Consider the following 111,780-nt stretch of genomic DNA (forward strand, 5'->3'; position numbering starts at 1 on the left):
GGAAGAGACCGGTTGTCCCCGCTAGTCGGTGCCGCCGGTCTTTGCCTTATCCGGCCCCTCTACCGTCGCAGCCTCGGGATCCCCGGAAGCTTCAGGATCTGCCGGGGCCGGTTCCTGCACGTTATCCGTATACCAGTCGGTGAGGGCGGGGTCGTCGCTCTCAAAGTCGGCACCGGCGCCCTCGGCCTCCGGCACATGGGCGGTGCCGAACACGAAGTCGTCACCGTGCTCGTCGATGCCGCGGCGCACGCCGCCGCTGATGGCCTCCACCGCATACCGGCGCCGGATCATCAGCGGGTCGTTGCGCAGGTCCTTGGCCCAGGAAATCATCACGCCGACGAGGATGACGGTGAACGGCAGCGCGCAGGTCACCATGATGGCCTGGAGCCCCGAGAGGGCGTTGCGGCCCCCGGCCAGCAGCAGGAACATGGCGATCAGCCCGAGTGCGGCCGACCAGATGATGGTCACCGATTTCGAGGGCACGGGCCGGCCCGACTGCGACATCGAGCCCATGACGTTGGCGGCCGAGTCGGCGGCGGTGACGAAGAAGACCAGAATCGCGAGCATGCACACGATGGGCGTCACGGAGCTGAACGGCAGGTTGGCCAGCAGATCGAACATGACGTTCTCTCCGGTGCCCTTCACGGCCAGGTCCACCCCGTTCCGGTTCATCCAGATGGCCGTACCGCCGAAGACCGTGTACCAGCAGACAGAGATGGTCAAGGGAACGAAGACGACGACGGTGACGAACTGGCGCAGGGTGCGGCCCTTGGAGATCTTGGCGATGAACATTCCCACGAACGGCGACCAGGAGATCCACCAGGCCCAGTACAAGGTAGTCCAGCCGGTCAGGAATTCCTCCTGCTCGGCGCCCTGGCCGGCGAAGACGGTCAGCATGTCCGGCAGGTCGCCGACAAACGCGATGAGCGAGGCCGGCAGCAGGTCGAGCAGGAAGAACGTCGGCCCGGCCAGCAGGACAAAGAGCGTCAACAGAATGACCAGGGTCATGTTGAGGTTGGAGAGCAGCCGAATGCCCTTCTTGATGCCGGCGACAGCGGAGATGGTGAAGACAACCGTCAGGAGGCTGATGGCGACGACGACGAAACCGTTGCCCAGCTCCTGGCCCGTGATGATCGAGACTCCGGTGCGGATCTGGATCGCGCCGATGCCCAGCGAGGTCGCGGTGCCGAACAGTGTCACCAGCACGGCGGAAACGTCGATGATCTTTCCCAGCATCCGGTTGTTGCCGTCGGGGAACACCGGTTCAAACAGCGACGAAATCAGCGGCAACCGGCCGCGCCGGAACGAGGCGTAGGCAAGGGCGCCGCCCACCAGAGCGTAGATGACCCAGGCGAGACTGGCCTGGTGCAGGAAGGTGGTCGCCATGGCCGGCAGGATAGCGGCGGAGGTGCCGGCCTCGGCATCGGTCGAGGGCGGCGGGGAGAGGAAATGGCTGAGCGGTTCCATCGGCCCGTAGAAGATCAGCGCAATGCCCAGACCAGCTGCGAACAGCATGGAAATCCAGGACGCCGTGGAATACTCCGGCGTGCTGTCGTCGGCCCCCAGCCGGATCTTGCCGGTCGGCCCGAAGCCAACCACCAGCATGAAGACCGCAGCGGCAACCATCGTGGCGTTAAACAGCCAGCCGAAATGCACAACCACCCAGGCCTGTACGCCGGCGCCCACGGAACTGAGGTTGTCGGGCGCAAAAATCGCCCACGCCAGAACGGCGAGGGAGATGGCCATGGCAGAAATGAACACACCGCGCCGGGTCGGATAACTGACACCTGTGTCCTCGACGCTGATGCCCGGGACCAGCCCGGGGTGGATGCCGAAAGCCGGTGAGGCAACGTGTTGCAGGGCCTTCTTGACCCGTCCAACGGGTCCGCCGGCGGCGGCAGCTCCCGTTGCTGAACCGGCAACGCTTGATCCGTCAATGCTGCCTGGGACGTGCCTGGGAGGTGATGAGTCAGAGTTCATGATGAGAGAAATTATTCCACTGGGGATGGCTGCTCCCATTTCCGGAAGACTGCCGGCCGAGTGCAAAACTCCGCCGTTACTAGGGCTGCCGGCTCCCCTCTGTGACGAAACTCGCACCAGCAGGGACCGCACACAGCTCCCTCCTGTCACATAGTTGACTCGCCACGGGCCCCTTCCTAGGCTGACGGGCAAGCCGGAGCAGCACAGCTTGTCCTTCCATGACCGCTCCAGCAGATGCCTGAAGGGATATGACATGCCGCTCTATGCCTACCGTTGCCCGGACTGCTCAGACTTCGAGATTTCCGTTGCTATGGGCAAAGCGGCCGGTTCCCTTCCCTGCCCTGCCTGCGGAAGTCCCTCCGCCCGGCGCTTCACTGCACCCAACCTCTCCCGCGCTTCTTCCAGCGCGTACCGGTTGATCGAAAGCACCAAGCGCTCGGCAGCGGAGCCCGCCGTCGTCCGCTCTCCCGGGCCGGCCCCCCGCACCGCCGGTGGGAACATCACCACCAATCCGCTCCACCGAAAGCTTCCCCGCCCCGACTGATTCCCCACGTTCCCCGCCAGCAAAAGGAGCAATCATGCCCAAGGCCGTCTTTCCCCTTGATTCGTCCAAAAAGTTTGAGGACCAGGAAAAACTGGGCCACAACCGGTGGCATCCGGAGATCCCGCCGGTGGAGGTACTCAAGCCCGGCGAGTCCTTTCGAGTGGACTGCCGGGAGTGGTTCGACGGCGCCATTGTGAATGACGATTCCGCCGAGGACATCCTCAACGCTCCGCTGCTGACCGTGCATAAGCTCAGCGGCCCCTTCGCGGTGGAAGGAGCCAAACCCGGAGACCTGCTGGTGGTGGACATCCTGGACGTCGGCCCCATCCCGCAGGAGGACACCGGTCCGCTGGCCGGCCAGGGCTGGGGTTACACCGGCATCTTCGCCCGCGAGAACGGCGGCGGCTTCCTCACCGAGCAGTTCCCCGATGCCTATAAGGCGATCTGGGATTTCAACGGCCAAACGGCCACCTCCCGCCACATACCCGGTGTGTCCTTCACCGGGCTGATCCATCCGGGGCTGATGGGAACCGCGCCGTCGGCCGCACTGCTGTCCAAGTGGAACAAACGCGAAGGTGACCTGATCGCCACCGATCCGCACCGGGTACCTCCGCTGGCACTGCCGCCGGAGGCGGAACATGCAGTGCTCGGCGGACTGCCCCGGGACCAGTGGGGACGCGTGGGAGCCGAAGCCGCACGCACGGCGCCACCGCGGGAAAACGGCGGCAACCAGGACATCAAGAACCTCTCCAAGGGCAGCCGCATCTTCTATCCGGTGTTCGTGGATGGGGCCAACCTTTCCGTCGGCGACCTGCACTTCTCACAGGGCGACGGCGAAATCACCTTCTGCGGCGCCATTGAGATGGGCGGGTTTATTGATCTGCGGGTGGACATCATCAAGGGCGGCATGGACACCTACGGCGTCCATGAAAACGCCATCTTCATGCCCGGCAACGTGGAACCGCAGTTCAGCGAATGGATTGCGTTCTCCGGCACCTCGGTAACCCTCGACGGGGAGCAGCGCTACCTCGACTCGCACCTTTCCTACCAGCGTGCCTGCCTGCACGCGATCGACTACTTGACCAAGTTCGGCTACAGCCCGGAGCAGGCCTACCTGCTGCTGGGGGCCGCCCCGATCGAGGGCCGGCTTTCCGGCGTCGTCGACATCCCGAACTCCTGCTCCACGGTCTACATTCCCACGTCCATCTTTGACTTCGACATCCGGCCTTCGGCCTCGGGGCCGTTCCAAATCGATCCGGGAATCGGAGCGCCAAGGGCAAGTACAGCTGGGTGAGCGCGGTCCGCCCAAGCCCTGACGGGGCCTTTGCCGCAATTGGGCGTGCACTACTCGGCTGGACAGTCCTGTGCGCCGGAATCGGCGTGGCGATCAGCAACTTGGCTGCCGGCGCTGTGGATGGGATGGATCAGTATTGAGCGCGTGGATTACGGCACGCTCATGTCTTTCCTGGTGATCAACGCCTTTGTGCTGCTGCTGTACGAAGCGCTGCCAGAGGGGAACGCTCTCATGCACCGCGCATGATCATAGCGGCCGCGTGCGCAGCCTCAGTATTTGGTCGAGTCGTCCAGCAGCGCCGCGATGGCGTCCAGTGTTTCGCTGTCCACCTCGGACAGAGTGCGTGTGGCAAATTCGCGAACCTTGGCCCGGCGCATCGCCGCCAGCAGCTCCAACTCACTCTGGATACGCTCTGGAACTTCGCCGTCGGCCTCCAGCAGGTAGGAAGGATTGATCTGGAAAAACTCGGCCAAGCCCGTGACCACCTCTACGGGTTGGCGGACGGTGGCATCCCCGGATTTCATGTGGTGCCAGCGGGTGCGTGAGAGCTTGATCCCCTTCTCGGCAAGGGCTGACTGAATGTCGTGGAATTCAAAAGGCTTGCCCTCGGATGTCTGGACGACATCCAGCAGCAGATCGATTTTGCGGGCGAGAATTTGGGATTCCCTCAGGTTGCGCTGGGCAGCGCTTTCAGCGGCCACGGTTATTTTGCCTCCGAAACTGGGTCGGTCAAGTCAACAGGTGTCTCCAGGCCCAGGCGCCGGCACCAGGCCTGGACGGATTCATTCCACAGTTGTGGAGCAGAGTTCCACTCCAGCGTGTGGTGGGCGCCGTCGAACTCCACGAATCCCACAGGCTGGCTTTGCCGGGAAACGAATGCCCGGGAAAGCTGTACTGGTACGGAGTGATCCTCAGTACCGTGAAAAATCATAGTCGGGATACTTGGATGTTTCTGCATGTATGTCGCGGGCATTTCGTGCCACCTGATGACGGGTTCTCCCCGGGGGCGAAGGAAATTGACGGTATGCGGCAGCCACCGGGCCAGGAACCCGGGACAGCCCGCACGCCGCAGCTGCGCCGAAATGATCGCCGGCCAGTCCAGCGCCGGAGACACCAGCAGCACGCCCGCGGTGCTCGGCGCCGGGCACCGCTCGATGGTGCGGAGCACAATGGAAGCGCCCAGCGACCAGCCCACAAACAGGATCCTCCGGGCTCCGTGATCCAGCGCGTAGCGTCTGGCCGCCTCGATGTCTTTCCATTCGGTGAGCCCCAGGTGGCTGCGGCCCGGCGTTGGGCCGAGGTCCAGGGATGTGCGGTACGTGGGCAGCAGGGAGGTATAGCCGAGGTCTGCGAAGGCTGCCACGCCGCGCAGGCACTGGCTTCGTGAACTGCCCAGCCCATGGACGTGGATGACCCACACACCGCTGCCTTGAGCCGACGGGATAATCCACGCCGGAAGCCCGCCAATGGTTGCCTCCTCGGCGGCGAATCCGAAATCCGCCGGGGTATCGCCCAGGTGACCGCTGAGGCGGCCTTTGCCATCCCGGATTATTCTGGCCGGGTCACCGCTCTCCACCGTCCGCCGTACCGCGATTCCGACGGCGGGCGGCCCCAGCACCACTAACCCGCCGCCCGATGGTGCACGCATGCTGAGCCGCCCGGGATGGGCGGCAAATCCGTTCGGTTCAAAGTCAAGGTACTGCCGGTTCCCGATCCTCCCGTGTCCGCGGACCGGCGCCAGCGTCCTGCCCGGGCCCGCATCCGTGACCTTTGCGCGGATCAGGGATCCGGCCAGCGCCGGCAGACAGGCGGCGGCTGCGACAGCCAGCACCGTGCGCACGCTTGGCCACGCCATCAGAGAGATCTCCCCTGTTTCAGGCACAGCGCCTCAGCCTGGTTCACCACACTTCGGTCCGCCGGTGACATCTGCTGCCCGCGGTTCTCAGAGAGGTCCATCCAGTCGTGGATTTCAATGACCAGGCGGTGAATGGTATCCGCGGTGTTCCGCGTGCGTTTCCGGTGCCCTTCGGTGACGGACTGGGCGGTGGTTCCCACCAGGCTGACGGCGGGTGTCTGAGCGACAGTGGAGAGCCACACTGCCCTGAGCCGCGGCTCCAGCACGCGGATCTGCCGCCGGACCCTGAGGTCGCTGAGGATCCGGCCAATCGGTGCCACCGCCAACCCGGCGGACAGCAGCACCACCGTCAGGGGATTGGACACGTCATACACGGTTCCGGCGGCACGCCTCAGCTCCTCGTTGCCGGTGACGTTTGCCATGTCCATAACAAGCACGGAGATGCAGAGAACAATGCCCGCAACGCATCCCAGCGCAATAATCCGAAACCCCACGCGAAACCGCTTGCGCCTCATCCGCGGCACGTTCTTCAGGCAGGTCGCCAGGGTTCCCACCATGACCGCCAGTATGTACAGGTATTGAATCCCCGAGTAAATGGCTGCCGCCGGCTGGCTTCCGTAATCCAGCATGAAGGAGAATGACTGGACAGGATCGTCGATCAAGGCAAAGCTCACCGCCATAATGACAACGGTGATAACTGCCGCGCGCCGCAGCCAGAGGGTTTCCCTTCCGCTTACCGCGTCACCGGCTCTGGCACCGTGGGCGATGGCCCGCGACAAATAATAGACACCAAAGATCAGCAGGACGTTGGCGGCCAGATCCAGCCCGTTGGGCCAGGGCATTTTTTCTGCTGCCCAGAGATAGAGCCCGTCGATATTCGTGGTTAGGGACGCGGCGATGACTATTGAGGCTTTCAGCATTGTGTTATCCGGACGGGTGCGCGCCCGGAGCGCCAGCGTCAGCACGAGCAGCCACATGAAAATCACGACAATCAGGTTGCTCATTCGAAGTACGCCTCGTACCGGTAGATTTCGTGGCTGGATTCCCGGATGGCTGCGGCCAGAAGATCGGCGAGATGTTCTGCCGCCGCTTCCAGATCAGAACGGAAGTCGCCGCGGGCCAACGCTTTGGCCACCACCTCGCCCGAGAGTTCCTGGAAGACTTTGACCCCCTGCCATGAGGCCTCAACACTTTCATCATGGCGGAGGACCATGTGCGAGAGTTCGTGGAGAATCAGCTGCTGGCGATGGAGAGTCCCCTTCGTCGCAGAGTGATAGACCACGTCCGCATTCTCCCGTGGAATCCACAGCCCGCAAATTTTCTTACCCGTGAGCTTCTCGCTCTGAACAATGACGATGGGACGCCGGCGGATTGTCTCGACGTGCCGGATAAGGGATTCCAGTGTGACGCGTACAGGCAGCTGAAGTCGCTCGAACGCATCTCTTGCCGTTTGTCGAACGTCTTTATCCATGGGGTTCCTCATTTTTAGTGGGGCCTCACGCTAAAGTGTAGTTCGGAACATGTTCCAATCATGTATTATTGGATCACCGGTCGGGTGCCGAGCATTGTGAAGATTGTTTTTTCGGAAGTTGGGGGACTTTCGGATCTTTCACAGACGTGCTCGGCCCAGGCCGGTTTTTTATTGCGGGGCGCCGCCATACTCCGCACTTCCCAATGGCTCGTATCCAGCCGAGCCGGGAACGCTGCCGGGAACCACCGGCATCGCCTGACGCATCCGTTCCCGGATCTTGGCCGCAGTACGCAGGAAGCCTCAGCGGCGGCCGTTTCCGGCCGCCGCTGAGGCTTCTCTTTCGCTGGTTACTTTTGTGCCGCCCAGGCGGCGTAGCTGCCGTCCAGTTCGACGACGTCGTACCCGGCGCGACGCAGGCCGCTGGCTGCCACGGAGTTCCGCACTCCGCTCTGGCAGTAGGTCACAATGGTGCCGTTCCCCGGAAGCTCATCCAGGTGCCACAGCACGCGCCCGCCGCTGAGCTGGTACGAACCGGGAATGTGCCCGGCCGAGTGCTCGGTGCGGTTGCGGACGTCCAGCACCATGGCGGCATCGAAATCCGGAAGTTCGGACGGCTGGATCAGCGGCGGGGTGAACGGCGGCAGACCGTCGATGCTGGTGACGTAACCGGCAACGTTGTCAATGCCCACGCGGACCAGGTGGTCCCACATTTCCTGCGCCTGCTCCTGACCCTCGGCCAGCAGCACCAGCGGGTTCTGATCCTTTTCCGGATCCACGACCCAGGCGCCGAAGCTGGCAACGGACTTGCCGGCGGGAATGTTGAGGGATCCGGCAACAGTGCCCTCATGGACACGGGCGTTGGAGCGGGTGTCCACGAAAATCGCACGGTCGGCGGCGAGATCACTGACGACGTCGCCGGTGGCCAGCTCCTGCAGCGGTGCACGCTCGCCCATGACGGCCGGGCCCTGGCGGTTTTCGCGCTTCATGCGGCCGAAGTAGGCGTGCGCGTCGGGCTGCCCGTCGAGCAGTTCGTCGATGAAGCCCTGCTCGTCGTTGTTCTCGAGGTACGGGCCCCACCAGGCGTATCGGCGTTCGTAGCCGACGGTGGAGGACGGGATGGCACCCAGGGCCTTGCCGCAGGCGCTGCCGGCGCCGTGGCCCGGGTGCACCTGGACGTAGTCGGGCAGGGTCAGGAACTTGTCCCGCAGGCTGGTGAACAGCTGCTTGGCGCCTGCAAAGCGGGTGTCGACGCCGCCGGCGGCTTCGTCAAGCAGGTCCGGACGGCCGAGGTCGCCGGAGAAGATGAAGTCGCCGGACAGCAGGTAGCCGGGTGAATCGCTGAACGCGCCGTCAGTGATCAGGAAGGACAGGTGCTCCGGGGTGTGGCCGGGGGTGTGCAGGGCCCGGACGGTGATGTTGCCGAGCTTGACCGTATCCAGGTCATGCAGGCGTTCACCGTCGAAGTCATACTGCCAGTCGGGTCCGCCTTCACCGGAAACGTAGACGGTGGCACCGGTGGCCGCAGCCAGTTCCCGGGTTCCGGAGAGGAAGTCGGCGTGGATGTGGGTTTCGGTCACGGCCACGATTTTCATGCCGTTGGCGGCGGCGAGGTCCAGGTAGCCGGCAATGTCGCGGCGGGCGTCGACGACGATCGCCTCACCCTTGGCCTGGCAGCCGATCAGGTAGCTGGCCTGGGCCAGGTCTTCATCATAAATGCGTTCGATAAGCATGGGGGTGTTCCTTCTGTTGTGAAGTGGAAGGTTTGTTGTCTGTGGAGCTAGGCCGGCAGGTGCCGGGACGCGTCGTCCCGGTGCCGGCTGGTTTTGCGCAGCGGGCAGGAAGGGATGAACAGCCAGCAGACGGCCGCCGCAGCCAGTGCAAGTGCTGCGACGCCCCCGGCGAGAATCAGCTGGAGGTCCGCAGGTGCCTGCTGTATGAGCACGAAGGCGCCCATGACCAGGACAAACCAGCCAAAGCCCTTGCGGAGCGCGGTCTCGGGGATCCGGCCGGTGAGCTTGGCGCCGATCAGGCTGCCGACAATCGCAGCGGCTGTGACGGCCAGGACCAGGCTCCAGTCCAGCTGGACCGTGGTGAGGTAGCCGGCGAGTCCGGCGAAGGACTTCATGCTGATGACCACCAGGGAGGTACCCACGGCAATGGACATCGGTAGTCCGCCGAGCAGAGCCAGGGCAGGAACTACAAGGAATCCTCCGCCGGCACCCACCAGTCCGGTGACCAGGCCAACAACGAGGCCCTCGACCAGGATTTTTCCGAGCGGCATCCGGCGCGAAGCACCGCCGCTGTCAGTGCCGGCCGCCTGTTTGTTCTTACGGCCGCGGATCATGGCGGCCGAGGTGGCGACCATCATCAAAGCGAAGGCAACCAGCAGAATCTCGCCGGGAATGAAGCCGCCCAGCAAACCGCCGGCAAAGGCGCCGAACATGCCGGCGGCACCGAAGATGAGGCCGGTGCGCCACATCACCCGGCCGCTGCGGGCATGGCTGATCACGCTGACAGCGGAGGTGACACCGACGACGAACAGCGATGCCGCAATGGCTTCCTTGGCGTCGAAGCCGGCCACATAAACCAGGATCGGAACGGTCAGGATGGAGCCGCCGCCGCCGAGGACACCGAGCGAGAGCCCGATGAGAATGGACAGCGCCAGAACGAGGACCAATGTCGGGGTCATGCTACGGCCGCGGTGTCCCCGGCTCCGCTCAGCGGCAGGCTGGCGAGGACGTCTTCAGGGGTGGGGTCAACGGCGGCTTTGTTCCACGGCATGACTGATAGTGCTTTGCCCATGGCGCAGGTGTTGGTTGCTGCGGAGAAGGTCAGGCCGGCGCCGATGACGCCGGCCAGAGTCCGGACCTTGGGCGAAGCGAAGCGGCCTCCGGTCAGGCCCGCCAGCACCAGGGATCCGGCCGCCAGGCGCACCTGACGCTCCAGATCCCAGCGCTCCTTGCCTCGGACAACGCTGCCGCCGGCCGCCGCATAACCCGGCACTCCTCCGGTCAGGACGGTGGCGGCATCGACACCGGCTGCACCGAGCCGCTGCCGTGCCTGCTCGGCACGGACACCCGACTGGCAGACCAAAACAACGCGGCCGCCGAGGCGAGTAGCCACGGAATCAGCGTGGTCCTTAAGCAGCGGAAGCGGGACGTTGATGGAACCTGCAATGTGCAGGGATTCGAACTCGGCCGCAGAGCGGACATCCAGCACGATCAGGTCCGGGTGCTCGCGCTGCCAGGCCTGCAGGGTCTGCGCATCAAGTGCAGTGACGGCGGATGCGGGGGTAGGCGAGCCGGTAGATGAAGGTGTTGCGGAAGCCATGGGGTCCTCTCAGGACGGGGAAGATGAATACCCCACCGAGTATTGCCTATACCCCCGGGGGTAGTCAAAACACCCACCGGGGTATAAGCTGGGACCTCGCCTAACTTCGGAGAAACGCCATGGAACTTGATGCCACAGAGCTCACCCCGGTCATCAACCGACTCAAGCGTGCGCAGGGCCAGCTGAGCGCTGTCACCCGCATGCTGGAAGAAGGCCGCGACTGCAAGGACGTTGTCACGCAGCTGGCCGCCGTCTCCAAGGCATTGGACCGGGCAGGTTTCCTCATCATTGCCACCGGGCTGCAGCAGTGCCTGACCCAGGAAGACAACGCCATGGATAAGAAGGAACTGGAACAGCTCTTCCTGTCCCTGGCCTAACGCTGCCCTCCCCTCTGACTTAGAGTCGGCCCCTTTTGCCGCGTCCCTTGTGCCCGGGCCGCCCGGGGTTGGCATCCTCGCGGAACACCTGCACCACGGCCGGCCGTGGCGCCCGGACTTCCCCGGCAGCCGGCACGGCGCCATCGGGTACGTAGTCCGGAAAGAAGGACGTGTGGGCGCCGTAGCTGCCGTCCTCCCCCGGATGCTGCACGGCAACGAACACCATGGACTCCTCGTCATGGATCACCGGCCCGCAGGTCTCTCCGTCACGGGGCACGGAAAGGAACTGCTCCACCTTGCCGCGTTCGCGTCCGGCAAGCGCCACTTTGAACAGTCCGTCGTTGTAGCCGATTCCGGACGGAGCGCCGTCGGTGGAAATCCACAGGTTGCCGGCGGAATCAAAGGCCAGGTTGTCCGGGCAGGAAATGGGGCTGACCAACTCCTGCGGATAACCGCTGAAGTAGGTGGCGTCCCCCTGCGCCGGGTCCCCGCAGAGCATCAGCAGATTCCAGCGGAAGCTGGTGGCCGTTGCGTCGTCGCGGTCCTCGATGATTTCCACAATGTGCCCGTCACGGTTTTCCCGCCGGGGATTCACTTCATCGGCAGCTGCGTTGGCGCCGACGCCGCGGTTGGAGTTGTTGGTGCAGGCAACGTAGACCCGCCCCGAGGCCAGGCTCGGCTCCACGTCCTCGCAGCGGTCCATCTTGGTCGCCCCGGCCTTGTCCGCAGCGAGGCGGGTATAGACCAGCACCTCCGCCACGCTCATGCCGGGGATGGCCGATTTGCCGCGCACCACCAGCGGCAACCAGGTGCCCCGGCCGTCGAATCCGCCGTCAGCGGGAACAGCCCCGGTACCGTCGATTTCCGACTCCGGCGAATTGCCCGCGAACCGGGCAACATACAGGTCGCCCTCGGCGAGGAGCGTCATGTTGTGCCGCTTGTCGTTCTTGCGGTACTTGTTCCGGGAAACAAACTTGTACAGATAATCAAAACGCTCATCGTCCCCCGAATACGCCACGGCCTTGCCGTTGCGGGCAATGATGACGTTCGCACCCTCATGTTTGAACCGGCCCAGACTGGTGTGCTTGCGCGGCACCGAATCCGGGTCCTCGGGGTCCAGCTCCACGATGTAACCGAACCGGTTCGGCTCGTTGCGGGTTTCCGGGGTGCGCGCATCAAAGCGCGGGTCCTCCTGCTCCCAGCCCATGGCCGTCGCGGCGCTGTCCAGGCCATACCGCTTGTCCTCGGCGCTGGTGCCGTCGGCGCGAAAGAAGCCGTTGAAGTTCTCCTCGCCGGAGAGCACTGTTCCCCACGGGGTGCTGCCGCCGGCACAGTTGCCAAGCGTCCCGAACACAAACCGTCCCTCCGGATCGGCTGCCGTTTTGAGCAACTCCGTTCCGGCTGCCGGCCCCGTGAGTTCAAAGACGGTGTCCAGGGTGATGCGGCGGTTCATCCGGGCACCGCGGACATACTTCCAGGGTGTGCCCCGGGAACTGCGTTCCAGTTCCACCACCGACATGCCGACGGCGTTGCGGAAGATGGCGCGCCGCTCGGCTTCCTCGGCGGCGGAGGCCGGGGCAGCCGGGAACATGATCTCCGGGTTTACATACTCGTGGTTGCACACGAGTAATCCCTTCTTACCGTTGGGCTGGCGCAGGATTTCCAAATAGTCGTTGTTGTACCCGAACTGGCGGGCCTGCGCGGCCGCGTTCTGGTCACGGAAATTGAACTCGGGGGAATCGGCGAACAGCGGATCTCCCCAGCGCAGCAGGGGTTCCCACTCGTATCCCGCCGGGACGTCAAAGCTGTCCACTGCCGCGTCCACGGGTGCGATGGGTGCGAAGCCCAGGGATTTCGCCGGACCTCGTCCGCCGCCTGGTCCGGCCGGTCCGGCCGGTGCCGCCGTCGCCGGAGCTGCGCCGCCCAGAGCCAGCACGGCGGCCCCCAGCGCGCCGGCGGCTCCGATCCCCAAGGCTGTGCGCCGTGAAAACTCGGCCGACACGATGTCCCGGAAATAGCTGTTGGCGGAAGTGTTGCAGACTGCTTTGCTGCAGGCGTTGTCGCACTTCAGCGCGCAGGTGACAGCACTGCGCTTGCCGCGGGTATGCCCGAGCATGGGCAATAGCCGTCTCTTCGGGGCGGTGCCGGCGAGACTTGGCTCGGCGTTCACGGCGGGTTCAGAAGCAGGCGGCACAGAATTGGACAGGTCGGTCAAGGGTCGGGCCTTTCTCCGGCGGATGTGTCGCTGCCCACGCTGGCAGTGAAAAGCGACGCGCAGGAGGCTGCCGGTTGAACGCCGGGTTAACAACTCCGCAGGTGCCCTACCGTGCGGCTGCGACCAGGGACCGGACTTCGGGGGCCACTTCCTCGCCGTAACGCTGCAGGTCCCGGGCGTTGTCGCTGGCCAGGAGGAATCCGGAGATGCCGTATTCCAAGGCGATGTCCGCGAGTTCCCGCGCCCACTGGCCGGCCGGCCCCTGCAGCAATCCGCCGCCGGTGGTTTCAAGGGAACCGCTGATGTTCAGCAGCCGCCGCACCGCAGCCGGATCACGCCCGGCGGCGACCGCGGCGTCGTCAATCCGTGAGTTCATCGCTGCCAAATCGGCGGGACCGCCGCGGAGATAGCTGAGCGTGGGCACCCAGCCGTCAGCCGTTTCCCCGGCGAGCCGGAGCATGCGGGGTTTGTAGGCCCCCAGCCAGATGCCGACGTCGTGCCCCGGTGCGGGCCCGCGCTTGGCGCCGTGGACCTGGTGGACCGATCCGTCCACCCGCAGCGGCGTGCGGTCACCGACAGCCCAGACGCCGCGGATGATCCGGATCGCCTCCGCCAGCCCGGTAACTGCCTCGCCCGGTTCCAGCCGCTGCCCGCCCACAGCCTCGATCGCGTCCCAGAAGGCGCCGGCACCCAGTCCGAGTTCGAACCGTCCGCCGCTGAGCAGGTCCAGGCTGGCCGCGCTGCGCGCCACGATCACCGGCTGGCGCAGCGGCAGGTTCAGGACATTGGTGGCGAGGGTGATCTGTTCAGTTCTGGCAGCCGCGTAAGACAGCAGTGTCCACGTGTCCAGGAACCGCGGCTGATAGGGATGGTCCTGGAAGGTGGCCAGGTCCAGCCCGGCCCGTTCCGCCGTGACGGTCAGCTCCACCGCCTGCTGCGGCGGTGAGGCCGCAGGCGTGAGGAACGCTCCGAAGAGCAGGTTTCGGCCATAGTCGGGCATGGGGCGCTCCTAGTTCTTCAGCCTAGGGCCTCGGACCCAGCCTGAGGGCACCACCTTTTGGAAGACCGCTAGAGGAAGAGTTTGAACCCCACATGCGACGGAGTAAAGCCCAGACGCTCGTAGAACCGGTGGGCGGACTCGCGCGCCCTGTCGCTCGTGAGCTGAACCATCGAGGCGCCGCGCCTTCGCCCTTCTTCGACCGCCCAGGCCATCATCGCTGAGCCAAGTCCGTTGCCGCGCAGCCCGGCATCCACCCGCACCGCCTCCACGAGCAACCGGGTGGCACCGGCACGAGCAAGCCCGGGGATAACAGTCAGCTGCATGGTGCCGACAACCTTGTCCTGCTGGTTTGCCGCAACCACCAGCAGCTGGGCGGGATCGGCATCGATCCGGGCGAAGGCCTCAACATACGCGCCGTGGCGCTCCGGCTCCGCGGAATCCTCACTCTGCCGCAGCTCATCTGCGGCCAACAGTTCAACGATCGGCCCGACGTCGGCGGCACCTGCCCGGCGCAGGCGGTAGTTCTGTTCGGACAGGGTAAAGGTGGCCAGCATCATGGCTTGATCCTTGCACGTCGCCTTCAGCCAACGGATCCGGCGGACCCTACTTCCGGGTGGCTCGGATACCGTCGGCAACCGTCGCTCCCGGGTGCTGCACCCGGTACTCCTTCACCCGTGCCGGATCCGTTCCGTCAGCGCTGTTGTCCTTTCCCAGCCGGCCAAGAACGCTCGGGGCAACAGACCACAAAACCAACGCCATGGCAGCCAGTCCAAGTCCCAAAAGAAGGTTGTCCGCAAAGATCCACACGGCCAGCCCGGCACCCGCCATCAGAACCGTCACTGCCGGAAGTACGTACTTCATGCTGTCCTGTCCCCTCTCATCAACTGTCCATAAACCCGTTCCAGCCGGTCCAGCCACCACTGCCGGCGCTCCGGCGCCGCCGCGTAGCGCTCCAGCAATTCCCCAGACACCGGCACGTTCCGCACTGCCAGGGCGCCGCCGTCGGGCAGCATGGGCTCCCCGGACACGTCCCCCGTCATCAGCGACAGTGTGCCCAGCCCGCAGGCATACGGCAGCTCGGGCAGCGAGGCCGCCAGTGCGACGCCGGCCCGGATCCCCACCGAGGTGTCCAGGGCAGAGCTGACGACGGCGGGAAGCCCGGCCGCGGCCACAATTTCCAGGGCGCGGCGGACTCCACCCAGCGGAGCCACCTTCACCACGATCAGGTCCGCAGCGTCTTCCCGTGCCACGCGCAGCGGATCGGTCTCCTTGCGGACGCTCTCGTCGGCGGCAATCAGCACCGGGATGTCGCGGCGTGCCAGTTCCTGCCGCACCTCCCGCAGCCCGGCAATGTCCGGGACCGGCTGCTCGGCGTATTCCAGTCCCGCTTCGGCCAGCGCTCCCAGGGCGGCGACGGCGGTGGGCACGTCCCAGCCACCGTTGGCATCCACGCGGATGCCTGCGTTGGGCAGAAGCCGCCGGACTTCTGCCACCCGGGCCAGATCCTCGGCCACGGACTGGCCCCGCTCGGCTACCTTAACCTTCACGGTACCTACCGCGCCAAACCGGGAGAGGACTGCTTCAACCCGGTCCACGGCCACCGCCGGCACGGTTCCATTCACCGGAACGGAGGTCCGTACCGGTTCCGGATATCCCTCCCCCGCCGCTTCCAGGGCGGCCGCGAGCCAGGGCGCCGCCTCGGCGTCGTCGTACTCCGGAAACGGGGAAAACTCGCCCCAGCCAGCCGCCCAGGGAATCAGGAGGGCCTCACGGTGCAGGATTCCGCGGAAACGGACGCGCATGGGAATCGAGACAACGCGGGCACCGGCGAGCAGCGCGGACAGCTCCGGCCGCGGGCCGGAGGCGGAAGAAAAGTTGTCAGTAGCCACCCAGCCAGCCTAACCCGGCATTTGTCCGGCACAGCATGAGGGCGATCACGCCGGGTCTTCAGACAAGTGCCAAGTTCCAGTGGCAGACTAGGAGGCAATGAATACCCGCGATCTTCTGAACCGCCGCACTCCGACCCGGCGTCCGCCAGCCTCCAACGCAGCCCTGTTCCTGTTTGGGGCCCTGCTGTGTGCCGCCGCGGTTGCGGTGACGTACTGGGGGTTTGTCCGCACCACCACCGGCCAGCTGGCCGATGAATCCGCCTGGCGCGAGGCTGAAGTGGCGATGCCCGGAACAAAGCTGCCGGTGCTGGAGTTCCTCGACAAGCTGCCGCTGCTGTCCGTCTTCATTGCGGGGGCCGTGGTGCTGGTGATGACCATACGACGACGACGGCTGGCACCTGCGGTGATTGCCCTGGCCACTTTCGCTGCGGCGAACATCAGCAGCCAGCTGCTTAAGCGGCTCTTTTTTGACCGTCCGGACCGCGGTGTCATCACACTGGACTTCAACTCGCTGCCGTCAGGACACACCACGCTGGCCGCTTCCGCGGCCGCCGTCGTGTTCCTGCTGGCCTCCCCCCGCTGGCGTCCGGCGGTTGCCCTGGCGGGCGGCAGCTACGCCGTGCTCGCCGGAGCGTCCACCTTTGTTAACCTGTGGCACCGGCCGGCCGACGTCGTGGCGTCCTTCCTGGTGGTGGCTACGTGGACACTAATTGGCGGGCTGGTCATGCTGCGCACCACCCCTGAGTGGAATTACTGGCCGCCCGGCGGCCGTGGCCGCGGTTCAGTTCCGGTGCTGGCCGCGATGTGCTGGATCCCCGGACTGCTGTCGCTGCTGATCAGTGTGGGCGCCTATCTGTACGCCATCAGCGGGACCACGGTGCTGGGCAGCAGCGAGTCCATGCTGTTGTATTTCTGGTCCGGTCTGGGCCTGATCGTTGGTGTGGGTTACGTGCTCAGCGCTCTGGCCTGCTGGGTCTTCTCTATGCAGGCGGGAGACCCGGCCCGCTGACCTGTCCGCGCGCCTGGCCCTTTGGCTGGCCGTAGCCGGGACGGCCTTTAGGCACCCATTTCCACAGTGCGGCCGCTCCCAGCAGGCCCAGGACGGCGGTGGCGCCGATGCCTGCTGACAGTGACACCAGCGCCGTCACCGCCGAGAGGAGCGCCGGCCCGGCCATGGTGCCGGTGTCCGCCAGCAGCCGCCAGATGCCCAGGAACTGCGGGCGGCCCGGCGAGGGCGAGAAGTCCGCGCCCAGGGTCATCACAATCCCGGAGCCGATCCCGTTGCCGAAACCCAGGACCAGGGCCGCCAGCAGCAGGCCGGTCCGGTCGGTGGTGAACGGCATCAGCGCCAGTCCCGCCGCCATGGTCAGCATGCACGGCACAGCCACCCAGCGCCGCCCCCACAGGTCCATGGCTTTGCCCGCGGGATAGAAGATCAGCATGTCGATGGCACCGGACAACCCGTAAACCAGGGCGGTCTGGGTGGGGTCCAATCCGATGTGCTGGGCCCAGAGCGGAATGACTGCCTGCCGGGAGGCTCGCACGGCCGCGATTAACAGGATGCCCAGGCCCAGAGTGCGAAACACCCTGCCGTGGCTGCCGAGGACGGAGCGTACGGTGGGTGCGGGTACGGCCGGGTCACCCGCGCTGCGGCGTCCTCTGCCGCCCGAGGACCCGCGTGCACCAACTGGACCCGGGCCCGCCGGAACAGGCACCCGCAGTTCTGGCACCCGCAGGCTGATAATCGCTGCCAGCAGGGCGGCGGCGGCACCGACCCAGTAGGCTCCGGAGATTCCGGCGAAATGGATGACGCCGGCGGCGGCGAAGGGTCCGGCAAAGACACCAATCCGGTTTACCCCGCCCAGGGTGGACAGTGCCCGGGCGCGGTAATACAGCGGTACGGCTTCGGTAAGGTAGCTCTGCCGTGCCAGGCCAAAGACAGAGCCCGCCATCCCCACCATGAACACGGCCAAGGCAAAGATCCACAGCACCGGTGCCAAAGCTGCCGTGGCCATCGCTGCCGAACACCACAGTGCAGCGATCACCAGTGCCCATTTTTCGCCGAACCGGGTGGTAAGCACCGTGGCCGGCACATTGGTGAGCAAAGAGCCGATACCCGTCAGGGTGATCACCAAAGCGGCCAGGGCCACGGTGGCTCCAAGGTCCCGCGCCGTCAGCGCGATCACCGGCAGGATGGCCCCGGTAGCCAGGCCGTACAGGAGCGTGGGCCCAAACGCGGGAATGGCTATGGATTTGAGGCTAAAGGATTCTGCGGGCACCGGTTCAGGGTACGCCCTTATTGCTTAAGCCACTTCCAGCGTGCCAGGGTTCGCAGCCGCATCAGCAGGGCCCGGGACTGCTCCGGCCCGTACGGCAGAATAGGGATGGCCTTGGTCATATCGGTGGAGGCCTGGTCCATGGCGTTGCGGGTGACGGCAACGGCGGTGCGCATCTTGTTCATCTGCGTAGTCACGAAGTCCACGGCCACCGGTTTGCCGTGGCCCGGCACGAAGACCGAATACAGGTCCTCCAGTGCGGTCATCTTGCCGAGTGTGCGGATCCATTCCTTGGGAAAGGAGTCCTCAAAGGACGGATCCGCACCCTCTTCCACCAGGTCTCCGGTGAACAGGACATCGCCGGCGCCGACGAGCAGGTCATGGTCGGTGTGGCCCCGGCCCAGATGGAAGAGCGTTACGGAGATGCCGCCCAGGTCCAGGTCCACCGGGGAACCGTCCACCAGGCGGTTGGGTGCCAGGATCTCCGTGTGCACGCCCTCCCCGGCGGCCATCTCGGCTTCCACGCCGGCGACGGCGGGGCGCTGGGAGTCGCCGTGCTCGCGGATGGCTTCGGCGCAGCGGCTGGTGGCCCAGATGTCCTGGACGCCGTTCGCCGCCAATACAGCGTTGCCGAAGAAGTGATCAAAGTGCGCGTGGGTATTCACGGCGATCAGCGGCAGATCGGTGCGCTCACGCACCGCCGTCAGGATGGCGCAGCCCTGCCGGGGACCGGCACCGGTGTCAATGATCAGCGCCTGCTCATCCCCGATGACCAGGCCGGTGTTCATGCCGAAGCCGGGATTGCGAAGCACCAGCACCCGCGGCGCCACCTCCAGCCACTGCTCGGTTTCCTGGCCGGTTGAGTGGGTCATGGGTCCGTCCTTTGTGGGGTCCGTGAGCTGCCCGGAGCCTCGGGTGCACCGGCGGTGAATTTCTTGTTCCAACTTCTGGTTCCAAGGTATCGCGGCCGCGGCGGCCGGACCACGACTGTCCGCAAATGTTGCGGCGCGGGTCCGGCCGAGCCAGGTGCCCCTGGTCCGTCAGAGGTCCGCGAGGACGCTGCCCGGGTTCTCGATGGCATCCGCCACGTAACGCAGGAAGCCGCCGGCCGTGCCGCCGTCGCAGATCCGGTGGTCGAAGACCAGGGTCAGCTCGGTCATTTTCCGTACGGCCAGTTCGCCGTCCACGACCCACGGCTTGTCGATGATCCGGCCGATCCCAAGGATGGCCGACTCCGGATAGTTGATGATCGCGGCGCTGCCGTCCACACCGAACACCCCGTAGTTGTTCAGCGTGAAGGTGCCCGAGGTCAGCTCCGCAGGCGTGGCCTTGCCATCGCGTGCCGACGCTGTGAGCCGGCGGATTTCCGCGTCCAGGCCGCGGGCGTTCATGGTGTCGGCACGGCGGATGGAAGGAACAACCAGGCCGCGGTCGGTCTGCGCTGCGAAGCCCAGGTTGACGCCATCGTAGGCTGTGATGCTTGCACCCCCGTCGGCGTCCTCGGTTGCCGGATCGAACCGGGCATTGAGTTCGGGGAACTTCGCCAGACCGGCCAGCACAAAGCGGGCGAGGAACGCCATCAGGCCCGGGGTGTTGTCCGGGTGCCGGCGCTTGAGGTCCGCACGCAGTTCCAGCAGGGCGGTGGCGTCCACATCCACCCAGACCGTGGCCTCGGGAATGCTGGCCCGGCTGGCGGTGAGGTTCGCGGCAACCGTTTTGCGCAGTCCCTTGACCGGTGTCCGCGATGCGACGGCCAGGCCGGTGCGCGGGTCGCTGCCGGCAGGGGCTGCCTGAATCCCCGGGGTTGCGGGGGCTGCGGCGGGTTCCGCCTTTTCGGATGACCCTGCCCGGGACAGAGCTGCTTCCACGTCGCTGCGCAGGATCAGTCCGTTGGCGCCGGAGCCTGTCAGATCAGCAAGCCGGACGCCGTTCTCGCGGGCGAGCTTGCGGACCAGCGGCGAGATGCACCTCGGAGCCTCGGCCGGGAGGTCCGGAACTACTGCCAGAACCGGTGCCGGAGGGGCTGATGTAACCGGAGCTGCAACCGGTCCAGCCGCTGCGGTACGCGGGCGGCGGGTCCGGCGTGCCACGGCGTGTCCGCCGGGGGTGCCGTAACCGATCAGCACGTTGCCCGAACCGGCCTTTTCTTCCTGCCGGTAGGCTTCGCCGTCGGGGTCGCTGCGTCCCGGTGCCGGCGCGGACGCGGCGCTTTCCGTGGCGCCCAACCCGGTGCCGGCCGGCGCCACAGAGATCAGGGGACGCCCGACGTCGAGTGTCTGCCCTGCTTCGCCGTGCAGCTGTGCCACGGTGCCGGCAAACGGGGAGGGAACTTCCACCAGGGACTTGGCGGTTTCCACCTCGGCCACCGGCTGGTCCACGCGGATCTCGTCGCCCACGGCCACCAGCCAGGTCACCAGTTCGGCTTCGGTCAGGCCTTCGCCCAGATCAGGGAGCAGGAAGGTGCGCGTGCTCATCGGTCCTCCCACTGCAGTTCGTCAACGGTGTCCAGGATCCGGTCCACGCTGGGCAGGAACCAGTGCTCGAGCTTCGGTGCCGGATAGGGGATATCGAACCCGGTGACGCGTAGCACCGGTGCGGCCAGGGAATGGAAGCAGCGTTCCTGCACGCGGGCCACGATTTCAGAAGCCACGGAGGCGAAGCCGGGTGCTTCCGAGATGACCACGGCGCGGCCGGTGCGGCGGACCGAGGCGGTGACGGTTTCATCGTCGAACGGCACGATGGAGCGCAGGTCGATCACTTCCAGGGACCGGCCCTCTTCCGCTGCGGCTTCGGCGGCAGCCATGGCCGTGGCCACTGACGGTCCGTAGGCAATCAGGGTGGCGTCGGAGCCGGAGCGTGCCACTGCGGCGGTGCCGATGCCGCCGGAAAGCCGGGTGCCGTCGTCGGACACATCTTCGGCGTCGAAGCGGCTGCGCAGTGCGGCGAGGTCCACATCCTCCTTGGTCCAGTAAAGCTTCTTGGGTTCCAGGAAAACCACGGGATCGTTCAGCCGAATGGCTTCGCGGAGCAGCGTGTAGGCGTCGGCAACCGTGGCGGGCGCCACGACGGTCAGTCCCGGAGTGTGTGCGTAATAGGACTCGGAGGAATCGCAGTGGTGCTCCACTCCCCCGATGCCGCCGGCGTAGGGAATGCGGATCACCATTGGCAGGCGGACCTTGCCGCGGGTGCGGTTGGCGGTCTTGGCCACGTGGCTAACCACCTGTTCAAACGCCGGGTAGGCGAAGGCGTCGAACTGCATTTCCACTACGGGACGCATGCCGTTCATGGCCATGCCCACGGCCATGCCCATGATGCCGGATTCGGCCAGCGGGGTGTCGAAGCAGCGCTCTTCACCGAAACGGGCGGTCAGCCCATCAGTGATGCGGAAGACGCCGCCCAGCGGGCCCACGTCCTCGCCGAACATGATGACGGCGGAATTGGCCGCCATTTCATCGGCCAGTGCGGTGTTCAGTGCCTTGGCGAAGGTGAGGGACTCAGGGGCGGCCGGGCCCGGCGCGGCCGGTGCTTCGAGTGTTTCAGGGACTTCGAGGGTTTCGGTAACGGTCATCGTGGCTGCCTTTCAGGCCTGGCGCGAGAGTTCGTCGCGCAGCAGGTTTGCCTGCTCAGTGAGCTGCGGCGTGCGTCGGGTGTAGACGTGGTTGAACAGTTCCTGCGGATCCGGTTCCACATCGGTGTTCAAGCCGTCGCGCATGGCGGCGGCAATGTCCTCGGCATCTGCTGCGAAGCCGGCTTCGGCGTCGTCATCCAGCAGGTTGAGGCCGCGCAGGTAGGTGCGCATGCGGGCGATGGGATCCCGCGGCACCCACTTCTGGACGTCCTCCTCCGTGCGGTAGCGGGTGGCGTCGTCCGCGTTGGTGTGGGCCTGCATGCGGTAGGTGTGCGCTTCAACCAGTGACGGCCCGTGTCCCTCACGCGCCCGGTCCACGGCGGCGCCGAGGACCGAGAGCAGGGCCGCCAGGTCGTTGCCGTCCACCCGTTCGCCGGGCATGCCGTAACCGATTGCCTTGTGCGCCAGGGACGGCGCCACCGACTGGCTCGCCAGCGGCACCGAGATGGCGTACTCGTTGTTCTGCACAAAGAACACCACGGGCACGTGGAACACGGCGGCGAAGTTCAGGGCCTCGTGGAAGTCGCCCTCGCTGGTGGCACCGTCTCCGCACATGGCCAGCACCACGGTGTCTTCGCCCTTGAGCTTGGCGGCATGGGCCACGCCCACGGCGTGCAGCAGCTGGGTTGCCAGTGGCGTGGCCTGCGGAGCGGTGTTGTGCTCGTAGGGGTCGTAGCCCGAATGCCAGTCACCGCGCAGCAGAGTCAGGACCTGCAGCGGTTCAACGCCGCGGGAGATCACCGCCACTGTGTCGCGGTAGGTGGGAAAAAGCCAGTCGTTTTTGTCGAGAACGACGGCGGCGGCCACTTGGCAGGCTTCCTGGCCGTGGGAGGAAGGATAGACCGCCAGCCGGCCCTGCCTCACGAGCGCGTTGGCCTGGTCGTTGATGCGCCGGCCCGCGATCAACCGGGCGTAGGCGCTGCGGAGGGAATCGCCGTCGGGCAGCGGATAGCGGTCATCGTGGCGGTGGACGCCGTCCGGGTCCACCAGCTGCACCGGTGAGTCCGAGGGCAGCAGGTCCGAGCTGCCGGCGGTGCCGAATCGGCGTGCGTCCCTGCGGGGATCGTCCATGGCTCCGGGGGGCGGATTGCCCGTTGAGATAGTCATTTTGCCTCCGTCAGCTGCCCTTCCACCGCCTCTTCGCCGTGGATGTTCTGTTACCCAAGTATGCTGACGAACCCTTATTCGTATCCACACAGCGGCAAAAACGTGGATGAATGCGTCCCTGTCGGCTACGCTGGTGGACGAAATGTAAATTGTGAGCTGGATTACCCCGGAGAGTGTGGACACTATGGCACGGGACATAACCGAGCAACCGGCCCCGAGACTGGATGACATCGACCGATCCATCCTCGCTGAGCTCACGGGCAATGGCCGGGCGTCCGTCACCGCCGTGGCCGAGGCCGTGCACATTTCCCGCGCCCACGCGTATTCCCGGATTGCCAAACTGACGGAAACAGGAGTGCTCAGCCGCTTCACCGCCGTCGTTGACCCGGTGAAAGCAGGGTTGCGTTCGTCCGCCTATGTGACATTGAAGGTGCGCCAGCACTCGTGGCGGGAACTGCGTGAGCAGCTGCGCGCCATTCCCGAAATCCATCACATTGCACTGGTGGGCGGCTCCTTCGACGTAATCCTGCTGGTCCGCGCCGAGGACAATGTCCATCTGCGCCAGGTCATCTTCGACCAGCTGCAATCAATGCCGGGCATCCTGGATACGCAGACGTTCCTGGTGTTTGAGGATCTGGACGCGCGGTAAGGGCAAGGCCTGGAGCCGGCGCCGCGCGGCCGCCAGGACAGCAAAAGACCCTGACGCAGCAAGCGGCCCGCCACCCGGAAGTCCGGTGGCGGGCCGCTGTGCGCAGTACCGGGGCGGCCTAATCTTCGTCGTGCCCCTGATCCATGCTCATCTGGTCCTCGGCGGGAGGCGTCTCTCCCGGGGGAACGCCGCCGCCGGGCTCCAGCCCGGTGACGTTCCCTGCCGCGGGGTCCGGGTTGGCAAACTTACCCTTTTCCGTGCTGGTGTCGGCGTTGCCTCCGCCCTCCCGACTGGAGTCCTGCAGTTTCTTGCCGGCGTCCTTGGGCTTGTCGGGATTGCCCGGGTCATTATTCGGATCGTAGCTGTCCGTCATCTGTGCCTCCGTCTCTCCGTGGCTGCTGGTACTTCCGGGTGGCCCGGATAATAATCAGCATGCTGATCATTAGTTTCCAACCTAGTCTCTGGCGCCCCGGTGGGACAACCCGGCTCAGCCCGGCCCAGGGCCGGCGTTACGGTGCGGCGGTTGCTCAGCCGGCGGTGCTCAGTCGGCGGTGCTCAGTCGAAGAGCTCCTCCCCCACAAAACCGCCTTCCCTGGCACCCGGCGGCACGGCGAACACTGCCGAACCAATCGGCGTTGTCCATTCGTTGAGCAGGTCCAGTTTGTCCAGGCGTTCCTGGATCGGCAGGAACTGGGCGCTCACGTTTGCCTGGAAGGAGACAAAAACCTGCCCCGCGTTGGAGACCGAACCGCCGGGCTCCGGCGCGTCGTCGTAGTTGTACGAACGCCGCAGGATCCGTTGCCGCGGATTGTCCGGCCGCGCCCGGCGCATATGGGAGTAATCGGGGATCACCGGGAAGCCGAGCGCCGTGACTGCCTCAAAGTCGGGAGCGTCGTGCTCGGCGGAACCGGTAAGGGGCGCACCGTTGGCCAGGGTGCGCCCTACGGACTCCTCGCGGCCGTGCCGGTCCAGTTCGTCCCAGGTGTCCAGGTTCATGGCGATCCGCCGGATAACCATGGAGGTGCCGCCGTCCAGCCACGCCGGGATTTCTGCGTCGCCCCAGACCACCCGGTCAAATTCCTCCGTTCCGGGAACAGGGTTGGCCGAGCCGTCCACCTGGCCAAAAAGGTTCCGCATGGTGGTGCCGGTTTGTTCGCTGCCGTATGCACGGCGGAATCCGGATTGGATCCAGCGCACGGCGGCAAACGCCCGGCTGTCCTTCAACAGCATCCGCTGGGCGTGGGCCACGGTCAGCGGATCATCGGCGCAGATCTGCAGCAGCAGGTCTCCGCCGTTCCAGCGCTCCTGCAGGGCGTCAATGCCGAAGGCGGGCAGCGGAGCCAGCCACGGCGGCGCCAGGTGCGGGGCAACAGCTTTGACCAGGCCCGGACCAAATCCAAAGGTCACGCTCAGCCGGGCGGGACGAACCGCCAGCTCCGCTTCCGTGTCCGCCAGGGCAGGCTGGCCCTGGGTCAGCGCCGCGGCGTCGTCGCTGAGCAGACGCAGCCAGGACCGGATCCGGTCGCGGTTCACATCGGCGCCCAGGTCCAGTGCGACGAACGCTGCGTGCGCCTGCGGCTCGGTGGCGATCCCCGCCTGGTGCCTTCCGTAGAAGGGGACCGTCCGGGAACCATTGGCCCCGCTCTCGTCCAGCCCGGTGCGGGCCAGGTCCGGCTCGGAGCTGGAACTGTTTCCCGCCCATTGAGCGCCGGCCGCCGCGACCGCGCCCAGTCCGGCTGCCGCCCCGCCGAACAGCAGGCGCCGGCGGCCGACGCCCTGGGGCTTTTCCTGGCTCATCAGTGGTCCGTCGATGGTTCTTCGCTGCTGTGTCCGGCACCGTGCCCCGCACCATGGGCAGCATCATTTTCGGAAGGCGCATCATCCGGTTCGTAGCTTTCGTTGGCGCCGGCAAAGTCCTTGGCCGTGGCTTCCATCTCCAGGGTGCTGCCGTCGCCAAGTTCCAGGGTGATGGCCAGCGTCTCGCCAGCCAACAGGTCATCGGTGAGGCCCATGAGCATGAGGTGGTTGGCACCGGGTTCGAGGACGTATTCCCCGCCCGCAGGGACAACGAAGCCGCCCTCGATTTCCTGCATTGCCATGGCACCGTCGGCGCCGGCTGCCGTCTCGTGCAGTTCCACCGCGGCAGCGGCCGGTGACGTCGCGGCCACCACCGTAATGTCTTCCGCCCCGGAGTTTTCCAGGGTGCCAAAGGCGCCGGTCATGTCGCCGGTGCTTTTGGCCTTGGCCCAGGCTCCGGTCATGGCCAGGTGCTGGGATTGTTCGGCGGCGGCTCCAGACGAGGAGCCGGTGGCCGGGGTATCAGCGGCGCAGCCTGCAAGCCCTGCGGCGGAGAATGCAAGGACGGCAGCTGCAAGGGAGAGTTTTTTCATTTTGGGTACTCCGAAAGGTTTGGTGCGCGGGCGCGCTCAGGGGCCCGGGCGAAAAGTCGCTGGGGTACGCAGCCCAACGGTTGCGTTTGACTAGCCGCGCGGGGTTTTAGGCGCGGCGCACGGCAGTTTGCCGGTTAGGATCCGGCTCCGCGGCGGCGCTTCTTCAGCTGCGCAACAACAGCCCAGACGGCGAGGGCAATGATGGCTCCCACGGCCGCACCGCCAAGGGCCCAGGGCACATGCGATGCTACGGATTCCTCCGTTGCTGCGGGGTCGGAAGACTCAGCCGTCGGCTCCGCCGTGGCGGATGCTGCTGCTGATTCCGTAGGTGTACCGGCCGGAGAGTTCGTCTCCGAGGCGGCCGGAACCGGTGCATCAACGGTGAAGCTGAACGTTCCGGTGATGGGGTGTCCGTCGCTGGAAACCGCACGCCAGTTGACCTGGTAGACGCCGTTTCCGAGTGCAGGCAGCGCCTGAACCAGGGTCTCGCGGTTAAGCACGGGCTCGGTCTCGACAACGTTGGTTCCGGCTGCGTCCGCGACAATCACCTTGTTGCCGATGTCCATCAGTTCGGAGCTGAAAACCAGCTCAAGCTCTGCCGGAGCTTCTTCCAGGACGGTGCCGTCCGCCGGCGTGGAGGAAACAAGTTCGTCATGGGCCAGTGCTGCCGGTGCGGCTGTCAGCGCTGCTCCGAACCCTGCAAGCAGCAGGGCGCCCAGCAGGAACACACGGAAGGCGAGCAGGTGGCGGGACACAGCACTGCGGGAGCGAGGGGTGGAATTGAGCTGGTGGGAAAAGGATGTTGAGGAGAGAGAGGGCATGACTGCTTTCTGCGCCGGCCCGTTACCGACGGCTGCTGGGAGTAAGGCTCCGCGCGGAGGTGCGCGGGCCTAGAAGAACACAGCAGCGGCCGGCGGGCCCCGGTGTCTCATCACCAGCAGCGGAACACCGAGGTTCCTCAGCGGGTCAGCAGGGATCAGGCTGGAGAGCTTGGGAATCCGCGGTCCCAGCGGCAGCGGGAGGATCAGCGGCAGGATGGCCGTGATGGACAGACACATGGTTGCCATGAGCCGCAGCAGGGCAGCTTCCCCTTTGCGGATGAGCAGTACCGTTGCTGCGGCGGCGATCAGGTGACCGAGCCACATTGCGGCCGAAGAATGCCCCGCCGCACTCACGGATACGGCCGTTCCGGGGTCGGAAAACTGTGCGGCCAGTGCTGCCGGTTCCACATGCCCGGCGTGCCCTGCGTGGCTCACTGCGCTCAGACCGGCGGAGGGACCGGAGGTCAGCCCCGCTCCCCCGACTGTAAAGAGCAGATGGAAGATTCCCTGGCTGGCCAGCACTGCTCCGGCTGTACGCGGCAGGGAAAGAGTCCGTCCGGCAAGGGCACAGGAGACCATCGCGGACAGCGCCAGGGCGAACAGCACGATGAACGGGTTGGGGATGACCCCGCCGGCGAGGACGTGGGAGGCAGCAGCAACGGCCGTGGCCGACAAGGCTGCGGCCCAGCCGCGCACCAGGCGTACGGTGCGCGTGCTCATGTTCCCTCCCGGAGACGGTTCGGACCGGGTGAGCGGGTGCTCGGTCCGGCTGCTGACATTCTCCCCGGATTTCTACGGGTTGTCGAATACGTTGCGGGCCGCCTGCCCCGAATCCTTCGTGCACATACCGGGGTCAAAACCCGCTCGCCCGAATCCTTCGAACAGATAATGGGGTCCTGAGGACCGTTTAAGCCCGTTATCTGTTCCAGCGATGAATCAAAGTCCCGTTATCTGTTCTAGCGACGGTTCCAAGTCCCGTGGCTTACCCCTGGAAAACCGGCTTGCGCTTGTCGATGAACGCGGAAAATCCCTCGGCATAGTCCTTGGTCCGGCAGAGCTCGCCCTGGGCGGTGTTCTCGGCCTCCATTGCCGTCCACAACCCCACGCGGGAGTCGCGGATCTGCGCCACCAGGGACTTCGATGCCCGAAACGCTCCGGTTGCGCCGCTGGCCACACGCTCCACGATGGCCCGGGTGGAGTCGAGCAGCTCATCGGCCGGGAAGGCACGGCTGAACAGTCCGGCGGCCACAGCCTCGGACCCGCTCATCAGATCCGCCGTGTAGATCAGGTCCAGGGTCCGGTGCGCGCCGAGGCGTTCGGTGAACAGCCAGTGCCCGCCGGAATCCAGGGTTGCGCCCAGGTTGGCGAACGGGGACCCGATCTTCGCGTTATCCGCCACGTAGACAACGTCCGTGGCCACGAGCAGCCCGAGTCCGACGCCGAGGCAGGCACCCTGCGCCGCGGCGAAGGTGGGTGCGGGAAAGGCTGCCATTTTCTTGAGCAGCGGAGTCACCAGGTCACCCAGATAGGCGTAGGCGTCGTCGTTGGCGGGGTCGACGGCGGAAATGTCCCGTCCGGCGCAGAACGCCCGGCCTTCCCCGCGCAGCAGCAGCGCCCGCACACCCGCGGCTTCGGCGTCGTCGTAGGCCCGGGACAGTTCAGCCAGCGCCTCCTCGTTCAGGGCATTGAGCTTCTTCGGTGCATTGAGGACTATTTCGGCGATGCCGCCGGTGACGCTCAGGTCAATCAAGAGGTGCTCCGTTCCTTCGAAGACTAGGCGTCGTAATCGACGGTGACGTCAGGGCTGGTGGGGCGGCTCTGGCAGGTCAGGATGTAGCCCTTTTCCAGTTCATCCGGTTCCAGGGCGTAGTTTTCGTCCATTTCCACAGTGCCGGTGACAACTTTGGCGCGGCATGTGCCGCAAACGCCGCCGGCGCAGGCGAACGGAACATCCGGACGGACGCGCAGCGCGGCGTTGAGGATGGATTCACGGGCGTGGGTGGGGCTGGCCACTTTGCCCTGCAGCCCGTCCAAGCGGAACGTGATCGAGTAGTTGTCTCCGCCGGGCTCGACGACGACGGGACGGCCCGCGGCCCCTTCCGGCTTGCCGGGCTGGCCCGTGCTGAACAGCTCGAACCGGACCTTGTCCGCGTCAACCCCGCGCTCGGCCAGGGCGTCCCGGCACATCTGCACCAGCTCGAAGGGTCCGCAGAGGAACCACTCGTCCACCTGCTGCGCCGGCAGCACCGAGTCGATCAACACGGACAGCTTCTCGGCGTCGATCCGGCCGGACAGCAGGGGGGAGATGCGCTGTTCGCGGGACAGCACGTGATGCAGGGCGAACCGTGCGGGGTAGCGGTCCTTCAGGTCCGCGAGTTCCTCCAGGAACATCACGTCCATGGCGGCCTTGTTGGCGTAGACGAGGTCGAAGCGCGTGCTCTCGGACGCGGCCAGCACCGTGCGGGCAATGGCAATCACCGGGGTGATGCCCGATCCGGCGGCCACCGCCACAAAAACGTTCTCGCCGGCGACGTCCAGGTCTTCGGGGTGGTTCAGGCCGTTCATCGGATGCTTGGAAATGAAACCGCCGGCCGGACTCATGACATCCAGCACGTCCCCGGCTTTGAGGGATTCATTGGCCCAGGTGGAGAACCGGCCGCCCAGGTCACGCTTGATCGCCACCCGAATTTCCCCGGGCCGCGGCTCGGCGCAGATGGAATAGCTGCGGCGGACTTCGGTGCCGTCCATGGTGGTGCGCAGGGCCACATACTGCCCGGGCAGGTAGTCATACGATCCGGCGAGGGTCTCGGGCACCGCGAAGGTCACTTCGATGGCGTCCTCGGTGAGCCGGCGCACCTCGGCGACGGTGAGGGGATGAAAGGTGGTTCGGCGGGAGGGCGCGGGGCCCGGCGACGGCACAGCTGCGTCCGCAGCGGAGGGCGCGGGCAGTGCGGAGGGCGCCTGCGCGGGAACGGATGTAGTCATGGGTTAGAGCACCTTGAAATAGTCGAAGGGTTCACGGCAGTCCTGGCAGACATAAAGCGCCTTGCAGGAGGTGGAGCCGAAACGGGTCAGTTCACGGGTGTTGAGGGAGGAACACTGCGGGCACTTCACGCTCAGGCCCAGCCGGACCGGGCCAGCCGAGGCTTTGCCCGTGGGCGGGGCAATGCCGTAGGTGTTCAGCTTGGCCTTCCCCGCCTCGCTCATCCAGTCAGTGGTCCAGGCCGGGGCGAGCACCAGGTCCACGCGGACGTGGTCATAGCCGGCGGCGTTCAGCGCCGCCGTCACGTCCTGGCGGATGGCGTCCATGGCCGGACAGCCGGAGTAGGTGGGCGTGATGGTGACCGTGACAGTGTCCGGTCCGGTCGGTTCAACGGCCCGCAGCACACCCAGATCTTCAATGGTGAGCACCGGAATCTCCGGGTCGCAGACAGTCGCGGCAATGTCCCAGGCGCGGGCGGCTGCCGGATCGGAGGGACGGAGCGTTTCGGCGCCGACGGCGGTGGCACCTTCAGTCTCAGTCATGACCGCTTACCAGCTGGCGCCGGGATGCTCGCGGGCCAGGACCTGCATCTCGGCCAGCAGGTATCCCAAATGTTCGCTGTGCTTTCCGCGGCGTCCTCCGCCCGGGGCTGCCGGGACCGCCGGAACCTCAAGCCCTGCTTCGCGCAGCACGGCGCCGACGCCGGCGTCGAACCTCTCGCGCAGCGCGGACGGCAGGACTGCCGCTCCGGTTGCGGCCAGGGATACGGCCAGCTCGTCATCCTCGAACAGCTCACCAACATACGGCCACGTCAGTTCCAGCGCACGCGTGATGCGACGCCGTGATTCCTCGGTGCCGCCGGCCAGGCGCAGGACCCACTGGGCGCTGTGGTCGCGGTGGTAGTCAACTTCCTTGACGGCCTTGGCTGAAATAGCGGCCAGGGTCGGATCCGTGGAGGACATCAGCGCGGTGTACAGCTCATACAAGTAGAAGGAGGCCACCAGCTGGCGGGCAATGGTCCGCCCGAAGTCGCCGTTGGGCTGTTCAAACAGGTGTGCGGAGCGGAACTCACCCTCGCGGCGCCAGTACGCCAAATCATCTTCGGTCCTGCCGCTGGCCGACCCGGCGTAGGTCAGGAAGGACCGGGCGTGTCCGAGCAGGTCCAGGCCGATGTTGCCCAGCGCCACGTCTTCTTCCAGCTCCGGGGCACGGGAGATCCACCAGCCCAGCCGCTGGGCCAGGATCAGGGAATCATCGCCCAGGCGCAGGGCGTATTCAGCGACGTCGGCGGGAGCCTTAATGCCCGCCGCGGCGATGTCCTCCGGGCGCAGGGCGTTGCCGGGGGTAATGCGGGTGGCGCTGTCCGAGCTCACAGGTGCTTCACTCCTTCGGACTTGGTGTAGTAGGTGGCGTGCCGGTAGTCCTTGCCCTGGGGGGATTCAAAGAACTGCCCCTTGGAGTCGGGGTCGGAGGCAATAATGGCCGACGCCGGCACCACCCAGAGCGAGACGCCCTCGTTGCGCCGGGTGTAGAGGTCGCGGGCGTTGCGGACTGCCATGTCCGCGTCCGGAGCGTGCAGCGAGCCGGCGTGGACGTGGGAGAGTCCGCGGGAGGACCGGACAAAAACCTCCCAGAGAGGCCAGGCCGAGCTCAGTGCCGCAGCACCGGCCGCGGTCTCCGGCTCGGCGGAAGTCTGCGTGCCCACCGGCTTGGCGCCGTCGTCGCCCGTTGTTGAACCGGAAACCATGATCTAAGCCACCTCTGTCTTCTGTGCCGCTGCCTGCTTTGCTGCATACGCGGCTGCTGCTTCGCGCACCCAGGCGCCGTCTTCATGTGCCTCGCGGCGGCGGGCCAGGCGCTGCGCATTGCAGGGCCCGCGTCCGGCGAGGACTTCCTTGAACTCGTTCCAGTCCAGGGGACCGTGCTCCCACTGCTGCGTGTCTTCGTTGAAACGGATGGAGTCATCCGGCAGGGTCAGGCCCAGGACCTTGACCTGCTCCACGATCATTCCCACAAAGCGGGAGCGCAGTTCATCGTTGGAGAAGCGCTTGATGTTCCAAGCCATGGACTGCTTGGAGTTGGGCGAATCATCATCCGGCGGGCCGAACATCATCAGCGAGGGGGCGTACCAGCGGTTGATGGCGTCCTGCGCCATTTCCCGCTGCGTCTCGGTGCCGTTCGCCAGTTCCAGCAGGATTTCGAAACCCTGCCGCTGGTGGAAGGACTCTTCCTTGCAGACGCGCACCATCGCGCGTCCGTAGGGGCCGTAGGACGCCCGGCAGAGCGGAACCTGGTTGCAGATGGCGGCGCCGTCAACGAGCCAGCCGATCGCGCCCATGTCCGCCCAGCTGAGGGTGGGGTAGTTGAAGATGCTGGAGTACCGGGCCTTGCCGGCAATCAGGTCCTCGGTCATCTTCTCGCGCGGCGTTCCCAGCGTCTCCGCAGCCGAGTACAGGTAGAGGCCGTGTCCGGCCTCGTCCTGCACCTTGGCCATGAGGATGGCCTTGCGCTTGAGGGACGGGGCACGCGTAATCCAGTTGGCCTCAGGCTGCATGCCGATGATCTCGGAGTGCGCGTGCTGCGAAATCTGGCGGACCAGCGTCTTGCGGTAGGCCTCAGGCATCCAGTCGCGCGGTTCAATCCGCGAGTCTTCAGCCAGGAGCTGCTCGAAGTAAGCCTGGGCGTCCGAGACACTCGGTGCTTCGGCCGGAACGGCCTGCAGCCCGGGGGAAGCGTCGGTATGCAACGACATAACTGTCACCTCACTGTGCGATAAGGAGCCGGATGCGAAAGTGCAAAAGATAATTACCGACCGTTCGGTCAGGATATATGCGTGATCCACTTCACGTCAACATTTCGCACTATTTAGACAGACGAACTAGTTAATGAAAGTATCTAGTCGTGCAGAACATTTCCTGGCCCAGCGACTGGATGCGGGCAACGCTCAGCCTGTGCGTATTGAAGGCGCTCGACGGCGGCGCCACCTACGGCTACGCCATCGCCTCCGACTTGGAGGAGCAAGGCTTCGGCACGGTAAAGGGCGGCACTCTGTATCCGCTGCTCACCCGGTTCGAGGCTGCAGGCTGGGTAACCGCCTCATGGCACGCCGGGGACGGCGGTCCGGGGAGGAAGTACTTCTCCCTCACCCCTGCCGGGCGACGGGAATTGGGCGAACAGCGCGAACTGTGGGCGCGCTTCAGCGGCACGGTTGACCGTTTTCTCGGCACTCAAGGACGCAGCACTGAGACCCCCGACAGGAGCACTCATGGAAACCCGTGACAGCCGGACCACCCCAAAACCAAACCGCGCCGGCCGAACCGATAGGGCCACCAAGCGATGGTTTGACGACTTTGTGGTCGAACTGCGGTTGCAGGACGTCCCCGGGGACGCCATCGGGGATGCGGTAGCCTCCGCCCGGGAGTTCCTCGCGGACTCCGGCGGCACGCCCGGCGAAGTGTTCGGCCCGGCACGGGCGTACGCCGCAAGCCTGGATTTGCCCCGCCACAAGGAACCCCGGTCCGGCATGGCCGCCCTGCTGGTGCCCACCTGCCTGGGGCTGCTGGGGTTCTTCGCAGTGGCGGCAGCGGTGAGTTCCACGGACGGCAGCGTCCAAGTGACCCTCCCCGGCCTGCTCATCGTGCTGACCGGGCTGGCCCTTGCGGCCTGCGTGCCCCTCCTCCTGGCCTTCTTCGTTCGGGGACCGCTGTGGCGTCCCGCCGCCGCGCTAATGGTGGTTTTCACCCTTCAGGTCCTGATCGGCGTGCTTGCCAGGGACGTGGTGCTCTTCACCCTTCCAGCGCTGCCCACCGCGCTCACCGGCGGCCTGGTTCTGCTCTCCACCTCACTCTGGGGCCAGTTCCGCAAGGACACAGCTCCGGACCCCATTCTTGACCCAATGATCGCCCCTCCGCCCTCCTCTTTCGGCCTGACCCTGCTGGGAGTGCTCGGCAATTGGATGCTGTTCCTCGCAGCCGCCGCAATGGGAGCCTGGTTCCTGCTGCGCTGAGCTGTATTCAGACCGGTAAGCCCCGAGCATAAACGCCGCGGAGTTCTTCGCCCGCCCGGACGGTGTCGATATATTCGGGACATGACTACTTCTGCCACTCCTCCTGTTGCCCCCAAGGTTCCCACCGAACGCAGCCACCACGGAGATACCTTCGTTGACGACTACGAGTGGCTGCGGGAAAAGGAAAACCCCGACGTCGTGGCGCATCTGAAGGCAGAGAACGCCTACATGGAAGAGGTCACGGCGGATCAGGAGAAGCTGCGGCAGGAGATCTTTGACGAGATCAAAAACCGCACCGAGGAAACTGACCTGTCGGTGCCGGCCCGCAAGAAGGGCTGGTGGTACTACTCCCGGACCGAAGAGGGCAAGCAGTACGCCATCCACTGCCGCACCGCAGCAAAGGACACCGGGGACCTGGACGCGGACTGGACTCCGCCCGTCGTCGAGCCCGGCGTTCCGGTTCCGGGCGAGCAGATCCTCATCGACGGCAACGCCGAAGCCGAAGGCAAGCCCTTCTTCTCGCTCGGCGGACTGGCCGTCACCGAGGACGGCAACCTGCTGGCCTATTCGCAGGACAACGCCGGCGATGAGCGCTTCACACTGCGGATCAAGGACCTGCGCACCGGCGAACTGCTGCCGGACGAGGTTACCAACGTCTTCTACTCGCTCGCTTTCTCCCCCGACGGCACACGGGTGTTCTACACCGTGGTGGATGATTCCTGGCGCCCCTACCAGATCAAGGCCCACACCCTCGGTACTCCGGTCCAGGACGACGTCGTTATCTACCAGGAGGACGACGTTGCCATGTGGACCGGCTTTGACCTCTCCGCGGACCGGCAGCAGCTGCTGATCGGCATCAGCAACTCCGAATACTCCGAGTACCGGGTCCTGGACTTCGAAGATCCCGCCGGCGAAGTGCGGACCCTGATTCCGCGCAGCGAGCGCATCCTCTACGAGGCCGAGCCCGTCACCATCGCCGGCGAGCGCCACTACCTCATCACGCACAACAAGGATGCCCTCAACTCCATGCTCTCCCTCGTGGCGGAGACCGAGTTTGCACATCCGCTGGCCGAGCAGCACTGGAACACCGTGGTGGCGCACGACGACGCCGTCCGCGTCAACGGAGCGGCCGTCACCAAAACGCACGTCATCGTGTCGGTCCGCAAGGACACCACCGAGCGGGTGCAGGTCCTTCCGCTGGAGGGCCTGGGCACCGAAGTCCAGGGCGATGCCGTGGAGCCGGCCTTTGACGAGGAGCTCTACACAGCCAACCTGGCCAATGCGGAGTATGACTCCCCCATCATCCGGCTCAGCTACACCTCCTACCTGACTCCGCCGCGGGTCTACGACTACGTGCTGGCCACCGGCGAGCTGGAGCTGCGCAAGGAAACCCCGGTCAAGGGCGGCTACAACCCGGCCGAGTACGTGGCGGAGCGGGCCTGGGCTACTGCTGCGGACGGCACCCGGATTCCGCTGTCCGTGCTGCGCCGCGCCGAGGTTCGGCAGGACGGAACCAACCCCGCCCTGGTCTACGCCTACGGCAGCTACGAAATCAGTATGGATCCGGGTTTCAGCGTGGCCAGGCTGTCCCTGCTGGACCGCGGCGTCATCTTCGTCGTCGCGCACATCCGCGGCGGCGGCGAAATGGGACGTGCCTGGTATGACCAGGGCAAGAAGCTGAACAAGAAGAACACCTTCACCGACTTCGTCGACGCCACTGATTACCTGGCGTCTTCCGGGTGGGTGGATCCGTCACGGATTGCGGCCATGGGCGGCTCGGCCGGCGGGCTGCTGATGGGTGCCGTGGCCAACCTGGCGCCGGAGAAGTACAGGGCGGTCGTGGCACAGGTTCCGTTCGTGGACGCCCTGACCACCATCCTGGATCCGGAACTGCCGCTCTCCGCGCTGGAGTGGGAGGAGTGGGGCAACCCGATCACCGATCCCGAGGTCTACCGGTACATGAAGGAATACTCCCCGTACGAGAACATCCGGGCCGTGGACTACCCCCGCATTGCTGCGGTGACCAGCTTCAACGACACCCGGGTGCTGTACGTGGAGCCGGCCAAATGGGTGGCCAAGCTGCGCGAGGTGACCACCGGCTCCGAGCCGATCGTTCTGAAGATCGAGATGGACGGCGGGCACGGCGGCGCCTCGGGCCGCTACGAGGCCTGGAAGGACCGGGCCTGGGACTACGCGTTTGTGCTCGATGCCCTGGGAGCCACGGAATTGCTTCCCGGCACCGCAGGCAACTAGCGGCTGCCGCTGCCGGAGCCCGGGCGTTCAGTCGCCCGGCTCCGGCGCGGGCCTGTTCAGCGGCTGCCCGGGCGCCCGCTGGCCCTTTTTGCCCTGCCGCAGCAGCGTGAGCGAAATGGTCGCCACGGTCAGCAGGACCACGCCCACCACAATCAGGTCCAGGTGGTCGCGGATAAAGGGGAACCTGTCCCCCAGCACATATCCCAGCAGCGTCAACCCCGTACCCCACAGCAGCGCCCCTGCCGCGTCGAAGGCCAGGTAGGCGGAATAGCGCATCTTGCCCACTCCGGCCACCACTGGAGTGAAGGTCCGGACGATGCCCACGAAACGGGCCAGGGTGATGGCCTTGCCGCCGTGCCGGGCAAAGAACGCCTCGGCACGGTCCACGTTTTCGCGCCGGAAAATCCGCGATTCGGGCCGGGAAAAAACTGCGGGCCCGGCCCGCCTGCCGATCCAGTACCCGAGCTGGTCGCCCAGAAACGCCGACAGGGAAATCAGCAGTCCCAGCAGCCAGACGTTGATGTGCACCGTTCCGGTGGCCACCAGCAGGCCAGCGGTGAACAGCAGCGTGTCACCGGGCAGGAAGAACCCCACGAGCAGGCCGGTCTCGGCGAACACAATGCCGCAGACCACCAGCACCACCCACGGCCCCAACGCCGGATCCGCCAGGAAGACCTGCGGATCCAGCCATTCAGGGAGCACCGGCTGACGCGGCCCGGCAGGCCGCTCCCCCGGCCGCAGCCGCGGCATCGAAAGCTATCACCTCCTCAACCTACGGCACGGTACGGCGCCGTGTCCCTGCCCCTGGCAAATGCCGAAGCATTACGCCTCCCGGCTTGACAGTGACCTCGCTCACAGGATTACCTAATGAACATTCGGTAAATAAAGCGAGAGGGTCTCATGGCTGACATCGACGTTGCCGCTCATGTGCAGGAACACGGACTGGACCATCCGATCCTCGAGCACGACGCCGCGGGGCGCTGGCTGGGATTCACGGTGGAGCACCTGGCCCCCGGCGAAGCGACCATCACCATGGTGCTGCGCCCCGAAATGCTCAACGGCTTCAGCATTGCCCACGGCGGCATGGTCTTCGCCTTTGCGGACACCGCCTTTGCCCTCGCCTGTAATCCCGCCGGTACCAGCGTCGCGGAGATGGAACTGATTACCGTCGCGTCCGGCGCTGACATCACGTTCATTTCCTCTGCACTGCCTGGTGAGACTCTGCGGGCTGTGGCCACTCACCGGGCTTCCGCCGGACGAAGCGGCGTTTACGACGTCGAGATCACCGCTTCCGGCCCCGGCGGCGACAGCCGGGTGGTTGCGGAGTTCCGCGGCCGGTCGCGTGCGGTGCCCAACCCGGCCTTCCGCTCCCGCAGCTAGCCACCTCTTCGATGCCGCGGCTCTTTCCTTGACGATGACGTTCCAACCCAAAGGGCATTCCATGACCTCCTCCCCCGCACTGCTCAAATCCACCCCTGCAGACTTGGCGTCGCTTGATCCCGAAGAGCGGATGAGCCGCGATGAAATTGAAGCGCTGCAGCTGACCCGCCTCCAGCACACGGTGAAGTACGCCTACGAGCGCGTACCGCTGTACACGCAGAAATTTGACGAGGCCGGCGTCCATCCCGAAGACCTTCGGGAGCTCGCAGATCTGGCTAAGTTCCCGTACACCACCAAGGAGGATCTGCGCCAGACCTACCCGTTCGGCATGTTCGCCGTGCCGCAGGAGCAGGTGGCAAGAATCCACGCCTCCTCCGGAACCACGGGCAGGCCCACCGTCGTCGGCTACACCGCCGGCGACCTGGACCGCTGGAGCACGCTGGTGGCGCGGTCCCTGCGTGCCTCCGGCGTTAAACCGGGCTACAAGGTCCACAACGCCTACGGCTACGGCCTGTTTACCGGCGGCCTGGGTGCCCACGCCGGTGCAGAGAAGCTCGGCTGCACGGTCATCCCCATGTCCGGCGGACAGACCGAGCGCCAGATACAGCTGATCTCCGACTTCCAGCCGGACACCATCCTGTGCACGCCCACCTATCTGCTCACCATCGCCGACGCGATGCGGGCCGCGGGGATCGATCCGCGCTCCACCTCCCTGAAGAACGCCGTCCTGGGCGCAGAACCGTGGACCGAAGAAATGCGCCACGAACTGGAAGTGTCCATGGACCTGGACGCCTGCGACATCTACGGCCTTTCTGAAGTGATGGGACCGGGCGTGGCCGGGGAATGCGTGGAGTCCAAGGACGGCACGCACATTTGGGAGGACCACTTCCGCCCGGAAATCATCGACCCCTTCGATGACACCAAGGTGCTGGACGACGGCGAACCCGGTGAACTGGTCTTCACCTCCCTCACCAAGGAAGCCCTGCCGATCATCCGCTACCGGACCCATGACCTCACCCGGCTGCTGCCCGGCACCGCACGCCCGGGCATGCGCCGCATGGGCCGGATCACCGGACGCAGCGATGACATGATCATCCTGCGCGGCGTAAACCTGTTCCCCAGCCAGATCGAGGAAATTGCCCTGCGCATCCCCGCGCTGAGCCCGCACTTCCAGCTGGAAATTACCCGGCCGGACCGCATGGACGAACTCACGGTCAAGATTGAACGGCGCGAAGACTCGACCTCGGACGAGTGCCTGAACGCCGCCATGGAGCTGCGGACACAGATCAAGATCCATGTGGGGTCCTCCTGCACCGTCCAGGTGGCGGAACCCGGAACCCTGGCCCGCTCCAGCGGCAAGCTCCGCCGAATCTATGACCTGCGCGCCAAAGAAGCTGGCCTGGTCCAGGGCTGAGCAGTGCCCGCCCGGGACCGGCCCGCCCGGCCGAACGTTCGTGAGAAAATGGACCCCATGCCTTCAACGCCATCTGCCGCATCCGGCGCTGCCACCGCCGCCAACCGCCGCGGCCGTCCCGGATACGATCAGCAGTCCGTCCTCGCCATTGCCGTGGACGTCTTCAACAAACACGGCTACGAAGCAACCTCGATGGGGATCCTGGCGGAAAACCTGGGCATCACCAAGTCAGCGATCTACCACCATGTACCCTCCAAGGGGGACCTGCTGCGCCTGGCTCTGGAAAACGCACTCGGCGGGCTGGAGGCAGTACTGGACGACGCCCGGGCCTCCACCGGCCCTGCGGATGAGCAGCTGGAGTTCGTGCTGCGCGGCACTATCAAGGTCCTCACCGAGCGCCTGCCGTTCGTAACGCTGCTGCTGCGCCTGCGCGGCAACACCGAAATTGAGCGCGACGCACTGTCCCGGCGCCGCGAATTCGACCATCGGGTGGCCAAGCTGGTGGACGCAGCGCGGAGCGAGGGAACCCTGCGCAGCGACATCGATCCGCGCACCACCACGCGCCTGCTTTTCGGCACGATCAACTCGATTGTGGAGTGGTACAAGCCCGGCGGACCCATTTCCCCGGACCAGCTGGCCGATGACGTCATCTCGATCATGTTTGACGGGCTGCACGCGCGGTCCTGACGGGAGTGCGGTGCACACCCGCGTCATTCCGGCTCAGCCAGCTCCAGAAGCCTCGCCCGCGAAGTCCGGAGTTCCGACGCGGTGAGGTAGGGAGTCCCAATGGACCCTGCGAGGCCTTCGGCGGCGTAGCGGATGGTCAGGGAGGTAGCCGGATCCAGCCCGTCGGCGTCGAATGCTTCCCGCCACCTCTGTGCATCCGCACGGAGGAACCCCTGAATGGCCGGTTCCGTGCTGCCGATGATCAGCAGCAGGGATGTGGGGGCAAAGACCTGGCGCACCGCGGGATTATCCGCGTCGGTCAGCGCCCGGACATAGCCCCGCAGCAACTTCCCGGGCCGGTTCTCGCTCAGATCAACGCGGGCGTGCACGGCATCCCAGAGCTTTTGGGACACATCCGCCAGAATTGCTTCCTCCAGCGCGTTCCGGCTGGCAAAGTGATGGGTCAGCGCCCCCTTGGATACTCCTGCTGCCGCTGCTATATCCGCCAGGCTGACGCCTCCGCCATGGGTAAACAACGTCTGGGACGCCGCCTCAACGATCGCTTTCCGGGTCCTTTCCCTGTCCCGCGTGGCAGCTGTCTCAGTGGATGGCATGAGTGTCTTCTTTCGTGGTGTCCGACGGAATCAGCCGAGCGGCGAGGACTGCGGCCACAACCAGGAGCGCGGCAGCAATAAATGAGGCTACCTGCATGCCATACGTAAAAGCATGCTGCGCCATCGCAAGCAGAGCTTCGTTGCTGTCACCCAAACGACCGGCCGCGCTGGCGAGGGAGTCCTGCATAGCTGCCGCAGTTTCCGGCGAGGTGCCCTCCGGAATCTCAAGCCGGGCCCGGTACAGGGCCGTCTGCAGCGAACCGAGAACGGCGATGCCCAGGGCGATACCCAGTTCATAGGCGGTCTCGGAGATCGAGGCTGCGGCCCCGGCGCGTTCGGGCGGCGCGGCAGCCACCACAGCGTCGGTGGAGAGTGTCATAGCCAGCCCTGTTCCCAGGCCAATAACCGCCAGCGAAAGACCGATGCCAAGGTAGTGGGGCAGGCCCTCCGTCACACCGAGCGCCGCCAGCCCCAGGGCTCCAACAAACAGTCCGGCGGCGATGGCACGTCCGCGCCCCAGCTTCGAGAGCGCCAGGCCAACGACGGCGACGACGGCGAGGGAGGCGATGGTCGCCGGCATCTCGGCCATGCCGGCCCAGAAAGGCGAGTATCCGCGCACCAGCTGCAGATACTGGGAGAAGAAGAACAACACGCCCAGAAACGCAAAGATGGACAGTGTGTTGGCGGCGACCGCACCGCTGAATGCCGGGATGCGGAACAGGCTGATGTCCACCATCGGGGTCTTCAGACCGCGCTGCCGGCGAACGAACAACCAGCCGGAGCCCAGGCCGATCAGTGCACCCGCGAGAACCGGCCAGCCCAGTCCGGATCCGACGGCCTGCTTGATGGCGTAAACCAGTGGAACAATCGCCAGCACCGACAGCAGTGCGGACAAAAGATCAATCTTTCCGGCATTCGGATTCCGTGACTCGGGCAGAAGCCAGAGACCGAGCACCAGGATCAGCACAATCACCGGAACGTTGATGAGGAAAACCGAGCCCCACCAAAAGAACTCCAGCAGGGCGCCGCCCACCAGCGGGCCGATGGCGCCGCCGGCCATGGCACCCGCTGACCAGATGGCAATCGCCCGCGTGCGCTGGATCGGGTCGTGGAACAGATTGCGGATGATGGAAAGCGTTGACGGCATAACCGTGGCGCCGGCGATGCCCAGCAGGGCACGGCTGGCAATCAGCACCTCGGCGGAAGGAGCGAAGGCAGCAATCACGGACGCAACACCAAAGGCCAGGCTGCCGATGATGAGCAACCGTTTGCGCCCGATGCGGTCGGCAAGGTTGCCCATCGTCACCAGCAGCCCGGCGAGCACGAACGAATAGATGTCCCCAATCCAGAGGATCTGCGTCGCCGTGGGGGCCAGATCCGCCGTCAGGGCGGGGACCGCCATGTACAGCACGGTCCCGTCAATGGCGAGGAGCGTGACGGCAAGGATAGGGACAACGAGTGCGATCCATTCCCTGCGGCCGGCCTGCGGAGGAACGTGGGGTAACGAGTTCATGCCCCCAAGGCTAACAATCCAAACGGTTCGTTACCAAGTACGTTTGGTTTGTTAGTGCAAGCCGCAGATGGGACACGGACACCCAAGTGCCTCCGCGCCGAACGAATCAGTCGGTACTGCGGTTCTTCTCCACCAGGGTCAGGACATCATAGGTGGCCACGACGTCGTCGTTCTGGTTGGTCAGCAGCGCATCCCAGGCAACCTCGCCGTATTCGTCGGTTTCCCGCGGCGTGATCTTCTTGGCGGTGAGGGTGACCCGGATGGAATCGCCGGCGGCCACGGGCGTGATGAACCGCAGGTTTTCCAAACCGTAGTTGGCCAGCACCGGCCCCGGCGCCGGCTCCACGAACAACCCGGCCGCCCAGGACAACAGCAGGTAGCCGTGTGCCACAATGCCCGGGAAGAAGGGGTTGGCCTCGGCGGCTGCCTGGTTGGTGTGGGCATAGAACGTATCCCCGGTGCTGTTGGCGAACGCCGTGATGTCTTCCAGCGCCACTTCGCGGAGGTCGGAGCGGACGGCGTCGCCGATCTTCAGTTCGGACAGGTCCTTCCGGAACGGATGGGTGCCGTCGAAGTTCCGGTCCGCACCCGTGTGCCAGACGCCGGTGAGGGCGGTGAGCATGTTCGGGGACCCCTGGACGGCAGTGCGCTGCATATGGTGCAGCACCGAGCGCATGCCGCCCAGCTCCTCGCCGCCGCCGGCGCGGCCGGGGCCGCCGTGGATCAGGTGCGGCACGGGCGAGCCGTGGCCGGTGGAGCTGCGGGCATCTTCACGGTTCAGGAGAAGCACCCGACCGTGGTGCGCGGCGATGCCCAGGGCCAGCTCGCGGGCGGTGTCCGGATCATTGGTGCACACTGTGGCCACCAGCGATCCCCCGCCCCGGGCAGCCAGGCGCACGGCGTCAGCGACGTCGTCGTAACCGATCACCGAAGCCACCGGACCGAACGCCTCCACCGAGTGCAGTGCCTCAGCTTCAGTGTCTGCCCAGGTCAGCAGGATGGGTGCCAGGAACGCTCCGTCCTCAGCCACACCTCGGCTTCCATCGCCGCGAAGGACCTCCGGCGCGTCCAGTGATCCGTAGGCCAGTGCAGCTCCGGCATCGAGCAGGGTCTGGACGGAGGAGCGCACCCCCTCAAGCTGTTCAGTGGACGCCAGGGCGCCCATGGTGACGCCTTCGGCGCGGGGATCACCCAGCACCACTCGCTGTTCAATGCGCCTGCCGGCGGCGGCAACGACGTCGTCCACCAGCTCAGCGGGCACAATGGCGCGGCGGATGCTGGTGCATTTCTGGCCGGCTTTGACGGTGATTTCAGTGACCAGGGACTTCACGAAGGCATCAAACTCCGGGGTGCCGGGGACGGCGTCGGGTCCGAGGATGGCCGCGTTGAGCGAATCGGTCTCACAGGTGAAGCGGACCCCGCCCTCGGCGACGTTCGGATGGGCCTTCAGCAGCTTGGCCGTGGAGGCGGAGCCGGTGAAGGACACGTAGTCGCGGTAGTCCAGGTGGTCGAGCAGGTCCCGGGCTGAACCGGAGATCAGCTGCAGGGATCCGGCCGGCAGGATGCCGGAATCGATGATCATCTTCACGGCGTCTGCGGTGAGATAGCCGGTGGGCGTGGCCGGCTTGACGATGCTGGGCAGGCCCGCGATGAAGGCGGGGGCGAGCTTTTCCAGCATGCCCCAGACCGGGAAGTTGAAGGCATTGATCTGCACGGCCACTCCCGGGAGCGAGGTGTAGACGTGTTCGCCGATGAAGGACCCGTCACGGGACAGCGTTTCGGCAGGACCATCCACCAGCACGGTGGAGTTGGGCAGTTCACGTCGCCCCTTGGATCCGAAGGTGAACAGCACCCCGATGCCGCCGTCGATGTCCACCAGGGAGTCGGTGCGGGTGGCGCCGCTGCGGGCCGACACCTCATAGAGTTCATCCCGGTGGGCGTTGAGGTAGGTGGCCAGCTCCTTGAGCTTGAGGGCACGCTGGTGGAAGGTCAGCTGCTGCAGGCCCTTCCGGCCAACCGTGCGGGCGTGCTCGACGGCGGCAGCCAGGTCCAGCCCCGCCGTACTGACCAGGGCCAGTGTTTCCCCTGTGCTGGCATCGCGGACTTCCGCCGGGTCTGCGGCCGTGAGCTCAGAGCGGTCCGGAATCCACCAGGAATCCCGAACGTAGCTGGGCACTACCCGGACGTCTATGGCTGTGGAGGTCATCGTTGACTGGCCCTTTCGAAAGCATTGATGGGACCTGCGGTACGGTCCCGTCCGTGCCTAGGTCCAGCGGCAGGCCGGCAGGCCACCGCGGGATAACTGACCGGACGTTCAGTAATAGGATTTAGCCTACAGCAGGATGTGGCGCAGCACACCCTGCCGGGTTGGGGCACCGGAAATCTACCCGTTCTGCGCGCCGGAGCCATGCCCACGGTGTTCTGCGGAGATTGTTCAGGACTACGTTGGAGCGCACATCCGCATCCACTGAGGAGCATCATGTACGAGTTTCATTCTCCGACTACGGTTTTGCCCCGGTTCTCCGCGTCCTCCGGGTCACCGGGGAACTCCAAATCGGCGGGCCGGCTCCGGCGCACCGGTCTGGTTGGTGCCCTCCTGCTGGGGCTGACCGGAGCCCTTGCCGGCGCGGTGACCGCCGCGCCGGCTTCGGCTGCGGAAACGGTGTCCGGCTCCGGCACCGATGCCCGGGCGGACGGCAGCCACCGGGGCGGATATGGAAAGGGGCACGGGAACGGCCACGGCAAAGGCCACGGCGGCGGCCACGGCCGGGACAAAACGGTTGACTATGTAGCGTTTGGGGACTCCTACGCTTCAGGATTCGGCGGCGGGCCGCTGCTGGATGCCTGCCGCCGCACGGCCCAGGGCTATCCGACCCTGCTGGACGCCCTGCCGCGCGTGGAGCTGGACAGCGATCAGTCCTGCGCCGGCGCCACGGCACTGACCACCGATCCGGCCCCGCCCGCAGGCCCCGTGGACCTGCCGGAGCAGATCTCCACCGCCGTCTCAGCCAACCTGCTGAACCGGCAGACCGATCTGGTCACGGTCACCATTAGCGGCAATGACGTGCAGTTCGGCTCAGTGGTGGCTGCCTGCGCCGGACCCGTGCTGCCGGAAACCTGCGCCCCCGCAGTGGCGGCGGCACAGGCGTACGCGGAGACCGCCGTCGTTGCCCAGCTGCAGGCCAGCTTTGCGCAGATCCGCCAGGCGGCACCGCGGGCGGAACTGGTGGTGGCCGGTTATCCGCACCTGTTCGAGGCCGCTGCGCCGGGAATCCTCAGCGTAGAGGCGCAGAACCTGTTCAACGCCGGAACAGACGCGCTCAACGCCGTCGTTGCCGGTCAGGTGGGCGACGGCACCTTCGTGGACGTGACCGAAGCCTTCGCCGGCCACGGCATCGGTTCACCGGACCCCTGGATCCTTGCGGACGGCCCCTTTGCCCTGCATCCCACGGCCACCGGATACAGCGAGGGCTACTTCGCCGCCATTACCGCCGCAGTGGACGTGGAGCGGCTGGCCCAGGGAGGCAAGGGGCACTGTCGCGGACGCGGCTGACTGAGCGGCAGGCTGAACTACGTCCCGGCCGGCGCGGTCAGCACTTCCGCCAGGTCAAACTTCACCGGCTCCTCCAACTGGCTGTAGGTGCACGAGTCCGGGGAGCGGTCCGGCCGCCAGCGCAGAAACTGGGCGGTGTGCCGGAACCGCTCCCCCTCCATGTGGTCATATTTGACCTCCACCACGCGCTCGGGCCGCAGCGGCACAAAGGACAGGTCCTTGCCGCCGCTCCAGCGGCTGCCCTCGGAGTTGCGGGGCGTGCGCGTTCCGGCGTCCTGTTTGTCGGCGGTCCACGGGTGGTCTGCCGAATCCGACACCAGCGGCTGCAGTTCAGCAAACAGTTCACGCCGGCGGGCCATGCTGAACGCGCCGGCCACCCCCACGTTGGTGAGTTCGCCGTCGTCGTTGTAGAGGCCGAGCAGGAGCGAGCCAACGGCGTCCGGCCCGGATTTGTGCACCCGGAAGCCGGCCAGCACGCAGTCAGCGGTCCGCTCGTGCTTGTACTTCGCCATGGTGCGCTTGCCCGGCTGGTAGGGATCCGTCAGGGGTTTGGCCACGATGCCGTCCAGGCCGGCACCCTCGAACTCGCTGAACCAGCGCTGCGCGGTGCCTGGATCGGTGGTGCGACTGGTCAGATAAACGGGTGCGGCGGCGTGGGCAAGCGCGGCTTCCAGTGCGCTTCGGCGCTCCGCGTACGGCCGGTCCAGGAAACCGGTGTCATCCAGCGCCAGCAGGTCAAAGGCAACAAAAGCCGCCGGTGTTTGTTCGGCCAGCAGTTTCACCCTGCTGGCCGCCGGATGGATGCGCTGCTGCAGGACTTCAAAGTCCAGCCGCTTCCCGGAACCGTTGATCAGGATAATTTCGCCGTCCACCACGCAGCGCTGCGGAAGGTTGGCCTTGAGCGCGTCCACCAGTTCCGGAAAGTACCGGGTCATCGGCTTTTCGTTGCGGCTGCCGATTTCCAGCTCATCACCGTCCCGGAAAATGATGGAGCGGAAACCGTCCCACTTGGGCTCGTAGGAGTAGTCCCCCTCGGGCAGTGCAGTCACGGCTTTGGCCAGCATGGGGGCTACGGGCGGCATTACCGGAAGTTTCATGGACCCCATTCTTACCCGGTTTTCAGCCGAGGGGAATGGAAACGCCCAGCCCTGCGGCAAACGCGGTCAGCAGGTCCCGGCCCTGCTGCCAGTTCCCGATGCCGCTTTCATCATTGATGTGGGTCAGTGCTCCGGCGTCGATCACGGGGACACCCCAGGCCTGGGCCAGCAGCCGTGCTCCGGGGAGGGTGCAGTAGGGATCGTTTTCGCTGGCAACCATCAGTCCGGGCACCGGAAGCGGCTCCAACCGCGGGTCCCGGAAAGATCCGGCAGTGTCCGGGAAGGCCGGCTCGGCCGGATCCGGCGGGGCTACCAGCAGCACGCCCCGGGCGCGTTTCGGGTTGCGCAGCAGCCATTCGGCGGAGGCCAGGCAGCCCAGGCTGTGGGCCACGAGGATGGTGTCACCGCCGCGGGAGCCGGCGGCGTCGTCGAGCGCGTCCATCCAGTTCTCCAGGTTCGGGTCATCCCACGACGACGGCGAAATCCGGGACACGTCCGCGGCACCGTCCTGCCACCGGCTTTGCCAGTGCTCATCATTGGAACCGCCGATCCCCGGGACCATGGTCAGGTGCATGCTGTTCGCCTCTCATCCTGTGGTGCCGGGGAGCCGGCAGCCGGGAATATCTGCTCGGAAACCGGTGCTGTCAATGAACATGAAGAAGATCGGTTTCCTGTCCTTTGGACATTACCGCGACGTGCAGGGTTCCTTTGTCCGCACCGCCCGTGACGCCCTGCTGCAGACCGTTGAAACGGCGGTGGCAGCCGAGGAAGTTGGCATTGACGGAGCCTTCCTTCGGGTCCACCACTTCGCCCCGCAGTTCGCTGCGCCGTTCCCCCTGCTGTCCGCCATGGCCGCACGGACTCACCGGCTTGAACTGGGCACGGCGGTGATCGATATGCGCTACGAAAATCCGCTGTACATGGCCGAAGAAGCGGCGGCCACGGATCTGATCAGCGGCGGCAGGCTTCAGCTGGGCCTGAGCCGAGGTTCACCCGAGCCCGCGCTGCGCGGCTATGAGGCATTTGGCTACGTTCCCACCGGGGACAGCACCGATGCGGATGAGGCCCGCAAGCACACACTGGTGTTCCGGGCGGCGATTGCCGGCGCAGGCCTGGCGAACGCGGATCCGATGATGACCGGCAGTTCCGACGCGCTGGCCATCGATCCGCAGTCCCCCGGCCTCGCAGAACGGATCTGGTGGGGTTCCGGAACCCGGGCGACGGCCAAGTGGACCGGCGAACAGGGCATGAACCTGATGAGCTCCACCCTGCTGACGGAGGATACCGGAGTTCCCTTCGATGAGCTCCAGGCCGAGCAGATTGCGGTGTTCCGCAAGGCCTGGGCCGATGCGGGACATGAGGGGACTGCGCGGGTGTCCGTCAGCCGCAGCGTCATTCCGCTGGTGACCGACACCGACCGCCGGTATTTTGGGCTGCGCGCCCAAGCCGAGGGACGCGACCAGGTGGGGCGGCTCGACGGCGGTCTGGCCCGGTTCGGCAAGAGCTACATTGGCGAACCTGATGTCATTGCCGCCCAGCTTGCCGCGGACGCCGCGGTTCAGGCTGCGGACACGCTTCTGGTGACGGTGCCCAACCAGCTGGGCGTGGACTACAACGTGCAGCTGCTGGAGAACATCGTGAAGCATGTCGCGCCGGCGGCCGGCTGGCGCTGATGCCTCCGGCACGGCGGCGGTTCCCGGCTGTCACCGGCATGCGCTATGGTGGTGTCAGCTTCACGAGAGGTGGCCAACGCCCGGAGGAATCCGGGTCCGTAAAAGCTCCGACTGGCCTCACACCAACCCCATTGTTCGGCGGGTGGTTCGGATGACGAAGCGGCCCGCGGCCAACCGGTGCGGGCAAGGACAAACCGTAAAGGAACACACTGTGAGTATCTCCAGTGGCGCCCGCTGCATCAGCTACACCCCCGGCCACAACGTCCACCTCATTCACGGCAAGCGCCTGGCTGTTTACGATGACTGGGTGGATGCCCAGGCCTACGTCGATCTCGATCTGGACCTGATCCAGTTGGTCGTGGACGGCGAGCAGCAGCTGATGTGGTTCCACGACCTGCCTTCCCTGTCGCAGGCGCTGGCCCATTCCAACGGCCAGGTACAGTGGTGCGCACGCTATTCGTCGCTGCTGGTGCCCGGAGGCTTTGACAGCCCCGCACGGCGCTCTTTTTTCTACTTGGCGACGCCGGAAAGGGTCCATCCCTGTAAACAGCTCAACGCAAACGACTCCGAAGACGCCCAAGCTCAGCGGGGCTAAGCCCAGCTGAGCGCAGGTACTGTTCCGCGTCCAGCCCGTCCAGGGCGCGGAGCAGTTCCCGCCGTCCGTCGGCCACCCGCGCGTCTTCCTGCTCGGAGGTCAGCGGCTTTTCCCTCGGATGCACCTGCGTGGCGTGGAAGGCATTAATGCCGCGGACCGCCTCCTCATAGTCGTCGGCAATGGCCTCCGGTGATGCCCCGGCCAGCTGGAGCAGCAGCATGGCGACGAGCCCGGTGCGGTCCCGGCCGGCGGAGCAGTGGATCACCACCGCGCCGTCGTCGGCGTCTGCCAGGGCCTGAACGACGGCGGCGATCTTCTCCGGCCAGCGGCGCAGGTTCTCCCGGTACCACTTGGGCGAGTCCATGTACGGGCCGCACAAAGCGGTGAAGTCGGGATCGTTCGCTTCCTGGGTGGGCCGGGTCAGGAACGTGATGCCTGCGGCGGCGTCGGGGCTCACTTCCGGGTCGGTGTCCCGGCGGCCCTGCTCCACGTCGTTGCGGAGGTCGATGACGGTGCGGACGCCGGCGTCGCGGGCCTGCGCCCAGCCCCGCCCGGTGAGCCATTCGGACCGGCCCATCCGGAAGATCCGGCCGGGTGCCACGGAGCCGCCGCCGGCAACCGGGATGCCGCCCAGGTCACGGGCATTCGCCGCGCCTTCCCACTCCACATCCCGGTTGCCCATCACGCCCTTCTAGGACCAGTCGAAGAAGCCCTTGCCGGACTTCCGGCCGAGCTCGCCGCGCGCCACCTTGTCGCGGAGGATCTGCGGCGGTTCAAACCGCGGACCAAGGGTTTCGGCAAGATACTCGGCAATGCCCAGGCGCACGTCCAGACCCACAATGTCGGTGGTCCGCAGCGGACCTGTGGGGTGCTTGTAGCCCAGGACCATGGCGGCATCGATATCCTCTGCCGTGGCCACGCCCTCCTCCACCATGCGCATGGCTTCCAACGCGATGGCCACTCCCAGCCGGGAGCTGGCAAAGCCGGGGGCATCGTTCACGACGACGGGCGTCTTGCCGAGGTCCTGGGCCCAGGCGGCGGCGGCTTCGGCCAGCTCCCCGGAGGTCTGTTTGCCCAGCACCACCTCGATCAGGGTGGAGGCGGGCACCGGGTTGAAAAAGTGCAGCCCGCAAAACCGCTCCGGGCGCTGCAGCTTTTCCGCCAGGCCGGAGACGGACAGTGAAGACGTGTTGGACGCCAGCCAAGCCTCGGATCCCAGCTGCTCCTCGACCGCAACCAGGGCTGCTGCCTTCAGTCCGAAATCCTCCGGCACTGCCTCCACCACCAACCCGGCACCGGAGAACGCCGCATAGTTCGTGGAAACGGACAGCCGCGCGGTCAGGTCGGCCAGGCTTTCGGAAACGGTGCCGCGCTCGACGCTCTTGGCCAATGCGCCGGCGACGCGGTCATAAGCGGCGGAGGCGGCGTCGTCGTCGCGCTCCACCACCACTACTGTTGCTCCGGCCGTGCAGAAAGCGTGGGCAATGCCCGCGCCCATCCGTCCGCCGCCGAGCACTCCTACCGTCGAGGGAACTGCCATTACTTTTTCTTCCTCTCAAGGAATGCTGACATGCGGTCAAACTTGGCCTGCGATTCAAACAGAATCCCCTGCGCCAAATTGTCGATGGCGGGGTGGGCGTCCGCCGGGGCTGCGAACACGGTTTTGGTGAGCCGGACGGCCAGCGGGTCCTGGCGGGCGATCCGGTCCGCCAGCGCGTGCGCGGTGGCCAGCAGGTCTTCCGGTTCGGCGAGCTCGGTGACCAGGTGCGCGGCCAGCGCTTCCTCGGCGTTCAGCACCCGTCCGGCCAGCAGGATCTCCTTGGCCAGCGGTTCGCCCACCAGTTCCTTCAGGCGCCAGCTGGCGCCGGCGGCTGCCAGGATCCCCAGCGAGGTTTCCGGATTGCCGATCTTGACGCGGGGTGTTCCAATCCGGAAGTCCGCCGCGAAGGCCAGCTCCGCCCCGCCGCCCAGGGCGTAGCCGTCCAATGCCGCAATGACGGGCATCGGCAGTTTGGCGATCCGGGCAAACACGGTGGAGTTGATGCCTCGCAGGGCGTCGTCGCGGCGGCGTTCGCGCAGCTGGGCAATGTCCGCGCCGGAGGCAAACACCCCGTTGCTTCCAGCAAGGATGAGGGTCCGGGGGTTCTCTTCCAAGTCCGCGCAGAGCAAGTGCAGCTCTTCGACCATGGCGGCGTCGATGGCGTTGCGGACCTCGGGCCGATTGAGGACGGCGGTGACGCGCCCGTTCCCCTCGGTGATCTGCAGGGTGGTGAAGGAGCTGTAGTCGGCGCCCATTTAGACGGCCTCAATCAGCATGGCGGTGCCTTGCCCGACGCCCACGCACATGGTGGCGATGCCGCGGGAAGCACCCTCGCGTTCCATCCGGTTCAACAGCGTGATGGCAATCCGGGAGCCGGAGGAACCCAGCGGGTGCCCCAGGGCGATGGCGCCGCCGTCGTTGTTGACGATGTCCTCGTTCACACCGAGCCGGCGGATGCAGGCCAGGGACTGGGTGGCGAAGGCTTCGTTCAGTTCAAAGGCGCCGACGTCGGCAAGTTTCACGCCACTGCGGGCGAGCACTTTCTGCGTGGCCGGGACGGGGCCGATGCCCATGATTTCCGGCGGCACTCCGGCGGACGCGCCGTCCACAATTCGGGCCCGGGCGGTGAGCCCGTACTCGCGGATAGCACGCTCGGAGGCGACGATGATGGCTGAGGCGCCGTCGTTCAGCGTGCTGGAGTTGCCGGCGGTAACAATGCCGCCGGGCCGGACCACGGGACGCAGCTTGGCGAGCACCTCGGCGGTGGTTCCCTCGCGCGGGCCCTCATCGGTATCCACCACGGTGTCGCCCTTGCGGCCGCGGATGGTGACCGGAACGATTTCGTCCTTGAAGTGTCCGGCGGCAATAGCTGCCAGCGCGTTCTCGTGCGATCGGACGGCAAACGCGTCGGCGTCCTCGCGGGAGATGCCGTCCACTGCGGCCAGTTCCTCCGCTGTTTCCGGCATGGAGTACGTCATCTTGCCGTCACGGGAGAGTTCTCCGGAGGTAAAGCGCTCATTCACGAAGCGCCAGCCGATGGAGGTATCGAAGGTTTCACCGGGCTTGGCGAAGGCCTTGGTGGGCTTTTCGGTGACCCAGGGCGCGCGGCTCATGGATTCGGTGCCGCCGGCAATGACAATGTCCGCGGCTCCCGCCTTGATCATGTGCGAGGCCATGATGATGGCGGACAGTCCGGAGGCGCAGAGCCGGTTCACGGTGATGCCGGGAACGTCGCTGGGGAACCCGGCGAGCAGGGCGGCGAGGCGGGCAACGTTGCGGTTCTCTTCACCGGCACCGTTAGCGTTGCCGAGGATGACTTCGTCGACGACGGCGGGGTCCAGTCCCTCGCGCGCCACCAGTTCCTGCAGCGTCAGTGCCGCCAGGTCATCGGGCCGGACACTGGACAGCGCGCCGCCGTACCTGCCCACCGGAGTCCGCACTCCGCCCACGAGAAACGCTTCAGTCATTGTTGCTCCCACCGTCTGTGTGCCGCCGGCCGACGCTGGCCGGGCAGCATTTACTGACCATTCGTTCTGTAAAGAATTGCACGGCGGCGGAACGCGGTCAATGTGACCGGCCTTGGGTGACGGACGGCTCCTGCGGTCAGAAGGTGTCCGCAGGATCGTCCGCAGCCGGCGGTTCGCGGGGCTAGGCTTCGGGCATGAGCTTCAACATTCAAATATGCGTGGATTGCGAAAACGCCCATGAGCAGGCTGATTGGTGGGCGGAAACGCTGGGCTGGGTCATTGAACCCCTGGACCAGGCCATGATTGATTCCCTGCTGGATCAGGGGACCATTTCCCCGGACATGCTGGTTGACCATAAAGGGCAGCGGCGGTGGCGCGACGGTGCGGCGATCTGCCGCGAAAGCGAGGTCGGCTCCTCGGAACGCCTGCGCATCCTTTTCCAGCCCGTGCCCGAGCCCAAGACGGCGAAGGACCGCATCCATCTGGACATCCATGTCAACGGGGCGGACAAGGACGTGAAGCGGGCGGAACTTGAGGCACGCGGAGCCACCTTCCTGTATTCGGAACAGCAGGGGCCTTCCTCCTGGTACACCATGGCCGATCCCGAGGGCAACGAATTCTGTATCGCCTAGGCCAACGGGCAGCGGCGGAAGGGTCCGGCGTGCGGCGCTTCCAGGGTTATTGCAGCAGTTCCGCCGGCACAGCGTAGGTCAGCAGGACCGCCAGCAGGTTCTTGGCGGAGTGCACGGCGTAGGACAGGATGAAGTTGTTTCCCGCCCAGACGTAGATGCCCACCAGCACCGCCCCCATGGCCAGGTACGGCATCAGGACCGGCAGCGTCAGCGCTTCTTTGCCGGCGAGGTGGATGCCTGCGAAGAGCAGCACGGAGATGGTGCAGCAGGCCCAGATGTTCAGGTGCCTGCTGAGCTTGCCGATAAGCAGGTGGCGGAAGATGTACTCCTCCACAAAGGGCGCAATGATGACCAGCAGGGGAATGATCAGCAGCGGCGGCAGGGACACCACCAGCCCCTGGACAGCTTCCTGGTTGACCGCTGTTTCGGGTGGTCCGGTGAAGGCCACCGCGACGGCGGTGAGCAGCAGCATGACGAACACGCCGCCCGGAATGATCGCCAGCGTCAGCCAGGGCCGGGTGGCCAGGATCCGGGTTTCCCGCACCGCGTAGCGCCAGGAAGCCCAGGCGGCCAGTGCGCCGGCCGAAAGATAGAACGCCAGGTTCACCACGTAGCCGGCAAGCAGCGGATCGGGAATCAGCGTGGTCAGCCCGGGGATGCCGAGCCCCGGGGCGTAACTGAAAATTAACAGGAACAGCACGTAAAACCCTGCGGCAATTCCGTCCCGCCGGGTAAAGGAATATGACAGGAAGTCCGGCCGGCGAAGCTCAGCCACGTTAGACGGTCAGCTCCGCCATGACGCGGGGCATGGCGTCCAGCAGTTCCCCGGCCAGGAAGCTGAGGGGTCCCTGGGCGGCGGCCAGCCGGTCGCCGGCGGTGGAGTGCAGGTAGGTTCCCCAGCAGGCGGCCTGTTCGGGGCTGGCCTTCCGGGCCAGGAACCCGGCGATGGCGCCGGCCAGAACGTCTCCGCTGCCGGACGTGCCTAAACCGGAGTTGCCCGCAGGAACTTCCCAGCGCCGTCCGTCCGGTGCCGTAATGAAGCCCTGGGCGGCCACTACTGCCTGATATTTGGCAGCAATGTCCAGGGCCGCCTGTTCCACGTCGAGGTCCGTCCCGGGGTCAAGATCCAGCAGCCGGGCGGCTTCCTTCTTGTTCGGCGTCAGCACCAGACGCCCGGCCCAGCGCTCATACACCTCCGGCAGACCGGGCAGAACACCAAGTGCGTAGGCATCAAGGACCACCGATGCGTCTTCCTTCATCAGCGGGGCAATGCTCCGGAGCAGATCTGCGGTGGAATCGGCGTCGTCCAGACCGGGACCAACCACCACCACGTCGGACGTTTCCAGATCGGCCCCTATGGCCTTGCCCGCCCGGGACCCGGAAATCACGCCGTCGTCTTCGGGCAGCGGAGCGCACCCCGATTCAGGCACTGCCACGGCAACGGCCACGGCCACTGAATCGGTCACGGCGAGGGTCAGCCGCCCGGCGCCCACGCGCAGGGCGGCACGGCCGGTCAGCATGGCAGCACCAGGTGAACGCCGCGCACCGCCAACCACCAGCACGTTGCCGCGGTCGGATTTGTCAGCGGCCTCACGGTTGACCTGCCAGCCCTTCAGCAGGGCGGGAGTTACGGCAGTTACGGGTTCAGCGGGGGTGGACATTGTCATCTCCTGCATGCTCGGTCACCGGTGCGCCGCCGGATTCCAGGTGGTCAACGGCATTGAAACTCTCCAGCGCCCAGCGGCCCTTTCCTTCCGGGCGCATCAGGCGGGTTATGGAAGCGTTACGGACGCTAGTACTGGAAGCAATATCGAGAAGTTCGGCCTCGCTGAGCTGCTCGCAGATGTAGCGGATCAGCATGATCACGGCATCATGGCAGACGACGGCGACACGCTTTCCGTCGTTTTCGTCATCGATGTCGCGGAGGACCGAACGCAGCCGCAGTGCCACGTCGGCCCAGGATTCCCCGCCCGGGGGCCGGTAGGAGAACTTGCCCAGCCAGTTTCGCCGCTGTGCTTCATCCGGGAAACGGGCGTCCACTCCTGCTGAGGTCAGCAGGTCCAGGATGCCCAGTTCCCGGTCGCGCAGCCGTTCGTCCAGGCGCATGTCCTGCAGACCGGTCAGCTCCGCTGTCTGCCGGGCCCGCAGGTACGGCGAACACCAGACGGCCTCGGGACGCTCATCCTCCGGCAGCCCGCCGAGCCAGCGGCCCAGCGCTTCACCCTGCTGAACACCGGCGTCACTCAGCGGAACGTCGGCGTCCCGCAGCCCAATGTCGATGACTTCGGCCCCGGAGCGGTGTGCCGCTGTGGCAGCTACGTTTCCCGCACTCTCGCCGTGCCGGATCAGGACCAGTTCGATTGCACCCATCCTCCGACTCTACCCCCGCCCCAAAACCGATTCGAGATGAATTCACGGGAAAAACCTGCGGATTCATTATTCAAAGCCCTTGAATCGGGTACACCAAATGTGATTAGGCTCAGCAATGGAAAATACGCTTTGGAACGATCCAACGGACATTTCCCAGACTTCTGCAGGGAATCGGGCACGGCGGGCTTTGCTGGCATGCTCGGCGGTGGTTGTCCTTGCATCCTGCTCTGCGGGTCCCGCGGACAGCACCGACGCCGGGGGCACGAACAGCCCTGCCCCCTCTGTCCCTTCAACTTCTTCCGCCTCCCCCACGCCCGCTCCCTCAGCTGCATCAGCCAAAAGCACACCTTTACATGAACCGCTGTCACCGGATTCACGGTCATACCCGCCGGAAGAACTCGTCCTGTCCGAACAGGGGACAGGCAGCGGAAGCTACGTGGTTGAGGGTGGACTGAAAGAGGGGGAATCCATCACCATTGCGGTCACGTGCACCCCGGGCGGAAAACTGGACGTGAAGACCGACCCCGCCCTCCCCGGGATCAAAAACCTTGACTGCGCCGACGGGCCGGTTGACATGAACATCAGCGATCCCGCTATCGCAGGGGAAATAGGGGATCTGTCGGTCACTGTGCAGACGTCCAACGGCGGATCCTTCTGGGTACAGGCCCGGGTCCACAGCGGCGCCTAGCATTTGCGGAAATATCCACTTTTGCAATCCGCCGCATGGATCAATAAGTTCCCGGCATTTCCCAAAAACCTTGATTTGCCTCGTCTCTTTGTGTTTAGGGTCGCTTATGGAAACCTTTATGAAGGAAAGTGCATCGGCCGCTGTCAGCGTCTCCGCCAGACGGCGGGGCGGCCGCGGCAAACCCGGCCTTTGGATTGGCCGCGGTGCCCTGGCCGCAATGTTTGTTGCTGTCCTTTCCGGATGTTCCGCGGACGGGACGGCTGAAGCCGAGCCGGTCAACACCACGCCGGAGGCTGCTGCAAGCGTCTCCCCTTCCAGCCCAGTTGAGGATTCGGATGTGGCGGAACCCCTTGCACCACAGATTGAAGTGGACGGTGTTTCTCCGTCCGGAGAGAGGGTTCTTTCCGAGCAGGGCGTTGGCACCGGAACGCATGAGTTTGACGGAGTGCTGGAAGCGGGACAGGTCCTGAGCCTCTCCGCGTCCTGTTCCCCCGGAGATTCGGTGTCCGTCAGCGCAGGTATGGGGAGTTATACCGTCCCCTGCAGCAGCCCCGCCTCGTCATATACTTTCAATGCTCCGGCCGACGGGGCCGTTGAAGGCGTGGAAGTCACCGTGAGAACGGCCCACGGCTCCCCCTACTGGCTCGCGGCCTGGGTGCACGACGCCGAATAAGCCTCCCGCGCGCCATCACGTGTTGGTGCGCTGATCCGTCTTGCCGCCGTTGCGGACCGTGAAGGTCAGCAGGAACGCGACGGCGGCAAAGGCCGCCAGCAGCATCAGCCCCACAAAATAGCTGCGGTTCGCGGGATCGTAGGTGGCGCCCATGACCAGCGGCGGAAAATAGCCGCCCAGTCCACCGGCGGCGGCGATGATCCCGCCGACCGTGCCCACGTCCTGCGCCGGTGCTGCCCGTCCCACCCAGGCAAACACGCCCCCGGTGCCCAGCCCCAGGAACAGGGCCATCAGGATGAACGCCGTACCGTACACCCGTTCCTCCTCCGGCCGCAGCGCAACGACAATGGCCAGGACCACGGTGCCGGCCAGCGACGTCAGGGTCACCAGTTTCGGACCCACTTTGTCCGCGATCGTTCCGCCGATGGGCCGGGCGATCACGGCAGCCACCGCAAAACCCGCGGTCCGGGTTCCGGCTGCCGTCGCATCGTAGTCGTACACGTTGCCAAGGTACGTGGGCAAATAGTTGGAGAACGCCACGAAGGCCCCAAAGACCACTCCGTAGAGGAAGCACAGTTGCCAGGTCACGCGCAGGCTAAAGGCGTGGGTAATCTTCGGCAGCACCGGTTCGGTGGGGGCAGACCAGGCCGGTGACTCACGCAGAATCAGCCAGCTCAGCACCGCCATGGCAGCCACGACGACGGCGATGGTGATGTGGGTGCCCATGTAGCCGACCGCGGTGACCAGCCGGGGCGTGAAGAACGCCGAGACGGCGGTGCCCACCATGCCCGCGCCGAAGACGCCGGTGGCGAATCCTTTCCGGGTGCGTTCGTACCAGGCCGAGCAGAACGGAATGCCGATGGCGAACACCGTCCCGGCGATGCCCAGGAAAAACGCAATGACCACCAGGAACGGGAAGTTCCCCATCTGTCCCACGATGCCGGTCAGCAGCACCAATGGCGCAGTAACACCCAGAATGACGGTGAACATGATTCTGCCGCCGTACCGGTCGGTCAGGGCCCCCACGGGAATGCGGGCCACTGATCCCACCAGGATGGGCATGGCCACCAGGATGGAGGTCTGCCCCGGTCCCAGGTCCATGTCCGCGGCGTACCGGCTGGACAACGGCCCAATGATTGTCCAGGCCCAGAACCCCACCGTGGACGCCACCGTGGCAACAATAAGGTTCTTCAGCTGCCCGGATCTCAGGTCCGCGGATGACGCCGGCGATTGCGCTGAAGCTGGCATGACGGTCTCCTCTCGTGCAGGGCTGGTGCCGGCGCATCAGTTCCGGGGTATGCCTTTGCGGTTGCGGTCCGGAGTGCCTACCGGAGCCCAGCTGCCGCGCGGAGTAGGTGACCCGGGTGCAGGCTTTTTTCCGCGGGAGCGGTAGACGATGTACGGGCGGAAAAGGTATTGCAGCGGCGCGGTGAAGGCGTGAACCAGGCGGGTGAACGGCCAGAGCGCAAACAGCGCCAGTCCCCACAGGGTGTGGATCTTGAAGGAGAGCGACGCCGCGGTCATCGCGGCAATATCCGGCTGGAAAATGAAGAGAGAGCGGAACCATGGCGCCACGGTGTCCCGGTAGTTCACGATCCCGGCGTCAAAGACGGAGAAGACGGTGGTGGCCAGCCCGGCCAGGATGGCGGCCAGCAGGAAGATGTACATCACTTTGTCGTTCCGGGTGGTGGCCATAAAGACCGGCCCGGTGGTCCGCCGCCGGTAGATCAGCAGGACGATCCCCACAAGCGTGGCAAACCCGGCAATGGAGCCCACGCTGAGGGCAAAGAAGTGGTACCGGTCCTCATTGATCGCAATGGCATCCATCCAGCTCTTCGGGATGACCAGCCCCACAAAGTGGCCCACGATCACCGCCAGAATGCCAAAGTGGAACAGCGGAGAGGCAATGCGCAGCAGCCGGGATTCGTACAGCTGGGAGGAGCGGGTGGTCCAGCCGAACTGGTCATACCGGTAGCGCCAGATCGAGCCCAGAATGAGTACGGCCAGCACCACGTAGGGCAGCACGCCCCAGAGCATCACGTCACCCAAACCCACCTGCACGTTGGCCGGCGGAGGTACGTCCGCACGTATCATGGCGCGTTCCTTTCATGCACCGGCAGCAGCCGGGAACTGTAAGGTTCCAGGCCCACCGTTTCCGTGGGCGGCCCGTAGCCGGCTGTCTGCATGACCGTTTGCCGGTCCTCGGGAGAAACCCCGGGCAGGGTCGAGCAGACCAGCGCCAGAGCTCCGGAGTACGGAAGATTGTCATCGCGCAGTGCCAGCCGCAGCAGTTCCAGCGAGGGCCGGTAGCGCTGCAGCAGTTCGTAGCCGTCCGACGGGGAAACTTTGGCGGCGAATTCCAGCACCAGCGGCAGGTAATCCGGCAGCTCGGACCCTTCCGGCAGGGCACCGTGCGCCCGGTAAACCTCCTTGAAGGCGGCTAGCGCCTCGCCCCTGCGGCGGGTGTCGCCGTCGGTCCAGTAGGTCAGGTGCAGGCTGTGCCGCTTCGACAGGTCGAATTCCTGGACATAATCGGCCTGCACCTCGGGCAGCGGTCTTACGGTCAGCCAGGAGAGCAGTTCCTCCAGCGGATCGGCATCCGCGCCGGCTTCCGCGAGCGCCGCACGCATGGACGGCACCAGATCCACCAGCTCCTGGTCCGGATACTCCAGCAGCAGCCCGCAGACCTGCCGGACGACGGCGCTGCGCCGGGGATTGGCGTCCTTGTACGGTTCCGGCTCGAAGGTGCCCTTGCCGGGTTTGCCCAGAAGCTTCTCCAGCAGGCTCACCGGCCACCTCCCTGCTGGTCCGGCCCGTCACCCTCGGCCTGGTCATAGCCTGCACCAATGCCGCTGCCCTTGTCCTCAGCAGACTGCGTGCCGCCCGTGGTTCCGGGCACGCCGCGGTTGCCGTCAGCCGGAAACAGGCCCCGGGGTGAGCCCCGCCCGTCCCAGTTCAACAGGTTGACGCGGCCGCCGAGATCGCCGTTGCCGGTGGGATCGTCCCCCCGCTGGCGGGCCTGCAGAGCGGCGAAGTTTTCCACCGCCACCGGCATCGGCCGCCCGGAGGCTTCGCCGAAGACACCGGTTTGTCCCATTCCGGGGCCGCCGTCCACATCCAGCGAACAGCCGATCTCCTCCAGGTTGTGGGCATCCTCCAGATGAGCACTGGGAATGACGTAGCGCTCCTCATACTTGGCGACGGCCATCAACCGGTACATGGCCACGATCTGTTCGCCGGTCATTCCGACGTCGGCGGCAATCTGTTCATCGGGGACGTCGCCGAGGGTGATGTTCCGCATGTAGGCGCGCATGGCTGCAAGCTTGCGAAGGACGCCTGTGACCAGATCCGTGTCTCCGGCCGTGAACAGTTCGGCCAGATACTCCACCGGGATCCGCAGCGCTTCGATGGCGCCGAAGAGATTGTCCGCACTTTCGCCGTCGTGCCCCTGTTCGTTCAGCACATCCACAATCGGGGACAGCGGCGGCACGTACCAGACCATGGGCATGGTGCGGTACTCAGGATGCAGCGGCAGTGCCACCCGGAAGGTCTTGGCCAGCGCGTACACCGGCGAGCGCCGGGCTGCCTCCAGCCAGTCCTCCGGAATGCCCTCCGCCCGCGCCGCGGCAAGCACCTCCGGGTCGTTGGGATCCATCATCAGATCCAGCTGGGCCTCGTACAGGTCCTTCTCATCCGGGACAGATGCCGCGGCCGTGACCCGGTCGGCGTCGTACAGGAAAATGCCGATGTACCGCAGCCTGCCCACGCAGGTCTCGGCGCACACGGTGGGCAGGCCCACCTCGATGCGCGGATAGCAGAAGGTGCACTTCTCAGCCTTTCCGGAGCGGTGGTTGAAGTACATCTTTTTGTAGGGACAGCCGGTCACGCACTGCCGCCAGCCGCGGCAGCGGTCCTGGTCCACCAGCACAATGCCGTCCTCTTCACGCTTGTAAATGGCCCCGGACGGGCAGGACGCCATGCAGGACGGATTCAGGCAGTGCTCACAGATCCGCGGCAGGTAGAACATGAAGGTGGAGTCAAATTCCAGCTTCACCTTCTCTTCCGCCTCGCGGCGCATCTTTTCCAGCACCGGATCGCTGAGCTGCGTGCGGGCCGAGCCGCCCAGATCGTCATCCCAGTTGGCGGACCATTCAATTTTCATGTCCTCTCCGGTGATCAGCGACTTGGGCTTCGCCACCGGAAAATCGTTGCCCGCCGGGGCGTTGATGAGGTTCTCGTAGTCGTACGTCCACGGCTCGTAGTAATCGTCCAGCTCCGGCTGGACGGGGCTGGCGAAGATGCCAAAAAGCTTGGCCAGCCGGCCGCCCGCTTTCAGCTTGAGTTTGCCGCGGCTGTTCAGTTCCCAGCCGCCCTTCCATTTCTCCTGGTCCTCGTACCGGCGCGGATACCCCTGCCCGGGGCGGGTCTCCACGTTGTTGAACCAGACGTATTCGGTGCCCGCCCGGTTGGTCCAGGCCTGTTTGCAGGTCACGGAGCAGGTATGGCAGCCAATGCACTTGTCCAGCGCCATCACCATTGCTGTTTGGGCCATGATGCGCATCAGTAAGCCACCTTCTGGGAGCGTTTGCGGACAACGGAAACAATGTCGCGCTGGTTGCCGGTGGGGCCAAGGTAGTTGAACGCCCAGGACAACTGCGCGTAGCCGCCAATCATGTGGGTGGGTTTGACGAGGATGCGGGTCACCGAGTTGTGGATGCCGCCGCGCCGGCCGGTCGCCTCCGACTTGGGCACGTCAATGATGCGCTCCTGGGCGTGGTGGACGTAGATGACTCCGGCCGGCATCCGGCTGGACACAATGGCCCGGCCCACCAGAACCCCGTTGTTGGAGATGCACTCCACCCAGTCGTTGTCATTGACCTCGATCAGCGCGGCGTCCTGCGTGCTCATCCAGACTGCGGTGCCGCCCCGGGACAGTGAGAGCATCAGCAGGTTGTCCTGATACTCGGAATGAATGGACCACTTGTTGTGCGGGGTCAGGTAACGCACCGCCACGGACAGGTCGCCGCGGGTGCCCAGCTGCGGCTCTCCGAACAGCCGGTGCATGTCCAGCGGCGGCCTGTAGATCGGCAGGGCTTCGCCCATGTCCTGCATCCAGTCGTGGTCCAGGAAGAAGTGCATCCGGCCGGTCAGCGTGTGAAAGGGCTTGAGCCGTTCGATGTTGATGGTGAACGGGGCGTAGCGGCGCCCGCCGGTTTCCGAGCCGGACCATTCCGGCGACGTGATGACCGGCGTCGGCCGGTCCTGGGTGTCGCGGAAGGTGATCTTCTTGTCCTCCGCGCCCTCGGCCAGGTCAGCCAGCGGGGTGCCGGTCCGCTTCTCGAGGGTCCGGAATCCCTGCACCGCCAGTTCGCCGTTGGTGGTTCCGGAGAGCAGCAGGATGGCCTCGGCCATCCGCGCGTCGGTGTCCACCGCGGGGCGTCCAGCCGCGGCCCCGCTGTCAAAGACACCGTGCTTGCGCGCGAGGTCTTCCAGCGGCTTGGTGACGTCGTACTTCACGTACTTGGTGGTCAGGCCCAGCTTGTCCGCGAGCGGCCCCACGGCAACGAATTTCTCGCCGATGGCGGTGTAGTCGCGCTCCACTACGGCCAGTGAGGGCAGGTTCTTGCCCGGCACCGCGGGAATATCCGTGCCTTTCCAGTCCGGTGCGTGCCCGCCGGGCTGGGCGATCTCGCCCGGGGTGTCATGGGTGAGCGCGGTGGCCACCAGGTCCTTCCGGACGCCCAAGTGGACAACGGCCTGACGGGAGACTTCCTCGGCGAGCAGCCGGAACAGGTCATAGTCCGTCTTGGCTTCCCAGGGCGGCGCGATGGCGGGTGTGAAGGCGTGCACGTAGGGGTGCATGTCGGTGGAGGAGAGGTCGTATTTCTCGTACCAGGTGGCGGCCGGGAACACGACGTCGGAGAGCAGCGTGGAACTGGTCATCCGGAAGTCCGCGGACACCAGCAAATCGAGCTTTCCCTGCGGCGCCTCGTCGCGCCAGACGACGTCGGCGGGCCGGGACTCGCCGTGATCGGCGCCCATGACGTTGTTCAGGGTGCCCAGCAGGTGTTTCTGGAAATACTCCTCGCCCTTGGCCGAGGAACCCAGCAGGTTGGACCGCCACAGGACCAGGGTCCGGGGCCAGTTCTCCGGGGCATCAATATCCTCCACCGCAAACCGAAGCCTCCCGTCCTTGAGCCGGCGGGCAACCCAGGACGCTTCATCCTTTGCCTCGCCGCGGGCCACGCCCGCCGCTGCCTCATCGGCTACATCGAGCGAGTTCTTGGCGTCGAACTGCGGGAAGAACGGCATCCAGCCCATGCGGGTGGACTTGGCGATCACATCTGCGGTGTGCAGGCCGCGCAGGTGTCCCTGTGCCAGCGGCGACTGCATGGAGTCGGAGGAGTAGCCGTCGGAGCGGAACTGGTCCGTGTGCATGTACCAAAATGCGGTGCCGATCATGAACCGCGGAGGCCGGTTCCAGTCACCGGCCGAGGCCATTGCCGCCCAGCCGGTGATCGGCCGGCACTTTTCCTGGCCGACGTAGTGGGCCCAGCCGCCGCCGTTGCGGCCCTCGCAGCCGGTGAGCATGAGCATTGCCAGGATGGCCCGGTAGGTGACGTCGCCGTGATACCACTGGCAGATGCCCGCGCCGAGGATGATCATGGAGCGGCCCTTGGATTTCTCGGCGTTGGCGGCGAAATCCCGGGCGGTGCGGATCACGGCGTCGGGCTTGACGTTGGTGACCTCCTGCTGCCAGGCGGGAGTGTAGGGGGTTTCGGCGTCGTCGTATCCGGTGGCCCATTCCCCGGGCAGACCGTCCCGGCGCACACCGTACTGGGCGAGCATCAGGTCAAACACGGTGGTGACCGTCCTGCCGGCCACGGTCATGACGGGTACGCCGCGGCGCAGGACGGAGCCGATGCCGCTCGGATCGGTGAAGGCAGGCAGGTCCACCCGGCTGGCTTCACCCTGCCAGGCCGGCGCATCGGCAATCGACAGCGCCGGAACCACACCCTGCAGGTCGAGGTTCCATTTGCCGGCGTCGGCGTCGTTGTAGCGGAAACCCACTGAACCGTTGGGCACCACCGGAGTGCCGGCGTCCCGGTCCAGCAGCACCGTCTTGAAGGCGGCGTCCGCGGCACCGGATTCGGCCGGACCGAGGTCCGCAGCGGTGAGGAACTTGCCCGGCACCACGGAACCGTCGGTGCGGGTGTTGATGCTGACGAGGAAGGGAAGGTCGGTGAACTGGCGGACATAGTCCTCGAAGAACGGTACCCGCCGGTCCACGAAGTTTTCCTTGAGGATGACGTGGCCCATGGCCATGGCGAGCGCGCCGTCGGAACCGGCCTGGGCGGGCAGCCACTCATCGGCGAACTTGGTGTTGTCCGCATAGTCGGGGCTGACCGAGACCACTTTCGTGCCGCGGTAGCGTCCCTCCACCATCCAGTGGGCGTCGGGAGTGCGGGTCACCGGGATGTTGGAACCCCACATCATGAGGTAGGTGGCATCCCACCAGTCCCCGGACTCGGGCACATCCGTCTGGTCACCGAAAACCTGCGGACTGGCCACCGGCAGGTCTGCGTACCAGTCGTAAAAACTGTTCATCACCCCGCCGATGAGATTGATGAAGCGGGCACCGGCGGCATGGGACACCATGGACATGGCCGGAATGGGCGAAAAGCCGGTGCAGCGGTCCGGACCGTAGTTCTTGATCGTGGAAACGTGGGCCGCGGCGGTCATCTCCAGGGCCTCGGCCCAGGTGGACCGGGCGAGCCCGCCCTTGCCGCGGGCCTGCTGGTAGGTGCGCCGGCGGTCCGGGTCATTGACGATTCGTTCCCAGGCCAGCACCGGGTCTCCGGTGTCCTTCTTCGCCGCCCGGTACATTTCCAGCAGCACGCCGCGGATGTACGGATAGCGCACCCGGGTGGGCGAATACGTGTACCAGGAGAAGGCGGCGCCGCGCGGACATCCCCGGGGCTCATACTCCGGACGGTCCGGACCCACCGTGGGATAGTCGGTTTCCTGCGCTTCCCAGGTGATGATCCCGTCTTTGACGTAGACCTTCCAGGAGCAGGACCCGGTGCAGTTGACTCCGTGGGTGGAGCGCACCACCTTGTCGTGGCTCCATCGGTTCCGATAGAAGGAATCGCCCTTGCGGCCGCCCTCCCGGAACACGGCACGGCCGTCATCGGTCTCATCCCAGCGGGTGAAAAACCTGCCGAGCTTGAGCATTGCTTCTGTTGCCGGGCCATCAATCCCCGGTGCGGAGCCAGCCATGAAAACCACGCTAGGCCCGGAGCCGGTGGGCGGGACAGCCCATCGGCAGGAAATTCATGCCGCAGAACGCAGACAGGTCCGGCGGGAGGACCTTCGGCGGTTCCTCCACGGGGTCGCGCGCAGTGGGTTTGGGATGGAGCGATAAACTCGGAACTGTGAGCACAGATCTTCCTGAACAGGTGTCCGATATTTTCGACCCGCAGCAGTGGCGTCTTGTCTCCGGGTTTGAGGACCTGCAGGACATGACCTACCACCGCCATGTGGAGCGCTCTGCCGACGGCGGGATCGTGCGTGACCTGCCTACCGTGCGCATCGCGTTCAACCGTCCGGAGGTCCGCAACGCGTTCCGCCCGGGCACCGTGGATGAGCTCTACCGGGCCATGGACCACGCCCGGATGACCCCCGACGTTGCCACCGTGCTGCTTACGGGCAACGGCCCCTCCCCCAAGGACGGCGGCCACTCCTTCTGCTCCGGCGGTGACCAGCGGATCCGCGGCCGCGACGGCTACCGGTACGCCGAGGGCGAGACCCGGGAAACCATCGATCCCGCACGCGCCGGACGGCTCCACATCCTGGAAGTCCAGCGCCTGATCCGCACCATGCCCAAGGTGGTCATAGCCGTCGTCAACGGTTGGGCGGCCGGCGGCGGGCACAGCCTGCACGTGGTTTCGGACCTGACCATCGCCTCCCGGCAGCACGGCAAATTCAAGCAGACCGACGCCACGGTGGGCAGTTTCGACGCCGGCTACGGGTCGGCCCTGCTGGCCCGGCAGATCGGCCAGAAGAAGGCCCGTGAGATCTTCTTCCTCGCCCGGGAGTACTCTGCCGAGGACATGGTGGCCATGGGCGCCGTGAACGAGGCCGTGGACCACGAGAACCTGGAGAAGGTTGCGCTGGAATACGCCGCGGACATTGCCCGGCAGTCCCCGCAGGCCATCCGGATGCTGAAGTTTGCCTTCAACCTGCCCGACGACGGCCTGGCCGGCCAGCAGGTCTTCGCCGGCGAAGCGACCCGGCTGGCCTACATGACGGACGAAGCCGTGGAGGGCAAGGAAGCCTTCCTCGAAAAACGGGACCCCGACTGGTCCTCCTTCCCCTACTACTTCTAGGCTTGCGATGGAACTGCTGACCGTCCACACACCCGCCGGCTTTAATGCCCAGGAGCTACTGGCTCCGCTGGCAGATGCCCTCGCCGGCGAAGGTCCAGCTGTTGCTCCCTATGCGGACCCGCACCAGACTTTCTCCGGGGAACTCCCCAACGATGACATCGCCCTGGTCATCAGCACCTCGGGGTCCACCGGAACCCCCAAGCAGACCATGCTCAGCACGGATGCCCTGGCCGCTTCCTCCATGGCCACGGCCATGGCGCTGCATGCGGACGGGCAGTGGCTGATGGCTCTGCCCGCGCACTACATCGCAGGCGTGCAGGTCTTGATCCGCTCGCTGTACGCCGGGACCCAGCCGGTGTTCATGGACACGTCCGGGTCCTTTAGCGCGGCCCGCTTTACGCAGGCGGCCGAAGAGATGACGGACCGCAACCGGTTCACATCCCTGGTGCCCACCCAGCTGCACCGGCTGCTGACCAACCCGGAGCCGGAAACGGTGCGCGTGCTGCGCCGCTTCAATGCCATCCTCCTGGGCGGGGCTCCTGCCGGAACCGGGCTCCTCGCCGACGCAGCCGCACTCGGCCTGAACGTCGTCACCACCTACGGCATGAGCGAAACCTGCGGCGGCTGCGTGTACGACGGCGTGCCGCTGCCCGGTGTCGACGTTGAGGTGGAATCCGGCGCCCTCTGGATCGCCGGGGACATCCTGGCGGACGGCTATCTGGGCCGGCCCGAACTCACCGCGGAACGCTTCCGGTTCAATTCCGGCAAACGCTGGTACCGGACCGATGACACCGGCAACGTGGAGAACGGCCGGGTCACGGTGTCCGGGCGGCTGGATGACGTCATTGTCAGCGGCGGCGTCAAGATCTCCGCCGCGTCTGTCGGCGCGGCCATCGAGCAGTTGGCCGAAGTCTCCGATGCCGTGGTCCTGGGCCTGGACAGCCCGGAATGGGGCAGCATAGTCGCTGCCGCCGTCGTCGGCTCCGTTGATCCTGAAAAGGTTCGCGACGTCGTCCGCACAGCGCTGGGAAAGGCCGCGGTGCCCAAGGTGGTGCTCCTGCTGGAGGCCCTGCCGCTGCTGGCCAACGGCAAAACCGACCGGATGGGGATCCGCCAGCTGCTGGCAGCCGCCGGGCACACGCACCCCTGATGTCTGCGCCGGGCCGTCGGCCCGACGGATTTCGCGCAGCGAAGCTGCGGCAGAATAGATCCCAGAGAACCTTCACTAGAACAAGAGGATGTTGATTGTGGCTACAGCCGCGCAGTGGTTAGAAGGAGCCCGCCCCCGCACTCTGCCGATGGCGGTGGCTCCGGTCATTATCGGCACCGCCGCGGCCTATGATCTGGGTTCGTTCAAACCCCTGAATGCCGTGCTCGCCGCGCTGGTGGCCATCCTGCTGCAGGTAGGCGTGAATTACGCCAATGACTACTCGGACGGTATCCGCGGCACCGACGACAACCGGGTTGGCCCGCTGCGGCTGACCGGCTCCGGCGCGGCACGGGCCAAGCAGGTCAAGTACGCGGCCTTCGCCTGTTTTGGTGCGGCCATGCTGGCTGGCCTGGTGCTGGTTATCCTGTCTTCCGCCTGGTTCCTGATCCTGGTGGGGGTGGGCTGCGTCGCAGCGGCATGGGGTTACACGGGCGGACGCAACCCCTACGGCTACATGGGCCTGGGCGACGTCTTCGTGTTTGTGTTCTTTGGCCTGGTGGCGACGCTGGGTACCACGTACACGCAGGCGGGACAGATCAGCCTGCCGGCGGTGCTTGGTGCCGTCGGCACCGGACTGATCGCCATGGCGCTGCTGATGGCCAACAACGTTCGGGACATCCCCACGGACCGCGAGGCCGGAAAGCGGACCCTGGCCGTGCGGCTGGGCGACGAAGCGGCCCGCATCAGCTACGTCATGATGCTCGCGGTGGCCATTTTGCTGCCGCTGTTCCTGGCCTCCGACTACCCCTGGGTGCTGCTGGTCCTGCTGCTGATCCCGGCCTGCCTGATGCCCAGCTGGCTGATGCTCAAGGGCAAGAAGCGCCGGAGCCTGATCCCGGTCCTGAAACAGACGGGGCTGATCAACCTCGGGTTCGCCCTGCTGTACAGCCTCGGCCTGGTCCTCACCCGGATGCTGGCGTAGGTGTAATGCCCGGGTAGGTTCGGCGCTTACTTATCCTCGCGGGGACGGCGGTCGGAGTTGATCTGCACGTCCGGGTGCGCATCCAGCAGGCTGTCCTCAGCGCCGGCGTCGTCACGTTCAACGCGGTTTGTGGTCCGCGGATTGTTGCCGTGGAAGCGCTGCTGCACAGTGCGTGCCGCCTCGTCGCGCATGTCGCGGAAGAACAGGTACGTCACGCACCACGCAAGTATCGCGCCGACAATCGCGGAGAGCACCAGCCCCAACCCAAGCCAAACGCATGCTGCAAAGAAGACGGCCACCAAACCAAGGCGGAGAGCGGTAAATTTCCAGAAAGCCACACCGCCATTCTAGTGGCTGTTCCTGTGTGCAGCTTCTTCACGGCCACGAGGGCGCCCGCCGACCCGCCCGGTATGGAACTCACAGCTGAAGGTCAGCTGCGCTCCCCTACAATTGAGTCATGCCTCGCCTCGTGCTTTTCGGTGTCATCATTGTCGCCGCCGTCATTATTTACGCCATCGTCGACTGCGTCATGTCGCGTGCACAGGAGGTGCGCAGCATCTCAAAGGCGGCATGGATCTTCACGATCGTGCTGCTGCCGGTGCTCGGCGCGCTCCTGTGGTTCCTGTTTGGCCGCCCAATGAGCGGCCCGGAGCCGAAGAACCGGAAGCCGCGCCATCCCACCGCTCCCGACGACGACCCGGAGTTCCTGCGTAACCTGGCCATCCGCCGTCGGCAGCAGGAGAAGGAAGCCGAGCTCAAGCGCCGTGAGGCTGAACTCCGCGAGCGTGAGAAGCAGGCCGGAAATAAGAAGAACGACGACGAAAAGCCCACCACGTAGCTGCAGCGTCCAGCCGCCAAACCCGCTCCGGTCATCCCCGGGGCGGGTTTTTTGTTGACCGCGGCGCGCCTGGTCTGCCGCCATGGCCATTCCGGCACCCCGAGGGCAGAGACTATGCCGTTCACCACCGTCCAGTGTCCCGACGACGCAGGAATCCGCGCCCTGAGAGCGGCAGGAACGGGACACTCGACGGGCAACAAAAAACCCGCCACCCGGCGAACCGGAGGGCGGGTTTTTAGCGGCCGAAGCCGGTCAGTGCGTTAGACGCCGGTCATTGCATTAGACGCCGGAGTAGCTGTGCAGGCCGGCGAAGAAGACGTTGACGATCGTGAAGTTGAAGACCACGCACAGGTAGCCGACGATCGAGAGCCAGGCGGCACGGGTGCCGGTCCAGCCGCGGGTGGCACGGGCATGCAGGTAGCCGGCATACACGACCCAGATCACGAAGGTCCAGACTTCCTTGGTGTCCCAGCCCCAGTACCGACCCCAGGCCTGCTCGGCCCAGACGGACCCTGCCATGAGGGTGAAGGTCCACAGCACGAAGGCCACGGCGTTGATGCGGTAAGCGAAGTTCTCCAGGGCCTGGGCGGAGGGGACAATCCGCAGGAACGTGAGCTTGGAGGTGCCGCCGGCGCGAATCTTGGACTCGCGGTCCGCCTGCAGCAGCTGCAGGACGGACATGGCGAAGGTCAGTGTGAAGAGCGCGGAAGCAATGACGGCGACCGACACGTGAATGATGAGCCAGTAGCTTTGCAGCGCCGGAATCAGGTGGGCTACCGGCGTCGGGAAGCCAATGGTCGCAACCATCATCATGGTCAGGATCAGAGCCAACACAAAGGTGCCAAGGAAGCGGAGGTCCCGCTTGAGCAGCACCAGCAGGAACACGATGGCCACTACGAGGGCGCCGGTGGTGCAGAACTCGTACATGTTGCCCCAGGGCACCCGGTGGGCGGCGAGCCCTCGGGTAACCACGGCAGCGGTGTGGATCAAGGCGCCAAGGATGGTCAGTGCAACGCCGACGCGCGCGGTGTTCCGTCTCGCTCCGACGTAGCCCATGGAGGCGTCGGCTGTCTGGGCCACGGCACCGCCGTCGGCAGCTGTGCCGTCGGTATCCCAGCCGCGTACGTTGCCGTCCGCCAGATATGTGTCCGATCCGGCGCGGCCCGAGCGGGCGGATGCACCGGCATGGGCCGGTACCGGCGCCCCGGCCTTCTGCTCGGAGAGCTTGGATTCCACGGCCTGGATGGTTTTGCTGCTCTTGGCGAGGTCCCAGGTGAAGGCAAGGAACGCCACCGTATAGGCGAACGCCGCCAACAGCATGAACAGCTCGCTGTACTCAGCGAGGGCGTAGTCAATGGAGGGCATTACGAGTCCTTACCTGTTTCCTTCTTCTGCGCGGCACTGCTGTCCGCTGATGCTCCGGGCTCTGTGTCCCGGTCTGTCGTGTGCTGTCCGGAGCCCGGAGCAGATGCTTCCCCCGCGCCATTGTCCTCCACTGAGCCGGTGCCCGCCAACCACTGCTTCTGCAGCAGATCGCGGACGGCGGCAGCCTCAGTGGACAGGCGCTGGTCCTCGCCTCGGGCCAGGAGCCCGTATTCGACCATGATCCGCCCGTCGGCATGGGTGCCGGTGCGGACCCAAACGCGGCGCCGGGCAAGGAACAGTGAAGCGGCCAGGCCCGTGAGGGAGAGGGTGGCGAAGACCAGAACCCAGATTTTCGCCGGATCGTAGTGGATGTCCAGGGCAGCGTAGCGCTTGATGCTGTCAAAGCTGATGGAGCCCTTGCCCTCGGGCAGCTCATAGGTTTCCCCAACACCCAGGACAATGCCGCCGGCATCCAGGTTGCGGCTGTTGATTTCCGTGAGGTCCTCGGTGTCCAGGACATACACGTTGCTGGGCACGCCGTCATCCAGGCCAAGGTCGCCGTAGTACGCATTGAGGTTGAGCTGCGGATTGATCGGATCGGGGTCTCCGGAGTAGGACACGCCCTGTTCATCAAGCATGGCGGTGGGCAGGAAGAAGCCCACGAAACCGAGCTGGTCCGGCTTGGCATCCGGAGCCTTGATCACCATCAGGGACGTGTACATGCCGTCGCTGGGGACGGAGACCACGGGCCCCTGCAGTGCGATGTTGCCATCGCCGTCGCGCACGGTGACGACGGGAGCATAGCCGTTGCCGACCAGGTAGACACGGCTGCCGCCGATGGTCAGCGGAGCGTTGACCTTGAGCGTTTCAGTATGCTCCGCAGCATCCGGGCTGTCCTTGACCGTCATTTCGGCGGTGAAGTCCAGGGGCTGGCCGTAGTGGGTGGGCGACTCGCGGTCGAACCGGACGTTGAACTCGTCCAGCGTCAGCGAATAGGGCGCCAGCTGTTCCTCGGTGAAGCTGGTGCCCGGGGTGAACGAGTCATAGCCCACCAGGGTGTTGACGAAGGACTCCCCCTCCACCACCACCTTCTGGCCGCTGTAGCCAAAGAGCCCGCCGATGGCAATGCAGATCAGCACGCCGATCAGGGCAGTGTGGAACACCAGGTTTCCAATTTCCTTCGCGAAGCCGCGTTCCGCTCCGACGGAGGGACGGTCGGTATCCAGGTCCCGGACATCCACCCGGTAGCCGCGCTTGCGCAGCAGCTGTGCGGCCTCCTTGACGGCGGCGGCAGCGGTGAGGCCCGACGACGCCGGCACAGCCAAGGTGCCGTACTCCGGCAGCCGGGACAGCCGCTTGGGGGTGCGCGGCGGCTTGGAGCGCATGGCGCGGTAGTGTGCCTTGGCGCGCGGAATGACGCAGCCAATCAGGGAGATGAACAGCAGCAGGTAAATCGCCGAGAACCAGACGGACGAGTACACGTCGAAGAGCTGCAGCCGGTCCAGCCAGGGGCCGGTGTCCGGGTTGTCCTTCAGGTACTGCGTGACGACGGCGGGGTTGGCCGGCCGCTGCGGAAACAGCGATCCGGGCACCGCGGCGACGGCCAGCAGCAGCAGCAGGAACAGTGCGGTGCGCATGCTGGTGAGCTGGGTCCAGGCCCAGCGAACCATGCCCAGCGGCCCGAGGGACGGCAGCTGGACGTCTCCGGCGGAGCCTTTGCCGCCGGGGCCTTTCCGCCCGCCCTTGCCGCCGCCGGGCACGCCGGAGGCACTTGCGCCGTTGTTCTCGGCTTCGGTCAAAACTTCCGGTTCGCGCTTCAACTGGCTCTCATGGTTCTTTGAAGGGGGCTTGTGCCGGGCAGGGGCTCCGGCAGTCCTTGGTCTTTTGTCAACGGCATTGTCATCAGATCGGCAGGGTCACACTATCCAACCAACCTTGGAGATTGTTGATCCAAATGTTCCAGACTCCTGTGATCATCAGGACACCGAGTGCGATCAGCATTCCGCCGCCGAAACGCTGCAGTGCAAGCCGGTGGCGGCGGAAGACACCAAGGGCGCCCATGCCGCGCCGGAATCCGAGAGCGATCAGCAGGAACGGAAGGCCAAGTCCGAGGCAATAGATGAAAGTCAGGAACGCGCCCTTGGCGGCGGTGGCATCATCTCCGGAGAAGGACAGCAGCTGCACGGCCGAGAGTGTGGGGCCAAGGCAGGGGGCCCACCCCAGTCCGAACGTGATGCCCAGCAGCGGCGCGCCCCACAGCCCGGCCGGCGGGCGGGCGGTGATCTTCCGGTCCCGCTGGAACCAGCTCAGGCCACCCATGAAGACAATGCCCAGGACGATGATGGCTGCGCCGAGGACCTGCGGAATCCAGGCCTGGTCCGCACCGCGCAGCCAGCCGCCCAGTTGGCCCACCCCGGCACCGATGATGACAAAGACGGCGGAAAAACCGAGCACGAACAGGCCGATCCCTACCAGCATCCGTCCGCGGCGCTGCTTCTGGAGGTCAACACCGGTCAGGCCGGTGACGTAGCCCAGGTAGCCGGGAACCAGCGGCAGAACGCACGGAGACAGGAACGACACCAGCCCGGCCAGGGCTGCCACGGGAATGGCCAGCAGCATGGATCCGTTCAGGATGGTTTCGGCGAAAACATTGGCGGTAGGCACACCCGCGGCGAGGGCTGAGGGAAGCATGCCGGCTAAGCTGCCAGCGCGTCGGAGATCAAGGCCTTCAAGGTGCCCTTGTCCGCCAGGCCCAGGATGCGCGCAGCCACGCGGCCTTCGCGGTCCAGGACCAGCGTGGTGGGAACGGCCGACGGCGGCACGAACTGGGTCATGGCCAGCAGGATTCCGCCGTCCTTGTCCTGGAAGCTGGGATAGGGAATGCTGAACGACCGTTCAAAGGCTTCCGCAGTATTGCGTTCATCCCTGATGTTCACTCCGAAGAAGCGTGCCCCCTCGGGTTCGAACGTGTCGTGAAGTTCCACCAGATCCGGAGCTTCCTTACGGCAGGGCGCACAGGCGGCGTACCAGAAGTTCAGCACCACCACGCTGCCGGCAAACTCCGACGACGAGACGGTGGTGCCGTCAAACAGGGTGCCTTCCAGCTGTACGGGCTCGCCGCGCTGGTCTGACGCATATTCGGTGACTGAGCCGTCACCGGCGATGTAGTTCTTGTTGTCCCCCGCTTTGGCCTGCGCTGCCAGCGGATCCTCCACCGCGCAGCCCGATGCTGCCGCCACTGCGGGCACGCCGAGGGCCAGGCCGGCGCCCAGCTTCAGGAAGGAGCGGCGGCGCATGGCATCCGGCTGGGGAGTGCTCTGAGGATTCTTCAACTATTTCCAGCTTTCATCGCGGCAGGGGGGCCACTTCTACAACGCGTAGTAATTCTATTATGCTCCCGGGATGTTCGCTGCACCGGGGAGAAGGTCGGCGGAGGGCTCTGCGTACCGGACACCAATGAGGGTGTCGCCGTCGAAATCCAGGGAGGTTACCGAGGTAAGGGTGCACTGGCGGTTGCGCGGATCATGCCAGAGTTTGCGGCCCTCGGCGGACAGCCGGGTGACCCAGATGGGCAGCTGGTGGCTGACCAGCACGGCTTCGGCGCGGTCCCCGCCGAGCTCGGTGGCGCGCAGCCGTGCATCCGTCACCGCAGCCATGACCCGCTCGGCCTGGGCGGCATACGGTTCACCCCAGGACGGCTTGAAGGGGTTGTACATCAGCGGCCAGTATTTTGGGTTGCGCAGCCGGCTGGTGACGCCGGAGAGCCCTTCGAACTTGTTGGTTGCTTCCAGGATGCGCTCGTCGGTGGTGATATCCAGCCCCAGGGAAGCGGCGATCGGTGCGGCGGTCTCCTGCGCCCGGGTCAGCGGTGAGGCCACCAGATGAACCAGCTTGGCGCCGTCGTTCTTCTGCGCCTCAAAGTATCCGGCGACACGGCGGGCCATCTGCTGGCCCAGCTCCGACAGGTGAAACTCCGGAAGGCGTCCATAAAGGACTCCGTCGGGGTTGAAGACTTCTCCATGGCGGACGAGGTGGATCGAGGCACGCGACATGTTCCTAAGTTTCGCAGAGAGAGTGCGCAGGACTAAATTCGTCACAATGCTTGAAGCTTGAACTAAACCGTGCGATAGTTGATGCAAATGCATGGACATGCAGCGGGGCACCGCCCCGATACCTACCAGCAGCAGGAGCACATCATGATCCCCAGCGGACTCACCACCGGTACCTGGACCCTCGACGGCTCGCACAGCGAGATCGGTTTCACTGTCCGCCACGCGGGCATCAGCAAGGTGCGCGGCAACTTTGACGACGTCACCGCCGTGATGGAAATCGGGCCCTCACTTGAGGATTCCGCCATCAACGCCGTCATCCAGTCAGCTTCCTTCAACTCGAATGACGCCAACCGCGACGGCCATGTCAAGGGCGCCGACTTCTTCGACGTCGAGCAGTTCCCCGAACTGACCTTCACCGTCACCGGCATCGAGGGCTCCGGTGAAACCTACCGGGTGTCCGGCGACCTCACAATCAAGGGCATTACCCGTCCGGTGGTCCTGGACACCGAGTTCAACGGCGTAGCCGTGGATCCCTTCGGCGCCACCCGCGCCGGCTTCTCCGGTTCCACCGTCATCAGCCGCAAGGACTTCGGCCTGACCTGGAATGCCGCTCTGGAAACCGGCGGCGTCCTTGTCGGTGACAAGGTGACCATCAGCGTTGACGCAGCCTTCGTGGCCGCAGCCTAACCAGGACATTGATCCCGCTCCGGCGGGCCGCAGCGGACACCCTGGCCTTCGGGCCGGGGTGTCCGTCGTTTATGCCCCGGGATAGGCTGGAAGGGAACCGATTACTGCTTTCCTGCCGGTCGGTCCTTTGCAGGGAGCAGTACCCGCACCAACGAGCAAGCAGGCGGCGATGAGTACCCCACCGAATAATCCGGATCCGCACGATCCGTTCGTTCCACCAAATCCCGGTCCGGCGGATGACCAGCCCAAATACGGACAGCGGCTGCCCCAGCAGCCCCAGTACGGGCAGGACCAGCCGTACCCTGCCTATGGCCAGCCGGGATCCGCCAATCAGCCCGGGCAGCATTCCTCCCCATATGGCCAGCCCTATGGACAGCAGCCGTACGGACAGCCCTACGGCCAGCCGCAAAGCCCTTACGGCTACCAGGCACCGCAGCCCTCCGGATATGCGTATCCGGGATCAGGCGGGCCGGTTCCGGGTGCCAAAGGGCCTGCGCCCCGCGAGGTTATGACCGGCTTCTGGCTCATCATCGCGGCCGGCATCGTGACCTTCCTGTCCACGATTATCACGGTGCTCTCCACCGCCGACGATCCCCTGGCCACGCTTCCTCCCGAAGACCGCCGGGTCATGGAGGACGCAGGTGTCACCGCGGAGCTGATGCGAAGTTCGTTCGTGACGGTCGGTGTGGTGATGGCGGCGATCGCCCTGCTGATCTACGTCCTGCTTGCCGTCCTGATCCGCAAGGGCAAGAACTGGGCAAGGATTGTTGCCACGGTGTTCGCGGCGATATCCGCCGTCGGGCTCCTGCTTTCACTGGTGACCGGAATCGCCTTCTCCTCGCCGCTGAACCTGCTGAACATGCTGGGCTCATTGGCCGGAATCGCCGGCATTTTCATGCTGTACCGCCCTGCGTCGCAGCCATATTTCCGCAGTCAGCCGCGTTTCGGGCCCTACTGACGGACCTCCAAGGCAGCCGCTGCCGAGGCGGCACGCACCAAAAAAGCCGGACCGTTTCCACGGACCGGCTTTTTTGGTGCCCGGGCCTCCCGGAGAGGGCCTGCAGTGGTCACAACAGCAGGGAAGCCGCGTAGCGTTTGATCTCCCGCTGGGATGGGCAGCCCATCCAGGCGCGGAGAGCGTATCCCTTTGGACGAAGGCGGCACCCGCGATGAGTTCCCTTCCTGCTTCCCCCAATCCACAAAAAACCCGTGTTTCCACCCTGGGCACCAAGGTGCGAGCATTGGTCACTGCACGCATCCGAACGGCGCGATCCGGCCCCGGGGAACCCGGCAGCGAGCCGGAGTCCGCTGCCCGGCCCACGAAAGAATATCCGGCGCCGCCGGCACCCAGGCACAGAGAGCTGGCCGGTGTGGTGGTTCCTGATATGCCCTCTGCGGTCCCCGCTCCTGCTTTGCCTGCCCGTATTCCCTATAGCGAATGGAAGGGGCCGCGGCCGCGTGCCGTCCGGGTGGCCTTTGCCCTGATCATGCTGGCTGGCTGCATCAGCCTCATCAGCGGTGTGCAGGCGAGCCGGGCACCCGTCACCGAGCTGCCGCCTCTCGTAGTCCAACTGGGAGAGCTGGGTGTTGACACCGGCGAATACGCAGCGGTTCTGCAATTCGTCACCTTGGCTGCCACGCTTGTGGTCTTCGGCCTCTATCTGCTGTTCGCCTCCATGATTCGGGAAGGACGGAACTGGGCTCGCATCGGAGCCTCGGTCCTGGTTGCCTCGGCACTGGTCTGGGCCGTCCTCAACGCCGTGGTTCCCCAGACGGTTGCACTGCTGGTGGCCGCCCTGGGCCTGGCGCTGCTGTACCGGCGGGACTGCGCCAGGTACTTCCGGCCCAGGCGGAGCCAGTATCTCGGCGAGCCCTGACCCGGAACCGCGACGGCGGCTCCGTTACTAGGTGGCCAGCCGGGCCCGCGCCTGCGCCGCTATATCCGAGGCTTGGGCCCGCTGGGCGTGGTAGGCCAGGATCTGAAGTTCGGTGGCCATGTCCACCTTGCGCAGCTGAACGTGATCCGGAACCTGGAGCACCACGGGCGCGAAGCTCAGGATGCTGGTAATGCCGCTTGCGATAACGCTGTCACACAGTTCCTGGGCCACCTCGGCGGGAACAGCCAGCACCGCCATGTTGGCCCGCGTACGGTGAACCACGGCTCCCAAATCCCTGACGGGGCTCACCCGCAGCCAGCCAACTTCCTGCCCTATGACCATTTGGTCGGCGTCTAACAGGGCCACCACTTCGAAGCCGCGCGATCCGAACCCCGGATACCCTGCCAGCGCCTTGCCGAGGTTTCCGGCGCCTATGATGGCAACCCGCCAATTGCGCGTCAGCCCCAGCGCAGCTGAGATCTGGTCGCTCAGGTAGGAGACCTCATATCCCACGCCGCGGGTTCCGTAGGAGCCCAAGTAGGACAGGTCTTTGCGCAGTTTTGGAGAGTTGACTCCCGCCGCTGCCGCCAGTTCATCGGAGGAGACGCGCTCCACGCCCTCCGCCAGCAGCGCGCCCAGCGCCCGCAGGTAAATGGTGAGCCGGGCCAGGGAGGCAGGCGGAATGTGCCGGTGGACAACTGCTCCTGCCGGTGCGGGTTCCTCAGAATTGCTCACAAAGTCTCTATCCGTCGGTGGATTTCCACTCTATGCCCGGCGGGAGTCCGGACGAAGCCCGGGCCACCCGTCTTCCAGGAGACGGCGGATCCTCGCCTCGTCCAGCTGCCAGAAGTCCCGCTGCACGCCGTCGATCATCAGCACGGGAATCTCTTCGCCGAACCGGGACGTCAGATCCGCATCGCCTTCAATGGACTGTTCGCGCCACTCAATGGACAAATCCCTGCTGATTCGTTCCAGCACCTTGCGCGCATCGGCACACAAATGGCACCCCGGGCGGGTAAGCAGCAGCAGGTCCGGAGCAGCCGGTGAAGAAGTCATACATCTAAATTAGCCGCTCGATCCATTTCTCATGCCGCTTTTAGTCACGGGCCGTTCGGACCAACTTTTTGCGTAGACTCGGGGTATGCCCAGAACCACCGCAGTACGAGCCGTCGAGCCCATGGCACCGGCGGTCAAACCTGGCGAGGCTGCGTTCTTCGACGTCGACAACACTCTGATGCGCGGAGCAAGCCTTTTCCATGTGGGGCGCAAGATGTACCAGCGCAGGGTGTTCACGCTTCGCGAAGCGTTCGGCTTTGCCCGCAAACAGCTCCGGTTTATGCTGCAGGGCGAGAACCTCAAGGATGTTCACTCAGTGCGCGACGCCGCCCTGACGCTGGCCACCGGACTGGCAGCCTCGGACATCCGCATTCTGGGCGAAGAAGTCTATGACGAGATGATCGAATCCAAGATTTGGCCGGGAACACGTGCTCTCACCGAGCAGCATATGAAATCCGGCCGGCCGGTCTGGCTCGTCACCGGGACCCCCGTGGAGGTGGCCTCCGTGATTGCTGACCGGCTGCACCTGACCGGGGCCCTGGGAACGGTCAGTGAAATCGACGGCGGCCTCTACACCGGACGCCTGGTGGGCGAGTTCCTCCACGGCCCCGCCAAAGCCGAAGGCGTGCGGGTGCTCGCGGAAAAGGAAAACCTCGATCTGCAGCATTGCTGGGCGTACAGCGATTCCTATAACGACGTCCCCCTGCTGAGCATCGTGGGCCACCCCGTGGCCATCAACCCCGATGCCCGGCTGCGCCGCCATGCCCGGGACCGCAACTGGCCCATCTATGACTTCCGGTCCGGCCGGCGCGCCGCAACCCTGGGGCTAAAAGGTGCCACGGTGGCCGGAGGCGCTTACGGCCTGTGGCGCGGTTTTTCCTGGGTCCGCTCCCGCTAGTCTTCCGGCCGCATCCGGGGCTTTTGGTTAAATGACAAACCCGCCGGCCCAAGGGGCGGCGGGTTTGTCCAGGAAAGATCCTGGTTACTTCTTGTTACGACGCTGGTGGCGGGTCTTGCGAAGCAGCTTACGATGCTTCTTCTTTGCCATACGCTTGCGGCGCTTCTTAATTACTGAACCCACAGAGTCCTCACAAACTTGAAATAGTCAGACGCCGGCTCCAACGCTTCGGCACCGTTGGCACCCGCGCGTCGACACCGGCAGTTAATTGCCACGGTGTAAAACGTTCTTTAACAGGGTACCGCCTCGCCGCGGTATCCAGTGACAGCGCTACGCGGTGTCTGTTCGGCGGTCCGCGACGGCGTTTTTAAGCACCTGCTGCACCGCGGATTCAGGCACCCGGTAGGAGCGCCCGAAACGGACGGCCGGCAGCTCGCCGGAGTGCACCAGCCGGTACACGGTCATCTTGGACACACGCATGACATCCGCGACTTCCGACACGGTCAGAAACCGAACGTCCGAGAAATTGCCCTCGTCTGCCATATGCCTTTTGTTCCTTTGCTGATGTGCAGCCACCAAGCTGCACGGCAGGTGAGTCCTCAGACGCGGATGCCTGCCAAGGGAATGCTGTCCGGTCTTCCACTCTAGTGTCTCACGTCACCCCAGTGAAGTTGGCGGGCCATCTTAGGCCTCCAATCCATCCTTTCGGCCGGAGAGCCTCCGGGCTCAGATCACGCCCTGGGCGAGCATGGCATCGGCCACCCGGACAAAACCGTTGATGTTCGCCCCCACCACATAGTTTCCGGGTGAGCCGTACTTTTCCGCCGTCTGCGCACAGTTGTCGTGAATGTTGACCATGATCTCGGTCAGCCGGCGTTCGGTGTGCTCGAAGGACCATGAATCGCGGCTGGCGTTCTGCTGCATTTCCAGCGCCGAGGTGGCTACGCCGCCGGCGTTGGCAGCCTTGCCGGGACCAAACAGCACGCCGGCTTCCTGGAAGATTTCAATGGCCTCGGGCGTGCAGGGCATGTTGGCGCCCTCTGCGACTGCCAGGACTCCGGATTTCACCAGCGTCCGGGCGTCACCGGCGTTCAACTCGTTCTGCGTGGCACAGGGCAGGGCCACTGTGGCGCCGGCGTCCCAGATGGAGCCGCCGGGAACATAGGTTGCTGAGCTGCCCCGGCGCTTGGCATAGTCGGTCATCCGGCCGCGCTCCACCTCTTTCACTTCGCGCAGCAGGGGTACATCAATGCCCGATTCATCCACTACGTAACCCTGGGAATCGGAACATGCAATGACGTTTGCACCGAGTGACTGTGCTTTTGCGATGGCGTTGATGGCCACGTTTCCGGAGCCGGAGACAATGACGCGCTGCCCGTCCAGGCTCAGGCTGCGGGTCTTGAGCATTTCCTCGACGAACAGCACCACGCCGAAGCCGGTGGCCTCGGGCCGTACCAGCGAACCGCCCCAGCTGGTGCCTTTGCCGGTCAGCACGCCGGACTCGTATCGGTTCGTGATCCGCTTGTACTGGCCAAACAGGTAACCGATTTCGCGTCCACCCACACCGATGTCCCCCGCAGGGACGTCCGTGTACTCGCCAATGTGGCGGTAAAGCTCGGTCATGAAGGACTGGCAGAAGCGCATGACTTCGGCGTCCGTTTTGCCGCGCGGGTCAAAATCGGATCCGCCTTTGCCGCCGCCGATGGGCATCCCGGTCAGGGCATTCTTGAAAATCTGCTCGAAGCCGAGGAACTTCACGATGCCCAGGTAGACCGAGGGATGGAACCGCAGGCCCCCCTTGAACGGGCCGAGCGCCGAGTTGAACTCCACTCGGAAACCGCGGTTGATTTGCACCTGGCCTTTGTCATCGACCCAGGGAACACGGAAAATGATCTGGCGTTCCGGTTCACAGATGCGTTCCAGAATGGCGGCGTCGCGGAACTCAGGGTGCTTCCGGAGCACCGGCTCCAAACTGTCGAAAACTTCGACTACCGCCTGATGGAATTCAGTTTCGCCCGGATTGCGGCGAAAGACTTCATCCCGGACGCTGATGAGTGTTGGGTCCATGGTGTGATGCTCCTTAGCGTATTTCCTCTTCTACGCTAGCGTTTGCGCGCCGTGCCTGCGATGTGTGACGGCGAAAGAAGGGCTAGGAGCGGCGACGCCGGAACTTCGGGAACTGCCCCAGCAGGTCTGCGGCGCGTTCCGCAGCCCTGCCCACAGTGCGGCCCAGATGGGGTGCGAGGGCCGGATCCACGACGGGAGGTGATGCCTCTGCACTTCCGGGCTCCAGCGCGGCGGCTGAGACCGCCGCTGCGGAACGGGGATCCGGCGCCCCTGGCCGGCCGGTGAACAGCGGCCTTGCCTGACGTGAGGGCGCAACTGCCGATCCCGCGGTTACGGACGCCGCCAGCCGGGAGTCTGCAGCGGATGCCGCCGAGAACGAGGGCAGGTCAAAGGCGCGCAGCCACAGCACAATCTCCTCCAGCGGAGCTGTCTGCAGCGAATAATAGCGCTTTTGCCCCTCGGCCCGCATGCTGACCAGACCAGCCTCACGGAGAACCTTCAGGTGCTTCGACACAGTGGGCTGGCTGACTTCCAGCTCTTCCACGAGTGTGCCCACGGACTTGTCTCCGCTGCGCAGCGCTCCCAGCAGTTCACGGCGGGTGCCTTCCGCAATGACCGCAAAAACATCATCGATGACCATGACACCCACTTTATCCGTTCCCCGGGGAAAGCCCGGTTTTGGCGGACTCGGGCAGGTTCCCGTCCCGTCCCGGCCGCACGCTGCTAATCAAACCAGGGATCGAGTCCGTGCAGCGGAAAAACCTCTTTGCGGGTAGCCATCACCGTGCGGTCAATCTCGTCGTTGGGATCATAACCAACTTCCCAGGACCTCCACCAGAGTTCCACGCCGTCACCCATCATCGGCGGGGAGTCTTCTCCGTAGTGCTCCTTCACATACTTACGCCACGGTTCCGGAACCGGTGTGTTGCTGCGGATCCTGCCGTTGGCCGCCACGGACATCAGCAGGCTCCAGGAACGCGGAACCACCGACACCACGTTGTAGCCGCCCCCGCCTGTGGCGATCCATCTGCCTCCGCAGATGGTGTTGGCAAGGTCCGCAATGGTGAGGGCCGCCTGCCGCTGGGTTTCGACACTGAGGCGGAGGTTGGTCAGCGGATCATGGAGGTGGCTGTCGCAGCCGTGCTGGCTGACGATCACTTCCGGTTCAAAGGCAGCCGCGAGCTGCGGAACCACGGCGTGGAAGGCCCGCAGCCACCCGGCATCGGACGTCCGGGCCGGCAGCGCCACATTGACCGCGGTTCCTTCTGCTCCGGGGCCGCCCGTCTCGTTGGCGAAGCCCGTGCCGGGGAACAGCGTCAGGCCCGTCTCGTGCAGGGAAATGGTCATGACGCGCGGGTCATTCCAGAAGATGCTCTGGGTTCCGTCTCCGTGGTGGGCGTCGACGTCGATGTACAGGACCTTGCTGACACCGTTGTCCAGCAGGCGGGCGATAGCGGCCGCGGCGTCGTTGTAAATGCAGAAGCCGGAGGCGCGGCTGGCCGCGGCATGATGCATGCCGCCGCCAAAATTCACCGCATGCAGCACCTCTCCGGACAGGATGGCGTCCGCAGCTGCCAGGGAGCCGCCCGCCAGCCGGGCGCTGGCCTCGTGGATGCCGGCAAAGGCGGGGTTGTCTTCGGTTCCCAGCCCAAACTTCTCGCTGGTCGCCGTGGGGTCTGCGCTGACGGCACGGACGCCGGCAATGTAGTCACTGCCGTGTACGGTGCCCAGCTCAGCGTCGCTGGCAACGAACGGCTCGCCCACGGACACGCCCGGCAGGTCGAAGATTCCCAGCTCGCGGGCAAGCCTGGCGGTGAGGTCCAGGCGCAGCGGACTCATGGGATGGCCCGCACCGAAGTTGTAGGCCAGCATGGACTCGTGCCAGATGATGCGGGTTGGCATGACCGGAAGACTCAGTCCGCGGTTGATCATGCTGAACAGGCTACGCGATGTGCGCGATACTTGGAGTTTGTACGCAGCGGGAGTATCCCGGGTCCGCTGCTTCGGCACCGCATCGGTGGTGTACTACTGTTGAGCACCGCGCGCCCAACCCGTAATCACCTGTCACCAAGGAAACAAGCACGAATATGGCAACCATCCGGCAGCACCGGGAGCCCCGGGAACGCCTGCGGCAGCTTCGGCAACTGCAGCCCTCCAAAGTGTTCTCCGGCCTGCGTGACTTTGTGGATGCAGTCGCTGCCGGCTCGCCGGCCCGGCTGGCCCTGATCGTCTTCGCCCTGGTCATCCTGGTGTTCACCGGGCTTCTGTCCCTGCCGGCTTCCTCGAGCACCGGGCAGGTCACTCCTCTGCATGATGCGCTCTTCACTGCAGTATCGGCCGTCTGCGTCACCGGACTCACCGTGGTTTCCACCGCCACGCACTGGTCCGGTTTTGGGCAGGTCCTAATCCTGATCGCCATCCAAGTGGGCGGTTTGGGCATCCTGACCATGGCCTCCCTGCTGGCTCTGGCCGTTAACCGGCGACTCGGAGTGCGCGGAAAGCTGATTGCACAGGAAGGCATGAACACCGGCCGGCTGGGTGAAGTTGGTTCCCTGCTCCGCATCGTCGTCAGCACCACCGTGGCGATCGAGCTGATCCTGGCTGTGATTCTGGCGCCGCGGTTCATGATCCTGGGTGAATCCGCGGGCCAGGCCATCTGGCATGCGGTGTTTTATTCGGTGTCCGCCTTCAACAACGCGGGCTTCACTCCGCATTCGGACGGCCTGGTGCCCTATGACGAGGACCTCTGGATCCTGATTCCCCTGATGGCCGGGGTTTTCCTCGGCAGCCTCGGCTTCCCGGTCATCATGGTCCTGCTGCAAAGCAAGCTGCACCTTCGTCAATGGAACTTGCATACCAAGCTCACCCTGCTGGTCACCGGCATCCTGCTCGTGGGCGGCAGCATTCTGTGGGGGGCCTTCGAGTGGTTCAACACACGCACCATCGGAGACATGAATGTGGCGGACCGGATTCTGCATTCGGTCTTTGCCTCCGTCATGACCCGCTCCGGCGGTTTCAGCCTGGTGAACATGTCCGATCTGGATTCCAGCACGCTGCTGATCACTGACATGCTGATGTTTGCCGGCGGCGGGTCTGCGTCCACGGCCGGCGGCATCAAGGTCACCACGTTGGCCGTCATCTTTCTCGCCATCGTGGCGGAGGCCCGGGGTGATTCTGATGTCCGGGCGTTCGGCCGCACCATTGCCTACAGCGCCATGCGGGTGGCCATCTCTGTGGTTATCCTCGGCGCCACCATGGTGGCCGTTTCCACTGTTGCGCTGCTGGCCATTACGGAGGAGACACTGCAGCCGGTGCTCTTCGAGGTAATTTCCGCCTTTGCCACCTGCGGGCTGAGTATTGGACTGAGCGAAGTGCTGCCCCCGGAAGGGAAGTACCTGCTGTCCGCCCTCATGTTCGCCGGCCGGGTGGGTACGATCACTTTGGCCGCAGCACTGGCCATCCGGCAACGCAGCACCCTCTACCACTACCCCGAAGAAAGGCCGATCATTGGCTGACAGACCAGCTCACAACGCTCCGGTTCTGGTGATTGGACTGGGACGCTTTGGCTCCGCCACCGCCGAACAGCTGGTCAAGCAGGGCCGCGAGGTTCTGGCCATCGAGCGGGATCCCGCCCTGGTCCAGAAGGCCTCGGGCATTCTCACCCATGTGGTCCAGGCCGATGCCACCAACATAGACGCCCTCAAGCAGCTGGGCGCGCAGGACTTTTCCTCCGCCGTCGTGGGCGTGGGTACCTCCATCGAATCCAGCGTGCTGATTACCGTTAACCTGGTGGACCTGGGTATCGAGCATCTCTGGGTCAAGGCCATCACCTCCGCGCACGGCAAGATCCTCACCCGGATCGGCGCCAACCACGTCATTTATCCGGAGGCCGACGCCGGCCGGCGCGCCGCTCACCTGGTGGGCGGGCGGATGCTGGACTTCATCGAGTTCGACGACGACTTTGCGATCGTGAAGATGTACCCGCCGCGCGAGACCCAGGGCTTCACCCTCGGAGAGTCCAACGTGCGTTCCAAATACGGGGTGACGGTGGTGGGGGTGAAGTCCCCGGGCGAGGACTTCACCTATGCCCGCGCGGACACCAGGGTTTCCTCCCGCGACATGCTCATCGTCTCCGGCCACGTGGACCTGCTCGAACGGTTCGCGGCCCGGCCCTAGCTCTGTGCCGCACCGAGGCATCAACCTGCACACCGGGGAGGTCCGGCCGGGAGGCTGAGGAGATCCCTGCCCGAAGTGCTACTTCTTGGCTGAAAGCTCCGCCGTGATTTCGGCTGCCCGTTCCGCTGCGGCCCGCGCTCCCCGGGCGATGACGCCGGGCAGGTCCTGCTCGTCGAAGGTCCGGATGGCTGCTTCGGTGGTGCCGTTGGGGCTGGTCACGCCGCGGCGCAGGGCGGTTGCGTCGGCGCCGGGCTCGGCGAGCATGTATCCGGCGCCGGCAACGGTGTCCCGCGCCAGAATTGTTGAAAGCTCAGGGTCCAGGCCCAGCTCTACGCCGGCGCGGGCCATGGCCTCAGCCAGGTAAAAGGCATAGGCGGGGCCCGATCCGCTGACCGCCGACACAGCGTCCACCTGGTCCTCAGGAACCTGCACCACGCGGCCGGTGGCCGACAGCAGCTCGGCAGCCAGCGCCATTGTTGCCTCGGTGGCACTGGTTCCGGCCGAGATCGACACCACGCCGCGCCCCACCTTGGAGGGTGTGTTGGGCATGGACCTGATGACGGGCTGTCCGGCGGGAAGGCCCGCCTCCAGCATTTCCAGCGACACGGCGGCAGCCACGCTGATGACAACGGCACCGCCGGGCAGAGCGGGGGAAATCTCTTCCAGCAGTGCTGCGACGCCCACTGGCTTGACCCCAATGATGACGACGTCGGCGCCGGCCACGGCGGTGCGGTTGGCTTCGGCGTCGTCATTGCCGGCGAGCACGGTGATCCCGTGGCGTTCGCGCAGCTCGGCCGCCCGTTCGGGACGCCGCACGGTGGCCGTCACCTGCGCTGCCGGCAGCCCGCCGGCGAGGATTCCGCTCAGGATGGCTTCATTCATTGAGCCGCAGCCCAGAAAGGTCAGGTGGGTTTCTCCGGTATCCATGTTTTCGATTCTGTCACGGCACTGCGCGCTGCCATGTTCCGTGACAAGCGGCTCATAAGAAGCAGGCTATTCCGAAATCTGCCCCAGGTTCATCCGCGCGAAGTCCAGCGTCTGCTTCAGCTGGTCCTCCCGCTCCCCCGCCCCCTTGGCCTTCCGGGTGCTCACTTCAATGGCCACGACGCCGTCAAAGCCGGTTTCGCTGAGGTACTGCAGGGCTTCGGCGCAGCGCTGCGTACCTTCTCCGGGAAGCATGTGCTCGTCGCGGCCGTTGGGTGTGCCGTCGGTGAGGTGCACATGGTGCAGCCGGGGCCCGAGCTTTCGCAGTTCCTCATAGGAGTCCATGCCGGCGATGGCTGCGTGGGAAAAGTCCCAGGTGACGTGCTCGTACGGTTCCGGAATGGGATTCCAGTGCGGCAGGTAGGCCTTGGCCTCGCGCCCGCGGACCCGCCACGGATACATGTTTTCCACCGCGATGGTGACTCCGTACTGCTCGGCAATGTGCCGCACGCCTTCGGCAAAGTTCTCGGCATAACCGGACTGCCAGCGGAACGGTGGATGAGCCACCACCGTGGTGGCTCCCACTTCCGCGGCCATGGCAGCGGAGAGTTCAATCTTGGTCCAGGCCTTGCCCCACACCTGCTGGGTGAGCAGCAGCGTGGGCGCATGAATAGCCAGGATGGGCTGCGAATAACGCTCGCTGAGTCCATTCAGGATTTGCGGGTTCTGGCTGTCGCTGTTTCCCGTAACCATGATTTCCACCCCGTCATAGCCCAGGTCATGGGCAACGGCGAAGGTGTCATGCACGGACAGCGGATAGACGGAAGCGCTGGAGAGGGCCACCGGAATGACTTTGGCGCCGCTTTCCTCCGCCGGTGGAGTGTGGGGTGAAGAAGGCATTCAGTTGGACTTTCCGTAGATAAGGCTGCGTCCGGCTCCGGTGCCGGACTCCATGACTTGAGGGGTGGTCTCAGTTCGCGGAGTGTCGGGCAGCGGCCCGTCGGATTCAAAGCGGAGAGTGTCAAAACGCTGCAGGATCAGTCCCTCGCGCAAAGCCCACGGGCAAATCTCCAGCACCGGCAGGTCGAAGGCCTCCATCGCGGCATGGGCGGTCATGGCCCCGGCCAGCACCTGGGCGGCACGGATCGGAGACACTCCGCCGAGGTTGCTGCGGTCATCAATGCTCATGGTCTCCAGCCGTTTGGTCCACAGTCCCAAGTCTGTGCGCTGCAGGCGCCGACGGACATAGGGACCGTCCGCCGAGGGCGCGGCACCGGCAATCCGGGCCAGTGACCGAAAGGTCTTGGATGTGCCCACGGCGAGGTCAGGCCGGCCATGCCGTTCAAATTCCGCGGCAGCCTCACGGACCTCACCGCGGATGTACTTGCGCAGCTTCTTAATGCTCTTGGCTGTGGGCGGATCCCCCGTCAGCCAGTCCCGGGTCAGCCGACCGGCGCCCAGGGGAAGCGACAGCGCCGTTTCGGGCAGCTCATCGGCCCCCTGCGCCATTTCAAAGGACCCGCCGCCAATGTCCAGGTCCAGCAGTGTTCCGGCGCCCCAGCCGTACCACCGGCGGACAGCCAGGAACGTTAGGGACGCCTCCTCGGGACCGCTGAGTTCACGCAGGTGGACACCGCTTTCGGCCTCGACCCGGGCCAGCACGGCCTCACCGTTGGCCGCCTCGCGAATGGCTGAGGTACAGAATGCCAGGAGGTCCTGGGCACGGTGCCGGCGGGCAAAGTCCCCGGCTTCGGCGACGAAATTGATCAGCTCGCGCTGCCCCGCCTCGGTGATGGCGCCGTCGTCGTCCAGGTGCGCTATCAGCGACAGCGGACGCTTGTGGGAGGCAAACGGCAACGGCCGCGCACCCGGGTGCGCGTCCACCAAAAGGAGGTGGACGGTGTTGGAGCCAATGTCGAGCACGCCTAATCGCATAACCCCATTATCCGCTCAAAACACATCCGCTCTGAAACGCAGCCGCCGTACACGGCGGCTGCGCTCTTCGCGGGCTACTTCTTCGCGGGTGCTCGCTTGCGGGCTGCCGGCTTGCGGGCGGCGGGCTTCTTCGCCGGACCCTTTTCGCGCTTCTCCGCCAGCAGGTCAATGGCCTGCTCACGGGTCAGCTCTTCAATGGCAGTGGACCGCGGCACCGTGATGTTGGTGATGCCGTCGGTGATGTACGGACCGAAGCGTCCGTCCTTGACCACAATCGGCTTCTCGGAGACCGGGTCGGTGCCGAACTCGGCCAGCGGAGCCGCTGCCTGCCGTCCGCCGCGCTGCTTGGGCTGGGAATAGATTTCCAGCGCCTGTTCCAGCGTGATGGTGAAGATTTCCTCTTCCGAACCGATGGAACGGGAGTCGGTGCCCTTCTTCAGGTACGGGCCGAAGCGTCCGTTCTGCACGGTTATCTCGTTGCCCTCGGCGTCGGTGCCCAGCACGCGCGGGAGCTTCATCAGTTTCAGCGCTTCCTCGAGCGTGACGGTGTCCACGCTCATGGACTTGAACAGCGATCCGGTGCGCGGCTTCTGCTTCACGGGCTTCTTCGGCGGCTTGGGCTTGCCGTTCTTGTAATACTCCACCGGCTGGTTCGCCAGTTCCTCGGCGGTCGGCTCGGGGATGAGCTCGATGACGTACGGGCCGTAGCGGCCGTTGCGGGCCACGATGGTGCGTCCGGTTTCCGGATCCTCGCCCAGGACTCGCTCTTCCGGTCCGGCGGTCTCCATCAGCTCGATCGCCTTTTCGGCGGTCAGCTCATCAGGGGCCAGGTCCTCGGGCACGTTGGCACGCTCGGGCTCGGTGCCCTCCGGGGCGTCGGCGGGCAGCGGGCGTTCCAGGTACGGGCCGAACTTCCCGACGCGGAGCACGATGCCCGGGGCAATCTCGATCGAGTTGATGGCCTTGGCATCGATCTCGCCGAGGTCATTGACGATGGTGTGCAGACCGGTGTCCACGCGGTCACCGTAGTAGAACTGGTTCAGCCATTCCACGCGGCCGGCTTCGCCGCGGGCAATGCGGTCCAGGTCCTCTTCCAGCTCGGCCGTGAAGTCATAGTCCACGTAGTCGGTGAAATGCTCTTCAAGCAGGCGGACCACGGAGAAGGCAATCCAGCTCGGCACCAGCGCCTGGCCGCGGTTGGTGACGTAGCCGCGGTCCATGATGGTGGAAATGGTCGCGGCGTAGGTGGACGGCCGTCCGATGCCGAGTTCTTCAAGCACCTTCACCAGCGAGGCTTCGGTGTAGCGCGGCGGCGGCGAGGTTTCATGTCCGACGGCGTTCAGTTCGGCTGCCGTGAGCACGTCGTCGGCCTTCAGGACCGGCAGGCGTGCACCCTCGGTGCCCTCGGCGTCGTCGTCGCGTGCCGCATCGCGGCCCTCCTCGTAAGCGGCCATGAAGCCGCGGAAGGTGATGACGGTACCGGAAGCGGAGAACTCGGCGTCCCGGCCGTCGGAGGCCACAGCGCCGAGGCGGACGGACGCCGTGGAGCCCTTGGCGTCGGCCATCTGCGAAGCGACGGTGCGCTTCCAGATCAGTTCGTAGAGCTTGAATTCGTCGCCGCGCAGTGAGGAGGCAACCTGCGCCGGGGTCCGGAAGGAGTCACCGGCGGGGCGGATGGCCTCGTGGGCTTCCTGCGCGTTCTTGGACTTGCCCTTGTACACGCGGCGGGCTTCGGGCACATACTCGGGGCCGTACAGTTCGGAGGCCTGGCGGCGGGCGGCGTTGATCGCCTGGTCCGACAGCGCCGGCGAATCGGTACGCATATAGGTGATGTAGCCGTTTTCATACAGCCGCTGGGCCACCTGCATGGTCACCTTGGAGGAGTAGCGCAGCTTGCGGCCGGCCTCCTGCTGCAGGGTGGAGGTGGTGAACGGAGCGGCCGGACGGCGGGTGTACGGCTTGGTGTCCACGGAGCGGACCGTGAACGACGACGATTCCAGGTTCGCTGCCAGCGAGGTGGCTGCCGCTTCGTCCAGGTGTGCCACGGACTTGGCCTTGAGCTCGCCCAGGTCACTGAAGTCCTTGCCGGTGGCCACGCGGGCACCGTCCACGGAAACCAGCTTGGCCTTGAAGGACTCGGCCGCGCCGGTGGCGAAAGTTCCCAGCAGGTCCCAGTAGGACGCCGGGCGGAAGGCCATGCGCTCACGTTCGCGTTCCACCACCAGGCGGGTGGCGACGGACTGCACGCGGCCGGCGGACAGGCCGCGTGCCACCTTGCGCCACAGCACCGGAGAGATCTCGTAGCCGTACAGGCGGTCCAGGATACGGCGGGTTTCCTGGGCGTCCACCATGGCAACATCGACGTCGCGCATTTCCAACAGCGCACGCTGGATGGCTTCCTTGGTGATTTCGGGGAAGGTCAGGCGGTGTACCGGGACCTTGGGCTTGAGCACCTGGAGCAGGTGCCAGGCAATGGCTTCGCCTTCACGGTCACCGTCAGTTGCGAGGTAGAGTTCGTCGGCGTCCTTGAGGGCAGCCTTGAGCTCGGCAACCTTCTTCTTCTTGTCCGCGGAGACCACGTAGTAGGGCTCGAAGTCTTTATCCAGGTCCACGGCAAACTTGCCTACGGCTGTCTTCTTCAACTCGGCAGGCAGGTCCGAGGGCTGCGGAAGGTCACGGATATGCCCCATGGACGCCGTCACCTCGAAACCCTCGCCGAGGTACCCGGCGATGGTTTTGCCCTTGGCCGGAGACTCGACAATTACAAGCTTCTTCTTGCCGGTCTTCTTGTCCGTCGCCTTAACTGGCACTGTTCTCCTACGTACGAAGGTGGTTCTCAAAGTATGGGTTGTTGTGGCCGGGCTCTGCTGCCTGGCCCGATTCATCCTCAGACAGTATGCGGGATGCCCCAGCACTAGGGTAGCCGCATTGAATAGGACTTATTGACGAGCCTACCGAAAAGCCGGAGGTCCTTCTGCGGACGTCAATTGGCTGCGGGAACCAGGAATCCGTCCAGGACCAGGTTGCGGACCTCGGCTTCCAGCCCGGCGGCAAACTCCGGTTCCGGGCGGTCCAGCAGCACTGCGAGCGCTCCAATGATCTGCCCCACGGACAGCTCTCCGTCACTGGCGGAGACAAACCCGGTCAGCTCCGTGCTCATGAGATTCGTACGCCGCAGTCCCGCTCCCTGGCGCAGCAGGATGACGCCGGGATGTTCCGCCCCCGGCCGTGAGTGGCGTTCCTCGGTCACGTCGTCGGCCACCTCCAAGTACGCCTCCGCCAGCGAGTGATGCCCCGCCAGCCAGTCAAAGCGCTCGACGGCGGTGCCCAGGTGCGGCCCAACGGGCTGTTCCAGCGGGTGCGTGATCTCCTCGAAACGCCGCAGCGGGACAGCGTCCGGGGCCAAGCGGCGGCGTAGGAAGATGGATCCGAAGCCGATGGCCTGAACCTTGCGGGAGGCGAAGTCCTCGAGGTAGGCGGCGTAGGAGGCCAGGTATTCGGCGCGGTTCCGGTTCTCCGCGGCGTCCCGCAGCCACATTTCCGCGTATTCGGCGGGCTCCAGGATTTCGCGCTGGATCACCCACGCATCCGTTTCCGCCGGCAGCCAGGACTCGATCCGTTCCGACCAGTTCCGGGACCCGCTTTCCTGCGTTTCCGGGGACTCATTGTAGGGAAGATCACTGTCCTGAATCTCCCAGTTACCCAGCATTTGCGCCGTTCCGCCGGGAACCAGGACGCCCTGCAGGCTGCGCACGAGCGTGGCGACGATTTCATCACCGGCCAGACCGCCGTCGCGGTACGTGAAGCGGTCCTCGGGATCTTCACTCCGGGGGCGGGGAGTAATCACAAACGGCGGATTGGACACCACCAGGTCAAACTGTTCTCCGGCCACCGGTTCCAGCAGGCTGCCTGCCCGCAGTTCTACCCGGTCCGCCAGGCGCTGGGGATTCAGCTCCAGCGCGCCCGCGTTCAGCAGCAGGTTGAAGCGGGTGAACGCGAGCGCCCGTTCCGAAATATCCGTTGCCGTAACATGCCGGGCGTGGCGGAGGAGGTGGAAAGCCTGGATCCCGCAGCCGGTGCCCAGGTCCAGGGCACGCTGAACCGGGCGGCGGATCGTCAGCTGTGCAAGGCTCAGCGAGGCCTGTCCGATGCCCAGCACATGGTCGTGGCGGAGGACGCCCGGCCGCTGGTGAGCGCCCAAATCGCTGGCGACCCAGAGGTCGGCGCCGTCGGCGTCATCGTCGATTTCGTACGGGCGAAGGTCTACCGCTGCGCGGAAGCCTCCGTCCGGCACCGCTTCGACCAGCCCCAAAGCAAGCAGCCCGCGGGTGCCGGTCCGCGGCAGGGCGGCATCCAACGGCGCTGCTTCCATTTCTTCTCCGGCAAGCCACAGCCGAATCAGGACGGAAACCGGAGCCGGGTTTTCCTTAGCCGCCTCTTCACGGCAGCGCAGGACCGCCGGTACCAGCTGGTCCCGACCCAAGGCTGCCGCGGCAGACTCCCCCAGGAAGTCCGCCACCCCATCCACCGTGTAGCGTGCCTCCGCCAAATCCGCGGCAAGGCTCTGGAGCAGGGGAAGGTCGGAACTCTGGGGTGCATCCGGGACACCGGCGAAATCAGTCACCTCCCCAGTTTATGGCTGGCTCGCCGGGTGCCCGGACACAGGGTTTTGCTACTGAGGAGCAACCTCCTGCAGCTCGCCGCGTTCATCCGTCAGTTCATCCGTCACCGGTTCGGACTTCCGCCCGGCCGCGTGCCGTGCCGCCAGATAACCGAAGACCGCAGCCGGGGCAATGGTGGCTCCCGCCCCGGGGTAGGTCCGGCCCATGACCGAGGCCGTGGTGTTCCCGGCCGCATACAGCCCCTGGATCACCGAACCATCTTCCCGGAGCACCCGGGCGTCCGGGTCCGTGACCAGTCCGCCCTTGGTGCCCAGGTCCCCGGGATAGAGGCGGACGGCGGTGAACGGCCCCTTTTCCAGGGCCCCCAGGTTCGGGTTGGGTTTCACCCCGGGATCACCGTAGTAGTTGTCATAGGCGGTGTTGCCCCGGCCGAAATCCTCGTCCACGCCGGTCCGCGCAAATCCGTTGAACCGGTGCACCGTGGCCGCCAGGCCTGCCGCCGGAACACCCATCTTCTCCGCCAGCTCTTCCACCGTGTCAGCCTCCAGCAGCAGCCCGTCGGCAGCCCACTTTTTCTTGCCGACCATGATGGCAGAAAACAGATAGCGCCGCCGGTGCCGCGCCTCCATCACCAGCCAGGACGGATTGGCCGTCACCGTCTCATTGCGTTCGAGCATGTGGTGCCCAAAGTCGACATAGGACTCGGACTCGTTCAGGTACCGCTGCCCCGAGGCATCCACCACCAGCGAGTGCGGCATGGAACGCTCGGCGAGTGAGAACGCGACTCCGCCGCCCGGACCCACCGTGGACGGTCCCCACCATGCGTCGTCCATGAGCGCCAGGGCTCCGCCGCGCTGGGCCACCAGGTCAATGACGTCGCCCCGGTCCCCCTCCGGCGCAGAGGAATACTCCTGCTCCAGCCCGTGGTACTTTTTGCGCCATTGCGCGTTGCGGGCAAATCCGCCGGCGCCCAGCATCACGCCCTTCCGGGTCCGGATGCGGATGCTGCGCCCGCGGCGGGTGACAACAGCGCCCACCACGGCGCCGTCGTCGTCCTGGACCAGATCAGTCAGCGGCGAGGACAGCCACACCGGTGTCTGCTGCTGGCGCACGATGTGCATGAGGGAGCAGGACAGCGCTCCGCCCAGCCCGTACAGCCGTTTGCCGCGGGCCAGCCCGCCCAGGGTCCGGAAAACAAAACGGGCACCGCGGATAAACCCGCCGGGCGTGGACCAGGCGCGGGAGAGCTCCCAGACATCGTCAGTCATCAGCGGCACCGGGATGCCGGATTTGGCGGCCCGGGACTGCTTGAACCAGGAACCGAGCAGTTTGGTGTCAAACGGGCGGACTTCCAGAGAACGCCCGATCATGCCGCCGGGTTTGTCCGGATAGTAGTCGGGATAATCCTTGGACCGCATCCACTGCACGCCCAGGGTGCCCAGCAGGGTGACGACGCCGGGAACGGCATTCAGGAACGCCAGCTTGCGTTCGCGGGAGGACACCGGGCCGACATCATCAATCACCGTCTCCATGTAGGTGAGAGCCTTTTCCGTGCTGTCCGGAACCCCGGCCCTGCCCATCAGCGGATTGTTCGGCATCCACAGTCCCCCGCCCGAAATCGAAGTGGTGCCGCCCCACACATCGGTGCTTTCCACCACCAGGACATCCAGCCCATCCTCCGCCGCGGTGACAGCGGCGGTGAGAGCTGCCGCCCCGGTGCCCACCACCAGGACGTCTACGATCCTGTCCCACTCTTCGCTCCCCGGCGGCGTTGTGTCCTTTGTGGTGCCCGTTCGTGTGCTCTGCTCCTGCGTCATGGCCTGCTCCCCCTGTGGGTCCGCGTGTCCCGGACGTCAGCGTCCGGGGGTGCGGCGAATGCTACATGATGACTTTTCAGAGGAAATCAGTGGTCCGGGCGCAAAAACCTAACCAAGCAAAGTGTTGCCTACATCACATTTGTGAATTAGAGTCCAGTTTCAGTTCAGGATCTGAAACATGCACCGACCGTCTCCCGGAAGCAGCTCGGTGCGCTATGACATTGGAGTCAGCACATGGCGTTTGCCCTTACCGAAGAGCATGCGGACCTTTGCTCCGTTGCAGCCGACTTTGCGGGCCGCTTCGCCGACACACGGGTCACCCGCGAGCAGCTGGACTCTTACGGGGCCGGGGAACCCGCACCGTTTTGGGATGACCTGGTTGCCAACGGACTGCACGCACTGCATATCGGTGAAGAACACGGCGGACAGGGCGGAACGGTGGCTGACACGGCCATCGTGGTGGAGGAATTTGCCCGCCGGCTGGTGCCCGGCCCCTTCCTCTCAACGGTGCTCGCCAGTGCGGCCGTCGCGGCAGCCGGCGACTGCAAAGCCTCAGCCAGCGGCCTGGCCGCCTTCGCTGAAGGCGCCCGCGGCACCCTGGTTCCTTCTTCCGCAATTACCGGCACCTCCGCCGCTGAGGGCGGCTGGCTCCTGCACGGAACTGCCAACGTACTCTCACTCCAGTCAGCCGATCTTTTGGTGGTTGGCTTCAACGACGGCGGAACCACCCGGTTTGCCCTGGTCGATGCCCGCAGTGCCGGCATCAGCCGCAGGGTCCAGGCCTGCACGGATCTGACCCGCGACGCCGGGATCCTCGAACTCTCCTCGGTGTCCGTGGGCTCCGAAGCGATCCTGGAAAACCTCGGGGCAAGCCGCGTGGAAACCCTGCAGACCTGCCTGCTCGCCGTGGAAGCAGCCGGCGTGACCCGCTGGGCTGTGGAAGCTGCCGTTGAATACGCCAAGCTGCGCGAACAGTTCGGTTCGCCGATCGGTTCCTTCCAGTCCGTCAAGCACAAGTGCGCCAACCTGCTCATCACCGCCGAACTGGCCGCAGCGGCAGCCTGGTCCGCCGTCGTGTCCCTTGACCAGGATGAGGACCAGCAAAAACTGGCTGCCGGTGCAGCCGTTCAGGCCGCGATCGCCCCGTCGGCAGAAGCGGTCACCGAAGCAGTGACCATTTTCGGCGGAATCGGCTTCACCTGGGAACATGATGCCCATCTCTACTGGCGGCGGGCAATGACGCTGGCCGCACTGGTGCCGGCCATGGACGACGCCTCCGCATCGCTGGGCAGGGTTGCCCTGGAGCAGGACCGCCGCATTGACATTGAACTGCCCGACGAGGATCCGGCCTTCCGCGCCCGCATCGGCGAACTGCTCGATCAGGCCCGGACACTGGCCAATGAGCACGACGGCGGGCGGTGGTACTCGCGAGGATCGCAGCGGACATTCCTCGCGGATAACGGACTCGCCGCCCCGCACTGGCCTGCACCCTACGGGCTGGGCGCCACTCCCGCCCAGCAGGTGGTCATCTCCCAGGAATATGCCCGCCGCGGGATGACCCAGCCGTCGTCGGTGATCGGCGAATGGGCCATGCCCACCGTGCTGGCCTACGGCAGTGAAGCGGTCAAGGAACAGTTTGCGCTGCCTACCCTGCGCGGGGAGTTGATCTGGTGCCAGCTCTTCTCCGAACCCGGCGCCGGCTCCGACCTCGCCGGGCTGAGCACCCGGGCAGCCAAAGTGGACGGCGGATGGGAGCTGCGGGGACAAAAGGTTTGGACGTCCGGCGCCCATGAGGCTGACTGGGGCATCTGCCTGGCCCGCACGGACAGCGAGGTCCCTAAGCACAAGGGACTGAGTTACTTCCTCATCGACATGCGAAGCGCAGGGGTGGATGTCCGGCCCCTGAAGCAGTCCACCGGTGACGCCGAATTCAATGAGGTGTTCCTGGACTCGGTCTTCGTGCCCGACGCCTACCTGCTGGGGGAACCCGGCCAGGGCTGGCGCATCACGGCCATGACGCTGCAGAACGAGCGAACCCAGATTTCCTCCGGTGTCTCGGTGGGTACGGAGGACGCGCTGCGGTCCATGATCACCCAGGGCACCTACGCCGGCCGCGAGCACGACGCTCTCTCCTCCCTCGGCAGGATCGCAGCCTTCAGCTCGGCCATCGGCGCCCTGAACCTGCGGGAGACCCTGCGCCAGGTCAACGGCATGGCACCGGGTGCCGGATCTTCACTGGCCAAGGTTGCCCACGCCCGGCTAACCCGCGAGGCCGCATCCCGCGTCCTGGCGCTGGCCGGACCCGGAGCGCTCTTTGCCCAGGCTCCCGGAGACGCAGTGACCGGACAGCTTTCCGTTCCGCAGGTGCTGATCGGCGGCGGAACGGTGGAAATCCAGCTCAACGTCATCGCTGAACGCATCCTTGGACTTCCCCGCGGCTGATCCAGGACAGCAGGACCCGCCGCTCCCCCGAGCGCAGTGACCCCACAAACCAAGCTCCACCGGAAGGAACCGTTTCGCATGACAGCGTTGACGAGCGAGACCGACAGCCCACGCACCCTGGATCCCGCCCGCCTGCGGGAACTCCTGGAGCCCGAGTCCATTGTGATCATCGGAGCAAATACCCGATCCGCCTGGTCCCACTTCACCTACAGCAACCTGGTCTCCGGCGGGTTCGAGGGAAAGCTTTACCTGGTCAACCGCCGGGGCGAGGACTGCCACGGCCAGGCATCATTTGCCACCATTGCCGATCTGCCGGAGACACCGGACCTGGCGATTGTCCTGACCGGAACGGACTCCCTGGCGACCATCCTTGAGGAAGCCCGGATTAAGGGCATCCGCAACCTGATCATGCTGGCTGCGGGGCTGGGCGAGGCCGGAGCCGAGGGCGCTGCCCTGCAGGCCAGCCTGGTGGAGCGGGCACGTGCGGCGGACCAGCTGATCCTGGGACCCAACAACCTGGGATTCCTCAACACGCATTCCCAGGTTGCAGCCTTCAGCCATATGACCCAGATGCCCATGATCAGCGGCGGCGTGGGAATTGCCACCCAATCCGGCGCGCTCGCCATTTATCTGCTTCCCTACATGGCCTCGCGCGGCGTCGGCTGCTCCACGGCGGTGACCGTGGGGAACGAGGCGATGATCTCTGCCATCGACGTCATGAGCCTGCTGGTGGACGACGAAAACACCAAGGTCATCGCCGCTTACCTGGAACAGATTTCCGACCCGGCGCAGTTCCTCGACGTGGCTGCCCGCGCCCGCGCCGCTGGCAAGCCGATTGTCATTTTCAAGGCCGGACGCAGTGAAGCATCGGCCCGGGTCGCAGCAGCCCACACCGGTTCGCTGGTGGGCGACGACACCGTCATTGACGCAGCCTGCCGCCAGCACGGAGTCATCCGGGTGGAAGGCATCGAGGACCTCGTGGCCACCGCGGGCCTCATCGAGGCCTACGGCGCCCTGCCCGGCCGCCGCATGGGTGTTGTCACCGGCTCCGGTGCCATGTGCGCCCTCGTGGCCGACAAGGCCGACGCCGCAGGGCTGGACCTGCCCGCTCCGCACCCCGACACGGTGCAGGGACTGCACGACGCCGGGCTTCCCGCCTTCTCCACCGTCAATAACCCGATGGACACCACCGGGTACGTGTCAGTGGACCCGACGATCCTCACCAAGGCTGCCCAGTGCTTTATCGATGACCCGAATTATGACTTCGTAGTGGTCAACGGTTCCTGGCCCGCCAACCAAGCCGTGGCGGACATGAGCCGGGCCACGCAGGATGAGATGCTCCGGCAGCTGACCTCCTCCCCCAAACCCGTCATCGCGATGAGCTTCCTGCCCACGGAAGTGACCGAGTTTGGCCGCGCGTTTGCCGCGGAACACGGCTTCCCGCATGCCTCCGATTCGTTTGACCGCGGCATCACCGCGGCCGCCCGCAGCGCCTGGTGGGGACAGCGTGCCGCTGAACTCGCGGCCGACGGCGAACCGCCGGCCGCCGCACCAATCACCAAACCGGCCGATGCGGATTCCTGGACGGAAGTCCAGAGCGGCGAATTCCTCCGCAGCCTTGGCGTCCCCTACGTGCCTGCAGTTGTTGTTTCCTCCGCAGAGGAAGCCGTGGCCGCCGCCGAAGACCTGGGCTACCCGGTGGTACTGAAGATTGCGTCGGAGGACATCGCACATAAGACCGAGGTTGGCGGTGTCCGGCTGATGCTCTCTGATGCCGATGCAGTGGCCGAGGCCTACCGGTTCATCCGTGCTTCCGTGGCTGAACTGGCACCGGCTGCCCGGGTCCAGGGTGTTGCGGTATCTCCGATGCGTCCTGCAGGCACCGAAATGCTGGTAGGCGTCGTCCGTGACCCGCGCTGGGGGCTCGTGCTCGCCGTCGGATTCGGCGGGGTCATGGTGGAGCTGCTCAAGGACTCCGCGGTGCGCCTGCTGCCGGTGGGGCCCGCCGAGATCCGCCGCATGCTCGAATCCCTGAAGGGTATTGACCTCCTGACCGGCTTCCGTGGCGGCGAAGCCACGGACCTCGACGAGCTGGCTGAGGCCATCTTCAAGATTTCCCAGGTGGCCGTGGGACTCGGCGATGAACTCGAGGAACTCGAAATCAATCCTCTCCGGGTTTCCGGTAACCAGATCGAGGCGCTGGACGCGCTGATCCGCTGGAAGGACCAGTAGCAGGTGAGCCACATCCAAGGGCGCCGGGAGGCGGTGATAACGTTGCAATTTCTGAGGGAATTCAGCCGGGAGGCGAGTGATGGTTCGGCAACTAACGCGCGAAACAATGGACCTTCCCGCCTATCAGGTGGAGCGCCGGCAACGGATCCTGGATGCTGCGAAAAATCTGCTCCGCGCCAACGAGTACGAATCAATCCAAATCCGCGACGTCGCGTCCGAGGCGAACGTGGCGCTCGGAACGCTGTACCGGTACTTCTCCTCGAAGGAGCACCTGTATGCGAACGTCGTTTACGACTGGAGCGTTCCGTTTGGTGCAGCGGACGAGGCCGTGCCGGACAGCTTCAGCACCACCGAGCGGGTCGCCCAGCGGCTGCGGCAGGCGCTGGCCGCGTTCCAAAAAAGGCCGAATTTCTATCAGACGATCCTGATGCTGCGGACTTCCTCCGATCCGGATGTGCGCGAGCTGATGCAGCAGCTGGTCCTGTTGCTCGAGGAACCTCTCCGTGCCGATTTCTCCACCCTGTCACCGGACGAAGCTGCGGACATTACCGCCATGGTGTGGGCCATCCTCATGGACATGGTGGGGCGCCTGCTGGCCGGCAACCAGACGCTGGAGGATGCCAACCGGGTCCTGGTCCGCTTTGTGAAAATGATCGGGCTGCGGCTCGACCAGGTCGAAGCGGGAGCACCTTAACCGCTGCAGCAGGCCGGGTGTCTGAATGAGCGCCCATGAACTCGACCATGTTGCCTTTGCCGTTCCGGCCTGGGGCCGGGCCGGGACAATGCTGCACCGGGAACTCGGAGCACGGTTTGCCAGCGGTTTCACCCTGCCGGAGTTCAACCCGTGCCAGGTTGCCCTCGCCGAAGACATGCGGCTGGAGCTGCTGGAACCGGGCAGCTCCTCCACGTCCTTCATTGCACGGTTCCTCTCCGAAAACGCGGGAAACGCCGCACCGCACCACATCACCTTCAAGGTGCAGGACATCTCCGCAGCAATCGCAGGCGCACAGGCGGCCGGAATCGAGCCGATTCTGGTGAACACCGAGCATCCGCTGTGGCAGGAAGCCTTTTTGCATCCCAGGGACACCGGGCTCGGGTTCCTGACGCAGATGGTCCAGACATCTGAAGCCCTGGAGGACATCACCGCTACCAACGAGTTCACTACGGACTGCCCCTGGGAGGAAGACCCGTCCTCTCCGGCCCGGCTGCCGCTTGTCTTTGGGCGGGTGCCTGACCTGCAGCGTGCAGAACACGTGCTCGTCAACGTTCTCGGCGCCGGCAGGCAGCGGTTGCCGGAAGTTCCCGACGGAGAACCGGCGGCCACCGTGTTCCGGTGGCCGGACGGCGCGGACCTGATCCTGCAGGAATCGGTGCCTGGCGCCGGAGACTCAGGCCTCAAAGCCCTGGGCTTCACCGCAGCGGACGAGCCCTGGGCCGGACCGGATTCCCCCGGACTCCTGGAATTGCTCGGTGCGGGGTCTTTTTATCCCGAACTAGGCATCAGGATTTCGCCGCTGCGCATTCCCGCCCCGGCCAGATCCGGCTAGACCGGCCAAGCGGAGCCAACCACCCGGCGTCGTACGTCCGGCATCTGCACGGACCTTGGTGCACCGGCACATTTCATATACCAGCAATGAGGAGAACAAACGTATGGGACTTCGTGGAGAAGCCGCAATCCTGGGCTATTTTGAGCTGCCGCCGGAACGCAAGCTGAAGCGTGAGAAGACCTTCAACCTGGAACAGTGGGCACGGCTCTCCAAGGCGGCGCTGGATGACGCCGGACTGGACGCCACCAACGTCAACGGCATCGTCACCCCGATGATCGGGGAAGCGGACATGTTTGTTCCCTCCACCATCACGGAATACCTCGGCATCAACGCAAATTTCGCCGAGATCGTGGACCTCGGCGGCGCAGGTTCCGCCGCCGGCGTGTGGCGGGCCGCAGCGGCCGTGGAACTGGGACTGTGCGACGCCGTACTTGTTACCTTCCCGGGCACCCACGACGTACCGACCGACGCCCGCCGGCCGTTCGAGATGACCGACAAAATGTACTTCGGTGCCTCATCCAACGCCTACGGGTCGCCGCAGGCAGAATTTGAAATCCCGTACGGAAACCTGGGGCAGAACGGTCCCTACGGGCAAATTGCCAAGCGGTACGGCCACGAATTCGGCTACGACGAGCGCGCCATGGCAAAAATTGCCGTGGACCAGCGCACCAACGCCTGTGCCACCCCGGGCGCCGTTTTCCACGGTCAGCCCATCACCATTGAGGACGTGCTGGCATCACCCATGGTGGCGGACCCGCTGCACATGCTCGAAATCGTGATGCCGTGTCAGGGCGGTGCCGCTGTGGTGATTGGAAACAAGGACCTCGCAGCCAAATCCAAGAATCGCCCGGTGTGGATCAAGGGCTTCGGAGAACGGGTTCCCTACAAGACACCAACCTACGCACGGGATCTGATGCACTCACCCATGATCCACGCAGCCGACCAGGCGTTTGGCATGGCCGGCATCGGACGCAGCGAGGTGGACATGGTCTCCATCTACGACTGCTATTCCATCACTGTGCTGATGAGCCTGGAGGATGCCGGCTTCACCGAAAAGGGCAAAGGCATGCAGTTCGTGAACGAACACGATCTCACCTTCCGCGGGGACTTCCCGATGAACACCGCCGGCGGGCAGCTTTCCTTCGGGCAGGCGGGCATTGCCGGCGGCATGCACCACGTGATCGACGGCGTGCGCCAGATCATGGGCCGTGCCGGTGAAGCGCAGGTGACGGACTGCAACCGGGCCTTCGTGACCGGCAACGGCGGCATCATGAGCGAACAAACGGCACTGATCCTCGAAGGCAATTAGGAGTACACCCCATGAGCACCTCATACACTCTTCCGGATCTGCAGCGTCCGATGCCGGTCCCGACACCCCTGACCAAGCCGTTCTGGGATTCCCTGGCGGAGCACCGCATCCGCATCCAGTATTCGCCTTCACTGGGCGAATACATCTTCTACCCCCGCCCCCTTGCCCCGGGCACCCTGGCCGATGACCTGGAATGGCGGGAAATATCCGGAGCCGGAACCCTGTACACGTATACCGTCTCCACCCGGCCGGTGGCCCCGCACTTCGCGAAGGAAGGCACCTTGGTGCTCGCGGTGGTGCAGTGGGATGAAGGCCCGAAGTTTTCCACCGAACTCGTCAACGTAGCCCACGATGACATCGAGGTGGGTATGCGGGTTAAGCCCGTTTTCTGCGATTACCCCGAAGCGGGAATCACCATGCTGCGCTACGAACCGGAGAACTGAAAATGACAGTCAGCACCGATTTTGCCCTGCCACCCGTCACCCTGCGCATCGGCAGTGAAGCGCGCAGCACGGGCAGTGGAACGCACACCCATATCAACCCCGCCACCGGCGAAGCCCAGGCACAGGTCCCGCTGGCAAGTGCCGCGGACGTTGACGACGCCGTCAACGCCGCCCACGCTGCCTTCGCGCTCTGGCGGGCAACACCGGCGGGAACCCGCGCCAAGGCGCTGCTCAAGCTGGCGCAGCTGGTCGAGGACCACACCGAGGACTTCGTCAATCTCGCCATTGCCGACAACGGCATTGCCCGCTCCAATGCCTATCCCACGGTTAACGCCGCGGTGGAGTGGATCCGGTACTACGGCGGCTGGGCTGACAAGCTCCCGCTGGGCCGGATCACCTCGGTGGCCGGTGCGGGAGGTTCGTTCGGCCATACCCTGCGTCAGCCCTACGGCGTGATCGGTGCAATCATCACGTGGAACGCACCGCTGATGTCCCTGTCCATGAAGGTTCCCGCCGCTCTGGCCGCCGGAAACACCGTGGTGGTCAAGCCGAGCGAGCTGACTCCCTTCACCGCTATGCTCTTTGCCGATCTGGTCACCGAAGCCGGCATCCCCGCGGGTGTGTTCAATGTGGTGCCCGGCGGTGCAGAGGCAGGTTCGGCCCTGGTGGAGCACAAGCTGGTCAAGAAGGTGACCTTCACGGGCGGACCCGAAACGGCACGCAAGATCACCGCGGCCTGCGCACAGACCTTCAAGCCGGTGGTCCTGGAGCTGGGCGGCAAGTCCGCCAACCTCATCTTCGCCGACGCCGACCTTCAGGCTGCCGCCATGCACTCGACCTTCATGGCTTTCGGCATCATGAGCGGACAGGCCTGCGCCCTGCCCACCCGCCTGCTGGTCCAGGACTCCATCTACGACTCCTTCGTGGCCACCATCGGAGCCATCGCAGCCTCCTTCAAGACCGGAAACCCCCAGGAACTGGACACGATCTGCGGTCCGGTCATCAACGAGGCCGCCATCGACCGGATTCATTCGATGGTCGCCAAGGCCCAGGAAGACGGGGCCCGGCTGGTTACCGGCGGGCAGCGTCTTGCCGAGGACCTCGCCGACGGTTTCTTCTACCCGCCCACGGTCCTGGCCGATGTGGATCCGGCCAGCGAACTGGCGCAGAAGGAAGTCTTTGGACCAGTGCTGGCCATCACCCGCTTCAGCGACGAGGCCGAGGCGATTGCCCTGGCCAACGGCACCGACTACGGGCTCTCCGGATACGTGTGGACCGGCGACGCCCGCCGGGCCGTCCGCGTGACCGAGGCGCTTGAGACCGGTGAAGTGACCATCAACGGCGCCCCCAGCGCTGTGGCGGAACGCCCCTTCGGCGGCATCGGCCACTCCGGCATGGGCAATGAAGGCGGTCTGGAGGGACTTGAAGAGTTCTTCTGGACCAAGTCCGTCGCCTACGGGAACGGCTAACCCCGAGTACAGCACCACCGCACCACCTTTCTCTAAAGATCGTCTGCTCCACCGCCGCCCGATACCTGTCGGCCGGCGCCGCTGCATTCTGTTGACCTCATAGGAAAGGCAGGACACCGATGTCCTCCACCACTCGGGCGCTCAAGCGCCCAGGCTTTGCTTCAGTAGTCATAGTCCTGGTTCTGGCCGAAATCATCTCAGCCTTCGAACTGTCCATGATGTACGTCATGCTGCCGACCCTGATCGCGGATTTCCAGGTAGACGCCAACACGGTCGCCTGGGTCGTCACCGCCTATCTGCTGGTCTCCGCCTCAGCCGCCGTGCTGGGCGGACGCTTCGGCGACATGTACGGCCGGCGAAAAGTCATGGTCATTGTCCTGGCCATCGCAGCCGTCGGTTCGCTCATCTCGCTGCTCGGGGGCTCCCTGGGCATGATTATCTTCGGCCGCGCCATTCAGGGTGTTGCCGGTGCCGTCCTGGGCCTGGCCTTCGGACTGGCCCGCGAACACCTGGATGAAAAGCGGGTGCCGGTCGGCATCTCCATGGTCGGCGCCTCGGCCCTGATCGCCGGCGCCGGCGGCTCCATGATCGCCGGGTTCATGATCGATCTCTTCTCCTGGCACGGGATCTTCGTCTTCGCTGCCGTCCTGGCGGTCATTGCCGCTGTGGCCATCCAGCTGGTTATTCCGCGGGACACCAACGCGGTCACCACGGACAAACCCGACTACCTGGGTGCCATCCTGCTGCCCATCGCGGTCAGCGCCCTCCTGCTGGGACTCTCCAACAGCTCAAAGACCGGCTTCCTGTCGGTGGAGTTCCTGGGCCTGATCGGCCTGGGCCTCGCTGCTGCCGCGGTGTGGGCGTGGTGGGAACTGCGGGTTGAATCGCCGATCGTGAACCTGCGGATGTTCAAGAACCGCCAGATCGCCCTGGCCATGACCGCAACGGTGTTCGCCGCCGTCGGTCCCCTGGGCGGAGTGTCCGTTCCCTCGCAGATGATCATGCAGTCCCCCGAGTCGCTGGGGTACGGGCTGGGCTTTACGCCCACCGAATCCGGCGTCATCATCTGCCTTACCGCCCTTGTTGGCTTCGCTCTCTCACCGGTGGGCGGGAAACTGTCCTTCCGGTACGGGGCGCGGATTGTGTTTATCGGAGGGCTCGTGCTGATGGCCCTGGTCCTGCCCCTCATCCTGCTCACCTACGGCAACGTGGCAATGTACGTAGTGGCGATGACTCTGAACGGCGTCGGCATTTCCCTCACCTACGGTGCGCTGCCGAACCTGCTCGTTGAGGTGGTCCCGGAAACCCACACCTCGGAAACAGCCGGAACCAACACCATGATCCGCAACGTCGGCCAGTCCGCGGCGATCGCCATCGGCGCGTTCATCCTCGCCAAGAACACGGATCCGGCAACCCAGGCCATTTCGCAGCAGGGCATCAGCGCCGCCCTGCTCCTGGTCCTGGCCTTTGCCGTGCTCTCAGTCATCATGGGGCTGATGCTGAGCCGCAACCCCAAGCCCTGGGTGCCCGAGACGGTTGGCGAGCGCGACATTCGCCGCGGGACAACGCGCGATCCGGAAGGCATCGTTTCAGCCTCTGCCTAGTCAGCAGCGAAGTCCCCGTAAGCGCTGGCATGCACCGCCTCACGCGGTGCATGCCAGCCTTTGGTTTCCAACACGAAAGGCAGGACGCGATGTCCTCCACCGCAAGGGCGCTGAAACGTCCCGGGTTTGCACCGATTGTCACAGTCCTGATTCTCGCTGAGATTGTCTCGGCCTTCGAGTTGTCCATGATGTACGTAACCCTGCCCACCCTGATGAGGGACTTCCAGGTGGACGCAAACACGGTTGCCTGGGTTGTCACAGCCTTCCTGCTGGTATCAGCCTCCGCCGGTGTTCTGGGTGGACGCTTCGGAGATCTGTACGGCCGGCGGAAGGTCATGGTCATTGCCCTGGTCATCGCCGCGGTCGGCTCAGTCATCTCATTGCTCGGCGGATCCCTGGGCATGATCATCCTGGGCCGCGCCATTCAGGGTGTTACCGGTGCGGTGCTGGGTCTGGCTTTCGGACTGGCCCGCGAGCACCTCGACGAAAAACGTGTTCCGGTGGGCATCTCCATGGTGGGGGCCTCGGCGCTCATAGCCGGCGGGGGCGGCGCACTGATCGCCGGATTCATGATTGATGCCTTCTCCTGGCACGGCATCTTCGTCTTTGCTGCCGTCGTGTCGGTTATGGCCGCGGTGAGCATCCAATTGGTGATTCCCCGGGACACCGTGCTGCCCAGCCGGGAGAAACCGGATTACCTGGGCGCAGTACTGCTGCCCATCGCCGTGAGCGCCATTCTGCTCGCGTTTTCCGGCGCTTCAAAGACCGGTTTTGCGTCCGCCCAGTTCGTCGCCCTGATCAGCGTTGGGATCATCGCCGCCGCCGTGTGGGCGTGGTGGGAGCTGCGGGTGGAATCCCCCATCGTGAACCTTCGGATGTTCAAGAACCGCCAAATTGCCCTGGCCATGACCGCCACCGTGCTCGCCGCCGTCGGGCCTTTGGGCGGCGGGAACGTCCCCGCGCAGCTCATCATGCAATCGCCCGCCTCGTCGGGATACGGGCTTGGTTTTTCCCCCACCGGCGCCGGGGTTCTGATCAGCTCAACTCTGCTGGTGGGCTACTTATTCTCGCCGCTGGGCGGAAAGCTGGCCTTCCGGTACGGCGCCCGCACAGTCTTCATCGTTGGTCTGGCGCTGGTGGCCCTGGTCATTCCCATCATCCTGCTGACCTATGGAAGCGTGCTGATGTTTATCATCGCGATGGTCCTGAACAGCACCGGCATATCGCTTGCCTACGGCGCGCTGCCGAACCTGCTCATTGAAGTGGTCCCAGAAACCCACACTTCGGAAACTGCCGGCACCAACACCATGATCCGCAACATCGGCCAGTCCGCCGCCGTTGCCATTGGCGCGTACATCCTGGCCAGCCACACCGACCCTGCCACAACGGCCGTTGCGCAGGAAGGCATCAGCTCAGCGTTCATCTTCGTGTTGATTTTCGCTGCATTGTCAGTAGTGGTTGCACTGATGCTGCGACGCACTCCCGCACAGTGGGTTCCCGAGACCGCCGGCGAGCGCGACATTCGCCGCGGCACCAACCGAAACCCGCAAGACACGGTCCACGCACCGCTGTAACCCTCAGCTGGTGGAGTCCCCGAAGCCGCCGGGGCCCCTGAAATCCGCATTCCAGTAAACGCTTGTGAAAGAGGAAAGACCATGACAATCCATCTTCAGAACATCGGGAAGGTCACGGAAGGCGCTCCCGTTTCGTGGGAGTCCAAGGACGCTCTCCTGTACGCCCTGAGCGTGGGTGCCGGCGCCCGCGACCAAACAGCAAACCTTGCCTTCACCACGGAAAACTCCCGGGGGATCGATCAGAGCGTGCTGCCCACCTTCGCCGTGCTTCTGGGCGGATCCGGCGGTTCCATGGATGAGCTCGGGGACTTCAAGCTTTCCCAGATCCTGCACGGCGGACAAACGGTCACGCTGCACCGCACGCTGGCCCCGGCCGGAACCGTGATTCCGCGCAGCTTCATGAGCGGCGCCTGGGACAAAGGCAAGAATGCCGTTGTTGAGCTCACCACCCACCTGCTCGACGCCGACACCCGGGAGCTCACTGCCACCTCAGTGACCTCCATGATTATCCGCGGAGAGGGCGGCTTCGGATCCGAGCCGGCACCGCATGACGGGTGGGAGCTGCCCGACCGCCCGGCCGACCTTGTGGACGTGCAAAAGACCTCTCCCGACCAGGCCCTGCTCTACCGCCTCAACGGCGACCGCAACCCGCTGCATTCAGACCCCGCAATGGCCGCCATGATCGGCTTTGAGAAGCCCATCCTGCACGGACTGTGCACTATGGGTTTCGCCGGCCGTGCCCTCCTGGAAGGCGCATTGGGGTCCGACGTCGATGCGTTCGGCTCGCTGAGCGTCCGTTTTGCCGCACCGGTGATTCCGGGCGACGAGCTGACCACCAGCATATGGATGACCGAAACCGGCGCCGTTTTCCAGACACGGGTTGGGGACACCGTGGTCCTGGACCGCGGCACCTGCCTCCGCCGCGATGCGCTGGCGGCCGGTGAAAGCCTGCTTTCCGAACCGGCTACGGCCTAACGTCACGGACCGGCGGCGCGGCGGCGGCCCCACCAGGCTTCAGGCCCGGGCTGCCGCCGTCGTCATCGTTCCTATTCGATGCAGCCGTCCGGGCACCGCAGGGTGGACGGGTCCGAGGCGCACTCCGCGCAGTACAGGGTGAGCTTGCGGCAGGAGGGGTTGGAGCAGTTCTCGAACTTGCTGGTCGGAGCCTCGCAGCGCACACACTTGCCGATGGTGGCGGCGTCCTCGGTGAACTCCATGTGCATCCGCTTGTCGAAGACGTAGAGCGAGCCCTCCCACAGTCCCTTGTCACCGTAGGCTTCCCCGTAGCGGACAATCCCGCCCTGCATCTGGTAAACCTCTTTGAAGCCGCGGTTGACCATCAGCGAGGACAGGACCTCGCAGCGGATGCCGCCGGTGCAGTAGGTCACCACCGGCTTGTCCTTGAGATCGTCGTATTTGCCGGAATCCAGTTCGGCGATGAAGTCATGCGTGGTGGCAACGTCGGGCACCACGGCCCCCTTGAACTTGCCGATCTGGGCTTCAAAGGCATTCCGGCCGTCGAAAAAGACCACCTCTTCGCCGTCGGCCTTCTTCTCCTCCACCAGCTGGTGGAGTTCTTCGGGCCGCAGGTGGGTGCCTCCGCCCACTACTCCGTTCTCGTCAACCTTCAGTTCACCCGGGGCGCCGAAGCTGACAATTTCCTGGCGGACCTTGACGCTCAGCCGCGGGAAGTCCTCCGCACCGCCCTCGGAATACTTGATGTCCATCTTCTTGAAGGCCGGATACTCGCGGGTGGCCTTCACATATGCCTTCACGGCGTCAAGCTCTCCGCCCACGGTTCCGTTGATCCCGTCAGGCGAGATCAGGATCCGGCCGCGCAGTCCCAGCTTCTCGCAGAGGGCGCGCTGCCAGAGGCGCACGGCCTCCGGATCGGGGAGGGGCGTAAAGGCGTAATACAGTGCAATTCGGTTCAAAGCCACACATTAAGGGTAGACCGGCGCGGGACCCCGAATTTCATCAGCGCACATACCTTTCACCTGCCGCCCCCGCTAGTGTTCATTCATGAGCCTGCTGGACGATGATTTGCTTGAGACCTGGGTGACCGGATGGGCGCAGGCCCGCGGCTATCGAACCCGACGGGAAGGCCGTTTTCCGGCGGCTTTCCTGCATGACAAAACCAACGACTGGGAGTACTTCGCCCTGGAACCCTCCCATGACGAATTCGCGGCGCTGGCTTCCTCGGCCCGGATGAGTCCCGGGCGGCTCTTCACCATCGTCACCGGACGCGTGAATGAAATCCACGGCGCCGCCTTGGTTTACGGGCTGAATGTCCGGTCCGCGGACGAGGTTTTCATGACACTGGACATGACCGGGCAGGACATTGAAGACCCGCTGCCGCTGGACGGTTTTGAAGCGGAAACGGTGCGCAACGGCAAGGTGGGCACCGTTACCGTCACAGCCGACGGCGAGCTGGCCGCGCGGGGCAGCGTGGCGATCGTGGAAGGGCATGCGGTGTACGACCGGATTGTCACCGAGCCCGGGTTCCGACGGCGCGGGCTGGGCAGCTACGTGACGCGGGCTCTCACCGCAGTGGCCATGGAACACGACGCCGATTCCGGGCTGCTGGTCGCCACCGCCGACGGGCTGGAACTGTACACCTACCTGGGCTGGGAAAACCTGGCCAGCGTGGTGATGTTCGAACCGCGGCTGTAGGCGTCTGCGGCCGGTCTGCGGTGGCTTTTGCGGTCGCGTTTGCGGCGAAACGCAGCGGTTCAGCCCGGAGCTGAGCGGGCGCGTTTAACAGCGGCTGCCCGGACGGCCGGTGGGAGAATGGCACAGTGGCCCTACATGATTCCTTGATCCCCCTGCTCGGCTCCGGCGCCGACCCGGAACAGCTGGTCCATGTCCACGAAATCCCCGCCCGCCAGGCTGTTCCCGTTCCATGGCCGGACTGGGCGCACCCCGACGTCGTTGCCGCCTACGCCACGGTGGGTGTCCACGAACCCTGGCGCCACCAGATTGAAGCCGCAGAGTCCGCGCACTCGGGGCAGCACACGATTATTTCCACCGGCACCGCCTCCGGAAAATCCCTGGCCTACCTGCTGCCGGCCCTGGACGAGATCCACCGCACGGCACTGGATGACCGGGTCACCCTGGAGCCAACCGGGTCGGTGGCCCTCTATCTGGCCCCCACCAAGGCATTGGCCGCTGACCAGCTTTCCGCCGTAAACGCCCTGCAGCTTCCCACCGTGCGCGCTGAAACATACGACGGCGATACAGACACCGGTGCCCGGCGCTGGATCCGGGACCACGCCAACCTGGTGCTGGCCAACCCCGACATGCTGCATTTTGGCGTGCTGCCCAACCATGCCTGGTGGGCCAGGTTCTTCCGCCGGCTCAAGTACGTCATCATTGACGAAGCCCACAGCTACCGCGGTGTCTTCGGTTCCAACGTTGCCAACCTCATGCGCCGGCTGCGCCGGATCTGCCGCTACTACGGCGCCGACCCGGTGTTCATCGGTGCGTCCGCCACCTCGGCGGACCCGGCCTCCTCCTTCGGCAGGTTGATCGGCGGCGAGGTCACCGCCATCACCCGCGACGCCTCTCCGCACGGAGCCACCACCGTGGCGCTCTGGGAGCCGCAGCTCACCGAGCTCAAGGGCGAGAACGGGGTGCGCTCCCGGAGGACCGTCATTGCCGAAACCTCCGACCTGCTGGCCAACCTGGTGGCGGCACAGGTTCGAACCATTGCCTTCATCAGGTCCCGCCGGGGCGCCGAAACCATTGCCACCATCACCCGCCGGCTGCTGGATGAGGTGCATCCCTCGCTGCCGGACCGAGTGGCCGCGTACCGCTCCGGATACCTCCCGGAGGAACGCCGCGAGCTGGAACGCCGGCTGCGCAGCGGCGAGCTGCTGGGCATTTCCAGCACCTCCGCCCTGGAGCTCGGTATCGATGTTTCAGGGCTCGACGCCGTGCTGGTGGCCGGCTGGCCCGGCACCCGCGCATCGCTGTTCCAGCAGATCGGCCGGGCCGGCCGCTCCGGCCAGGACGCGCTGGCCGCCTTCGTGGCCAGCGACGATCCCCTCGATACGTATCTGGTGCACCATCCGGAGGCGATCTTCGACATTTCGGTGGAAGCAACTGTGTTTGACCCGTCCAACCCCTATGTGCTCGGCCCGCACCTCTGTGCCGCCGCCGCCGAAATCCCGCTGACCCCCGACGAGCGGGAGCTCTTTGGTCCCACCGCTGCCGGATTGCTGGATCAGCTGGTGGACCAGGGCTACCTGCGGCGCCGGCCCTCGGGGTGGTTCTGGACGCATGCGGAAAGTGCAGCCGCCCTGGTGAACCTGCGGGCGGACGGCGGCGGGCCGATCAACATTGTGGAATCCGATACCGGAATGCTGCTGGGCACCATGGATTCGCCGCAGAGCCAGTACCAGGCCCACACCGGCGCGGTCTACGTGCATCAGGGCCAGACGTTCCTGGTGGACGAGCTTAATGAAGCGGACCATTGCGCGATGGTCACCCGCGGCAACCCGGAGTTCTACACCCAAGCCCGGGACGTCACCCAGATTGAAGTGATCGAGACGGAACGGACCTCGCATTGGGGCGAGATTCAGGTCTGTTTCGGCACCGTGAAGGTCACCACCCAGGTGGTCTCTTTTCAGCGCAAGGCCCTGATTTCCAACGAGATCCTGGGCGAGGAGCCGCTGGAACTTGAGGCCAAGGAACTGTTCACCAAGGCGGTGTGGTTTGTCATTGACGAGCACCTACTCACCGGGGCGGGCCTGATTCCGGCGGACTTTCCCGGCGCCCTGCACGCTGCCGAGCATGCCTCCATCGGGATGCTGCCGCTGATTGCCACCTCCGACCGCTGGGACATCGGCGGCGTTTCCACCGCCCTGCACGCCGACACCGA

Annotated in this window: 107 protein-coding genes and 1 riboswitch (1 of these 108 only partly in view); of the genes, 40 read left to right on the forward strand and 67 right to left on the reverse strand. The window is 65.4% G+C overall.

Annotation, left to right across the window (positions count from 1 at the left end; all coding sequences use genetic code 11):
- Nucleotides 1–21: 21 nt before the first annotated feature.
- Nucleotides 22–1,980, reverse strand: a complete 1,959-nt coding sequence (locus tag CXR03_RS02770) for a BCCT family transporter (RefSeq protein WP_181034473.1) — start codon at nt 1,978–1,980, stop codon at nt 22–24.
- Nucleotides 1,981–2,233: 253 nt separating this feature from the next.
- Between CXR03_RS02770 and CXR03_RS02775 the strand changes: the two genes are divergently transcribed.
- From CXR03_RS02775 to CXR03_RS18545, 3 genes are all read left to right on the forward strand, one after another.
- Nucleotides 2,234–2,524, forward strand: coding sequence for an FmdB family zinc ribbon protein (locus tag CXR03_RS02775; protein WP_104101775.1), 291 nt, complete (start codon nt 2,234–2,236; stop codon nt 2,522–2,524).
- 34 nt (nt 2,525–2,558) lie between these two features.
- Entirely contained in the window at nt 2,559–3,818 is a 1,260-nt protein-coding gene (gene fmdA, locus CXR03_RS02780) for a formamidase (protein WP_104101777.1), read from the forward strand.
- Between the two features lie 120 nt (nt 3,819–3,938).
- Nucleotides 3,939–4,064 carry a hypothetical protein gene (locus CXR03_RS18545; RefSeq protein WP_258073463.1) on the forward strand — a complete coding sequence of 42 codons (126 nt, stop codon included), beginning with the start codon at nt 3,939–3,941 and terminating at the stop codon, nt 4,062–4,064.
- Nucleotides 4,065–4,087: 23 nt separating this feature from the next.
- On the opposite strand, the gene CXR03_RS02785 is transcribed toward CXR03_RS18545, so the two are convergent.
- The 7 genes from CXR03_RS02785 to CXR03_RS02815 form a co-directional block, all read right to left on the reverse strand.
- Nucleotides 4,088–4,519 (reverse strand): hypothetical protein, encoded by a 432-nt coding sequence (locus CXR03_RS02785; protein ID WP_104101778.1) that lies wholly within the window; start codon nt 4,517–4,519, stop codon nt 4,088–4,090.
- A 2-nt stretch (nt 4,520–4,521) separates the two neighbouring features.
- On the reverse strand, nt 4,522–5,673 hold the full coding sequence (locus CXR03_RS02790) for an alpha/beta hydrolase (protein ID WP_146070444.1): 1,152 nt from the start codon (nt 5,671–5,673) through the stop codon (nt 4,522–4,524).
- A complete protein-coding gene (locus tag CXR03_RS02795; RefSeq protein ID WP_104101781.1) occupies nt 5,673–6,677 on the reverse strand; it encodes a hypothetical protein in 1,005 nt (334 codons plus the stop codon). Before CXR03_RS02795 ends, CXR03_RS02790 begins: the two co-directional genes overlap by 1 nt.
- Nucleotides 6,674–7,144 carry a hypothetical protein gene (locus CXR03_RS02800; RefSeq protein WP_104101783.1) on the reverse strand — a complete coding sequence of 157 codons (471 nt, stop codon included), beginning with the start codon at nt 7,142–7,144 and terminating at the stop codon, nt 6,674–6,676. Before CXR03_RS02800 ends, CXR03_RS02795 begins: the two co-directional genes overlap by 4 nt.
- A 347-nt stretch (nt 7,145–7,491) precedes the next feature.
- Nucleotides 7,492–8,874: a rhodanese-like domain-containing protein gene (locus CXR03_RS02805; protein ID WP_104101784.1), complete on the reverse strand. Its 1,383-nt coding sequence runs from the start codon at nt 8,872–8,874 to the stop codon at nt 7,492–7,494.
- 47 nt (nt 8,875–8,921) lie between these two features.
- The gene (locus CXR03_RS02810) at nt 8,922–9,833 is read right to left on the reverse strand and encodes a sulfite exporter TauE/SafE family protein (RefSeq protein WP_104101786.1); all 912 of its coding nucleotides are present in this window, start codon (nt 9,831–9,833) and stop codon (nt 8,922–8,924) included.
- The gene (locus CXR03_RS02815) at nt 9,830–10,474 is read right to left on the reverse strand and encodes a rhodanese-like domain-containing protein (protein ID WP_104101788.1); all 645 of its coding nucleotides are present in this window, start codon (nt 10,472–10,474) and stop codon (nt 9,830–9,832) included. The genes CXR03_RS02810 and CXR03_RS02815 overlap by 4 nt, the downstream gene beginning before the upstream one ends.
- 119 nt (nt 10,475–10,593) lie before the next feature.
- Here CXR03_RS02815 and CXR03_RS02820 point away from each other — a divergent pair, with 119 nt between their 5' ends.
- Nucleotides 10,594–10,851, forward strand: a complete 258-nt coding sequence (locus CXR03_RS02820; RefSeq protein WP_104053005.1) for a metal-sensitive transcriptional regulator — start codon at nt 10,594–10,596, stop codon at nt 10,849–10,851.
- Nucleotides 10,852–10,870: 19 nt separating this feature from the next.
- On the opposite strand, the gene CXR03_RS02825 is transcribed toward CXR03_RS02820, so the two are convergent.
- From CXR03_RS02825 to CXR03_RS02845, 5 genes are all read right to left on the reverse strand, one after another.
- Complete coding sequence (locus CXR03_RS02825) at nt 10,871–12,967, reverse strand: PhoX family phosphatase (RefSeq protein ID WP_104101789.1); 2,097 nt, start codon at nt 12,965–12,967, stop codon at nt 10,871–10,873.
- 205 nt (nt 12,968–13,172) lie between these two features.
- Nucleotides 13,173–14,066, reverse strand: a complete 894-nt coding sequence (locus tag CXR03_RS02830) for an LLM class flavin-dependent oxidoreductase (protein WP_104101791.1) — start codon at nt 14,064–14,066, stop codon at nt 13,173–13,175.
- 68 nt (nt 14,067–14,134) lie between these two features.
- Complete coding sequence (locus CXR03_RS02835; RefSeq protein ID WP_258073464.1) at nt 14,135–14,623, reverse strand: GNAT family N-acetyltransferase; 489 nt, start codon at nt 14,621–14,623, stop codon at nt 14,135–14,137.
- 46 nt (nt 14,624–14,669) lie between these two features.
- Nucleotides 14,670–14,927 carry a hypothetical protein gene (locus CXR03_RS02840; RefSeq protein ID WP_104101793.1) on the reverse strand — a complete coding sequence of 86 codons (258 nt, stop codon included), beginning with the start codon at nt 14,925–14,927 and terminating at the stop codon, nt 14,670–14,672.
- Nucleotides 14,924–15,955 carry an o-succinylbenzoate synthase gene (locus tag CXR03_RS02845; protein ID WP_104101795.1) on the reverse strand — a complete coding sequence of 344 codons (1,032 nt, stop codon included), beginning with the start codon at nt 15,953–15,955 and terminating at the stop codon, nt 14,924–14,926. Before CXR03_RS02845 ends, CXR03_RS02840 begins: the two co-directional genes overlap by 4 nt.
- Before the next feature lie 97 nt (nt 15,956–16,052).
- On the opposite strand from CXR03_RS02845, the gene CXR03_RS02850 reads away from it, so the two are divergent.
- Complete coding sequence (locus CXR03_RS02850) at nt 16,053–16,964, forward strand: phosphatase PAP2 family protein (protein WP_104101797.1); 912 nt, start codon at nt 16,053–16,055, stop codon at nt 16,962–16,964.
- On the opposite strand, the gene CXR03_RS02855 is transcribed toward CXR03_RS02850, so the two are convergent.
- From CXR03_RS02855 to pdhA, 5 genes are all read right to left on the reverse strand, one after another.
- The gene (locus tag CXR03_RS02855; RefSeq protein WP_104101799.1) at nt 16,936–18,234 is read right to left on the reverse strand and encodes an MFS transporter; all 1,299 of its coding nucleotides are present in this window, start codon (nt 18,232–18,234) and stop codon (nt 16,936–16,938) included. The two genes, CXR03_RS02850 and CXR03_RS02855, sit on opposite strands and share 29 nt — an antisense overlap.
- 17 nt (nt 18,235–18,251) lie before the next feature.
- The gene (locus CXR03_RS02860; protein WP_104101801.1) at nt 18,252–19,103 is read right to left on the reverse strand and encodes an MBL fold metallo-hydrolase; all 852 of its coding nucleotides are present in this window, start codon (nt 19,101–19,103) and stop codon (nt 18,252–18,254) included.
- Between the two features lie 168 nt (nt 19,104–19,271).
- Nucleotides 19,272–20,705, reverse strand: a complete 1,434-nt coding sequence (locus tag CXR03_RS02865) for a dihydrolipoamide acetyltransferase family protein (RefSeq protein ID WP_104101802.1) — start codon at nt 20,703–20,705, stop codon at nt 19,272–19,274.
- Nucleotides 20,702–21,799 carry an alpha-ketoacid dehydrogenase subunit beta gene (locus tag CXR03_RS02870; protein ID WP_104101804.1) on the reverse strand — a complete coding sequence of 366 codons (1,098 nt, stop codon included), beginning with the start codon at nt 21,797–21,799 and terminating at the stop codon, nt 20,702–20,704. Before CXR03_RS02870 ends, CXR03_RS02865 begins: the two co-directional genes overlap by 4 nt.
- Before the next feature lie 12 nt (nt 21,800–21,811).
- Nucleotides 21,812–22,930: a pyruvate dehydrogenase (acetyl-transferring) E1 component subunit alpha gene (pdhA, locus tag CXR03_RS02875; RefSeq protein ID WP_258073527.1), complete on the reverse strand. Its 1,119-nt coding sequence runs from the start codon at nt 22,928–22,930 to the stop codon at nt 21,812–21,814.
- A 220-nt stretch (nt 22,931–23,150) separates the two neighbouring features.
- On the opposite strand from pdhA, the gene CXR03_RS02880 reads away from it, so the two are divergent.
- Entirely contained in the window at nt 23,151–23,615 is a 465-nt protein-coding gene (locus tag CXR03_RS02880) for an Lrp/AsnC family transcriptional regulator (protein WP_104101808.1), read from the forward strand.
- 118 nt (nt 23,616–23,733) lie between these two features.
- Here CXR03_RS02880 and CXR03_RS02885 read toward each other — a convergent pair whose 3' ends face one another.
- The 11 genes from CXR03_RS02885 to paaA form a co-directional block, all read right to left on the reverse strand.
- Nucleotides 23,734–23,988, reverse strand: a complete 255-nt coding sequence (locus CXR03_RS02885; protein ID WP_104053017.1) for a DUF6480 family protein — start codon at nt 23,986–23,988, stop codon at nt 23,734–23,736.
- A 182-nt stretch (nt 23,989–24,170) separates the two neighbouring features.
- Nucleotides 24,171–25,412, reverse strand: coding sequence for a Dyp-type peroxidase (locus CXR03_RS02890; protein WP_104101809.1), 1,242 nt, complete (start codon nt 25,410–25,412; stop codon nt 24,171–24,173).
- Nucleotides 25,412–26,005: a copper chaperone PCu(A)C gene (locus CXR03_RS02895; RefSeq protein ID WP_104101811.1), complete on the reverse strand. Its 594-nt coding sequence runs from the start codon at nt 26,003–26,005 to the stop codon at nt 25,412–25,414. The genes CXR03_RS02890 and CXR03_RS02895 overlap by 1 nt, the downstream gene beginning before the upstream one ends.
- Nucleotides 26,006–26,139: 134 nt before the next feature.
- A complete protein-coding gene (locus tag CXR03_RS02900) occupies nt 26,140–26,826 on the reverse strand; it encodes a copper resistance CopC family protein (RefSeq protein WP_104101812.1) in 687 nt (228 codons plus the stop codon).
- A 69-nt stretch (nt 26,827–26,895) separates the two neighbouring features.
- Nucleotides 26,896–27,546, reverse strand: coding sequence for a hypothetical protein (locus tag CXR03_RS02905; RefSeq protein ID WP_104101814.1), 651 nt, complete (start codon nt 27,544–27,546; stop codon nt 26,896–26,898).
- Between the two features lie 262 nt (nt 27,547–27,808).
- Nucleotides 27,809–28,576: an enoyl-CoA hydratase/isomerase family protein gene (locus tag CXR03_RS02910; protein WP_104101816.1), complete on the reverse strand. Its 768-nt coding sequence runs from the start codon at nt 28,574–28,576 to the stop codon at nt 27,809–27,811.
- A gap of 23 nt (nt 28,577–28,599) precedes the next feature.
- Nucleotides 28,600–29,811 (reverse strand): 1,2-phenylacetyl-CoA epoxidase subunit PaaE, encoded by a 1,212-nt coding sequence (gene paaE, locus CXR03_RS02915; protein WP_104101817.1) that lies wholly within the window; start codon nt 29,809–29,811, stop codon nt 28,600–28,602.
- A 3-nt stretch (nt 29,812–29,814) separates the two neighbouring features.
- A complete protein-coding gene (paaD, locus tag CXR03_RS02920; RefSeq protein WP_104101819.1) occupies nt 29,815–30,351 on the reverse strand; it encodes a 1,2-phenylacetyl-CoA epoxidase subunit PaaD in 537 nt (178 codons plus the stop codon).
- Between the two features lie 6 nt (nt 30,352–30,357).
- Nucleotides 30,358–31,182 carry a 1,2-phenylacetyl-CoA epoxidase subunit PaaC gene (gene paaC, locus CXR03_RS02925; RefSeq protein WP_258073465.1) on the reverse strand — a complete coding sequence of 275 codons (825 nt, stop codon included), beginning with the start codon at nt 31,180–31,182 and terminating at the stop codon, nt 30,358–30,360.
- Nucleotides 31,179–31,556 carry a 1,2-phenylacetyl-CoA epoxidase subunit PaaB gene (paaB, locus tag CXR03_RS02930; protein ID WP_237685638.1) on the reverse strand — a complete coding sequence of 126 codons (378 nt, stop codon included), beginning with the start codon at nt 31,554–31,556 and terminating at the stop codon, nt 31,179–31,181. Before paaB ends, paaC begins: the two co-directional genes overlap by 4 nt.
- 3 nt (nt 31,557–31,559) lie before the next feature.
- Entirely contained in the window at nt 31,560–32,561 is a 1,002-nt protein-coding gene (paaA, locus tag CXR03_RS02935; protein WP_104101821.1) for a 1,2-phenylacetyl-CoA epoxidase subunit PaaA, read from the reverse strand.
- 179 nt (nt 32,562–32,740) lie between these two features.
- On the opposite strand from paaA, the gene CXR03_RS02940 reads away from it, so the two are divergent.
- The 3 genes from CXR03_RS02940 (at nt 32,741) to CXR03_RS02950 (ending at nt 36,068) form a co-directional block, all read left to right on the forward strand.
- Nucleotides 32,741–33,088 (forward strand): PadR family transcriptional regulator, encoded by a 348-nt coding sequence (locus tag CXR03_RS02940; protein WP_104102774.1) that lies wholly within the window; start codon nt 32,741–32,743, stop codon nt 33,086–33,088.
- On the forward strand, nt 33,075–33,815 hold the full coding sequence (locus CXR03_RS02945; protein ID WP_104101822.1) for a hypothetical protein: 741 nt from the start codon (nt 33,075–33,077) through the stop codon (nt 33,813–33,815). The genes CXR03_RS02940 and CXR03_RS02945 overlap by 14 nt, the downstream gene beginning before the upstream one ends.
- Before the next feature lie 81 nt (nt 33,816–33,896).
- Complete coding sequence (locus CXR03_RS02950; RefSeq protein ID WP_104101823.1) at nt 33,897–36,068, forward strand: S9 family peptidase; 2,172 nt, start codon at nt 33,897–33,899, stop codon at nt 36,066–36,068.
- A 27-nt stretch (nt 36,069–36,095) separates the two neighbouring features.
- Here the strand turns inward: CXR03_RS02950 and CXR03_RS02955 are convergent, their stop codons facing one another.
- A complete protein-coding gene (locus CXR03_RS02955; RefSeq protein ID WP_207377195.1) occupies nt 36,096–36,770 on the reverse strand; it encodes a DedA family protein in 675 nt (224 codons plus the stop codon).
- Nucleotides 36,771–36,968: 198 nt separating this feature from the next.
- On the opposite strand from CXR03_RS02955, the gene CXR03_RS02960 reads away from it, so the two are divergent.
- The 3 genes from CXR03_RS02960 (at nt 36,969) to CXR03_RS02970 (ending at nt 39,549) form a co-directional block, all read left to right on the forward strand.
- Nucleotides 36,969–37,448 carry a hotdog fold thioesterase gene (locus CXR03_RS02960; RefSeq protein WP_104101827.1) on the forward strand — a complete coding sequence of 160 codons (480 nt, stop codon included), beginning with the start codon at nt 36,969–36,971 and terminating at the stop codon, nt 37,446–37,448.
- A 61-nt stretch (nt 37,449–37,509) separates the two neighbouring features.
- On the forward strand, nt 37,510–38,862 hold the full coding sequence (gene paaK / locus CXR03_RS02965) for a phenylacetate--CoA ligase PaaK (RefSeq protein WP_104101829.1): 1,353 nt from the start codon (nt 37,510–37,512) through the stop codon (nt 38,860–38,862).
- 57 nt (nt 38,863–38,919) lie between these two features.
- Nucleotides 38,920–39,549 carry a TetR/AcrR family transcriptional regulator gene (locus CXR03_RS02970; protein WP_104053031.1) on the forward strand — a complete coding sequence of 210 codons (630 nt, stop codon included), beginning with the start codon at nt 38,920–38,922 and terminating at the stop codon, nt 39,547–39,549.
- A gap of 23 nt (nt 39,550–39,572) precedes the next feature.
- On the opposite strand, the gene CXR03_RS02975 is transcribed toward CXR03_RS02970, so the two are convergent.
- The 3 genes from CXR03_RS02975 to paaZ form a co-directional block, all read right to left on the reverse strand.
- Entirely contained in the window at nt 39,573–40,142 is a 570-nt protein-coding gene (locus tag CXR03_RS02975; RefSeq protein ID WP_104101830.1) for a TetR/AcrR family transcriptional regulator, read from the reverse strand.
- Complete coding sequence (locus tag CXR03_RS02980; RefSeq protein ID WP_104101832.1) at nt 40,129–41,655, reverse strand: MFS transporter; 1,527 nt, start codon at nt 41,653–41,655, stop codon at nt 40,129–40,131. The genes CXR03_RS02975 and CXR03_RS02980 overlap by 14 nt, the downstream gene beginning before the upstream one ends.
- A gap of 106 nt (nt 41,656–41,761) precedes the next feature.
- A complete protein-coding gene (gene paaZ / locus CXR03_RS02985) occupies nt 41,762–43,861 on the reverse strand; it encodes a phenylacetic acid degradation bifunctional protein PaaZ (protein WP_104101833.1) in 2,100 nt (699 codons plus the stop codon).
- A 273-nt stretch (nt 43,862–44,134) separates the two neighbouring features.
- On the opposite strand from paaZ, the gene CXR03_RS02990 reads away from it, so the two are divergent.
- Entirely contained in the window at nt 44,135–45,208 is a 1,074-nt protein-coding gene (locus CXR03_RS02990; protein WP_181034474.1) for an SGNH/GDSL hydrolase family protein, read from the forward strand.
- 17 nt (nt 45,209–45,225) lie between these two features.
- Here the strand turns inward: CXR03_RS02990 and CXR03_RS02995 are convergent, their stop codons facing one another.
- Entirely contained in the window at nt 45,226–46,305 is a 1,080-nt protein-coding gene (locus tag CXR03_RS02995; protein ID WP_104101836.1) for an ATP-dependent DNA ligase, read from the reverse strand.
- A gap of 22 nt (nt 46,306–46,327) precedes the next feature.
- Nucleotides 46,328–46,879: an alpha/beta hydrolase gene (locus tag CXR03_RS03000; protein ID WP_104101838.1), complete on the reverse strand. Its 552-nt coding sequence runs from the start codon at nt 46,877–46,879 to the stop codon at nt 46,328–46,330.
- Between the two features lie 73 nt (nt 46,880–46,952).
- Between CXR03_RS03000 and CXR03_RS03005 the strand changes: the two genes are divergently transcribed.
- Both CXR03_RS03005 and CXR03_RS03010 read left to right on the forward strand, forming a co-directional pair.
- Nucleotides 46,953–47,978 (forward strand): LLM class flavin-dependent oxidoreductase, encoded by a 1,026-nt coding sequence (locus CXR03_RS03005; RefSeq protein ID WP_104101840.1) that lies wholly within the window; start codon nt 46,953–46,955, stop codon nt 47,976–47,978.
- 58 nt (nt 47,979–48,036) lie between these two features.
- Nucleotides 48,037–48,174: riboswitch (SAM riboswitch) on the forward strand.
- 15 nt (nt 48,175–48,189) lie between these two features.
- A complete protein-coding gene (locus CXR03_RS03010) occupies nt 48,190–48,573 on the forward strand; it encodes a hypothetical protein (protein ID WP_104101841.1) in 384 nt (127 codons plus the stop codon).
- Here CXR03_RS03010 and CXR03_RS03015 read toward each other — a convergent pair.
- The 4 genes from CXR03_RS03015 to CXR03_RS03030 are packed head-to-tail and all read right to left on the reverse strand — an operon-like array spanning nt 48,530 to nt 52,080.
- Nucleotides 48,530–49,255, reverse strand: coding sequence for a tyrosine-protein phosphatase (locus tag CXR03_RS03015; RefSeq protein WP_104101843.1), 726 nt, complete (start codon nt 49,253–49,255; stop codon nt 48,530–48,532). The two genes, CXR03_RS03010 and CXR03_RS03015, sit on opposite strands and share 44 nt — an antisense overlap.
- A gap of 9 nt (nt 49,256–49,264) precedes the next feature.
- Entirely contained in the window at nt 49,265–50,113 is an 849-nt protein-coding gene (locus tag CXR03_RS03020; protein ID WP_104101844.1) for a 3-hydroxyacyl-CoA dehydrogenase family protein, read from the reverse strand.
- Complete coding sequence (locus CXR03_RS03025; RefSeq protein ID WP_104101846.1) at nt 50,113–50,868, reverse strand: enoyl-CoA hydratase/isomerase family protein; 756 nt, start codon at nt 50,866–50,868, stop codon at nt 50,113–50,115. The genes CXR03_RS03020 and CXR03_RS03025 overlap by 1 nt, the downstream gene beginning before the upstream one ends.
- Nucleotides 50,869–52,080 carry an acetyl-CoA C-acyltransferase gene (locus CXR03_RS03030; protein ID WP_104101848.1) on the reverse strand — a complete coding sequence of 404 codons (1,212 nt, stop codon included), beginning with the start codon at nt 52,078–52,080 and terminating at the stop codon, nt 50,869–50,871.
- A 194-nt stretch (nt 52,081–52,274) separates the two neighbouring features.
- Between CXR03_RS03030 and CXR03_RS03035 the strand changes: the two genes are divergently transcribed.
- Entirely contained in the window at nt 52,275–52,712 is a 438-nt protein-coding gene (locus tag CXR03_RS03035) for a VOC family protein (protein ID WP_104101850.1), read from the forward strand.
- Between the two features lie 46 nt (nt 52,713–52,758).
- On the opposite strand, the gene CXR03_RS03040 is transcribed toward CXR03_RS03035, so the two are convergent.
- Genes CXR03_RS03040 through CXR03_RS03050 form a run of 3 tightly spaced genes read right to left on the reverse strand, consistent with a single transcriptional unit; the run spans nt 52,759 to nt 55,082 of the window.
- Entirely contained in the window at nt 52,759–53,487 is a 729-nt protein-coding gene (locus CXR03_RS03040) for a CPBP family intramembrane glutamic endopeptidase (protein WP_104101851.1), read from the reverse strand.
- A gap of 1 nt (nt 53,488) precedes the next feature.
- The gene (locus CXR03_RS03045) at nt 53,489–54,373 is read right to left on the reverse strand and encodes an NAD(P)H-hydrate dehydratase (protein WP_181034475.1); all 885 of its coding nucleotides are present in this window, start codon (nt 54,371–54,373) and stop codon (nt 53,489–53,491) included.
- The gene (locus CXR03_RS03050; RefSeq protein WP_104101854.1) at nt 54,357–55,082 is read right to left on the reverse strand and encodes a histidine phosphatase family protein; all 726 of its coding nucleotides are present in this window, start codon (nt 55,080–55,082) and stop codon (nt 54,357–54,359) included. Before CXR03_RS03050 ends, CXR03_RS03045 begins: the two co-directional genes overlap by 17 nt.
- A 436-nt stretch (nt 55,083–55,518) precedes the next feature.
- On the opposite strand from CXR03_RS03050, the gene CXR03_RS03055 reads away from it, so the two are divergent.
- Entirely contained in the window at nt 55,519–55,770 is a 252-nt protein-coding gene (locus tag CXR03_RS03055; protein WP_104101856.1) for a hypothetical protein, read from the forward strand.
- Between the two features lie 118 nt (nt 55,771–55,888).
- Nucleotides 55,889–56,443, forward strand: a complete 555-nt coding sequence (locus tag CXR03_RS03060; protein WP_146070445.1) for a hypothetical protein — start codon at nt 55,889–55,891, stop codon at nt 56,441–56,443.
- A 15-nt stretch (nt 56,444–56,458) separates the two neighbouring features.
- Here the strand turns inward: CXR03_RS03060 and CXR03_RS03065 are convergent, their stop codons facing one another.
- The 5 genes from CXR03_RS03065 to CXR03_RS03085 are packed head-to-tail and all read right to left on the reverse strand — an operon-like array spanning nt 56,459 to nt 64,723.
- Nucleotides 56,459–57,691, reverse strand: coding sequence for an MFS transporter (locus tag CXR03_RS03065; RefSeq protein ID WP_104101859.1), 1,233 nt, complete (start codon nt 57,689–57,691; stop codon nt 56,459–56,461).
- A 36-nt stretch (nt 57,692–57,727) separates the two neighbouring features.
- On the reverse strand, nt 57,728–58,537 hold the full coding sequence (narI, locus tag CXR03_RS03070) for a respiratory nitrate reductase subunit gamma (protein WP_104101860.1): 810 nt from the start codon (nt 58,535–58,537) through the stop codon (nt 57,728–57,730).
- Nucleotides 58,534–59,232, reverse strand: a complete 699-nt coding sequence (narJ, locus tag CXR03_RS03075) for a nitrate reductase molybdenum cofactor assembly chaperone (RefSeq protein ID WP_104101862.1) — start codon at nt 59,230–59,232, stop codon at nt 58,534–58,536. Before narJ ends, narI begins: the two co-directional genes overlap by 4 nt.
- Nucleotides 59,229–61,004: a nitrate reductase subunit beta gene (gene narH / locus CXR03_RS03080; protein WP_104101864.1), complete on the reverse strand. Its 1,776-nt coding sequence runs from the start codon at nt 61,002–61,004 to the stop codon at nt 59,229–59,231. Before narH ends, narJ begins: the two co-directional genes overlap by 4 nt.
- Entirely contained in the window at nt 61,004–64,723 is a 3,720-nt protein-coding gene (locus CXR03_RS03085; RefSeq protein WP_219816190.1) for a nitrate reductase subunit alpha, read from the reverse strand. Before CXR03_RS03085 ends, narH begins: the two co-directional genes overlap by 1 nt.
- Nucleotides 64,724–64,878: 155 nt before the next feature.
- Between CXR03_RS03085 and CXR03_RS03090 the strand changes: the two genes are divergently transcribed.
- The 3 genes from CXR03_RS03090 (at nt 64,879) to CXR03_RS03100 (ending at nt 67,964) form a co-directional block, all read left to right on the forward strand.
- Complete coding sequence (locus tag CXR03_RS03090; RefSeq protein WP_104102776.1) at nt 64,879–65,832, forward strand: 1,4-dihydroxy-2-naphthoyl-CoA synthase; 954 nt, start codon at nt 64,879–64,881, stop codon at nt 65,830–65,832.
- A gap of 7 nt (nt 65,833–65,839) precedes the next feature.
- Nucleotides 65,840–66,982, forward strand: coding sequence for an AMP-binding protein (locus CXR03_RS03095; RefSeq protein ID WP_104101867.1), 1,143 nt, complete (start codon nt 65,840–65,842; stop codon nt 66,980–66,982).
- A 97-nt stretch (nt 66,983–67,079) separates the two neighbouring features.
- Nucleotides 67,080–67,964, forward strand: a complete 885-nt coding sequence (locus CXR03_RS03100; RefSeq protein ID WP_104102777.1) for a 1,4-dihydroxy-2-naphthoate polyprenyltransferase — start codon at nt 67,080–67,082, stop codon at nt 67,962–67,964.
- A 26-nt stretch (nt 67,965–67,990) separates the two neighbouring features.
- Here CXR03_RS03100 and CXR03_RS03105 read toward each other — a convergent pair whose 3' ends face one another.
- Entirely contained in the window at nt 67,991–68,302 is a 312-nt protein-coding gene (locus CXR03_RS03105; protein ID WP_104101868.1) for a DUF4229 domain-containing protein, read from the reverse strand.
- 119 nt (nt 68,303–68,421) lie between these two features.
- Here CXR03_RS03105 and CXR03_RS03110 point away from each other — a divergent pair, with 119 nt between their 5' ends.
- Nucleotides 68,422–68,802 (forward strand): PLD nuclease N-terminal domain-containing protein, encoded by a 381-nt coding sequence (locus CXR03_RS03110; protein WP_104101870.1) that lies wholly within the window; start codon nt 68,422–68,424, stop codon nt 68,800–68,802.
- Nucleotides 68,803–69,081: 279 nt separating this feature from the next.
- Here the strand turns inward: CXR03_RS03110 and ccsB are convergent, their stop codons facing one another.
- The 5 genes from ccsB to CXR03_RS03135 form a co-directional block, all read right to left on the reverse strand.
- The gene (gene ccsB / locus CXR03_RS03115) at nt 69,082–70,167 is read right to left on the reverse strand and encodes a c-type cytochrome biogenesis protein CcsB (protein ID WP_104101871.1); all 1,086 of its coding nucleotides are present in this window, start codon (nt 70,165–70,167) and stop codon (nt 69,082–69,084) included.
- Entirely contained in the window at nt 70,167–71,837 is a 1,671-nt protein-coding gene (locus tag CXR03_RS03120) for a cytochrome c biogenesis protein ResB (RefSeq protein WP_104102779.1), read from the reverse strand. Before CXR03_RS03120 ends, ccsB begins: the two co-directional genes overlap by 1 nt.
- Before the next feature lie 232 nt (nt 71,838–72,069).
- A complete protein-coding gene (locus CXR03_RS03125; protein ID WP_258073466.1) occupies nt 72,070–72,858 on the reverse strand; it encodes a cytochrome c biogenesis CcdA family protein in 789 nt (262 codons plus the stop codon).
- Nucleotides 72,859–72,863: 5 nt separating this feature from the next.
- On the reverse strand, nt 72,864–73,463 hold the full coding sequence (locus CXR03_RS03130; RefSeq protein WP_104053701.1) for a TlpA disulfide reductase family protein: 600 nt from the start codon (nt 73,461–73,463) through the stop codon (nt 72,864–72,866).
- Nucleotides 73,464–73,556: 93 nt separating this feature from the next.
- Nucleotides 73,557–74,219 carry a histidine phosphatase family protein gene (locus CXR03_RS03135; protein WP_104101873.1) on the reverse strand — a complete coding sequence of 221 codons (663 nt, stop codon included), beginning with the start codon at nt 74,217–74,219 and terminating at the stop codon, nt 73,557–73,559.
- Nucleotides 74,220–74,360: 141 nt separating this feature from the next.
- Here CXR03_RS03135 and CXR03_RS03140 point away from each other — a divergent pair, with 141 nt between their 5' ends.
- From CXR03_RS03140 to CXR03_RS18105, 3 genes are all read left to right on the forward strand, one after another.
- Nucleotides 74,361–74,906, forward strand: coding sequence for a YceI family protein (locus CXR03_RS03140; RefSeq protein WP_104053702.1), 546 nt, complete (start codon nt 74,361–74,363; stop codon nt 74,904–74,906).
- 169 nt (nt 74,907–75,075) lie between these two features.
- Nucleotides 75,076–75,864, forward strand: coding sequence for a hypothetical protein (locus CXR03_RS03145; protein ID WP_104101875.1), 789 nt, complete (start codon nt 75,076–75,078; stop codon nt 75,862–75,864).
- A gap of 211 nt (nt 75,865–76,075) precedes the next feature.
- Nucleotides 76,076–76,783, forward strand: a complete 708-nt coding sequence (locus tag CXR03_RS18105) for a hypothetical protein (RefSeq protein WP_146070446.1) — start codon at nt 76,076–76,078, stop codon at nt 76,781–76,783.
- A gap of 27 nt (nt 76,784–76,810) precedes the next feature.
- On the opposite strand, the gene CXR03_RS03155 is transcribed toward CXR03_RS18105, so the two are convergent.
- Entirely contained in the window at nt 76,811–77,518 is a 708-nt protein-coding gene (locus CXR03_RS03155; protein WP_104101878.1) for a redox-sensing transcriptional repressor Rex, read from the reverse strand.
- Between the two features lie 30 nt (nt 77,519–77,548).
- Nucleotides 77,549–77,839, reverse strand: coding sequence for a glutaredoxin family protein (locus tag CXR03_RS03160; protein ID WP_104101879.1), 291 nt, complete (start codon nt 77,837–77,839; stop codon nt 77,549–77,551).
- 85 nt (nt 77,840–77,924) lie between these two features.
- On the opposite strand from CXR03_RS03160, the gene CXR03_RS03165 reads away from it, so the two are divergent.
- Nucleotides 77,925–78,737 carry an HAD family phosphatase gene (locus CXR03_RS03165; protein WP_104101881.1) on the forward strand — a complete coding sequence of 271 codons (813 nt, stop codon included), beginning with the start codon at nt 77,925–77,927 and terminating at the stop codon, nt 78,735–78,737.
- A gap of 84 nt (nt 78,738–78,821) precedes the next feature.
- Here CXR03_RS03165 and CXR03_RS03170 read toward each other — a convergent pair whose 3' ends face one another.
- The 5 genes from CXR03_RS03170 to CXR03_RS03190 all read right to left on the reverse strand — a co-directional run bounded on the left by CXR03_RS03170 (nt 78,822) and on the right by CXR03_RS03190 (nt 82,736).
- The gene (locus CXR03_RS03170) at nt 78,822–78,920 is read right to left on the reverse strand and encodes an AURKAIP1/COX24 domain-containing protein (protein WP_003792170.1); all 99 of its coding nucleotides are present in this window, start codon (nt 78,918–78,920) and stop codon (nt 78,822–78,824) included.
- A 147-nt stretch (nt 78,921–79,067) separates the two neighbouring features.
- Nucleotides 79,068–79,280: a helix-turn-helix domain-containing protein gene (locus tag CXR03_RS03175; RefSeq protein ID WP_104053065.1), complete on the reverse strand. Its 213-nt coding sequence runs from the start codon at nt 79,278–79,280 to the stop codon at nt 79,068–79,070.
- Nucleotides 79,281–79,463: 183 nt separating this feature from the next.
- Complete coding sequence (gdhA, locus tag CXR03_RS03180; protein WP_104101882.1) at nt 79,464–80,804, reverse strand: NADP-specific glutamate dehydrogenase; 1,341 nt, start codon at nt 80,802–80,804, stop codon at nt 79,464–79,466.
- 82 nt (nt 80,805–80,886) lie between these two features.
- Nucleotides 80,887–81,444 (reverse strand): helix-turn-helix transcriptional regulator, encoded by a 558-nt coding sequence (locus CXR03_RS03185; protein WP_104102780.1) that lies wholly within the window; start codon nt 81,442–81,444, stop codon nt 80,887–80,889.
- Between the two features lie 83 nt (nt 81,445–81,527).
- Nucleotides 81,528–82,736, reverse strand: coding sequence for an acetoin utilization protein AcuC (locus CXR03_RS03190; RefSeq protein WP_237685642.1), 1,209 nt, complete (start codon nt 82,734–82,736; stop codon nt 81,528–81,530).
- A gap of 155 nt (nt 82,737–82,891) precedes the next feature.
- Here CXR03_RS03190 and CXR03_RS03195 point away from each other — a divergent pair, with 155 nt between their 5' ends.
- Together CXR03_RS03195 and CXR03_RS03200 are read left to right on the forward strand one after the other, a co-directional pair.
- Nucleotides 82,892–84,319: a TrkH family potassium uptake protein gene (locus CXR03_RS03195; RefSeq protein WP_104101884.1), complete on the forward strand. Its 1,428-nt coding sequence runs from the start codon at nt 82,892–82,894 to the stop codon at nt 84,317–84,319.
- A complete protein-coding gene (locus tag CXR03_RS03200; RefSeq protein WP_104101885.1) occupies nt 84,312–84,980 on the forward strand; it encodes a TrkA family potassium uptake protein in 669 nt (222 codons plus the stop codon). The genes CXR03_RS03195 and CXR03_RS03200 overlap by 8 nt, the downstream gene beginning before the upstream one ends.
- A 78-nt stretch (nt 84,981–85,058) precedes the next feature.
- Here the strand turns inward: CXR03_RS03200 and proC are convergent, their stop codons facing one another.
- From proC to CXR03_RS03230, 6 genes are all read right to left on the reverse strand, one after another.
- Nucleotides 85,059–85,907: a pyrroline-5-carboxylate reductase gene (gene proC / locus CXR03_RS03205; protein ID WP_104101887.1), complete on the reverse strand. Its 849-nt coding sequence runs from the start codon at nt 85,905–85,907 to the stop codon at nt 85,059–85,061.
- 66 nt (nt 85,908–85,973) lie between these two features.
- Nucleotides 85,974–86,804: a sugar phosphate isomerase/epimerase gene (locus CXR03_RS03210; RefSeq protein WP_104053070.1), complete on the reverse strand. Its 831-nt coding sequence runs from the start codon at nt 86,802–86,804 to the stop codon at nt 85,974–85,976.
- Nucleotides 86,805–87,839, reverse strand: coding sequence for an exopolyphosphatase (locus CXR03_RS03215; protein ID WP_104101889.1), 1,035 nt, complete (start codon nt 87,837–87,839; stop codon nt 86,805–86,807).
- Between the two features lie 74 nt (nt 87,840–87,913).
- Nucleotides 87,914–90,649, reverse strand: coding sequence for a type I DNA topoisomerase (gene topA / locus CXR03_RS03220; RefSeq protein WP_104101890.1), 2,736 nt, complete (start codon nt 90,647–90,649; stop codon nt 87,914–87,916).
- 173 nt (nt 90,650–90,822) lie between these two features.
- A complete protein-coding gene (locus tag CXR03_RS03225) occupies nt 90,823–92,463 on the reverse strand; it encodes a methyltransferase (RefSeq protein ID WP_104101892.1) in 1,641 nt (546 codons plus the stop codon).
- Between the two features lie 48 nt (nt 92,464–92,511).
- Nucleotides 92,512–94,278 carry an FAD-binding protein gene (locus tag CXR03_RS03230; RefSeq protein ID WP_104101894.1) on the reverse strand — a complete coding sequence of 589 codons (1,767 nt, stop codon included), beginning with the start codon at nt 94,276–94,278 and terminating at the stop codon, nt 92,512–92,514.
- Between the two features lie 234 nt (nt 94,279–94,512).
- Here CXR03_RS03230 and CXR03_RS03235 point away from each other — a divergent pair, with 234 nt between their 5' ends.
- From CXR03_RS03235 to CXR03_RS03280, 10 genes are all read left to right on the forward strand, one after another.
- Nucleotides 94,513–96,720 carry an acyl-CoA dehydrogenase gene (locus CXR03_RS03235; RefSeq protein ID WP_104101896.1) on the forward strand — a complete coding sequence of 736 codons (2,208 nt, stop codon included), beginning with the start codon at nt 94,513–94,515 and terminating at the stop codon, nt 96,718–96,720.
- 78 nt (nt 96,721–96,798) lie between these two features.
- A complete protein-coding gene (locus CXR03_RS03240; protein ID WP_104101898.1) occupies nt 96,799–98,952 on the forward strand; it encodes an acetate--CoA ligase family protein in 2,154 nt (717 codons plus the stop codon).
- Nucleotides 98,953–99,031: 79 nt separating this feature from the next.
- Nucleotides 99,032–99,646, forward strand: a complete 615-nt coding sequence (locus CXR03_RS03245; RefSeq protein WP_104053077.1) for a TetR/AcrR family transcriptional regulator — start codon at nt 99,032–99,034, stop codon at nt 99,644–99,646.
- Between the two features lie 25 nt (nt 99,647–99,671).
- Nucleotides 99,672–100,499 carry a VOC family protein gene (locus tag CXR03_RS03250; protein WP_104101899.1) on the forward strand — a complete coding sequence of 276 codons (828 nt, stop codon included), beginning with the start codon at nt 99,672–99,674 and terminating at the stop codon, nt 100,497–100,499.
- A gap of 103 nt (nt 100,500–100,602) precedes the next feature.
- The gene (locus CXR03_RS03255; RefSeq protein ID WP_104101901.1) at nt 100,603–101,808 is read left to right on the forward strand and encodes a thiolase family protein; all 1,206 of its coding nucleotides are present in this window, start codon (nt 100,603–100,605) and stop codon (nt 101,806–101,808) included.
- A gap of 11 nt (nt 101,809–101,819) precedes the next feature.
- Nucleotides 101,820–102,251 carry a Zn-ribbon domain-containing OB-fold protein gene (locus CXR03_RS03260; protein WP_104101903.1) on the forward strand — a complete coding sequence of 144 codons (432 nt, stop codon included), beginning with the start codon at nt 101,820–101,822 and terminating at the stop codon, nt 102,249–102,251.
- 2 nt (nt 102,252–102,253) lie between these two features.
- A complete protein-coding gene (locus tag CXR03_RS03265) occupies nt 102,254–103,720 on the forward strand; it encodes an aldehyde dehydrogenase (protein WP_104101905.1) in 1,467 nt (488 codons plus the stop codon).
- Between the two features lie 119 nt (nt 103,721–103,839).
- The gene (locus CXR03_RS03270) at nt 103,840–105,324 is read left to right on the forward strand and encodes an MFS transporter (RefSeq protein ID WP_104053082.1); all 1,485 of its coding nucleotides are present in this window, start codon (nt 103,840–103,842) and stop codon (nt 105,322–105,324) included.
- A gap of 89 nt (nt 105,325–105,413) precedes the next feature.
- Nucleotides 105,414–106,898, forward strand: coding sequence for an MFS transporter (locus CXR03_RS03275; protein WP_181034476.1), 1,485 nt, complete (start codon nt 105,414–105,416; stop codon nt 106,896–106,898).
- Nucleotides 106,899–106,979: 81 nt separating this feature from the next.
- Nucleotides 106,980–107,873 (forward strand): MaoC/PaaZ C-terminal domain-containing protein, encoded by an 894-nt coding sequence (locus tag CXR03_RS03280; protein ID WP_104101908.1) that lies wholly within the window; start codon nt 106,980–106,982, stop codon nt 107,871–107,873.
- A 71-nt stretch (nt 107,874–107,944) separates the two neighbouring features.
- Here CXR03_RS03280 and CXR03_RS03285 read toward each other — a convergent pair whose 3' ends face one another.
- Nucleotides 107,945–108,838 carry a rhodanese-related sulfurtransferase gene (locus CXR03_RS03285; protein WP_104101910.1) on the reverse strand — a complete coding sequence of 298 codons (894 nt, stop codon included), beginning with the start codon at nt 108,836–108,838 and terminating at the stop codon, nt 107,945–107,947.
- Between the two features lie 82 nt (nt 108,839–108,920).
- On the opposite strand from CXR03_RS03285, the gene CXR03_RS03290 reads away from it, so the two are divergent.
- The gene (locus CXR03_RS03290) at nt 108,921–109,571 is read left to right on the forward strand and encodes a GNAT family N-acetyltransferase (RefSeq protein ID WP_104053086.1); all 651 of its coding nucleotides are present in this window, start codon (nt 108,921–108,923) and stop codon (nt 109,569–109,571) included.
- A gap of 125 nt (nt 109,572–109,696) precedes the next feature.
- Nucleotides 109,697–111,780, forward strand: partial view of a DEAD/DEAH box helicase gene (locus tag CXR03_RS03295; RefSeq protein WP_104101913.1) — the 5' portion only. The gene runs 307 nt beyond the window's last position; 2,084 of the gene's 2,391 nt are visible here — the first part of the coding sequence; it begins with the start codon at nt 109,697–109,699; its stop codon lies beyond the right edge, outside the window.

The organism is Arthrobacter sp. 08Y14 (genome assembly GCF_002929455.1).
GTDB classification, from domain to species: Bacteria; Actinomycetota; Actinomycetes; order Actinomycetales; family Micrococcaceae; genus Arthrobacter_B; species Arthrobacter_B sunyaminii.

What these genes read in the sequence shown, in the direction of transcription:
- CXR03_RS02770 (WP_181034473.1), bottom strand. Translation starts at nt 1,980, where the DNA reads ATGAACTCTGACTCATCACCTCCCAGGCACGTCCCAGGCAGCATTGAC.
- CXR03_RS02775 (WP_104101775.1), top strand. Translation starts at nt 2,234, where the DNA reads ATGCCGCTCTATGCCTACCGTTGCCCGGACTGCTCAGACTTCGAGATT.
- fmdA (WP_104101777.1), top strand. Translation starts at nt 2,559, where the DNA reads ATGCCCAAGGCCGTCTTTCCCCTTGATTCGTCCAAAAAGTTTGAGGAC.
- CXR03_RS18545 (WP_258073463.1), top strand. Translation starts at nt 3,939, where the DNA reads ATGGGATGGATCAGTATTGAGCGCGTGGATTACGGCACGCTCATGTCT.
- CXR03_RS02790 (WP_146070444.1), bottom strand. Translation starts at nt 5,673, where the DNA reads ATGGCGTGGCCAAGCGTGCGCACGGTGCTGGCTGTCGCAGCCGCCGCC.
- CXR03_RS02795 (WP_104101781.1), bottom strand. Translation starts at nt 6,677, where the DNA reads ATGAGCAACCTGATTGTCGTGATTTTCATGTGGCTGCTCGTGCTGACG.
- CXR03_RS02800 (WP_104101783.1), bottom strand. Translation starts at nt 7,144, where the DNA reads ATGGATAAAGACGTTCGACAAACGGCAAGAGATGCGTTCGAGCGACTT.
- CXR03_RS02805 (WP_104101784.1), bottom strand. Translation starts at nt 8,874, where the DNA reads ATGCTTATCGAACGCATTTATGATGAAGACCTGGCCCAGGCCAGCTAC.
- CXR03_RS02810 (WP_104101786.1), bottom strand. Translation starts at nt 9,833, where the DNA reads ATGACCCCGACATTGGTCCTCGTTCTGGCGCTGTCCATTCTCATCGGG.
- CXR03_RS02815 (WP_104101788.1), bottom strand. Translation starts at nt 10,474, where the DNA reads ATGGCTTCCGCAACACCTTCATCTACCGGCTCGCCTACCCCCGCATCC.
- CXR03_RS02820 (WP_104053005.1), top strand. Translation starts at nt 10,594, where the DNA reads ATGGAACTTGATGCCACAGAGCTCACCCCGGTCATCAACCGACTCAAG.
- CXR03_RS02825 (WP_104101789.1), bottom strand. Translation starts at nt 12,967, where the DNA reads ATGCTCGGGCATACCCGCGGCAAGCGCAGTGCTGTCACCTGCGCGCTG.
- CXR03_RS02830 (WP_104101791.1), bottom strand. Translation starts at nt 14,066, where the DNA reads ATGCCCGACTATGGCCGAAACCTGCTCTTCGGAGCGTTCCTCACGCCT.
- CXR03_RS02835 (WP_258073464.1), bottom strand. Translation starts at nt 14,623, where the DNA reads ATGATGCTGGCCACCTTTACCCTGTCCGAACAGAACTACCGCCTGCGC.
- CXR03_RS02840 (WP_104101793.1), bottom strand. Translation starts at nt 14,927, where the DNA reads ATGAAGTACGTACTTCCGGCAGTGACGGTTCTGATGGCGGGTGCCGGG.
- CXR03_RS02850 (WP_104101797.1), top strand. Translation starts at nt 16,053, where the DNA reads ATGAATACCCGCGATCTTCTGAACCGCCGCACTCCGACCCGGCGTCCG.
- CXR03_RS02860 (WP_104101801.1), bottom strand. Translation starts at nt 19,103, where the DNA reads ATGACCCACTCAACCGGCCAGGAAACCGAGCAGTGGCTGGAGGTGGCG.
- CXR03_RS02865 (WP_104101802.1), bottom strand. Translation starts at nt 20,705, where the DNA reads ATGAGCACGCGCACCTTCCTGCTCCCTGATCTGGGCGAAGGCCTGACC.
- CXR03_RS02870 (WP_104101804.1), bottom strand. Translation starts at nt 21,799, where the DNA reads ATGACCGTTACCGAAACCCTCGAAGTCCCTGAAACACTCGAAGCACCG.
- pdhA (WP_258073527.1), bottom strand. Translation starts at nt 22,930, where the DNA reads ATGGACGATCCCCGCAGGGACGCACGCCGATTCGGCACCGCCGGCAGC.
- CXR03_RS02880 (WP_104101808.1), top strand. Translation starts at nt 23,151, where the DNA reads ATGGCACGGGACATAACCGAGCAACCGGCCCCGAGACTGGATGACATC.
- CXR03_RS02885 (WP_104053017.1), bottom strand. Translation starts at nt 23,988, where the DNA reads ATGACGGACAGCTACGATCCGAATAATGACCCGGGCAATCCCGACAAG.
- CXR03_RS02890 (WP_104101809.1), bottom strand. Translation starts at nt 25,412, where the DNA reads ATGAGCCAGGAAAAGCCCCAGGGCGTCGGCCGCCGGCGCCTGCTGTTC.
- CXR03_RS02895 (WP_104101811.1), bottom strand. Translation starts at nt 26,005, where the DNA reads ATGAAAAAACTCTCCCTTGCAGCTGCCGTCCTTGCATTCTCCGCCGCA.
- CXR03_RS02900 (WP_104101812.1), bottom strand. Translation starts at nt 26,826, where the DNA reads ATGCCCTCTCTCTCCTCAACATCCTTTTCCCACCAGCTCAATTCCACC.
- CXR03_RS02905 (WP_104101814.1), bottom strand. Translation starts at nt 27,546, where the DNA reads ATGAGCACGCGCACCGTACGCCTGGTGCGCGGCTGGGCCGCAGCCTTG.
- paaE (WP_104101817.1), bottom strand. Translation starts at nt 29,811, where the DNA reads ATGACTACATCCGTTCCCGCGCAGGCGCCCTCCGCACTGCCCGCGCCC.
- paaD (WP_104101819.1), bottom strand. Translation starts at nt 30,351, where the DNA reads ATGACTGAGACTGAAGGTGCCACCGCCGTCGGCGCCGAAACGCTCCGT.
- paaB (WP_237685638.1), bottom strand. Translation starts at nt 31,556, where the DNA reads ATGGTTTCCGGTTCAACAACGGGCGACGACGGCGCCAAGCCGGTGGGC.
- paaA (WP_104101821.1), bottom strand. Translation starts at nt 32,561, where the DNA reads ATGTCGTTGCATACCGACGCTTCCCCCGGGCTGCAGGCCGTTCCGGCC.
- CXR03_RS02940 (WP_104102774.1), top strand. Translation starts at nt 32,741, where the DNA reads ATGCGGGCAACGCTCAGCCTGTGCGTATTGAAGGCGCTCGACGGCGGC.
- CXR03_RS02945 (WP_104101822.1), top strand. Translation starts at nt 33,075, where the DNA reads ATGGAAACCCGTGACAGCCGGACCACCCCAAAACCAAACCGCGCCGGC.
- CXR03_RS02950 (WP_104101823.1), top strand. Translation starts at nt 33,897, where the DNA reads ATGACTACTTCTGCCACTCCTCCTGTTGCCCCCAAGGTTCCCACCGAA.
- CXR03_RS02960 (WP_104101827.1), top strand. Translation starts at nt 36,969, where the DNA reads ATGGCTGACATCGACGTTGCCGCTCATGTGCAGGAACACGGACTGGAC.
- paaK (WP_104101829.1), top strand. Translation starts at nt 37,510, where the DNA reads ATGACCTCCTCCCCCGCACTGCTCAAATCCACCCCTGCAGACTTGGCG.
- CXR03_RS02970 (WP_104053031.1), top strand. Translation starts at nt 38,920, where the DNA reads ATGCCTTCAACGCCATCTGCCGCATCCGGCGCTGCCACCGCCGCCAAC.
- CXR03_RS02975 (WP_104101830.1), bottom strand. Translation starts at nt 40,142, where the DNA reads ATGCCATCCACTGAGACAGCTGCCACGCGGGACAGGGAAAGGACCCGG.
- CXR03_RS02980 (WP_104101832.1), bottom strand. Translation starts at nt 41,655, where the DNA reads ATGAACTCGTTACCCCACGTTCCTCCGCAGGCCGGCCGCAGGGAATGG.
- paaZ (WP_104101833.1), bottom strand. Translation starts at nt 43,861, where the DNA reads ATGACCTCCACAGCCATAGACGTCCGGGTAGTGCCCAGCTACGTTCGG.
- CXR03_RS02990 (WP_181034474.1), top strand. Translation starts at nt 44,135, where the DNA reads ATGTACGAGTTTCATTCTCCGACTACGGTTTTGCCCCGGTTCTCCGCG.
- CXR03_RS02995 (WP_104101836.1), bottom strand. Translation starts at nt 46,305, where the DNA reads ATGAAACTTCCGGTAATGCCGCCCGTAGCCCCCATGCTGGCCAAAGCC.
- CXR03_RS03000 (WP_104101838.1), bottom strand. Translation starts at nt 46,879, where the DNA reads ATGCACCTGACCATGGTCCCGGGGATCGGCGGTTCCAATGATGAGCAC.
- CXR03_RS03005 (WP_104101840.1), top strand. Translation starts at nt 46,953, where the DNA reads ATGAACATGAAGAAGATCGGTTTCCTGTCCTTTGGACATTACCGCGAC.
- CXR03_RS03015 (WP_104101843.1), bottom strand. Translation starts at nt 49,255, where the DNA reads ATGGGCAACCGGGATGTGGAGTGGGAAGGCGCGGCGAATGCCCGTGAC.
- CXR03_RS03020 (WP_104101844.1), bottom strand. Translation starts at nt 50,113, where the DNA reads ATGGCAGTTCCCTCGACGGTAGGAGTGCTCGGCGGCGGACGGATGGGC.
- CXR03_RS03025 (WP_104101846.1), bottom strand. Translation starts at nt 50,868, where the DNA reads ATGGGCGCCGACTACAGCTCCTTCACCACCCTGCAGATCACCGAGGGG.
- CXR03_RS03030 (WP_104101848.1), bottom strand. Translation starts at nt 52,080, where the DNA reads ATGACTGAAGCGTTTCTCGTGGGCGGAGTGCGGACTCCGGTGGGCAGG.
- CXR03_RS03035 (WP_104101850.1), top strand. Translation starts at nt 52,275, where the DNA reads ATGAGCTTCAACATTCAAATATGCGTGGATTGCGAAAACGCCCATGAG.
- CXR03_RS03045 (WP_181034475.1), bottom strand. Translation starts at nt 54,373, where the DNA reads ATGTCCACCCCCGCTGAACCCGTAACTGCCGTAACTCCCGCCCTGCTG.
- CXR03_RS03050 (WP_104101854.1), bottom strand. Translation starts at nt 55,082, where the DNA reads ATGGGTGCAATCGAACTGGTCCTGATCCGGCACGGCGAGAGTGCGGGA.
- CXR03_RS03060 (WP_146070445.1), top strand. Translation starts at nt 55,889, where the DNA reads ATGAAGGAAAGTGCATCGGCCGCTGTCAGCGTCTCCGCCAGACGGCGG.
- CXR03_RS03065 (WP_104101859.1), bottom strand. Translation starts at nt 57,691, where the DNA reads ATGCCAGCTTCAGCGCAATCGCCGGCGTCATCCGCGGACCTGAGATCC.
- narI (WP_104101860.1), bottom strand. Translation starts at nt 58,537, where the DNA reads ATGATACGTGCGGACGTACCTCCGCCGGCCAACGTGCAGGTGGGTTTG.
- narH (WP_104101864.1), bottom strand. Translation starts at nt 61,004, where the DNA reads ATGCGCATCATGGCCCAAACAGCAATGGTGATGGCGCTGGACAAGTGC.
- CXR03_RS03085 (WP_219816190.1), bottom strand. Translation starts at nt 64,723, where the DNA reads ATGGCTGGCTCCGCACCGGGGATTGATGGCCCGGCAACAGAAGCAATG.
- CXR03_RS03095 (WP_104101867.1), top strand. Translation starts at nt 65,840, where the DNA reads ATGGAACTGCTGACCGTCCACACACCCGCCGGCTTTAATGCCCAGGAG.
- CXR03_RS03110 (WP_104101870.1), top strand. Translation starts at nt 68,422, where the DNA reads ATGCCTCGCCTCGTGCTTTTCGGTGTCATCATTGTCGCCGCCGTCATT.
- ccsB (WP_104101871.1), bottom strand. Translation starts at nt 70,167, where the DNA reads ATGCCCTCCATTGACTACGCCCTCGCTGAGTACAGCGAGCTGTTCATG.
- CXR03_RS03120 (WP_104102779.1), bottom strand. Translation starts at nt 71,837, where the DNA reads ATGGTTCGCTGGGCCTGGACCCAGCTCACCAGCATGCGCACCGCACTG.
- CXR03_RS03125 (WP_258073466.1), bottom strand. Translation starts at nt 72,858, where the DNA reads ATGCTTCCCTCAGCCCTCGCCGCGGGTGTGCCTACCGCCAATGTTTTC.
- CXR03_RS03130 (WP_104053701.1), bottom strand. Translation starts at nt 73,463, where the DNA reads ATGCGCCGCCGCTCCTTCCTGAAGCTGGGCGCCGGCCTGGCCCTCGGC.
- CXR03_RS03135 (WP_104101873.1), bottom strand. Translation starts at nt 74,219, where the DNA reads ATGTCGCGTGCCTCGATCCACCTCGTCCGCCATGGAGAAGTCTTCAAC.
- CXR03_RS03145 (WP_104101875.1), top strand. Translation starts at nt 75,076, where the DNA reads ATGAGTACCCCACCGAATAATCCGGATCCGCACGATCCGTTCGTTCCA.
- CXR03_RS18105 (WP_146070446.1), top strand. Translation starts at nt 76,076, where the DNA reads ATGAGTTCCCTTCCTGCTTCCCCCAATCCACAAAAAACCCGTGTTTCC.
- CXR03_RS03160 (WP_104101879.1), bottom strand. Translation starts at nt 77,839, where the DNA reads ATGACTTCTTCACCGGCTGCTCCGGACCTGCTGCTGCTTACCCGCCCG.
- CXR03_RS03165 (WP_104101881.1), top strand. Translation starts at nt 77,925, where the DNA reads ATGCCCAGAACCACCGCAGTACGAGCCGTCGAGCCCATGGCACCGGCG.
- CXR03_RS03175 (WP_104053065.1), bottom strand. Translation starts at nt 79,280, where the DNA reads ATGGCAGACGAGGGCAATTTCTCGGACGTTCGGTTTCTGACCGTGTCG.
- gdhA (WP_104101882.1), bottom strand. Translation starts at nt 80,804, where the DNA reads ATGGACCCAACACTCATCAGCGTCCGGGATGAAGTCTTTCGCCGCAAT.
- CXR03_RS03185 (WP_104102780.1), bottom strand. Translation starts at nt 81,444, where the DNA reads ATGGTCATCGATGATGTTTTTGCGGTCATTGCGGAAGGCACCCGCCGT.
- CXR03_RS03190 (WP_237685642.1), bottom strand. Translation starts at nt 82,736, where the DNA reads ATGATCAACCGCGGACTGAGTCTTCCGGTCATGCCAACCCGCATCATC.
- CXR03_RS03195 (WP_104101884.1), top strand. Translation starts at nt 82,892, where the DNA reads ATGGCAACCATCCGGCAGCACCGGGAGCCCCGGGAACGCCTGCGGCAG.
- proC (WP_104101887.1), bottom strand. Translation starts at nt 85,907, where the DNA reads ATGGATACCGGAGAAACCCACCTGACCTTTCTGGGCTGCGGCTCAATG.
- CXR03_RS03210 (WP_104053070.1), bottom strand. Translation starts at nt 86,804, where the DNA reads ATGCCTTCTTCACCCCACACTCCACCGGCGGAGGAAAGCGGCGCCAAA.
- CXR03_RS03215 (WP_104101889.1), bottom strand. Translation starts at nt 87,839, where the DNA reads ATGCGATTAGGCGTGCTCGACATTGGCTCCAACACCGTCCACCTCCTT.
- CXR03_RS03230 (WP_104101894.1), bottom strand. Translation starts at nt 94,278, where the DNA reads ATGACGCAGGAGCAGAGCACACGAACGGGCACCACAAAGGACACAACG.
- CXR03_RS03235 (WP_104101896.1), top strand. Translation starts at nt 94,513, where the DNA reads ATGGCGTTTGCCCTTACCGAAGAGCATGCGGACCTTTGCTCCGTTGCA.
- CXR03_RS03240 (WP_104101898.1), top strand. Translation starts at nt 96,799, where the DNA reads ATGACAGCGTTGACGAGCGAGACCGACAGCCCACGCACCCTGGATCCC.
- CXR03_RS03245 (WP_104053077.1), top strand. Translation starts at nt 99,032, where the DNA reads ATGGTTCGGCAACTAACGCGCGAAACAATGGACCTTCCCGCCTATCAG.
- CXR03_RS03250 (WP_104101899.1), top strand. Translation starts at nt 99,672, where the DNA reads ATGAGCGCCCATGAACTCGACCATGTTGCCTTTGCCGTTCCGGCCTGG.
- CXR03_RS03255 (WP_104101901.1), top strand. Translation starts at nt 100,603, where the DNA reads ATGGGACTTCGTGGAGAAGCCGCAATCCTGGGCTATTTTGAGCTGCCG.
- CXR03_RS03260 (WP_104101903.1), top strand. Translation starts at nt 101,820, where the DNA reads ATGAGCACCTCATACACTCTTCCGGATCTGCAGCGTCCGATGCCGGTC.
- CXR03_RS03265 (WP_104101905.1), top strand. Translation starts at nt 102,254, where the DNA reads ATGACAGTCAGCACCGATTTTGCCCTGCCACCCGTCACCCTGCGCATC.
- CXR03_RS03270 (WP_104053082.1), top strand. Translation starts at nt 103,840, where the DNA reads ATGTCCTCCACCACTCGGGCGCTCAAGCGCCCAGGCTTTGCTTCAGTA.
- CXR03_RS03275 (WP_181034476.1), top strand. Translation starts at nt 105,414, where the DNA reads ATGTCCTCCACCGCAAGGGCGCTGAAACGTCCCGGGTTTGCACCGATT.
- CXR03_RS03280 (WP_104101908.1), top strand. Translation starts at nt 106,980, where the DNA reads ATGACAATCCATCTTCAGAACATCGGGAAGGTCACGGAAGGCGCTCCC.
- CXR03_RS03290 (WP_104053086.1), top strand. Translation starts at nt 108,921, where the DNA reads ATGAGCCTGCTGGACGATGATTTGCTTGAGACCTGGGTGACCGGATGG.